Origin of the sequence: Pedobacter frigoris, assembly GCF_032678645.1 — a bacterium.
In the GTDB taxonomy this organism is placed as follows: Bacteria; Bacteroidota; Bacteroidia; order Sphingobacteriales; family Sphingobacteriaceae; genus Pedobacter; species Pedobacter frigoris_A.
The window spans coordinates 115,344-230,686 of record NZ_JAVTSP010000004.1 but is presented as its reverse complement, the minus strand read 5'-3'; the positions used below and the strand labels follow the sequence as shown (position 1 = coordinate 230,686).

The following is a 115,343-nucleotide window of genomic DNA, read 5'->3' as shown; positions in this document are numbered from 1 at the left end:
GCTGAGCTTCCAACCTTGTTCTAAAATCACCGACCCTTAAATAATAATTGGGTTCCTTGTAAGTAATATAGGTATTTAAAGTTGGATACAGCGCGCTGAATTTCGACTGTTCATTATAAACCTGCCGCCGGTCGGACCCGTAAAATATCTGAACCCGGTATCCCATATTGGAAACTATAGCTGCTGGCTTTGTTACGGCTGTTCCCGTCGCCGGACTACTGGTATTTAATGCGATTCGTTTTGCAATAAGGCTGTCGATCATAGGGTCTTTAATCACAGTGACTACACCCCTGGCCTGAGCAAACAGACCAACAGAAAGACAAGAAAGAATAACAGTAAATAACAATTTCATGAATAAGGCTTAAAAAAAGAATGCCGACTTTTTTACAAAAATCGGCATTCTATATGTTTATTACAAATTACAATCCTGCGCCGTGACAGTTTTTGTATTTTTTGCCGCTTCCGCATGGACAAGGCTCGTTTCTTCCGATCACCACATCCTTACGGATAGGTTGCTGAGGAACTTGCTCACGTGTATCTTCCATCTCCGGCATACCAGTGCTGCTCGACTGTGCAAATTCAGGCTTAGACATCTTTAATCTGCTCGGTGCAGGTCTTGGAGCCTGAGCCTCTCTCACATCATTCGGATCCGTTTGTACTGGAATTCCGCCTTTATACAGGAAGCTGACCACTTCTTTATTTACGGCGTTCAACATGTTTTTAAACAAGTTAAATGCTTCCATTTTATAAATGATCAATGGATCTTTCTGCTCATAAACAGCATTCTGAACCGACTGCTTCAACTCATCCATCTCACGCAAATGCTCTTTCCATGATTCGTCGATCAATGCAAGTACGATTGTCTTCTCAAAGGACTTGGTCACTTCGCGACCATTGTTTTCAATTGCTTTTCTCAAACTTACAGGAACCTGTACGTGACGGATACCATCTGTAAAAGGAACAATGATTTGTTCGATCTGCTCTCCTCTCTCCTCAAATACCTGCTTCAATACGGGCATCGCCTGGTTGATGATCACATCCGACTTTCTTTCGTAGAATGCGCTCACTTCCTCAAACAACTTATCAGTTAAGTGATGAACTCCTTTTGAATTGAATTCATGCTCATCAATTGTCGTATCTGCAGAGAAGTTTTTGATGACCTCAAGTTTAAAGCCTTCAAAATTGCTGGCTTCCTTGTATTCTGTTACAATATCCTCAGCTACGTCAAACACCATATTGCTCATGTCTACATCCAGACGCTCGCCAAACAAGGCATTTCTACGTTTCGCATAGATTACAGAACGCTGTGAGTTCATCACGTCATCATATTCCAATAAACGCTTACGAATACCGAAGTTATTCTCTTCCACTTTTTTCTGTGCGCGCTCTATAGATTTGGTAATCATGGAATGCTGAATTACTTCACCATCCTCAATACCCATTCTTACCATGATGTTAGAGATTCTTTCAGAACCAAATAACCTCATTAAGTTATCTTCCAATGAAACGAAAAACTGAGATGAACCCGGATCTCCCTGACGACCTGCACGACCACGCAACTGTCTGTCTACACGACGCGACTCATGACGTTCTGTACCTACGATCGCTAAACCACCAGCATCTTTAACGCCTGGGCCTAACTTAATATCCGTACCACGACCAGCCATGTTGGTTGCAATGGTTACTTGTCCTGCCTGACCAGCTTCAGCTACAATGTCTGCCTCTTTCTGGTGCATCTTCGCATTCAATACATTGTGTTTGATTCCACGAAGCTTAAGCATACGGCTCAGCAATTCAGAGATCTCTACTGAAGTCGTACCTACCAGTACCGGTCTGCCAGCTTCAGTTAACTTCACAATCTCCTCCGCTACCGCATTATATTTCTCACGAACTGTACGGTATACATAATCCTGCTGATCTTTTCTTGAAATCACCCTGTTGGTAGGAATTTCAACTACGTCCAGTTTATAGATAGACCAGAACTCGCCAGCTTCAGTGGTTGCTGTACCCGTCATACCGCAAAGTTTGTGGTACATACGGAAGAAATTCTGCAACGTAACCGTAGCATAAGTTTGTGAAGCATCTTCTACTTTCACATTCTCTTTTGCCTCAATCGCCTGGTGTAACCCGTCAGAATAGCGACGACCATCCATGATACGACCCGTCTGCTCATCTACAATCTTGATCTTACCTTCGTCAATGATGTATTCCACATCAATTTCAAACAAAGTATAAGCTTTCAACAATTGGTTCACCGAGTGGATACGTTCTGCTTTGATAGAATAATCACGCATCAGGGCATCCTTCTGCGCAATTTTCTCTTCTGCTGACAATGCCGATTTTTCAATCTCAGCAATTTCAGTACCCACGTCAGGAAGTACGAAGAAATTATGGTCTTCACCGGATTTGGTGATCAGTTCAATACCTTTCTCAGTAAGCTCTACCTGGTTATTTTTTTCGTCAATATGGAAGAACAGTTCTGAATCAACTTTAGGCATGTTCTTCGACTGATCAGCCATGTAGTGATTTTCAGTTTTCAATAAAGTCTGCTTAACACTTCCTTCACTTAAAAACTTGATCAACGCCTTATTTTTTGGCAAACCACGGTGGGCACGTAATAATGCCAAACCACCTTCGCCTTCTTCAGGCCCCGCCTTACCATCATTGATTAATTTTTTCGCTTCATTTAAAGCTTTGCTTACATAATCTTTCTGAGCAGTAACCAAACGTTCAATACGTGGTTTCAACTCATGGAATTCATGCTGATCTCCAAAAGGAACCGGTCCTGAAATGATCAAAGGTGTACGGGCATCATCAATCAATACTGAATCGACCTCATCCACCATTGCAAAGTGCAGTTTGCGTTGTACCAGCTGATCCGGAGTCTGCGACATGTTGTCACGCAGATAATCGAAACCAAATTCATTGTTCGTACCATAAGTAATATCTGCCAGGTAAGCATCTCTGCGCTCCTGAGAGTTCGGTTCGTGCTTATCAATACAGTCTACCTTAATACCGTGGAATTCAAATAGAGGACCATTCCACTCAGAGTCACGTCGTGCCAGGTAATCATTCACCGTTACGATATGTACGCCTTGTCCGGCCAGTGCATTCAAATAAGCAGGCAATGTACTTACTAAGGTTTTACCCTCACCCGTAGCCATCTCAGCAATTTTACCGCTGTGCAATACCATACCACCGATCAGCTGTACGTCGTAATGTACCATATTCCAAATCACCTCTGTACCTGCAGCATCCCATCTGTTTGCCCAAAGTGCTTTATCACCTTGAATCGTTACATTCTTCTTACGTGCAGCGTAGTCCCTGTCAAACTGCGTAGCAGTAACTTCCAGGAATTCATTTTCAGAAAGACGTCTTGACGTTTCTTTTACTACTGCAAAAGCAGCTGGTAAAATCTCCAGTAAAACTACTTCCAGTTCTTTATCACGGTCTTTACCTAAAGCATCGATCTGGTCATAGATGGCTGTTTTTTCAGTCAATGACAATTCCTGGTTTTCAGCATCAGCTTTCAATCCATTGATTTTTGCATCAATTTCGGCAAGGGCTTTTGCAATTACATCTTTAAAATAAACTGTTTTATTACGCAATTCATCATTGCTCAAAGCTGAGAGCTTTGCGTATTCTTCGTTGATCTTGACTACTATAGGCTGAAGCGCCTTAATATCTCTTTCTGATTTGCTTCCAAATATCTTGGCTAAAAATCCTAACATGTTTTATGTTTGTGTTTTATGATTATTCTTTAATTAATTGTGTGATTTCAAATTACAACAACCAGACCAATGGACTATTCAGCCACATTGTCAGCAATATTATATTTAAAATGAATGAATAACGAGCTACCTAGGGACTGTTGTTTTTTGGTTGCGCTCTTATAGTGAGGTCTGCAATGACATTATTGTACGCCCTGTATTCAGGTACGCGAAGTTCAAAAGACACACCTATTGAAGTCAGTTCACTATACGTCAGAAAAAACGGATGATCCTGATCATCAACCTGGTTAGCACCTACTTCAGCAGAATTTATGCTGATCTGGTGCTTGTTGCAATAGCGGTCCGTCAATATCCTTAGCCCTTCCACCCTTTCAGCTTTTGCCAAATGGGTAAGACTAAAAAATACCAGCGATAACGTAACTATGTGTCTCATGCAGGGGGCAAATCTAATTTTAATCTTTTACATACAGAAATTTAAACGTACTGACATACTGAATTTTGTAAAGCTTATATTTCAACTTAGGCTATAATAATATTGCTAAAGCGGTATATTTGCCGGCATAGACCAACAATTAAATCATATTTTACAATGAATATTTTAATACTAGGATCAGGAGGAAGAGAAAGTGCTTTTGCCTGGAAAATCAGCCAGTCAGCCCTTTGCTCAAAACTATTTATTGCTCCAGGTAACGGAGGAACAGGCGCTTACGGTAAAAACGTACTCCTTAACCCCAACGATTTTGAAGCGGTAAAAACACTCGTATTAAAAGAAAATATTGAACTGGTTGTCGTTGGTCCGGAAGAACCGTTGGTAAATGGAATCCACGATTTTTTCATAAATGATGAAGCATTATTGCACATCCCTGTAATTGGCCCTAAAAAAGAAGGCGCAATCCTGGAAGGCAGTAAAGATTTCTCTAAACAATTTATGGCACGTCATGGCATCCCTACACCTGGTTCGGAGTCATTCACTAACGAAACTTTAACTGAAGGACTTGCTTATCTGGAAAAGCATAGTCTCCCGATCGTACTTAAAGCCGACGGTCTGGCCGCAGGAAAAGGTGTACTGATTTGTCAGACTGTAGCTGAGGCGCAGGAAGAACTAAAGCTGATGCTGGGCGGCAAATTCGGAACAGCAGGTTCTCTTGTTGTGGTAGAAGAATACCTGAATGGCATCGAGCTTTCTGTATTCGTACTTACAGACGGAGAGAACTATGTAATTCTTCCTGAAGCTAAAGATTACAAGAAAATCGGACAGGGTGATAGCGGGTTAAATACCGGAGGAATGGGTTCTGTATCTCCTGTACCTTTTGCCGATAAAAAATTCCTTGATGAGGTAGAGCAAAGCATCATCATCCCAACAATAAAGGGGTTAAAAAAGGACAACATAGACTATTCTGGTTTTATCTTCTTTGGTCTATTTAAAGTTGGCGACAAACCAATGATCATAGAATACAACTGCCGTATGGGTGATCCGGAAACTGAAAGTGTCATTCCGCGTATTGAGAATGATCTTGTAGAGCTCTTCGTTGCTACTTCCAAAAAGAAACTGAAAGATTATCAACTGAAGATCAGCGACAAGAATGCTGCAACCGTGATGATTGTAGCCGGAGGGTATCCTGGCGAATATGAAAAAGGCAAAAGCATTACCGGTATTGATAATGTTCGCCAATCGGTGGTATTTCATGCAGGCACAGCATTGGAAGGTGGTGTTGTAAAAACAAACGGTGGCCGTGTAATCGCTGTAACAAGTTTGCAGGACAATCAGTTTGAAGCGCTGCAATCTGCGACAGCAGATGCTGCACGCATCTATTTTGATGGCAAATACTTTAGAGAAGACATCGGATTTGATCTAGTATAAAATTTCAGGACCTAATAGAGCGAATGTAGATATGCACTCTATTAGGTCCTGATTCATCAGCTTCAATTGCCAACAGTACCTGTCTCAACTTTTCCGGCCCGCTTATAATTGGCCATAATCACTCCTTTCGGTGTAACAAGACTCTCCGCTAATGTGAATGCTGCGGGAATCGCTTCACTGTCAAATAACCTTTTTCCTTCACCAAGAAGCACCGGGTGAATATTGAGCCAAAATTCATCCACTAAATCATGCTTCAGTAGAAGCTGGACAAGCTCGCTGCTACCCCAGACTTTAAGGTCAGAACCTTCCGAATTTTTGAGCTTTTCAATATCTGCCACGCTTGTCAGGAACACGCTGTTTTCCCAATCTGATTTATCGACGGTATTGGATATGACGTACTTTGTAACCTCATTTACACCAGGCCACTGGCTCGCATGTTCCGGCCAGAAAGACGCAAAGATTTCAAATGTTTTCCTGCCGAGAAGAAGATCTGCAGGTTCCATCTGTTTTTGCATTAGCTTACCAGAAACTTCATCATCATAGGGAGCAGTCCAACCGCCATATTTAAAACCTCCGGATGTATCTTCCTCAGGGCCACCGGGTGCCTGCATCACTCCGTCTAAAGTAATAAATGATAAAACAATTATTTTTCTCATATCATTGATATTTTATTATGATATAAATCTAGCAAACAAACACCATGTTATTGAAGTGCAAGTGCGACAATCATAATGGGTAAATGCGACAAACCATTTTTAGTCGTCATCCTACGAACACACAACGAAAGTACGCCAAAGACAACTGGATCTCTCCTATTGTCGAGATAATGACCCTTATACATAAAAAAAATGTCCCGAACTTATCGTTCGGGACATTTCCTCATTCTGCATTGCCTCTGCAGGCCCTGCGGAAAGTTATATTATTTAGAACCTTGTCCTAATAATTCAGCAAGCTTAGCTTCCAGTTTCTCGCCTCTAAGGTTTTTACCTACGATTTTTCCAGAAGGATCAATCAGGTAATTGGCAGGGATACCACGTACACCATACATTTTAGATGCCGCATTGTCCCAGAATTTAAGGTCTGATACATGAGTCCAGGTTAATCCGTCTTTTTCGATAGCAGCTAACCAGTCAGCTTTTTTACCTGGCTGATCCAAAGAAACACCAAGAACTGTAAAGTTTTTGTCTTTATATGTGTTGTATGCTTTTACCACATTTGGATTTTCCTGACGGCATGGTCCACACCATGAAGCCCAGAAATCAAGCAATACGTATTTTCCACGGAAATCAGATAACTTAACCGGTTTGTCGTTTACATCGTTTTGTGTAAAGTCCATAGCAATCTGACCGATTGCAGTTTTTTTACCTGCATCGATTTGCTGAGCTATACCTTTTCCAACTTCTGTTGCTTTTACAGCAGCAGAGAACTTATTGAATTCTGATTCTGTTCCAGCCGGGTCACCATCAAGATCCATAATGCTTCTGAAAGCTACTAAACCTACATAAGAATCACGGTTGGTCATGTAGAATTGTTTGTTGATGTCATCCAGTTCTTTTCTGTTAGCTTCATCACGAGCCAATACAGTTTTCATGTAAGCCTCATCTTTACGTGCATCAGGCCCTTTAGCGCGAAATTCAGCCATCAAAGCAGTACCCTTTGCATTAGCAGATTTTGTCAATGCTTTGTATTTTTCATTGTCATCATTTACAGGTGAGTTTTTCACTGTACCGAATTTTACAGAATCTGTAGTGGAAACAAGGTTCATTACCTTTGGTTCAAGATAAATCGAAACCACATCAGGTTTAGCTGGTTTTGAAGGATCTGCAGCAACACCCTGACGCTTCACGCTTAGGTTTGCAGCAGTAACTCCTGCTAAAGGACCTGTAAATGTAAAATTACCTGCAGTTACAGTAGCAGAGTCTGTAACTCTTGCACCGTTATTTGCATAGCTTAAGTAAGCCTTAGCCGGAGTTTTTAATCCAGCAACTTTACCATTTAAGGTAAATTTGCTTTGTGCCATAGTTGCAGCAGGTAATAGGCATACCGCTGCGATTAATAGTTTTTTCATCGTTTTTCTACTTATTTTAAGTTAATAGACCTGATTTTCTTCAATAGGTTTAACATTCAGGTTTTTTATTGGGAGTAAATGTATGAACTGAACAATTAATAAAACGTAAAATTGATTGTAAAATTATAGTAGCTTTTGGAAAGTTCGCCACCACAAATCAGGCATTTCTCCGTTTACAGCGGTCGTATAATCTTCATAACGGCATGGCACCAAATGGAAGCGCTCATTTTTTGAGATTCCTGTAGGATATGGCACCTGCATCCACCAACGGTCTGATTTTTTGCTTTTTACAAACAGCAGTTCTCCTGTACCATCATTAAGGCTGGCCCGGTAAATTAAATATTGCGATTTAGGCGTAAGCGGGAAATCCTTTTTACGGTTGTAATACCCATCTATAAAATACCAGACCATTTGCGCCAGCAGCATGGCAGTTTGACCATTGCGGTCAAAAGCAGGATTAAATTCATAGAACCCAATCGAAGTAAGCTTATCGCTCATTCCTGCATATCTCGAAATGCGACAGGCCTGCTCTCCGTAAAAGCCGTTGGGACCTGCATTTGAATTGGCGCCTGCATCTGAAGAGCGAATGGCTCCGATATCAAAGCTGATCATATTCGCATTGCGGATAATAGGCTCCGTTAAAGAAATATCATCGGCAAATTCTCCCAGTCTGTGTACATCAAAATACAGTTTGCTCATGACCTTCAGACTATCCTGATTTACATAATAGGTCTGGTATCCGATGTTGCTGAAATTGAATAAATAGTTGGGCTGATGTAAAAGTATTTTATTCAGATAGGTATCTGACTTGGCCGCCAATCCTTCCTGATCGTCCTCATCCAGGTCAAATTTATGGTCTATGACTACCAGGTCTACTTTTTGTTCTAGTTCCTCATAAGCAAGGTACTGCGCATAGGTAATGTCTTGTCCGCCGCCAATGATCACAGGTACGACATTAAGCTTCACGAGCTCTGCTACGACCATTTTCACCGCAACATAAGTATCGGAGATGGAGGCTCCAGCCCTGATATTGCCCAGGTCAATGATCCTGGTCGTGTAGGGCCCCTCATTTAAAGTGTAAAACTGCGACCTAAAGTAATCGGGAGCTAGTGCACAGCCTTCATTATTAACCGCAGCGCGGTCATCCTGCACACCAAAAATGGCAATATCATAAGCGTTTTCGTCAAGTTCAGGAAATTTATCGACAAAAAAAGTAGTCTTTAAACCGAGCTGACTGGTATAAAAACCTGCTTTTGGGGTAAACTTGTCTGGACTTAAAGGTGAAAAAAAATCTGATAAAGACATATTGCACTATAAATGTATGGCATCAAATATCTATTTTTGAGAGCATATTTTAATGAACATCCTAAAAAAAATGAACCGTCCTTGTTTTAAATATTTTTTAAACATGGTAAGCTCCATCTGACAAATGAGAGAAAAAAAACAAACAGATGAAATGATATTGGTTACCGGTGCTACTGGATTTTTAGGAGCAGAATTAATACATCAGTTAACTGAACAAGGTTTAAAGGTAAGGGGACTAAAGCGGGAACATTCAGTCTTACCTTCTTTAATAAAGGACAACAGCCTGGTAGAATGGGTTGTTGCAGATATTAACGACCTTTCTGCTCTGGACGATGCCTTTGAAGGAATCAGTCAGGTATATCATTGTGCGGCACTGGTTTCATTCAACCCGAAAGACAAAACAAAGCTTTTAAAGATCAACATCGAAGGCACCAGCAATGTGGTAAACCTTTGTGTAGAACACAACGCACGGCTGGTACACGTAAGTTCTGTAGCCGCACTGGGAAATCCCAAAAAAGGCGCCTCCCTGATCACTGAAAAGGATTTCTGGGAATATGACCCCAAAGCACACAGTTATGCCATTTCTAAATACGAAGGGGAAATGGAAGTCTGGCGCGGCATAGCTGAAGGCCTGGATGCGGTGATCGTAAACCCCTCAGTGATTATTGGCCCCGGTGCCGGGTTTGAGGGAAGCGGCGCCATATTTAAACTTGTAAAAGAAGGCTTATCTTTTTACACCAGGGGCGCAACAGGCGTTGTAGATGTGGCGGATGTGGCAAAAAGCATGATCCTGCTGATGAACAGTAAGGAAAGTGGCGAACGCTATACCATCTCAGCAGAGAATTATCACTACCAGCAGTTCTTTGGAGAAATTGCAGAGGGATTTGGGGTAAAAGCGCCTGCAAAAGAAGCTAAGCCCTGGATGCTGGGTATTGCATGGAGAGCTGCCAAATTAGCCTCCGTATTTACAGGAAAACCTGCCGCCCTCACCAGCGATGCAGCCCGCAGCAGTCTCAATGAAAGTTTATACAGCAACGAAAAAATAAAACACACAACTGGAATAGCATTTAAACCACTTAAGCAAAGCATTAGAGAAGTTTGTGAGGGGTTAAAAAACAATTGACATGAAGCAAAAGAACATTTACATCATCGATTTCGACAGCACCTTTACACAAGTGGAGGCATTGGATGAGCTGGCCCGTATCTCTCTGAAAAAGCATCCTGAAAAAGAAGCGATCTTTCAGAAAATTGAAGATTATACCAATCTGGCAATGGAAGGAAAGCTTTCATTTGGTGAAAGTCTTGCCCAGCGCGTAAAATTGCTGGAAGCTACAGAAGATCACCTGAAGCAACTGATCACCAGGCTAAAGAAAAAAGTATCCGCTTCATTTTCCCGCAATGCAGAGTTCTTTAAAAAACATGCTGATGAAGTATTGATTGTTTCCGGTGGATTCAAAGAATTTATTACTCCCGTGGTGAGTCAGTACCACATTAAAAAAGAGAACATCTATGCCAATACCTTTGTGACTACAGGTGATGGAAAGATCATCGACTACGACCATTCCAACCCACTAAGCGAAGAAGGCGGAAAAGTAAAACTGATGCAGCAGCTGAACCTGGAGGGCGACCTCTATGGCATTGGTGATGGGTATTCAGACTTCCAGCTCCGTGAAAGTGGATTGATCAAAAAATTCTATGCTTTTACGGAGAACATTTCAAGAGAAAGCATTGTCAAAAAAGCGGACCACATTACCCCCAGCTTTGATGAATTTTTATATGTGAATAACCTTCCGAGGGCAATTTCCTATCCTAAAAACAGGATTCTTTGTCTTGTCATCGGAGAGGTAAATCCACTGAGCATTGAATTGCTGAAAAAAGACGGTTTTTCTATCCGTCATAAACAAACATTTGAAGAAAAATATGTGGCAGATGTACACATGATGCTGTTGGCAGACGGAGAAAAGCTGGAACTTGAGAAATTGAAACGCGCTGTAAAACTAAAAACAATAGGCTATCTGGGTAACTCAAAAGGCAAGGTTGATATCGCGACCTGTATACAGCAAGGAGTAGTGGTATTTGAAGATCCTAAGAATAACCCGCGTAATCTGGATTTCATTCCTAAAAGAATGATTGATTTTATGAATACTGGAACCACTTACCTGAGCAGTAATTTCCCGAACCTTCAGCTGCCAAGAATTGAAAAATCACATAGACTCATCCATATTCACAAAAATGTACCTGGAATTATGGCCAAGGTAAACACCATTTTTGCGAAACATGACATCAACATCGTAGGGCAGTTCCTGATGACGAACCCTGAGATCGGATATGTGATCACAGACATCAATGCGGAGTACGACAAGCAATTGTTTAAGTCACTGAAAAAGATCGAACATACCATAAAATTCAGAGTACTGTATTGATATTAAAATTCAGACTTAGTGTATCGAAAACACTTAAGAATGAGCACTAACCGTAATCATATTACAAAATAAAAACGAATAAAAGGGGCGTTTTTCTTACTTTTGCTCCACGAAATATTACAATAATGAACGAGACATTGGACATAACGATCACTAAAGCTGATCAAAGCAGATTAACAGTAACAGATTTCTCTCAATTACCTTTCGGAAAAGTATTTTCCGATCACATGTTTATTGCAGAATATGACAACGGAGAATGGTCTAACCTCCAGGTATTGCCTTATGGACCGATCTTAATGAGCCCTGCAATTTCTGCCCTTCATTATGGACAGGCGATTTTTGAAGGCATGAAAGCTTACCGTCAGGCTGATGGTAAAATTAGTGTATTCAGAGCAGATAAAAACTTTGAGCGTTTCAATAAATCGGCAGACCGTATGTCCATGCCAGCCATTACTCATGATATTTTCATGCAGGGTATTGCTGCTTTGATCGATATCGACGAAAAATGGGTGCCTGCACAAGAAGGTTATTCTTTATATATCCGTCCGGTGATGTTTGCTACAGATCCATATCTTGGTGTTAAGCCATCTGATAAATATACTTTTGCTTTATTAACTACACCCACAGGACCTTATTATAGCAAGGCTTTAAAAGTTAAAATAGAAACTGAATTTACACGTGCTGATGAAGGTGGCGTTGGTTTTGCTAAAACTGCCGGCAACTATGCACGTTCTCTTTATCCATTTGCTGAAGCCCAAAAAGAAGGCTTTGACCAGTTGATCTGGACAGATGCAGTGTCCCATGAATATATTGAAGAAGCTGGAACTGCAAACCTTATTTTCGTGATTGATGGCAAACTGGTTACCCCTTCTGTACGCAGTACAGTATTAGACGGTGTAACCCGCGACACGATCATTCAACTGGCTAAAAAAGCCGGAATTGAAGTCGAGGAAAGACGTGTAAGTGTAAAAGAAGTCATCGAAGGAATAGAAAGTGGCAGATTAACTGATGCTTTTGCCGCTGGCACCGCAGCTACAGTTACGCCAATTGGTGAGATCGGATACCAGGGTAAAGTATATACTTTAGCTGATGTTTCTACCCGTACCGTTTCCGCAAATATTGCAAAAACACTAAACGATATTCGTTATGGACTTGCGCCTGATGAATTCGGTTGGAACTTCGTGCTTTAATCGCATCACACATTTTACAAAGCGCCTTTTAAAGGCGCTTTTTTTATGCTTATCTTCCGCCCTTCAAAATCAAATAAACCGTATCAGCAGTATGAAACGAATTTTACTGACCAGTTTAGCCATGTCATTATTTATCAATATATCCGCACAGGCACAACTCAAAAAACTCACACAGCAACAAATACTTGGACGTCAGCCCTCTCTTACGAAACCAATTCCAATGACCAATGGATGGAGCGACGACTCCCATTACATTGAAATTGATTCGAAAGACAGAAAAATGTATGCTGTAGATATTAAATCAGGTTCGAAAACACCTTACACACCACCTCCAAAAAGTAATGTCAATGTTAACGTAAGAAACGGCGACATCTTCATTCAATATGGTTCAGAAGAGGCAAAACGTCTTACCAATGACAAAGATGAAGAGAAAAACCCTACGTTGTCTCCTGACGGAAAATATGTAGCCTTTACACGCAACAACGACCTATATGCCGTTGAGGTAGCTACTGGTAAAGAAACCAGGTATACCAATGATGGTACGGATGTAATTTACAACGGTTGGTCGTCATGGGTATATTATGAGGAGATCCTTGGAAGATCTACCAATTATAAAGCATTCTGGTGGTCTCCCGATAGCAGAAACATTGCTTTCATGCGTTTCGATGATACGAAAGTGCCTATGTTTCCTATCAATGGATCTACAGGACAGCATGGTTATACTGAAAAGACCCGTTATCCTAAAGCCGGCGATCCCAACCCCGAAGTAAAGGTAGGCTTCGTTCCCGTAACAGGAGGCAAAGTAGTATGGGCTGACTTTAATGAAAAAGATGACCAGTACTTTGGAACACCTTACTGGAGTTTTGACGGCAGCAATCTGATGGTACAATGGATGAACCGTGGTCAGGACAACCTGAAATTCTACTCGGTAAATCCCGCTACAGGAGCCAAAAAAGAAATCTATGATGAGAAACAGCCATCATGGGTTGATCTGGATTATGATGGCCGCATAGAGTACCTTGAGGATAAAAAGCACTATATCCTTAAAAGTGACAAAACAGGCTGGGCACACTTCTACTTGTATACTTTAGATGGAAAACTGGTGAACCCGATCACCAGCGGCAAATGGCAGGTGACGAGTCTTGTTCATGTAGATGAGAAAAATAAGGTCATTTATTTTAATGCACGCAAAGAGGCTTCTACCAGAACCGATTTCTATAGTGTGAACTATACGGGCAAAAACTTAAAGCGACTTACATTTGGTGACTATACTCATCAGGTATCGATGTCTCCAAACGGAACGAGCTTTATCACGACTTATTCTAACGTATCTACCCCACCTAAAAAGACATTACTGGACAATAAAGGCAAAATCATTAAAGAACTGGGAGACAGTAAAGCCGATGACTTTGCTGATTATAAATTCGGGAAAACAGAGATGATCACCATTCCAACAGAAGATGGTTATAACCTCCCTGCGGTAATTACCTATCCTACCGATTTTGATGAGACCAAAAGATACCCGGTTGTGATGAGCATCTACGGTGGGCCAAATGCAGGTACGGTAACAAATACCTGGAAAGGTACCGGCAACCAATTATGGGCCAATGAAGGCATTGTTCAAATTGCAGTAGATCATCGTGCATCTGGACAGTTTGGCAAGGAAGGTGTTGCATTAATGCACCGCAACCTTGGAAACTGGGAAATGAAAGATTATTCTACAGCAGGAAAATGGCTAAAAGCAAAACCATGGGTAGATAACAAAAAGCTATTGATTACTGGTCACAGCTATGGTGGTTACATGACCTGTCTGGCGCTTACCAAAGGTGCCGATGTTTTTGATTTCGGTTATGCAGGAGCTCCGGTAACCAGTTGGGAGCTGTATGATACACATTATACTGAGCGTTTCATGGATACTCCGCAGGAAAACCCTGAGGGTTATAAAAATGGTTCAGTATTGACTTATGTTGACAACTACAAGGGCTTGTTGCGCATCATGCATGGCGATATGGATGATAATGTCCACATGCAAAACACCATACAGCTGATAGATAAATTGCAGAATGCAAATAAACATTTTGAGCTGATGATCTACCCAGGCGGACGACATGGATGGGGCGGTGTAAAAACACCTCATGACAGTGCAGAACGCGCTCGCTTCTATTATCAGAATTTATTAAACAAGCCTGTCCCTGAGGATTGGCTAAAGTAAGCTGAAATAAAAAGGGCCGGATTATCCGGCCCTTTTTATTTATTTCTCCTTATACTCAACGCCCATATTGTAAAACATAAACGCCCAGCGGTCGGCGATTTCTTCAATTGCCTTATCCGTCGGCTTTCCTGCTCCATGACCTGCATTGGTCTGGATGGCGATCAATACCGGTGCGTCGCCTGCCTGATCTTTTTGCAGGTTAGCTGCAAATTTGAAGGAATGCGCAGGCACTACCCTGTCGTCATGATCAGCTGTAGTCACCAGTGTCGCGGGATATTTTACTCCTGCTTTCAGGGCATGTACCGGCGAATATTTGTACAGATAGTCAAACATTTCCTTTGAGTCTTCCGAGGTGCCATAATCATATGCCCAACCTGCTCCTGCAGTAAATTTATGGTAGCGTAGCATATCCATTACACCAACAGCGGGGAAGGCTACCTTAAATAGATCAGGGCGCTGTGCCATGGTAGCGCCTACCAGTAAACCTCCGTTAGATCCACCCATACTTGCCAGATAGTCTTTGGAAGTATATTTCTCAGAAATGAGATACTCTGCGGCCGCTATAAAATCATCGAAAACATTTTGTTTACTCAGCTTTGTGCCGGCAAGGTGCCATTTCTCTCCATATTCACCGCCTCCGCGTAGGTTGGCAACGGCATATACGCCACCCTGATCCAGCAGCACAATGTTTGCAGTACTGAATGCAGGAGTCAGGCTCACGTTAAAACCTCCATACCCATAAAGTATAGTGGGATTCTTTCCGTTCAATTTAATGCCCTTTTTATACGTGATGATCATTGGCACCTTCGTCCCGTCTTTAGAGGTATAGAATACCTGTTTGGATTCATAGTTAGCAGGATTAAAATCTACCCCAGCCTTTTTATACACCTCGGATTTTCCTGTCTCCACGTTGTATTTGAATATTGTAGGCGGGTATACATAAGAGGTAAAGGTATAATAGAGTTCCTTTTCCGTCTTTTTACTGCCGAATCCTCCAGCAGTACCAATCCCCGGCAAAGCGATGCTGTGCTCCAGTTTGCCTTCCATATCGTACTGAAGTACCAGTGACACCGCATCCTTTATGTAGTTTGCAAACAGCTTTCCTCCGCCTGTAGAAGGAGTCAATACATTCTCTGTCTCCTTCAAAAACTCTTTCCAGTTCTGCTGCTGAGGGCTTGAAGCATCAACTGTAACAATACGGCCATTAGGTGCATTAAGGTTGGTGTACAGGTATAATTTAGTGCCAATATTATAGATCACATCGTGGGTCTTCTCAAAATCGCCCACTATCGTAACTATTGGTGCATTTGGCTTGCTCAGATCCTGCAGGTACAGTTCATTACCGGAGGTAGAATTTGCAGCAGATATCACCAGGTATCTCTGATCTTCGGTTACCGAAGCGCCTATATATCTCCTTGGTGTTTTTTCACCTCCAAAGATCAGCACATCATCCTTTTGGGCAGTACCCAGTTTATGATAGTAAAGTTTATGGTATTGGGTCAGTCCGGACAATTGGCTGCCTTCTTTAGGCTTATCATAGGTGCTGTAGTAAAAGCCATCATTCCCTTTCCAGGACACGCCTGAAAATTTGATATTCAACAACGTATCCCCTATCAGACTTTTATCTAAGGCCTTCATCACGACAATACTGGTCCAGTCGGAACCACCCGCAGATAGTTGATATGCCAGCATACTCCCATCCTTAGTAAAGCTTAACCCAGCGAGAGAAGTTGTAGCATCTTTAGAAAAAGTATTGGGATCGAGAAATACTTCAGCATCCTTTCCCTCTTCCTGTCTGTATAAAACGCTTTGATTCTGCAGGCCTGTATTTTTATAAAAGTAAGTATACCTTCCTTCTTTAAATGGGCTGGAATATTTCTCATAATTCATCAGTTTGGTAAGGCGCTCTTTAATCGCATTACGATAGGGAATCTTCGCCATGAACCGCTGTGTTACCGCATTTTGTGCTGCTACCCAATGTCTCGTTTCTTCAGAACGGTCGTCTTCCAGCCATCGGTAAGGATCGGCAACTACAGTTCCAAAATAAGTGTCTTTTACGTCAGTCTTCTTAGTCTCAGGGTAGGTCATTGTTGATTTCAGTGGATTGTTGTTTTGTGAATAAGCAGTTAATGAACAGAATGAAGCCATCAACCAAAGGCCTTGCTTTAAAAAATTCATAGGTATATATTTATAAGTCATGAGGCTGTTAAATCAAATTTGATAAGCTGATTTTTAACCGCTTTTAAATTTAATAAAATTCCGATATTAAGGCGGTAATAAACTTATCACCAGACAAAACCTGACACACTTAAAACATTTAAACCATGAATTCTATTTTAAGACCTTTCCATTATCTGCTGATCGCCGGATTAATGATTGTATCTATACTTCCTTCGGTTGCGCAAACAAAGATTACACCCTCAGCTAAGAAAAAGAAATTGATATGGAAAGAGGAATTCAATTATAAAGGACTCCCTGATTCTACAAAATGGGATTATGAAACAGGTTTTGTACGAAATAAAGAAAAACAATACTATACCAGGGCAAGGATAGAAAACAGTTATGTAAAAAAAGGAAAACTGGTTATAGAATCTAAAAAGGAAAAATACAAGGATGCAGAATATACCTCTGCCAGCATCAATACACTAGGCAAGCAACACTTTTCAGGAGATTTCAGAATAGAAATACGTGCAAAACTTCCTTTTGGAAAAGGAATATGGCCTGCACTATGGATGATGGGATCGAACCGCCCACAGGTAGGCTGGCCAAAATGTGCGGAGTTTGACATCATGGAATTTGTGGGTCATACACCAAGTACAGTATACGGCACTTTTCACTGGTGGGATTCAGAGGCTGTTAAACCAAACACACATAAAAGCAAAGGAAATAACGTGAAACTGGATGACATTCATGAAAAATATCATGTTTACGGATTGGAACGTGAGGGTGATAAAATCACTGTTTTTATAGACAAAAATTATTATTTCAGCATGTCTGCCCCCGCTACCGCATACAAGGATTCTTTTACCTCCCCTGTTTATTTACTCATCAATACTGCAATTGGTGGCTCCTGGGGCGGCGAGATTGATGACTCCATATTCCCACAGAAATTCTATGTCGACTACATCCGGGTCTTTCAATTAAAATAAGGTTTTACCTGCCATTTGATTTAACATGCTGTTAACACTGCATGTTTTAATTTTAGCAGGTGAACAAAACTGTCTCAAACTGTATTTCGCTTGTATTAAGCATTTGTTTCCTCTGGATTATTTTGCCGGGAATTTGTTACGCCAGGAACATTGATAAATCAACTATTGACAGCCTGATTGAAAAGAATCCGAATGCCGCATTTGTGAAAATCAAACAAGCATTAAACCGGGCGCTCAAACAAAATGACCAAAAGGCAGCTGCGATCTGTTATGAATACCTTGCCGGATTATTTTATCACCAGGCTGCGTACCCGCAGGCCGTTGCATATTATTACAAAGCAGACCGCATCTTCAGAAGAACAAATGACCAGCAAAATCTGGCCAGAAACCTAAATAATACTGGCGAAGCCTATTATTACAGCAAGCAATACAACATCTCACTCATTAAATTTCAGGAAGCCCTCAGTCTGTATAAACAGTTGAGTGATCAAAAAGGAATTGCAGATTCTTACGGACTTATCGGCCAGACTTATGAAAAAAGCGGAAAGTATACCGATGCGATGAAATATCAGCAGCTGGCGCTATCAAAATACAAAACATTAAAAGATCAAAGCGGCATCGCCAAGATCTATGAAAACCTGGGCAGTATTTATGAAGACAGGCCACTTATGGATTCTGCCCTCTTCTATTATACAAGGGCGTTAGAGTTGAATAAACTTAACAGAAATGACCTTGCCCAAATAGAAATCATCAACAATATCGGAGACGTTTACCGCAAAACAGGAAGATATCAGCAGGCGCTTGTGTATACAAAAAGAGCAGAACAAATGTCTCTCTCCATGAATGATCTTTATCAGCTAAGCAGCGCCTATCGCGATCTGTCAAAGAATTACGACCTCATGAAAAGGTATGACAGTGCATATCATTACAGCGAACTGGGCAGAGGTATTTCTCTTAAAATCTATACAGAAGATAACAACAAACAACTGGCCCTCCTACAAACGTTATTTGAAGTACAACAAAAAGACGATGCGATCTCCCAATTTGAGAACGAGAAAAAAGCAAATCAACTGATCATTATCGCAGGTGTACTCATTACCGCCCTTCTGGTTTCTCTTGCTGCAAGCATCATCAGCAGGCAGCGTTTAAAGCTTAGAAATGAGCAAAAATTAAATGAACAGAACAAAGAACTTCATGAAATTCAGAAATACAATATAGAAGCAGAGCTGGAACTAAAAAGTAAAGAACTAACAAGCAACACACTTCATGTTATTCAAAGCAATCAGTTTCTTGATGAACTGAAAACGGAACTTTCAGATATGATCAGGGATGACAAGAGAGATCAAAAGAAAAGGCTCCAACAGATCGTATCGAAGATCAACCAGAGTATTAACCACGACAGACACTGGACAGAGTTTTCGGCGATGTTTGAACAAATTCACCAGACTTTTTTTGACAACCTGAAAAAACATAGTGATGACCTGACCGCAAATGATTTTCGCCTGGTGGCTTTGATTAAAATGAACTTAAGCTCAAAAGATATGGCCCTGCTCTTTGGCATATCGCAAGACAGCTTAAGGGTTTCACGCTATAGGCTGCGGAAAAAATTAAACATTCCACAGGGAGAAAACCTGAGCACATTTATACAGACCCTTTAACACAAAACAAGAAGATTTTAGACATTAACAATCCCTTAACATAACGCTAACCGAATGATAATGGCGATTCATGTTACACACAAACAACTAAAAATCAATCACTTAAAAACGAATTGTTAACACTGTATCTGTTCTGTATACACTACATGTAACGCTGTATACATTTTGTACACGCTGAAAATTTAAATCCCCAAAGACCTGTTTGCACTTTTGGATCAAAGTTAAAAGCTAACTAAAAACAAACACCACAAACAAATTATTCAAAAGATGAAATCAATTTTACAGGTTCTTTTTTGCTTACTAATGAGTGTCGCTACCGCAAGCGCAACGAGCATAAAAGGCTACGTCTATGATCAGAAAACAGGGGAAGCACTCGTCGGCGCTACAGTATTTCTGGAACATACAGATAAAGCAGTATCAACAGGTCTGGATGGTTCATTTGAAATCAAACACCCTCCTGCCGGAAACTTTACATTGAAGGTCTCCTACATTATGTATAAGACCTTATCTAAACAGATCACGGTGCTTAAAGAAGACAACCCAACTCTAAAGATATATTTGTCTGAAACAAAAGATAAAGAATTGAGTGAAGTAGTTATTTCTGGCAAGAACGATGGTTCGGCAGAAAAAACCGCAAGAAGAATTGAACAGAAATCACTACAACAGATCAATGTCGTTTCAGGACGGGCGATGGAAGTTTCTCCGGATCTTACTGTAGCGAATGTGATTCAGCGTGTTTCCGGCGTATCTGTAGAGCGCAGCAGCAGTGGAGATGGCCAATACGCGATTCTTCGCGGCATGGACAAACGCTACAATTACACTCTTGTTAATGGTGTAAAAATCCCCAGCCCGGACAATAAATACCGTTATGTTCCTTTAGACATCTTTCCATCAGAACTGCTGGACAGGCTGGAAATATACAAGACGTTGACCCCAAACCTGGAAGGTGATGCCATTGGTGGCGTAGTAAATATGGTGATGAAAGATGCACCTGATAAACTACAGATCAATGCAAACCTTGCAGGTGGTTACAGCCAATTGTTTATAGACAGAGATTTCATGACCCTTAATTCACATGTTATTCTCCATAAATCTCCTTATGAATTGTATGGAAAATCATATCAGGCTACTCAGGCAGACTTCAACAATAGCAAACTTGATTATAAATTCAGTCGCCCGGCACCAAATGTTACAGGAGGCTTATCAATTGGTCAGCGTTTCCTTGACAACAAGCTGGGTATTATCCTTGCGGGCAGCTATCAAAACAGTTACCGCGGAAGCAACAGTACTTTCTATTCTTCCTCCGTTGTTGATGCTTCCAATAAATTCGGGACAATCACGAGTATGGATGAAAGGCAGTACTCTGAGCAACAGAAGAGATATGGAATTCATGCAAAGGCAGACTATGCTTTCAACAAGAACCATAAACTGAGCTTATACAATGCTTATGCTAACTTGAGCAATCTTCAGCTGCGTGATTCAAAGTCTACCAATTTTTCCAATGATTATAAGCCTGAAGAAGGTAAAGCCAATCTTACTTATACTACACGTACCCGCTTTACAGAACAACAGATTTATAACAGTACCCTTCATGGGGATCATCAGCTGATCCCTGAACAGCTTAAAGTACAATGGTCGGCCGTTTACTCATCGGCCAAAAATGATGTGCCTGACAATAACAACATCATTCTAAATGGGGTCAAGGAAAACTTTACCGATCGCCGGACTTATGTTCAGTCTATCGGAAATGGATATACGAGACGTTGGGAACGCAATACAGAGGAAGATCTGGCAGGATATGTAGACATCACTTATACCCTGAAGATAGCGGGAACTGATGTCGATTTTAGTGCCGGTGGTCTTTACAGGGATAAGCAGCGCAGTAGTTTTTACAACAATTATACTTTTACGCCCCTGAATGCATCCGCATTGTATGGTACGGATTTCACAAATTACACTGAGATTTCCTGGGAAGTAAAAAATCCTTCCGGATCGGTAAACAATGCCTTAACGTACGAAGCCTCTGAGAAAACAGCTGCAGGATACGGTATGTTTAAGTTCGAGGCAGAAGACCTGCAGGTAACCGGTGGTTTAAGGATAGAACACACTGACCAGGGATATAAAATGCTTTTCCCGGCAGGAGAACTACGTCCGGAAGGCAAGCAGGTTTATACAGATTATCTGCCCAGCTTAAACCTAAAATACAAAGTCAATAAGGGCCAGCAATTAAGGGCTTCCTATTTCCGTTCTTTAAACCGCCCCGGATTTTATGAACTGATTCCTGGCGGCGGGCTGGTGCAGGACGATTATAAAGAAAAGGGGAATCCGGATCTTAAGCGGGCTATTGCAGACAACTTTGATTTACGCTATGAATTATTCCCCAATGGTACGGATCAATTATTGGTTGGTGCATTTTACAAGAACATTCAAAACCCTATAGAATACAGCTTTCAGGCTGATGCCATTCGGGGACAGGACACGTATTATCTTCCCGGCAACTTTGGAACAGCAAAAAACTATGGACTGGAACTGGATTACATCAAATTCGTTCATCAGTTTGGAGTAAAAGCAAACTACACTTATACCCACTCCAGGATTACCACGCCAAAGGCCAGCAGGATTCTCGATGGAAGTGGAAATCCCACTGTACAATATGTAGATCAAAGTCGTCCATTATACGGTCAGTCGGAGCACATCGCAAATCTTTCATTATTATTTAAGGACAGCAAAAAAGGACTGGATATACAAGTAGCCGGGGCTTATACAGGCCCAAGAATCAATACCGTTTCGCAATTCCTGGACAATGACCTTTGGCAAAAAGGCTTTATCCAAATGGATGCGTCGGCAGAGAAAAAATTCAGGAACAACATCACTGTATTTGCCAAGGCCGGCAACTTACTGAACACGCCATTTAAGTTATTCATTAAAGGCACAAATCCTCAAAACGCAAGTATTGCAGATCAGTTTGATGGTAAAACACTCATTCGTAATGATTATTACAAACAAACCTACCTGCTGGGTTTACGCTACAAATTATAAAACATCTGATCATTTATTATTAAAAAGAAATGAAAGCAAAACAATTATTTATCTATCTGGCTTTGATAACCTTGAGTCTTACAGCCTGTGAGAAAGCCAATATTGATGTAGATCCTGACACAGGAAGCGGAACCATTACCGGAGAAGTTTCCGGAGTATGGCAAAAAGGAAGTACCCAGTTGATCAAAGGCGACATCATCATTCCCGAAGGGAAATCCCTGATTATTGAAGAGGGTGTAACTGTAATTATGGATACAACGGCGAAACCTGAGATCATCATAAAAGGCAATCTGTATTCACAGGGAACAGCAGATTTTCCGGTTAAGTTCACAGTTGAAGAAGGAGCCAGAACAGAAGCAAAGAAATTTGGCCGTTTATGGGGAGGAATCCTGGCGGCACCAAGCTGTGCCGAACTACTATTGGACCATACCATCATTGAATATGCAGGTGCGACCACCTCCGATGCCTCCACATCTGTTAAACAACACCTATACAAGGCTGTCAGCGGAGAGAACCTTCCCGCGCTTTGGTTTTCGAATGTAAATGGCAAGCTGGTGGTGACCAACAGTATCTTTAGAAACCTGCAGGAAGATTGCACATATATAGAAGGTGGTAAGGTTATTTTTTCCAACAACACATTCTATACCACTGGAACAACCGGGGGTGATGCCATCAACTTCAAATCAGGATGCCTGGCCGATGTGGCTTACAACCTCGTATACAGCACAAATACCAATGCACTGAAGCTCTCTAATAGCGGCGACAGAACCCCGCAGGCTTATATTATTGCATACAACAATACAATGGTCAATACAGGATGGCGCAGACCAAGTGCAAAAGGCGGGTCTATTTGGGTAGAAGCATTGGTAAGGGCTGATTTATACAACAATCTCTTCGCAAATACGCGCTTTGGAATTAAAAGAGATACAAAAAAACCTGAGGACAGCAGGTCTGTGATCAGCAACAATCTTTATTACGGTTATAATCAACTTACTGTAAACCAATTTCAGCCAACTACAGAAATCATTGCCGGATCAAATGACATTATAGGAAAAACAGCAGGAGACAACGACCCAAAATTTGTAAATTATCCTTTGAATACTTCAGTTGATAATTACAATTTCAGCACCAGCTGGAACTTTCATCTCCAGGCAGGTTCGCCAGCGCTGGGAAAAGGCAAAACAAATTTCACACGTCACCATGCTGCAGGCCTGGTACTCAATGGAATTACTTACAAATCACCTGAGCCGGCCTCTTACATCGGCGCTTTTGGAATTAACTAACTATAAATTAATACTTAATGAACAGATATCATTCACTCCTTATTTTTTCCGCAGCTTCAATATTATGCTATGCATCATGCAAACCAAAACAAACGCCCGGGGAAGCGGCTGTAAAACCGCTGTATACCACAGAAGCCGTTCAATTTGATTCTGATGATCCGGCCATTTGGGTAAACCCGCAAGATTCTTCAAAGTCACTGATCATAGGCACTGATAAAGATGAAAATGGCGGATTATATGTATTCGACCTGAAGGGAAAAATCATTAAGAACAAATCGATAAAAGGCCTGAAAAGACCGAATAATGTAGATATCGCTTATGGATTAAACCTGGGAGGAAGAAAGGTTGACATTGCAGTCACCACTGAGCGAATGACACACAAACTGCGCATCTTCTCTCTGCCCGACATGAAACCAATAGACAACGGGGGTATTCCTGTGTTTGAAGGAGAAACCGGCGAAATGTTCAGGGACCTGATGGGCATAGCATTGTATACCAATCCTGAAGGACAGATCTATGCGATAGCTGGCCGAAAAACAGGGCCAAGGGAAGGTTCATATTTGTGGCAATATTTACTTGAAGACGATGGTACCGGGAAATTGAAAGCTACATTGAAACGGAAGTTTGGTAAATATAGCGGCAAGAAAGAGATTGAAGCCATTGCCGTTGATAACGAATTGGGCTATATTTATTACTCTGACGAGCAATTTGGTGTCAGAAAGTACTATGCCGACCCGGCCAAAGGCAATAATGAGCTGGATGTTTTTGCCACAACAGGCTTCATGGAAGATCATGAGGGCATCAGCATTTATAAAACCTCTGATACAACAGGCTACATACTGGTATCCGATCAGTCGGCCAATCATTTTCAGGTATTCAATAGAGAAGGAAAACAAAAACTGATTACCAGTATACCGACATCTACCAGCAATAGCGACGGTTCTGACATTTATTCCAAACCCTTAAACAGCGATTTCAAACACGGAATATTTGTAGCGATGAGTGACAATAAGACCTTTCAGCTTTATCGCTGGGAAGACCTCGCCGGTCAGAAATTAAAAATAAACAAGTAATCTTTAAATGGGCTGTTCACGCAGCCCATTTATCTTCTGTTTTCTTTCCTGGCTTTGCGCTTCTGTCGTTCAGCACGTCGCTTATCCCGGTCAGATTTCATCTTTTCAAAATTAGCGATCTGCAGTTTTATCTTCCTTTCTTTCTCAGGAGTAACGCCGACGCTGTATTTGATCCCCTGAAACAACGTCTTCCAGATAAAATTAAAAAATGAAGCGGTCTTTACTCGCTCATACTTAATCGGGGCGGCGAGCAATACACCCGCAGCATTCGGGTTATCTGAATTGATCACCATTGCATTGGCCAAAAAGGACATCAGACCCTGTTTCACCAAACGTCCCTGTGCCTCATCTTTCTTCAGCAAAGCCACAGAGAGGTCATTAAAAGCAAAATCCACCTTTCCAGAAGCCTTAAGATCATTTGCATTGATGTCAAAATCAAGCTGTCTTACTTTCCCGCTCTTTACTTCCACCATACCCAAAGGTTTGGTTATTCTATTCAGTACACGCCCATCCATAGGCCCCAGTTTACCGGAATAAATGAAGGCGCCGTCTCGGGCATTCAGGTCAAACCTGAAATTCACATCCAACCTGCCCTGCCCCATCATATAACTGGTCAGGTTGGCAAACATATAGTGGTTCTGTGCCTTTACAACGGTTGAGTTTGTGACATTCGTAATGCTTCCTGAGGTCCTCTCAAAAGTGATCTTTCCTTTTTGCCTGCTATCCCTGTCAAATTCAGCATAGCTGATGTCTACATTATTTAAATTGAGTTGTTTCACCGTAATCAGCCCCTTCACTTTCTGCAACAGTTGATGAGGGTATTTACCAATTCTGGCCTCGGTTTCCTTTGGTAATGAATTGTTATTGAATACCTCAACAAACCCATTGGAGATATTCATTTCCTTTGCATACAACTCTTGTTTACGTATATAAAGCGGCAAGTCAATTCCCTCCAGGCTCATGTCGCTCATTTCAATATTGAACCTGTCTTTAGCAAAACCAGCTACCTGTCCAAACTTCATTTCATCATACCGTGGCACCACCCTAAAGCTTTTGATATAAAGTTTTCCGGAAGCGGCAGAAAAATTAAGCTCATTTAAATTGAGGTGATATAAACTGTCAGGTGTAGCAAAGGAGTAATTATTGAGGTTGATGACAATGTCCTTCAGGAAGTAAAAGCGGCTTTCATCTTTAGCAGAGTTCTTATCGATGAGCCAATTCTTAAGGGTGATATTCAGGTTTTTAATGGAATCCACCTGAGGCACGCTGGTATTGTTATTTACATATTTAAAACTGATGTTTTTAAAGTCAATGGTCTTCACCTTTAATTCTTTCAGGTAGCCTGAAATGTAATCGTAAGGCGACTTATCTGGATGCTGTCTTTTCGATTCATTGAAATCAAACTGCCTGTTCACCATCACCACATCCGGGTTATCAAACAGCAGCACGTCTATTTTTAGCTTTCTGAAACGCAAAGCATTCCAGGGATGAAAATTCCTGACCATCAGCTTCTTAAGGCGCACATAATAAATATTATTTGGGGCCAGTTTTAAGCCAGTAAGTTTCTTATATATTACCGTATCAGGTATGATCGTAACATCGTTCAATGTCGCAGAGCCTGTGATAAAGTTAGTGCTTACGTCTGAAAACTCGATCCTGTAAAGACTATCAGTAGCATTCAAAACCATGGTACGCACCTGGGTTTTGATAACTGGCTGAATTTTAACACTTAAATACCAGGACATAGCGACCAGCAGTAAAATACCGAAGAGCAGAATACCCAATACCCATTTTAGTGAATTGTAACTCTTTCGGACTTTCTTGGTCATAGGCACAGCGGTTTATTCCAAGATACAAATTAATTCCCGTTGAGCCTGACTAATTCTTTTGTTTTTCAGCTTCTTTTTAACGTTCCTTTTGACGCTCCTTTTGACGCGCTCTTTCCCGTTCAGCCTTGCGTTCTGCACGTTTTTCCCGGCGCTCTTCCTTCTTATCTTTTACCTTTTCCAACGCCTGTTCAGGCGTTTTTACCGGTACAATACCTATGCCTACGATTTCCCTCATACCTATAAAAAAACTTTTCCAAAGGAGATTAAAGAATGATGCTGCGGGGGTTCTTTGGAAACTGATGTTTGCAGTTCTTGGAGCTTCGCCTTTTGAGGGGTTTTCATCCTTGATCAGGAGGTTATTCGCCAGAAAAGAAAGCAGTCCTTTTTTCTTAATCGGCTCACCTTCTTCTCCCTCTTTCAGCAGCTTTATCTTCAGATCAGTATAATTAAAATGCACCAGGCCCGTAGATCCTGAAGAATTTGCTTTGATGTCAAAACTTGCGCTTTGCATCTTACCGCTTGCAATTTCCACAAGGCCCATATCTTTCGCTACAGGATTCAGCACCGTCATATTCATTGGCGCTACCTTACCGCTATAACTGAAAGCAGCATTTTTGTCTGTGAGGTTAAAGTCTATGCGCACATCTATCCTGCTCGTTTTCATCACCATGGTATGGAGATTCGCGATAGCATGATTATTCTGCGACAGGCGCAAAGAGTCATTGGTGAGATTGGTAATGTTTCCCGTCAGGTTCTGAAAATAGATTGTTCCTCGTTTCTGACTAATAGGATTGTACTCTGTATAAGCCACATCTACGTTATCCAAAAGGACCGAATCCACTATCGTCGGAATAGGTAATCTTTTCAATGCCATATGCGGAAAATTACGGACCTTATCCAGACCAGGCGGAGGTGGAAGTTCCCTGTTGACAAAGATCCCAGCTTTTGCCGGGCCGATCTTCAGTGATCTGGCATGAAAATCCCCATCGCTGTTTAATTTCGCAAAATCTACCCCTGCAAAGCTAATCTCATCAAACTTCAGGTCATACCTGTCCTTTCCATATTTATACATCCGTGTAAAAGCCAGGTCAGGGTGAAGCGGAATCATCTGAAATCCCTTTACCACCACACTCCCTCCAGTGGCAGAGCCTTTAACCGTATCAATCTTCATGGTATACATCTTATCCTTACCGGTAGACCTGTAGCCGGTCAATTCAAAGTTGATGTCTTTTGTATAATAAAACCTGGTCGTATCAAACTGAGCCAGCGAATCTATCAGCAGATCCTTCACATTGATGTTGAGGTGTTTTATAGAATTCAGGGGTTTCCATGTCGCGCCGTTGATATAATCCAGATCTGCATCCACAATTTTAATAGATTTAACATGGATGGATTTTAAAGTTTTAGAGATCTGTTCGTATAAACTTTTTTCCTCCTTTAAGGTATCGGGTCGCTTAGCAACTTTATTGTGAATGATATTTATAGATGGATGATCCAGCACTATTGCATTCATTTCCACCCTCTTCTTAAAATAGGCAGTAAGCACGCCGACACGGCTCAATTGTAACCTGGCAAGTTTTATCTGGAACAAATGCACAGGTGCTAGTTTAAGCGCTTTCAACTGGTTAAACACAGCCGTATCCGGCATTAGCGTTACACTATCCAGTGAAGCACTGCCTGTCAGAAGATTTAAATGAATATCCTTAAAATCTATCCTATAAAGACGGTGTGAGCCATTGTAAACGCCATCTTTGATCTTTTCAGTAAGTGTAGGCTTCCATTTGGCACTTAAGTAGATTGCTGCCGTTGCTATCAGGATGATTAAAACACCTAAAATGCCACCCACCCATTTGAGTACTTTATATTTCCCTGGTCGATTTGAAGCCATAATATTTTGAGTATAAGTAATATCAACAATATCGGGGCCATAATGTTTAGTCTACAGCTCTTTGGCTTTATATCTTCGGTAATCGACGTCGCTTACTGAGAAATATCCCAGCACATTGCCCGAGACATTTCCTTCAACATTAACCGGAACGCTGCTAAATAACCCACTCCAGTCGGTCTCCATAAACACAGAATACAAATACTTGGCATAATTTTCAGAAAGTGAAATCTTATAGATCGAGATGTAATCATCTTGACCCACTGCAAATGTTCTTTTCAAATTATTCAAGGGATAAAGAGAATTGGGCGATCCTAATATATGCGTATAGCTATAGTATTTACTCTGGTCAAACTTAGCTGGATTCCATAATGGTAGATCAGGGTATGAAATGTACCATTTATTAGGATTCAAATAACCGAAGGTATGTTTGGGTATGGTCCCATTCACAGATTTATCTGCCATCGCCCTGGTCGACAAGGGTAGAAAATCATCAATAATATTGACCACCTGTCTTAACGTATCTACAGCAGTATAAGTTTTGTTGTTATATTTAATCGTTAACGTATACGCATTATTGTAATTTGGATCACTTTTGGTCAAACCGACATAGATACCCGGAGTAGCGGCGACTTCCTTAAAGGGAATATCCGTTCTTCCATCATTTACCACCACAATTGCTTTTCGGATGGGCTCCGGCGGAGAATCAGGACTGAGGGCTGGTCTTGTCAGCCTAATATATTGATCAGTGGTTCGGGTATTAATACCTCCTTCAATGGCCATATCGTATTGCCTTACAGGTTTCAAAAAAGAATTATCATCAAGCACACTTTTCTTGCAGCCAAAAGCAATCAGCAATCCTGTTAGCAAAAAATATATCCAGCACCTGTTCATATTTATATCTTAAAGCTGTAGGCAATCCAGGGATAAAATCCGAATCCATATTCTGTCGTACTTTTCTCTGATCCAAAAGAAGAAGAATTCAGATGGTAATATAAGGGGTTTTTTCGATTATATAAATTATATGCCCCAATTGAAAAGGTATGCCCCATAAAGCGCTGTCCGGCAATCCTTGTTCTGAGTTTATATTGCGCCGACAGGTCAAGTCTGCTGAAGTCCGGAAACCTGGAAGTATTTCTTCCCTCATATATGGGGACATTTAAGCCATCATGCTGATAATATCCGACCGGCAAGGTAAGCGGTCTTCCTGTTGAATAGGTAAAGAATGACTGGAAGGAAATCGACTTACTCAGGTCAAACTTAGCACTCAGTTTTAATTCATGGGGGATGTCATAATTTGCGACAAACCTTTCTCCGAAATTGAGGTCTTTGATTTTTCTGTATACCTTGGAATAGGTATAGGCCAATGAACCTGAAAACCGTCCTTCAGTCTTATTCAATTCGAATTCCATTCCCCAGGCATCTGACTTTCCCGATCTCAGCTGACTTCTGATGTCAGGATTTCGAATGATTTGTGCATGAGGAATCAGGTCCAGCTGGTGGTCCAGCTTCTTATAATACGCATTGGCTGAGAAGATATACTCCTGCGGGGAATACCGGTAACCCAGTGCAAAATGATTAGACCGCTGGGGCTTAATAGTCACAGAAGCAGGAATCCAGGGCTCGAGTGAAGAAAATGCCAGGGTACTGTTTTGAATCAACTGCTGATATTGATAATTCAGGTTATAGGTCATAAAAATCCTTTGGTTGGCCTGAGGCAAATAACTGATATTTACGCGAGGCTCAGGATTGAAATATACCTTATGCTCATACTGCTTTAGCCTGTTCCCATTTTCATCAAAGACATTGCGCTTCTCCTGGGCATTTCTGAAAACACCCAGCCTCATCCCGTAATTCAATTCAAAAGATTTACTCAATACAATTTGCTGCGAATAATATACCGCTGATTCATAAGATTTATCTCTTGAAATGTTAAATTCAAATGCCTCCTGATGATACATTTCACCCGGAACAAATGAGTGATATATACCAGAAATACCAAATTTGATCTGATTAGAAGGGCTTCTGTAATAAGTATAATCGGCCTTTAAGGTAAGGTCTTTTACAGCTGTACTCCATTGGCTTTTTTGTGATAGGGTATCCGCATTCAGATCCAGCAGATTACTGTAGTTGCTATAAATGGCAGAAACATTCAAAAATACCCTGGAATTAAAAATATGGTTCCACCTTAAAGTTGAAGTCAGGTTACCCCATTCGTTGGTATATGAATTTTCAGACAACAGGTGGTCTTTACCATAATAAACCGAATAAAATACACTGTTGTCTTTATCAACTTTAAAATTGGCCTTTGCATTCAGGTCATAATACACTGAATTAGGATTGAACAGTTTGAATTTACTCTGAAAAACATCAAGCAAGCTGCGCCTGTAGGCTACAATAAAAGAACCCTTGTCTTTAACGATTGGCCCTTCGGCAGCAATACGTGCAGACATGAGGTTTACACCGCCGTTCAGGTGAAATTCCTTACTATTCCCCTCTGCCATCCTGTTGACAATAACCGAAGACAATCTTCCGCCGAAATTGGCCGGCATATAGTCCCTGTAGACCTGAAGATTATTTACCGCATCAGAATTAAATACAGATACCAGTCCGTACAAATGAGAGGGATTATATACGATGGCCTCGTCCAGAAGAATCAGGTTCTGATCAGAATTCCCCCCTCTCACAAATAAACCTGAGCTGCCTTCTGTAATGGCTTTTATTCCATTTTCCATTTGCAGCCTCTTCATCACGTCGGTCTCACCGGCGTAGTAAGGTGCATTGTTAAGCTGCTTGGCAGCGTAATTCTGTTCATTCAGCAAAATAGGATTGGGAGTAACCCTGGAATTTCTGATCACCACCTCTTCCAGTTTACGTTCCTGAAGTGAAAGTTCAATTTCTTCCTGTTTGTCAGTGTCCAGACGAATATTGATCAGTCTCGACTGGTAGCCCAGACTGGAAATCAGCAGCTGGTAATTACCTTCAGGTACAGAAAGTGAATAAAAGCCATATTGATTGGTATTTACACCCGCTTCCAATGCCGGGATCTGTACTGTTGCCCCAATCAGCTCCTCCCCATTCGAGTTGTCCCTCACGTGACCATGTATGGTCCGCAGCACAATCTTCTGAGGAGAAATCACAATATCATTTCCGACCAGGTTATAACCAAGCCCCGTACCAAAAAGGAGTTTGGCCAACAGGCTCCGAAGGGGTATCTGCACAAACCTAAATCCTTCAGTTTTCTTATTGCGAAGCAAATCAGGATTAAAAGCAAAATTGATTCTGGTCTGGTATTCCAGTTTAAAAAGCGACCTGATCAGAGAATCGGGAGGCAAATTGATGGTAACAGGGGTCTCAAGCAATTCCTTTTGCTGTGCAAAAACATGCTGTATGCCACAAAATATAAAAAAAAGAAATGTTAAAAATACAGGTCTACTTATCCGATAAAACATAATTGTCCTTCTCCTTCGTCACTTTACATTGTAAAGATGCGGAAATAACAGCAAGTACGCTATCCAAAGTCTGGTAGTGTAACCGGGCAGTTAGCTTCTTATTTTTCAATGCATCTCCCTTTATACTGATCGGTATCAGATAAACTTTCTCCATTTGTTTTGCTACATCAGCCAATGGGATTTCCATGAAAGTAAACTTACGGTCTATCCATGCCTTATAGTTCAGATCAGAATTGTTCAGCGTACTCAGCTCTTTGGTCTCCTCATTATAAACACCCAGCTTTCCACTGTCGAGCACTACCTGCTTTCCTGTAGGAGCATGTTTTAAGGCGACAATGCCCGCTTCAACTATCACAGCAATTTTTCCATCCTGCTTCTCAACATTAAAACTGGTGCCAATGTCCTGTGCCTCTACCTCGCCCATTGCTACCCTGAACTGCGATTTGAGATCATGATTAGTTACATGAATAAACACCTCACCTTTCAATAATTCAAGCTTCCGGTTATTCAGAAAATCTGCTTTATTATACCTCACAGCGGTAGCCGCATTCAGGTTAATGTCTGTTCCATCAGGCAAAACCACGTGGGTAATTGCTGCATTATCCTCCGTACGGATCACCACATACCTGCTGTCGAGCATAAAATAATAGCCTACCGATAAGATCACCAGCACTGCAGCTGCTATTTTGTACCACATTTTAATATTGCCTGATTTTACGACAGTCGGTTCTGAAGCTATCTTATGATCCAAAGCTTCCCAGGACAACTGCGGGTCAGCGCTCTGTCTGCTGTATAATTTATCTATTCCAAGCTGTATATTCCGAAAGTCATTGTAAGTCCTTTCGTTTTCATCAGCAGTTTTCCTCCACTGCTCCAGGATGACCTTATCTGTTTCGGAAATGGTTCCGTCCAGATCATCAATGATCAGTGAGTATATAAATTCTTCGTTTGTTTCAAATTGTTCCATGGGAGATGATTTAAAACTTTAACAACATCGAGAGTGTCGAGAGCGCTGAAAAAGCTGAGACCGTAATTGGTGATATAATGACTTGTTTGTGTTGATTTAAATGATCCCTTAACTTCTGAAATCCATAAGTCAGGTGATTTTTAACTGTTTTTACAGAGATGCCCAGCTGGCTGGCGATTTCATTTTGCTTCAGCTTTCCAAAGCGGCTCAGGTACATTACCTCCCTGCATTTTGCAGGCAAAAGCTCGAGCGCTGCCTCAAGTCCGGCAAGCAAAGCCTCTTCAGACTCGCGCTCTCCTTCATCAAAGAACTCACCATGTGCAGACAGGTAAACCATTTTTTTCTCTGTATCCATTTTTTCTTTTTTGATATAGTTTAATGATGAATTCACCATTGCCTTAAACAAATAACTCTTCATCGAATACTGAATGTTTAGCTCATCAGCTTTATTCCATATTTTTATAAACACATCATGTACTATTTCTTCTGCAATCTGCTGCTGTTTTACATACCGGTATGCAACGGCAAACAATTGCTGATAATATTTTTTATACAATACTTCAAACTGCTTCTTATCGCGCTGTACTATCGCATCAATAAATGCAGCATCTTCCTCTTTCGGACTTATCATTTCCCTCCTCAGTCTCATGCCTCTATTTCTGTTTGAATGTAAGCACTCCCGAGATTTCAGGGTTCATGACCAGCGTGTTTACCACAACAAACCATTGTCCTTTCAGCAAACTTCTTTCCTGTAGCGGAGTCAGCACAAGGCTGCCTTTTATTGGATCTACTACAGGCTTGCCGTCGCCTTTCTTATATATTTCAGTTATCAAAGTTCCTACAGATCCTTTTGCTCCGCTCCTGAAAGCAATCAGCTGAGGGTCTATATTCTTATATTCAAGGGAATAATCAAGCGATTTTGTATGCTCATCATACTCCCCTTTTAAAACGGCGGTTCCTTCCGAACTGCTGTTTGTTCCTTTTTTATCTATCCTCGCCGTCACGATATAAGTCCTTACCGGAGGTTTAATCCTTGTATCGTCTTCATTGGCTATAATTTTTTTACATCCAACGGCACCACACAGCAATATCACTACCGCCATTCTCAGTAAAAAAAACCAGATTACATTACCCCTCATTTCAAGTATTTTAACTCAGGACTAAAATACTAAATTCTCAGATATTATAACCTTTTCCTAAAAACCATTCATCACATCAATTACTTTTCTGATTTGCTGCTCGTTATGGCAATACGAAACAGGTAAACTTAAGGTAGTCTGATGAATCAGTTCAGATACCGGATACGATCCTTCCAGCTTGTTTTTTAATGCTTGCTGATGATGAGGAGGCACCGGATAGTGTATCTCCGTTTTAATGTCATTTTTCAGCAAATGCGCCCTCAGTTCATCCCTTTTTGGATGTCTGACTGCGTAAATATGATATACATCATGATAATCTTCATGTACTACAGGACGGATGAAATCCTCCTTAAGTCCCTCATGGTACAGGTCAGCAAGTTTTCTTTTATGCAAATTGATCTCATCCAGAAAAGGGAGCTTTACCGACAGAAAACCCGCCTGTATCTCATCCAATCTTGAATTGACACCTACATAATTGTTGTAATATTTCTCATGACAACCATAATTCCTCAGGGCCTTTATTTTTTCAATCCGGTCCGGAGCAGCACTTAGCAATGCACCACCATCGCCTAACGCACCAAGGTTTTTGGTGGGGTAAAAACTAAATGCTCCAAAGTCTCCGAAAGTTCCGGTTTGTTTTCCTCTATACATTGCGCCATGGGATTGTGCACAATCTTCAATTACCCTGAGTCCGTGTTTGTCTGCGATATCCATTATTGCACCCATATCACAAGATTTGCCATACAGATGGACGACCATAATGGCCCTGGTCTTATCCGTTATCCTCTCCGCTATTTTCAGCGGGTCTATATTGTAGGTATTTATATCCGGTTCTACCAATATCGGCACAAGGCCGTTATTGTAAATCGCGAGGATCGTAGCTATATAAGTATTCGAAGGCACGATGACCTCAGATCCCTCGGGAAACTCAAAATACTTAAGCGCCAGCACTAAAGCATCCAATCCTGAAGCCAGTCCGGCACAATACCCGCCGCCACAATAGCTGGCAAATTCCGTTTCAAATGCAGTCACTTTATTGCCCAGAATAAACCATCCTTTATCCAGGCTGTCCGCAAAACTTTCGCGGTACTGCTGCATAAACGGTTCGTTCAGCAAATAAAGGTCTTCATATGCGATCATACTGCTTTGCTATATTGAAAAGAATAAGGTGTATGTATATAATCCTGAGCATCAAAATACTCAGACGCCAGTACCATTAATATCGCATCATCGCTAAAGCTGTGCATGGTATGCCAGTCTTCAGGCTGTATCAACAGGCACTTATCAGCAGAATCCAGTAAAAAACTAGACTCATTTACCCCATTGTTGTTGTAAATGATGCAATGCCCGCGTATACAAATGGCTGCCTGGATGGTATTCAAATGTCGGTGTCCACCCCTTTCGCTATCATCTACACCATAGATGTAAAAGATTCTTTTAATATCGAAAGGGACTACCTTTTCAATTACGGTCAGGTTCCCCCTGTCGTCCGTAAACGTTTTAAGATTAATTAAAGAAGCCATGCTGAAAAAATCTTCTGGAGTAATATTGTTTATGAAATCCCTTTATGGTATATAAAAATGCACGTCCGATCACCTTTTTGATCCATACACCTTCCTCTGAGCTTTTGTAGCACATGATGTCTTCGTTGAGGGCAGCAATCATCTGTTCTGCTTTTGACAAGGCGAGTACATATGGTTTATAAACGTGTTTGATCTGATTATTGTTCAGCGGATAAGTATCGCCTGTCAGTCTGAAGCTATTGTTCCAGGTATAGGTAAACGCGTGATAATGATAAAATACCAGGTCAAATTTTTTATTACTGAAAAACTCCGTACCCTGCACTTTTCCCGACACGTTTTTAAAGGCATATTGCTGCACATTCCATGGAGCTACACCTCCGCCCAGGTTTTTAAGCTCCTGCACACAGGTGTATTTTTTCGTCCAGTTGTCCAGGTATTTCTGATCTCCGAACTTTCCGTCTTCCATCCTGCAGAAGCACCATTCCAGGCAAGCATCGACCCACCAGTTCAACACTTCCATTCCCTCTTTGTTATTTTTAAAAGTCATGTACTGAACACAGTAAATTCCGCTGGTTTCAGACTGGTCAAAACAAGGTGTATATCTGTGCTTTGTAATCTGAACAGATTTTTCACCCATTTCATTGAACAATACGATAGGATTACTGAAAAAAAGCAAATCAGCGTCAACATAGGTACAATGGTCCAGGTCATACGTTTCAATGCAGTATTTGACAGACGAAGAAGCGCAGGTCCAGCAGTATTCAGTTGCCGTCCTGCCTACTTTTACATCAAGCAACCTTTCATTTTCAAATTCTTTCAGACTGATGATGGTCGCACTGGACAGATTTAACTTTGTCAATGCCTCAAAACAGTCATCCCCAAATGCAAGAATATAAAGATGGAAATCTTCACAATGTTGCTCAAGAGAATTGTACATGGCCAAACCACGGGATAAATAAGCAGCGTTAAATAGCGTACAGAATTTAAGCATTTTCAGATAAGTTAATTAAGTAAAATCCCTTGTTGGCTGCCACCGGCTTTTCATCTATATACATTACTTCCTCGCCTTCTACATAAGAAGGAAATTCGGCGATTACTCTATATTGACCGGAAAAATGGCTTAAAAAGAATGCTTCATGGAAAAACCATGCTGGGTATGATGCGGGATAAATATTTGGTGGAACAACCTGCAAGGTTAGGCGGTCATTCGGACTATTGTTAAAGGCAGTCCTGTCGAAAATTATAAACGGAAAATCAAATAAAGCCAGTTCATTTAGAAAAGCATGCGGTCTTTCCAGGTATTGAACAGAGCTGGAGAGCAGTATCAAATCAATTGCTTTTTCGGCCCTGCATTCTGCCACAGACTTATAAAATTTCAAAGTATCGTCTTCAAAATTTGCTTTACCACAGTCTACATAATGAGCCTGCTCCACAATATTCCAACTCGCACAATGCTCAGCCGTAAAAAAATCCTTCACCTGATAATAAGTAGTACCCAGGGAACCACCAAAATCCAAAACGTGTATGGGCCTTTTTTTGATTACGGCGCTCATTTTCAGAAATGCTATTAAGGCATAAGGATATTCCTTTTTATCAAAAGTAACTGAATCGCGCTCATAAACTGCTTCGCCATTTTTAACCCTTAGCAATGCATCTTTTGTACGTTCTAATATGATTTCTTTGTCATATCCACCAGCTTTCTCAATTACTGCAGACCAGGAAGAATAATCTCCAAACCATCCATAAGGATTCCGCTTAGATTTTGAGAAAAGTTTTTTCAGCATAATTGATATCAATTTCTGATATCAAGACAATGGTTTGTTCAAAAAGTCCTATATGATTTTTAAAAATATTTTCTGTCTGCCGTGCAGTAACGATAAAAGTAAAAGAGAGTAGGAATTGTCCTGTTGATTTCTAATTTTCAATATTTCGCTTGAGATCTATAAGACGCTGGCGCACATTTCGTCGCAAGTTACCTTTTACAAGACCGGTTATCAGACTGAGTGGAAATCTAAGTGAAAAAGAATACACAAAGCTCACTTCCGTTTTATTTTCATGTACTTCTGTGAATGTCCATGACCCTAAAAAGGATTTAAAAAGATACGGCCCATCAACCATTTTTATTGCTGTTACTTTAGGCCTATTAAATGTGACATATTCTGTTATCATCCCCATACCATTTTTAGCAATGCAATTTGCTTTAACCCCTTTTGCTGCACTTAATACTCCGTCAAGCAACTCTGCCTTTCTCAAAAATGTATCCCAACTTAACCGTTTAGTATAATCCTGAGTAAAGTCAAATACAAATTCAGCAGTTTCTTCAATCAAGATTTTCTCTGTAAATTTTGTAGCAGCCATTTACTCTGTATTTCTTTTAATGGAAATTAGTAAATACCGCTGAAAAATCTTCAAAATTATTCTTACCGGTAAGTTCAATAAATAATAAAGACTTCTGTCGATGCTATATGTAGAATTTAATGTCAAAACTGTTTTTTCTCCCTGATCAGATAACAAATAGGACCCAGACAGGATTCTGAATACCCCTATAGAAATGTCAAAGCAATATAAGACACGAAAGCCTTTCTCAGGATTAAAAGAAAATGAATACTCCACAAATGGTTTCCACTCTAAAATCTCCTGTATAAATCGCTTTCCATTCTTAAAATATGCAATCCTCTTACCATGTTTACCCTCTAATACCATCTCTGCTTTTAAAGGTTTGGGGATATCAAGTAACCTAAATATAACAGGGTCCGAGAACTGTTCAATTTTTACATTGGTGATATTCTCCCAAATCATTTCTGGTTGTGCTGCGATATCAATCGAAGAGCACATAGATTTTATAATATGTTTAGTCAATTTAATGCTTAGCCAATGTCTTTATTCATTTCAACGCCAAATATATAATTTGTAGGCAAACAATAATAAAAGTGCAACAAATCCCGTCTTTAAATACCTACACCAGTCATGAGATAATCAAGCTCTTCAAACCACAATCTGCCCTAAATACTGACCCGTACTTAACATATTACCCTGCGCATTTACATAATGCATATAACAATGTAGCGTATCACCCAGAAAGTTGGCCGGCAATTGCAGATTTACCTCCTTAGCTGATCTTACCGCCACATTTTCAAACATCACGAACTTCTCTTTATCAGGATTGTATACCACAAAATTTGCCTGATCATCGTCTTTGCAATAAGCAGACCCCAACACATCTTCCCATTTGATGTACAATACCGCATCTACTAAAGAAACGATTTCTTTAATGACAGAGATCAAGAGCTCCCCACGGCTAAACACCACATTTGCAAAATCAATGACCATGTCATCTCCCGATCCGCTCACTGCATGTTTCATTACAAAAGAAATAGCGGCGTTCATCGGTGTCTTTTTCTCTTTCACCACCTGATAGCCGATAGCGATCAACGCCTTCAAGGGCCTTAGCCAACCACTTACCAATGCAAAAATCCTTTGCTGATGTATTTGTGCCGGTGATGATTGTTTCTTTTTCCCATCCTGAACACTCTTCAGATAATTGATCCCCCGCCAGCTAGACGCGATCACACTACCAACTTTGCCGCTTACCGGCCCATTTATTCCATTGTTATACCTTGCCATAATTTTATTTATTTTTTTGCTTCTGTCATACTAAAGCGGCGTCATGCTGAATTCCTGCCCCGACTAGTCGGGAGATCTCTTGTCTATGCTATTCAATTCCTTGAAGTAAATCTCAAATTATTGACAGACTTGCCCCAGCCAATCGCTTAATAAAGGTTTGTCCCGGCCACAATTCCACGCCCAGAAGTCAAGCGACCAGGATCAAACCAATAATCTTAAATCTTCCCTCCCAAATCTTTTATCTTCTTCTCTCTCTTCAATAAATGCTCGGTCTGTATCATTCTAATCTTTTCCAATAAATCATTCTCCGCTTTCAGCTTTTCCCTTTCCTTCTTCAGAAATTCCAATTCCAGTATCACCGTATCATAAAGCGCTTTATAATCCATAAGCCAAAATTTTAATAAAACAATTCTACTTTCGCCATCTCCCTCAATCTCTTTACGGCCTTCACTTTGATCTGTCTCACTCTTTCCGTTGAAAGCCCAACAATCACTGCCACATCCTCTGACTCCATAGGCATCCCACTCCCAATCCCATAACATAACCTCACAATCAAACCATCCCGTTGTGGCAACCTCGCTAACAACCGATCCAGTTCAGCATTTCTTGACTCTACCAATACGCCCTCATCAGCCAGTGCAGCATTCTTATTTTCCAGCACATCAATCATACAGCCGTCCTTGCCACTATCCATCTCAAACGACCTGTCCAGTGATGTCGCAAAACTGGAATGCCATAAATGATCCGCCACCTTAAATTCAGTCATCCCAACTAACTCACTAAGTTCTTCCAACGAAGGCTGGCGTTCCAGCTTTTGCTCCAGCTCACTCTCCGCTTTATGGATATTATTAATACCGACTATCACATTTAATGGCAATCGCATCACCCTCCGCTTTTCATCAATGGCCTGGATGATGCTCTGTCTAATCCACCATACGGCAAAGCTGATGAACTTAAATCCCCGGCTGGCATCAAATAAACCCGCAGCTTTCATCAGCCCTTTATTCCCCTCTGCAATTAAATCTTCCAGTGAAAGCCCTGCGTTCCGGTATTTTTTTGCTACCGACACCACAAATCTTAAATTCGCATTCACCAGTTTATGCAAAGCCGCCCGATCCCCGTCTCTCGCCTTTTCACTCAGCAGCACCTCCTCCTCCGGCTTTATCAAGTCATACCTGGCAATATCTGCCAGATACCTGTCCAGAATAGGATTATGCTCGGTAACAGATTGTGTAATTATTATGCCTCTCATTTAAAATTCACAGAACTAATTAATTCAAAATTTTGATCAAAAGTATTTGATTAATCCTTTCAAAAACTGCACATTATACCCCAAAAACATTAATATTTTCGGTGTACAAATCACACCTATATCGACACCTATATCAGTATTATCGATGGATGTTCTTAAAAACCCTGGGACTTACGCCCTCATGTTTCCTAAAACTCCTGCTAAACCAGGTCGGATCACTGACACCAAGTTCATAACTGATCTGTTTAATATTCAGGGTGCTAAATTTCAGCAACCTTACTGCCTCCTGATGGATCCTTTCCTGAATCAACCGGTGTACCGTTTTATTTAAATAACACTTGGTGAGGCCATTCAATACTTCCAGGTTCAATTTCAATTCCTTTCTATAAAACTCAGGGCCGTGTTCAACTCTAAAGTGTACTTCCAGCAACTCCAAAAAATTTGTTACCACCAGCATATCCGGAGGAATATAGTTCCCATCGCTGAAAACCTCGAGATTCTTTATTTCTGATAGCTTTAAACTAAGCATAATATCTTCAAAATAAATTTCAAACCCCTTCCTTACAAAATTATACTAAACTGTAGGTGAGGTGTTAACAATCAGTCAAATAATTCAGTAAGAAGGTTTGCCCTAGCCGCCCCATCACGCCCATGAAATGCGACAGACCGGAACCAAACCAATTAATCTTTCATTTTTTAATCGCCTTGTCTATATATTTCTTTACTTTCGCTTTAGACCTGGCTTCCTTCTTTTTGCATAATCTTAGAAAGATCATAAATAGTAGCCTAATTGATGCTATTTTTTCATTTTGGTTGACTTAAGTTTGGTTAGTTTACCTTCTTAATCACAAAAACTTCCATTTCCCTCTCTTCCTTAACCAAAGTAAGTCCATTGTCTTTCACAAATTTCTGTAAATCCGCTTCTTTTATTCTTGTAAAATTATCCTCTGTTTGAAATGACGGGAATAATTTAGTTAGGTATTTCGTTTCAGCAACAACTGGAATATCCAAATGCTGCAACTCAGCCATCAATTGCTCAAGTGATAACAAACGAGGTACTAATTTATTTGTACTTTGAATTTTTTTATGCTGCACCTCGTCCATCTTAATAACCCAGCATTGAATTTTTCTTTTTCCCATACCAGCAGTTATCCCAAAAGTATTTTTTATATCCACTATGGCTTGCTGCCGGATTTCTTCTTTAGTTAAACGCGGAGCAATCAATTCATAACAATAGGTATTCTTGGTTTCCCAATCCAAAGTAACATCCTTTTGAGCACTTTGCATAACATCATCCCTGTTAAGCCCTTCAATAAGCACCTTGTTAGGTTGCACAGGAAAATTATAAACCTGATTAATGATGTTAAAAAGAGATTCATTAATAAGCCTCACACCTTTTATATCAGAAAGAAAAAAAGATTTACGGTGTTTGGATTTAAAATCCATTAACCCATCAAGGTACCCGGTAAACATACTTTTATATTTAATATTTGAGGTATCAACAGAAAACATAGCCTCATGGCTAGGGTTCACATAGAGATCATTCTTTTGTACAATCCCAGCATCTTTTCCTGCAAGCATAAGCTCAATTTCTTTTTGTTTTACATCTCCTGAAGTGGCCCTGAAAATTCCTTCGCGGTCTATCCATACAAAATGCGATATGGCTTTATAAGGAAAATACTGAACAGCCACTGTATCTTCAGCGGTCACCAATAAATTTAAAGGATGGCTAATTGTTCTACTTTGGAAATCAACTATTCTATTGATTTTCCGTTTAGTATCAGTATCCATGCTTTTTTTCGGATACATCAGGATAATTTTGATTTTATCTCCAAAAATTTTCTGAAGACTATCCAGTTTAGGGAATTTGTCAATACAAGGCCCGCAATTTGTTGCCCAGAAATCAAGGATAACAAGTTTCCCTTTAAAATCAGATAATTTAACGGTTGGCTTTATAGCGTTGAGCAGCGTAAATTCAATCTCCGGCACCTTATCACCTATATTAAGTGCCGCTATCATATTCGTTTGCGCATGCAGGTTTCCAATGGTTATGCTTATCATAAGCACAACCAGCATATATTTAATTTTCATATTTTCTTTAGGTTATTATCTTCTATTCTGTGGTATCTTATTGATTGCAATTATGCTTTCCGGAATAGCCAGTGCATATCTCAGATCATTAGGGGGCAAAGTGTAGGTTACACCATTTACTAGCCGCTGAAGAACAATATTGGCCCCTTCCTTATTCAGCCGTTTAATGTCCATCCAGCGGAGCGTACGCATTAGCAACTCCTTTCTTCTTTCCTTTAACACAATAGCCAAAGCATCTTTACCATTTGCCGCTGCAAGATTAACATAAGCTGCGCCCGTTCTCCATCTTTTACTCAGCACCGCATTTACATCGTTCATAGCCTCCACTGGCATATTTTTCCGAGCAAAACATTCGGCCCGCATAAAATATACTTCATTGGTAGCTAAGCCGACAAAAAGGTTACCATTACCTTCATAACTGCCCTTAAATGAATTGGTACCCGCATTTGTTCCGGTATTGGTTGTAAAAAATATAGTTTTACGCAAGTCGCCATCCAGGTAAGATGCATATAAATCGGCAACTATTTTTGACCTTGTATTGGCCAATATGGTAGGTACACCAGCGCTGCTGGCATAAATAATTTCCGGATTGTTATATTGCAGCACTGTCGCGCTAAAAGGAAACGATGTAGCAGGATTCGGGATATTGGGTGTGTTGTAATTCAGCAAGGTGCTTTTTATTTTTAAACATTCACCAGCATAGACAAGGCATTCTTCATACTTGCGCATAGCAAGATACACCCTTGCCAATAGCCCACATGCAGCAGCTTTTGATGATCTGAAAACGTGCACCGGTGCTGCAGGCAGCAGGGCTTCGGCTTCCTTTAAATCGTTAACAATCTGCGTATAAGATTGCCGTACTGTGGCTCGGCTAATCTTTTCATCCAGGTCTCCTGTAAGCCTTAAAGGGATGCCCAGATCTGTATCTGCCGTAGTCTCATCGTAAGCCAGCGAAAAGGTAAGCGCCAGCTGAAACAGCGAATTTGCCCTTAAAAACAAAGCCTGGCCTTTTACATTGTTCCAATCCATCTGCTGGCCTGCCGGGACAGTTATTTCTTTTAAATTATCCAGAACCGTATTGGCAATGTATATCTTATCATACGCATTGGCCCAGTCATTACTACCTTCCGCAAATACATTGTCCTTTTCCCAGGTATAAAGACGCCTCTGATTTATAACAACCGAATTGTAATCGGCATCTTTCACAAAATAATCATCCGAGCTCACTTCTGCTGCCGATGCATCTGTTCTATTAATTTTAGTATAAGTATCCAGCAGTGCTTGTAAATCTGGCAGCGTTTGGGGGATAACCAATTTACTGTCTGATCGCACATCAAGATATTTTTTGCAACCCGCAAACAGGAACATAAGCAACACTATACTCCATAAAATTCTTTTATATTTTTCCATTGTCGTTTGATTAAAAGTTAGCGTTAAACCCAATTGAAAAGTTCTTTGAAGCGGGCAGCTGACCATCATAAATGGCTCGTGGGTCAATGCCCTGTTTATTTGCCTTCCAAAGCAGGCCCAGCTCATTCCCGACAACAAAAACGCGCAATGTAGAAAATGGCATTTTAGGATTTCGTGCCCGCTCAAGGGTATAACTTAAATTGATGTATTGTAACCGGATGTGGTCGCCTTTTGTAGCTAAAACATCAGAATTATTGTAAAAGTATTCCCTATTGTAATTGACAGGATATTGCATAGAAGGAACATTCGTTTTCAGCTCATCACCGGGAGTTTGCCACCTTTGCACAAAATCAGCATGACCAATCCTTTGGCTAATAAGTGCTCCATAGTCAATAGATTGCCGCATAAAATAATAGCCCAGCTGATACGTTAGCTTAACCGACAGGCTAAGGTTTTTGTAACTTAATGTATTGCCCAGAGACCCAAAAAAGACGGGTATTGCTGAGCCATGAAAAGAAAGGTCTTTGATCGTTGCACTATCCCCTTGCAAAGCAGTGTAGTTTTTGCTGGGTTTTCCATTAAGATAGCCCCTTGGGTCACCGGTAAGTGGATCTAGTCCAGCCCATTTAAAGGAGAAAACGGAATTTAAAGGATAGCCTTCATGCGGCTGGCCACCAAATACATAACTGTCTGCTCTTTCATCACTATTGTAATAACTGGTTACCTTATCATTGTAGTAGCTAAAATTCAGCATACTGGACCATTTTATTTGTCGTTTAATGTTATGACTGGTCAATATCACATCTACTCCCTGTCCTCGTAAGTTGGCAACGTTTTTCTGGATAGTTGGCGTAGCCAAGCCCAGCGTCCTGTCTACAACTGCTGGTCCATATAGATCCTTCGCATTTTTCTGGAAATATTCAATACTACCTTCCAAAACATTCCATCCGGCTCTAAAATCTAAACCTAAATTTAACATACCTACTTTCTCCCAAGTAAGATCGCTGTTTTTAAAATTACTTATCCTTGCCGTAGGGCCACTGGTATAAATAGATGCTGTTGCATAGCGGATTGTAGTAACCGAACTGAGCGTTGGCGAAACATTGCCATTAAAACCATATGTAGCCCTTAGTTTTAAATAGGGTACAAGCTGGCTTTTGTAAAATCCCTCGCCTGAGATATTCCAGGCAAGTCCCGCAGACCATAGCGGACTCCATTTTTCATTGGTCTCTGCACCAAAAATATTTGATGCATCGCGCCTGGCGCTAAACGAAGCAGTATATCTGTTCCCGTAATTATACGCTATGTTTGTAAAAAGTGAAACGTAGCGGTTTTGCAAACGATTGTACACGCTGATAAATGGAACTGTTCCTGAACCAAAAAAAGGATCTACCAGTGGGTAGCTATTGATATAATCAACTGGTTTAGACGTTAACAAATCTTTATCATAGCCATAAGATCGGTTTAATGAAGACTCGCTTTGTACGTCTCTCATTTCTACCCCTGCAATGGCATTGATACTGTTATGCCCCCAGTTCTGATCAACATTAACCTGAGCCCTTAAATTCTGATTCCTCAACTCAGTAGTTGTTAAATCAAGTATGCTGCCCAGGGGTACCGCTCTGTTTACCACTCCAGCATTTCGGTTAATGTTGGAATTGAAATTGATCATATCCCTGGTAAAAAAACTTTCCTGATCATTAAGCAGGTTCAATTTGCTATGCTGTTTCTCCAATAGATACTTCACATCAAAATTAAACCCCTTAAGAATCCTATAGTTCAGTCCAATTTTAGCGATAACACTTTGCAAATCTGTTTTTCTTGTAGCATGCTTATAATCTTCCAGCGGATAGTACTTCCAATCCAGTAAGCGGCCATTCCCCAATGTATCCAAATAACCCCTTCTATATGTAGTAAATGGGATCTGGCTGCCATCATCAGCAATAAATCTACCGTAAGGAATCACTCCTCCTGAAAAAGGCCCAGCTCCATACTCGGTCTTTCCATTTTTATCGTGGGTATTCGCATAATCAACCCCAAAGAATAACTGTAGCTGATCAATGGGTTTATATAACTGTTCAAGCCTGAAATTATACCTATCTGATTTAGCTGCCAGTTCATCAATGCCCTTATCTATCCCACCGCTTAGGCTCCATACCATTGATTTGCTTCCTCCCCTAAGCCCGATCGAATATTGTTGATCTATGCCATTCTGATACATATATTTTTCATAATCTCTGCGAACATCATATCCGCGAAGTACGTTGATTTGCCGGTCTGCGTCATCTGGATCGATCAAAGACTTTCGTTTTTTTTCAAGAATATCGACAACATCGGTTTGAAAACCCCAATTGCGATTATTCAGCTCATAGTCATAATAACCGTTATCAAAAAGATACTTTTCTACATCAATAAAATCACTGGTGGCAATAGACTTTGAATAAAAGAGATCAGGTTTTAAGGTACTGGTCAGGTTCGCACCAAATTCTACTCTGGTCTTTTCATTTAACTTACCTTTTTTGGTATTTACTACAATCACTCCATTTCCAGCCCTTGCACCCCATATAGATGCTGCCGCTGCATCCCTTAATATATCTATACTTTCTATATCGTTTGGATTAATGTTGTTTAAATCGCCTTCATAAGGAAAATTATCCACTACAATTAAGGGCTGTTTGGGTCCGCTGATTGTACTTAGTCCGCGCACCGCAATCTGGTTTGGTCGGTTCCTCGCAGGAAATACATTTACACTATTGGCAATCGCAGGAAGCCTGTTTAAGAAATTTGCACCTACTTGCTCGTTATAGGTCTTATTGTCAATCTGTACAAAGCTTCCCGTAGCTCTCTCCTTCGGAATATTCTGGTAACCCGTACTATAAGTCACATTTACCTCTTCCAATTCCCCCGTAGCCACATTCAACTTAATCTCCAGCGGCATCACTGCTCCTTGTACCTGAATCTCCAAAGTCTTAAATCCAACATAACTAATCTCCAACATGGCATCCTCATCCACATTTGCTAAATAAAATTCGCCTTTTTCATTGCTCTTTGTAACCCTATTCGTCCCCTTCACCTTCACTGTAGCCCCGGCTAATACCTGGTCATTCTCGCCAATGATCTTACCCCTAATATCAATAGCACTAAAATGAGCAACCAGATTATCCAGAAAGGAAGGCTCCTTCTCCTTAATGGCTACAGATTTATCTTTTATGGTATAACTTAACTTTTGGTTTTCAAAAATGCTTTCCAGCGCTTCTTCCAGGCTCACATTCTTCACATCTAGATTAACCTTTTTGGCATCTGTGATCAACTTATAATCCATGATCAGGAAGTCGTATCCGGTTTGCTTTCTAAGCTTTTCAATAACCCGCTCTAAAGGTGTATCTTTTTCTTTCAGCGTTACGCGCTGGCCGAAAGTAGCAGCACTGACTTGCATTAGCGATGCAATTAATATCACGGTGGTTAGTCGCATAAAAAGCCAGATTTTATGGACATACCCGATAGGTATACCCATTTTTTGGTGTAATATTCCGTACATTAGTATTTAGTTTTGGTTTAGCAGTTGTCTTATGTTTTCCAAGACCAGGACAACAGCAGTAAAACGGTCAATAATTTATTATAGGCAAAGCCAAACATGACCAGGTTCCGAGACATCGGAATCTGGTTTTTTATTTAACTCCCTATCTAAGGGTCATTTCTGTAACGTTTTTTCATCTTCTCTGGTTGTTTGGTTAGTTGATATTATGTTAGTTCAAGAATGATTCTTTATTTCAGGATGACGACAACACACTACTCGGTTTGCCCTGTCGCTTCCGGATTCAACAAAGTCTTTATTTTCTTTGCTATGCTTTTACCCAGTTCAGTATTTCTGACCTCCTTATTAAAATGCTTAAAATCGGAGTCCAGTACACCTGCATCTTTTTCAAAAACCATTACATTAGAAAAAGCTTTTAACCCAATGTAAGACCCTGGGTGAGACCTATAATAATCTTTGCATTTATTAATGTATTCCTCACGCACCGCATTAAATCTTGCCATCACGTCCTTCACATATAATGAGTCCTTCTTCTGTTCGGCAGTTTTACTACTATATTCCGTTTTAATTGCTTTCTGTCTTTCCTGCACCGATTTTACCAAAGCATCAAATTCAAGACTATCCGCATTTCTGTCCTGAGCTATTCCTAGAAAAGGCAACAGGCACAACAACATGAGTTTAATTACAGTTTTCATGGCTATTTAAGTTTAGTTACAATTATTTTTCTTCCTTCAATTTTAAAATTCACTTTACCCGTCCTTTCCATCAATTCCAATACCGCAGAAATACTCCGCGATCTGGAAACAAACCCACCAACAGTAATATTTTTTAGTTCATCAGACGAATAACTAACCTCTACATCATACCAGCGCGCTACTCTCCTCATCACGCTTTCAAGAGATTCACCCTTAAAAACAAAATCGCCGTTCTTCCAGTCAATAGCTTCGTCCATATTCGCCTCAATGACTTTGAAGTTTTCTTTATTAAGAATAGATTGTTGCCCTGGCTTCAATGTTTTACCACCCAAGTCTTTATTCGCACCTACTTTGGTCAGTAACCTCGACACATTTACACTACCTTCAAACAAAGTAGTTTTAACACTACTTTCATCCGCATAGCTGTTTATATTAAAATGCGTACCGAGAACCATTACCTCCTGTTCTCTAGTCTTTACAACAAAAGGAGATTTCTTATTCTTTGCTACTTCAAAGTAGGCTTCGCCTTCAAGCAATATTTTGCGAGTTTTTCCAATAAATTGAGATGGGAAAGAGATTTTTGAATCAGCGTTCAGCCAGACGTGTGTACCGTCAGGCAATGTGAATTCATAGGTTTGGCCTTTGGCGGTGCTGGCGGTTAGGTCTTCTGTCCCCTTGTCATCCAGAGCATCGCGAAGGATCTCACCGTCACTATACTTTAAGTCCTCTCCTATCACTACCCCAGTCTTCGCATCGCTCAGTTGGATCACCTTGCCATTAGCCAATGTTATAGTTGCACCGTTTTTACCTGGGGCTATGTCGTTCATCGCGAGTCCGGGATCCTGACCTGCGTCAGGATGACGGTCAGAGTGGTAATTAAAGAAGTAAACGCCAAGAACTAAGAATGCTACCGCTGCCGCAGCGATTAGCGAAGTCCCGAATTTACTTCGGGAAACCGCCACGATACGAGGCCATAACTTAACCGTCCTGGCTTCTTTTGCCTCAACAGTAATTCCAGTACTCTCATAAACCCTAAGCTTTAGGCGCGCCTCCACAAGTTTTGCATAATCTGCGTCATCTACATCAACACTTACCTCGGCATCATCAAACGAATGATACCAATCATTCACCATTTGATGCTCCGTCGCCGTTGCTTTACCATTAAGGTAATCATCAATAGCCTGTAAAAGTTGATCTGAATATTGCATGTATACTCCCCCTTTTATAGTATGTGTATCGGGAGAGGGCCAGCACCTATGCCATTGTTAAAAAAATATTAAAATAATATAAAATGGCTGTTTTTTACCTTTCCACGCAAGGTACTGAGCGCTTTATTCATCTGGTTTTCAACCGTACTTGTTGAAATATCCATCTTTTCAGCAATCTCTTTATTACTCATGTGTTCGTTGCGGCTATACTTAAATACAAGACGGCACTTTTCCGGCAACTTCTCCACTTCTTCGTTTAGCATTTCGAGCAGGCGCTTATAATGCAACCGGTCTTCTATGTCTTCCTGGTCCATCATCAGCTCAGCATGCTCCATAGCATGTTCTTCATGTGAGAACTTTTTCTCGCGTTTCATCAAGTGAAAGATCATGTATTTTGTCGCAGTAGCTAAGTAAGCACTTAAATTGTCAACTACGGCAGTGGCACTGTTATTCCACAAACTCACCAAAACGTCATGGACAATATCCTCAGCAGATTGGGTATCCCGTACACGGTTATAAGCCAGCGCATATAACACCTTCCAGTAACGATCGTAGACCTCGGTAAAGGCCATATGATCCCTCTGCTTTAACAAAGCAGTCAATTCCTGATCGGTATATGCACTATAATCCGCCATGATGTATGTTACCCCTTATTACCTTAAAGTTAAGCAAAAGTTTTCATTAAGTTTTTATCCATCATTTTTGTAATGAAGCTTGCTACGGGTAAAACCCTTGCAGGTTGCAAGAATATATAACTTATTGCATATAAACCAACTACACCCAAAATAAATTTTAGTTTTTCTTGCTAAAAGGGATTAGAAGGGATTTCTTTCATTTCGAGTATAACGAGAACCGAGCCCTCCGCGAGCTCAGCGACGCTAATTCTCTTGTTCATGCATAGTTCAAAAAGAGAAAAAAGTACTTTTTGTTGTAACCCCAAGGGACTTTTTTATGACCTAATACCCCCCTGCTTCGTACCAGTGCCATAACAGTTTCGTATCTGTTTCGGATAAAGGTACCCATTATGCGAAGCAGATACGCCGCTGTCCCCCGTCTGCCTCATAGCTGGTGTACAGTAAGTCTAAACAAGAGTCATATTCATTGTCACCAAATCTTCATTTAGCACTCTGCCAATTTGTCATTTACAAATTAAATTGTGTATTTTTGATCCCCACAATAACGTTGACCTTTTATGATTGATCTACAGCTGACAGATAAAACACACGATGAAGAGCGCCAGGGTGAAGCTTTGATTATTGACGCACCTATAGTTCGCAATGGCAGGAAACTGTACATTGAAAGCTATGGCTGCCAGATGAATTTTGCTGACAGTGAGATTGTTGCTTCTATCCTATTGGATCAGGGTTTTGAGACCACCGGCGACTATAAAGAAGCTGATGTGGTATTCATTAATACCTGCTCCATACGTGAGAATGCAGAACAAAGGGTGCGCAACAGGCTTTCGCAATTCGGTGTTGAAAAACGCAGAAACCCTAAACTCATTGTAGGTGTGCTGGGCTGTATGGCTGAACGCTTAAAATCTAAATTTCTGGATGAGGAAAAACTGGTAGATGTTGTTGTAGGCCCGGATGCTTACCGTGAATTGCCACAGCTGATCAGTGAGGTAGAAAGTGGTCAGAAAGCAATCAATGTATTGCTTTCCCGTGAAGAAACCTATGCAGACATCAGTCCTGTGCGGTTGAGCGGAAATGGCATCACAGCTTTCATTTCCATCATGAGGGGTTGCGACAATATGTGTTCTTTCTGCGTGGTTCCTTTCACCAGGGGTCGTGAGCGCAGCAGAGATCCGCACTCTATCCTGGCTGAAGCAAATGATTTATTTGAGAGAGGCTATAGAGAAGTAACTTTACTGGGCCAGAATGTAGATTCTTATCAATGGAACCAATCGGCAGAAAGTCAGCCTAAAACTGATGCACTTGCGGATGACATCAATACTTTGACCGGTGATGCTTTACTGGATGCACTGAGCAAAGAAAGCGAATTGCCAGCACATCGTTTAAAAGCGGGACTTGGCAATGTTGATGTAAATTTTGCGCAGTTACTGGCCATGGTCGCTGAAATCAGTCCTGAATTAAGGATCCGTTTCTCTACCTCTCATCCAAAAGACATTACAGATGAGGTATTGTACACGATTAAAAAATACGACAACATCTGCAACTATATTCACCTGCCGGTTCAGTCGGGCAATTCCAGGATACTGGCCCTGATGAACAGAACTTATACCCGTGAATGGTATATGAACAGGATTGATGCCATACGCCAGATCATTCCTGGCTGTGCCATCTCAGCAGATATCATCGCCGGGTTCTGCACCGAAACAGAAGAAGAACACCAGGATACATTAAGTATCATGGACTATGCGAGGTATAACTTTGCCTATACTTTTTCTTATTCTGAGCGTCCGGGTACATTAGCGGCCAGAAAATATAAAGATGATGTTCCGGAAGAGGTAAAAGCACGTCGTCTGGCTGAGATATTTAAAAAACAACAGGAAGATTCTCTGGCTTGTCTGGAGGAATTTGTGGGCAAAACAGTGAAAGTACTGATTGAAGGTTTTTCTAAAAAATCTGATAAAGAGTACAGAGGCCGTAACGACGAGAATGCGATGGTGGTTTTTCCGGTTACTGAAACCGTGAAGCCTGGAGAATATGCAAATGTTTATGTAGAACGCTGCACATCCGCCACGCTGATCGGAAGGGTTGTTGGATAGCGATCACGTCATCTCGACGAAAGGAGAGATCTTTTAAAATAGCGTAGACAAGAGATCTCTCCTTTCGTCGAGATGACGACAAGAAGAAATAGTACGTAACTTACTATTTAAACAGAATTAAAGTATTATTGATTTCATTAATTGATGGATATACAAGATATTAAAAACCGCTTTGGAATAATTGGGGGCTCTCCCTTATTAAACAGAGCTATAGATATAGCCAGACAGGTGGCACCAACCGATATGTCTGTTTTAATTACCGGTGAAAGCGGTAGTGGTAAAGAAGTTTTTTCTCACATCATCCACCAGATGAGTACCAGAAAACACGGGGCATTTATCGCTGTTAACTGCGGGGCAATACCGGAAGGAACAATTGATTCTGAATTGTTTGGTCATGAGAAAGGTTCATTTACAGGTGCTCATGAGGCGCGTAAAGGATATTTTGAAGTAGCAAACGGCGGTACGATCTTTTTGGATGAGGTGGCTGAATTACCTCTGGGTACCCAGGCCAGGTTATTGAGGATCCTTGAAAGCGGAGAATACCTAAGGGTGGGTTCTTCAAAAGTTCAGAAAACGGATGTAAGGATTATTGCGGCAACAAACGTAGATGTATACAACCGTGTGAAATCAGGAAAATTCCGTGAGGATCTTTATTACAGGCTAAACACCGTGCCTTTGCGCATCCCCGCTTTGCATGAACGTAAAGAAGACATTTACCTGCTGTTCAGAAAATTCTCGGCCGACTTTAGCGACAAATACCGCAGTCCGGGCATACAACTGGAGCCTGATGCGATACAGATTCTGAGTAATTACAGCTGGCCTGGAAACGTAAGGCAACTGAAAAATATCGCGGAGCAGATCTGTGTACTGGAAAAAGACAGGAATGTAACTGCGGCAGCTTTACTGAATTATATCCCCAATGAAAGTGCTACAAATTTACCGGTGGCCATCAACGGGAACAACAAAGAAGATTATACGGAACGAGACATTCTTTACAAGGTACTTTTTGACATGAAAAAGGACATGATGGAATTGAAAAAACTGGTAGCCGAAATCATTCAGAATGGGGGCAACACGGCGCATATTATGGCCGACAATCCACATTATATCAATCAGCTATATCAGGAAATTGATCAGACGACAGGGCATGACTCTAACACCTTAACGATTAAAAAACCTTTGCAAAGTGCACCTGTGGATTATAACTATACGCATGAGGCAGAGGAGGTTGAAGAATCGTTATCTTTGATAGATAAGGAATCCGATCTGATTAAAAAGGCGTTAAAGAAACACAAAGGCAAACGTAAATTTGCTGCACAGGAACTAGGAATCTCTGAACGTACGTTATATAGAAAGATTAAAGAACTTAATTTAAACTAGGTATGAAATACTTATATGGATTGATTTGTTTACTGGCCTTCAGCGGCTGTAAAATAGCACTAAACCAAGCTTCAATTCCACCAGAAATGAAGTCTGTAAACGTAAGGGTTTTTGAAAACAATGCACCATTGGTACTGCCGACTTTAAGCTCCAACTTTACGGAGGAGTTGAAAACACGCATCCGTAACCAGACGAGCTTGCGCATCACCACAGGTGATGCCGACGGTATTTTTACGGGAAACATTACAGGATACAGCCTCACACCTGAAGCGATCACCGACAACAACAGGCCAACAGCGGGCGCTACCCGGTTGACCATCAGGGTAAGTGTGAAGTATACCAATAACCTCAATCCTAAACAGAGCTTTGAGCAGAGTTTTGAAAAATATAAGGTGTTCAAACTCGCAGGAAGCCTTCAGATTCAGGAGCAGGGCATTGCAAAAGATGTAACGGCTATGCTTACTGAAGATATTTTTAATGCCGCTTTTGCACAATGGTAGGCTAAAATAGAGATCAATTAGTAACTTAGCGACTTGGAGCAGCAAACAGACATCAAACAACAGCTTGCAGAATTAATTGCAGAGCCTGGGAAAGTATCTCAGCAGGATACGCCTATGCTCAATGAGCTGGCTAAGCTGTATCCTTATTTTCAACCCATACATTTACTGGCTGCTAAAGCCGCTTTAGGCACAAATGAAGCAAATGCTTATTTGGCAAATGCAGCTTTATATACCAATGGACAACTGCTCCATCATTTTGTTCACGGCGATTTGCAAAACAGCCGGGAATTTAATGTGATCCGCAAAGGAACATTCGGCACAGAAGCGAGCCAGCCTGAAGCATTGGATGAGGTAGCCATCGACGAAGTACAAGCTGAAACAACAGAAAAACCAACGGCAGATGAACAGGAGACTTTCGAGGAGATTGGCGAGGTTGACATCAATGAATTCAGACAGGAACAGAAAGCCGAATCTGAACTGGTGCTGGAAAATATTGTAGCTACCGACTTCTTCGCTTTTCAGGATAATTTCAAAGTAGAGCCTGCGACTGAAGAACTTGTGGAGCCTGAACCGGCCGAATCGGAAGATACGGTGATCAGTAAATACGATGACGATAAATTGCCTTACACTTTTTTATGGTGGCTGGCAAAAACAAGGAAAGAACATCAGCAGATTTTTCAGCCTTATGCCTCTCCGAAACGTCAGGAAGCCTCAGCGGAACAACCGCACCCTGTGCGGCAGAGCGAACTGCAGCAGCAATATGTGGAGCATATTTTCCACATGCAAAGCCCTTTTAATGAAGAAGAGACAGATTATGTTCCTTCACATTTCAAGCGTCACAACAAAGGCGATGAGATCATAGAAAGTTTCATTAAAAATGAACCACAGATCAGTCCGCCAAAACCAGAACAGATCAATAACGAGAATAAAGCGAAAAAGAGTGCGGAGGACCACAATGACCTGGTATCTGAGACCCTGGCGAAAATCTATATAGAGCAAATGCTTTATGACAAGGCCATAGAGACTTATGAAAAATTAAGTTTGAAGTTTCCAGAAAAAAGCCGTTACTTTGCCGACCTTATTCAATCGATAGAAAAGAAAATTTAAACAACATAACATACTATGCTTTTTTTAATTATATTATTAATCATTATTTGTATTGCTTTAGCGCTATTTGTTCTAGTACAAAACCCTAAAGGCGGCGGTTTAGCTACAGGTGGAGCGGGAAGCAATATGTTTGGCGTTCAACGTACCGGTGATGTTCTGGAAAAAGGAACATGGATTTTATTGGCCCTGATTGTAGTGCTTACTTTGTCTATCACAACGATTGCTAAAACTGGTGGTTCAGCTTCTGGTGTAGATTCTAAGATTCAGCAGCAATTGGATAAAACGCCTACTCCATCTCCACTTGGAGGCGGAACAACTGCTCCGGCAAACACTCCTCCGGTAACAAACGATACTACTAAAAAGTAATAATTTACAATCGTACTTGTACGACTGTCGTCATCCTGACGATGAGCAAAAAAGGCCTGAATCATGACTTATGATTCAGGCCTTTTTTCGTACACCCCTGCCACTCTGACACAAAATCACCTCATCATAATCCATTAGCTGACAAGGCTGTGTAAATTTGTCAAGCAAAGAGTGCTTGGCATAAAAACTGATACGATCAATGATACGTATACATACGTACTAAAATTTTAACTTAAAAATATAATTAATATCAAGTTATGGCTTTAAACCTTAAACCCATTTCAGGTACAGCAAACAGAGTAATTGTTGAGCCTGCTGCGGCAGAAGAAAAGACAGCATCGGGACTTTATATCCCTGATACTGCAAAAGAAAAACCGTCCAAAGGAACTGTAGTATCTGTTTCAGAAGAAGATTCAGAAGGTAAAAAACCAACAGTTAAAGTTGGAGATGTGGTTATCTATGGCAAATATGGTGGTACAGAACTTCCTTATGAGGGTAAAGATTACCTGATCATGCGCGAAACTGACATCTACGCTGTACTTGGTTAAGCGTATCAAATCAAATAAGTAAAAATCAAAATTTGTGTTTTAGGATGTTGCAAACTGCAACTCGTAAATCTAACCCCGCATGAGCTGCGGAGCAAAATCGTAAATAAAAATGGCAAAACAAGTAAAATATAATGTAGAAGCCCGTGACGCCCTGAAAAGAGGTGTTGATACATTGGCTAATGCAGTAAAAGTAACTTTGGGACCAAAAGGTCGTAACGTAATTATTGATAAGAAATTTGGTTCACCAGCGATCACTAAAGATGGTGTTACTGTAGCTAAAGAAATTGAACTGAAAGACCCTATTGAAAATATGGGTGCTCAAATGGTTAAAGAAGTAGCTTCTAAAACTGCTGATATCGCAGGAGATGGAACTACAACTGCAACTGTATTGGCTCAGGCAATTGTAACTGCAGGTATTAAAAACGTTGCTGCCGGTGCAAATCCAATGGATTTGAAACGTGGTATCGACAAAGCAGTAACTGCTATCGTTGAAAACCTTAAAGCTCAGTCTCAGACTGTAGGTGAAGACAATAACAAAATCAAACAGGTTGCTTCTATTTCAGCAAACAATGATGAGGTTATTGGTGCTTTAATTGCTGAGGCAATGGGTAAAGTAGGTAAAGACGGTGTAATTACTGTTGAAGAAGCTAAGGGTACTGAGACTGAAGTAAAAACAGTTGAAGGTATGCAGTTTGATCGTGGTTACTTATCTCCTTACTTTGTAACCAATGCTGATAAAATGGAAGCGGAATTAGAAAACCCTTACATTTTGATCTACGATAAAAAAATCAGCAACATGAAAGAATTGCTTCCTGTGCTTGAGAAACAAGTTCAGACTGGCAAACCTTTATTGATCATTGCAGAAGATTTAGATGGTGAAGCTTTAGCTACTTTGGTAGTGAACAAGATCCGTGGATCTCTGAAAGTTGTTGCTGTTAAAGCTCCTGGATTTGGTGACCGTCGTAAAGCTATGCTTGAAGACATCGCTATCCTTACTGGTGGAACAGTGATCTCTGAAGAAAGAGGTTATAAATTAGAAAATGCTGACCTTACTTACCTGGGTACTGCTGAGAAAGTTGTTGTTGATAAAGACAACACTACTGTAATCAACGGTGCTGGTCAGTCAGAAGACATTAAAGCTCGTGTAAATCAGATCAAATCTCAAATTGAGACTACTACTTCTGATTACGATAAAGAAAAACTACAAGAGCGTCTGGCTAAGTTAGCGGGCGGTGTTGCAGTTCTTTATGTGGGTGCAGCTTCAGAGGTTGAAATGAAAGAGAAAAAAGACCGTGTTGATGATGCTTTACATGCAACCCGTGCGGCTGTAGAAGAAGGTATCGTTGCTGGTGGTGGTGTTGCTTTCATCCGTGCTATCGAAGCATTAGACGGCATGAAAGGATCTAATGATGATGAAACTACTGGTATCCAGATCATCCGTCGCGCTATCGAAGAGCCTTTACGTCAGATCTGCCAGAATGCTGGTATCGAAGGATCTATCGTAGTTCAGAAAGTTAAAGAAGGTACGGCTGACTTTGGTTACAATGCACGTACTGACGTTTATGAAAACTTAATTGCTGCTGGTGTTATCGATCCAACTAAAGTTGGTCGTGTAGCATTAGAGAACGCAGCTTCAATCGCAGCAATGTTGTTAACAACAGAAGTTGTATTGGCTGACGATCCGGAAGAAGCTCCTGCAGGTGGCGGTATGCCTCCAATGGGCGGCGGCGGTATGGGCGGAATGATGTAATCATTAACTCAAACCTTATTTAAAAGCCACAGATATTATGTATCTGTGGCTTTTTTCTTGCCATTAGAAATCAGACTTATCCAAAAAGCTGTATTTATTTCAAAGAAACTTATCCCCGCATGCAAAATTTTGAAATAAAATAAAAATAATGGGTACATTTAGATACCCTATTGCTTTTAGTATGTTTAAAATTTTAATCGTGCCACTGGTTGTGCTATGCAGCCTCGTGTCATCTATTAAAGTTAACGCTCAACTCTCTTTTGGAACGATTGATCCAGGCCCCTATGGAAGAGGCGGCAGCATTGCTGTGCCCATCAGTATACCTGTCAACTCCTGTTTTGCTGCATCAAATGTTTTTGAACTATGGATTTCTGATGCCAGTCAGAACTTCAGTCCGGGAAGAAAAATCGGGGAGACCAGCGGAACGTTTTCTACCTTTATCAACGGAACTGTTCCGGGAGACTTAATCAATGGTAACTACAAATTAAGAATTGTAACTACAAGTCCCTCGGCTTCCACAGATTATTCCGGAACAATCACCATTGCGAATGCGGCTGGCCCATTTGTTGGTACTACCCCGTCAAATGCAGCTCAGATCTTGTCGCCGCAGCAAATTTATGGCTGGTGTGGCAGTGCGGTAGGAGACAATAAGTCTATTATTTTTATGGACGATAGTTCCAGTCCGGTGGTGCAGAAACTCAGTATAAAGAATGAGAAAACGGGTACTGTTCAGGAACTGCTGCCAACCAATCAGATGTATGCCGTATCCGGCCTTGCACAATCTTATTATACCGTTACAGTAACCGGAGAAGTGATCAATGCTGGTGTGACAGTAAAATCAACCAGGTCCTACTTGTTGCTAAACATTCAGCCAAAGGTTAGCGTGCAATCTTATGGCTCGCCTTTCGGATGTATCGATCCAGTGGCGGGAACGGGTGCCGATATATCTTATGCGGTGGACATTACCGGAACAAACGGGATACAAAACAATTATCCCGGGTCCAGATATAGTATCACATGGGGCGATGGACAGGAAGACATAATTACCCACTGCGAACTGTTAAACAGTAGCGGGATCCTCACCCACAACTACAAAAGAACATCCTGCGGAGAGCCCCCTATCGATCTCGGAAATGGGAATATGATATTAAACTCCTACAGGGTATCGGTAACTACCGTCAACCCTTCATGTCAGAATGATCCGGTCAGTGCCAGTATTTATCCCAAAATATTCACAAGGCCTGTGGCGCAGATAGATCCGGCAGCTACTACAGCATGTACCAACACGCCAATCGTGTTTTCCAATATTTCAACAGCCGGGAATAATTCGGACTGTTCCCTGCAAATGAATTGGGAATGGTATGTAGATGGAATACTGGTCAGCACTCAGGAGACCTTTACCCATCCGGGGTTCACAACTCCCGGCAACCACGTGATCAAACTGCTTGCCTCAAACGACGTAGGCATCTGCAGACCCAGCGAGGATACCAGAAATATTTGTATACAAGAGCCTCCAAAACCGTCATTTACATTAAACGGAATAAGTACGGGAATCACCTTGTGTAGCCCGGTCACCTTAAAACCGACAAATACATCTATAGTAAATGAAACCTGTATCCCAACGACCTACAGATGGATCATCAGCGGTGGGAGTTTTAGCTTTGAAAATGGAACAACTGCCGCGAGTTTTGAACCTCAGATCAGGTTTACTACCCCGGGAACTTATAAAATACAGCTTGCAGCAGGGATAGCTCCTTGTGGCGAAACTCTAACCGCAGAGCAAACAGTCATCATCAATGATGCACCTGCAGCAGATCTTTCGCCAAGCATCATTGTCTGCAATTTAACATCTTATGATTTTAACAACACAACCAGTGGACCTACCAGGACTATTCTGACAGGCTCCCAGGATCCTGCACCGTCAGGCACTTATACCTGGACCGTTACCGGTGGCGCCTATAACTTTATAGGCGGCACCAATGCTGGCTCCAGATATCCGACGATTCAGTTTACAGAATATAAAACCTATACTATATCAGTAACACACACCAACGACTGCGGCACGGCAACTGATGTTCAGAATATAACCTTTACAGCTTCTCCGGTAGTTGATGCAGGGAATTATCCGGCGGTCTGCCATGACGATGTTGTACAGTTAAACGCAACCATTACAGGCTCGGTGGACAGCTATGAGTGGGTAGGCGGCAGCGGTACTTTTGCCCCAAACAGGAATACGCTAAACGCAGTTTATACACCAAGTCCGGCTGAAAAAACCGCTGGGCAGGTAAACCTGACATTGAAAGCGCTGACCTCTCTGGGTGCTCCCTGTAATATAATTGAGGGCTTTACAACCATCAATATAAAGCCGAAAAACACCATTACCAGTCCGTCAACAAAAAGAATCTGCACAAGCAGTACTGTGGCCTACACGCCTGTTTCTACATTGGCAGGCAGTGATTTTACGTGGACAGTAATTTCGTCGAACCTTGCTACAGGATTTGCCGCCACGGGCAGCGGGGCAACGATTAATGACCAGATCACTAATACAAGTGCAACAGCAGATGCCAGTGTTACCTATCGGATTGTACCTTCATTCGATGGATGTACGGGAGATCCTTTTGATTTAACGGTAACTATCGGCCCTACCCCGACTGTTACACCAAGTCTGGCAAGTACGGAAATATGCAGCGGGCAACCTGCGGGAATTACGGTTACTTCTAACCTGGCGGGCACCAAATACCTTTGGACAAGTACTGCATCTGATTCATTTATAAGTGGCAACAGCAATAATGCTGCTGTCCCGGCGACAATTACCCAAATCAGTGATTTATTGGTCAATACAGGAACAGCAAGCGGTACGGTTACCTATACCATTACGCCGGTTTCTGTATATGGATGTCCCGGCACTCCTGAAAGTGTGACGATTACGGTGCACCCAGCCCCTACAGTTGCTAATGCAGGGGCAGACGAAAGCATATGCAGTACCTCTACCCATGTTTTGAAAGGAAATGCGGCTGTAGTCGGCACCGGGAAATGGGCCTTAGTGTCCGGTCCGGGACCGGTTACTTTTGCGGACGATACCAATCCGAATACCGTGGTTTCGGGTTTGCAGGATGGCGGAGATTATGTTTTCAAATGGACAATTACTACTCCCGCAAACTGCGCCTCATCAGCAAATGTCAAGATCAGCAATCTGCTGCCGCTACAAAACAGCATCAGCAGTACAAATACAACAGTATGCTCAGGACAAAGCATCCTGATTTCGGGAGATCTTCCTACTGGTGGCAATGGCACTTACACGTTTACCTGGGAAAGCAGTGCTGACGGTATTAGCTGGGACATCATTCCTAACGAGAACAGCCGAAACCTAGGCTATGTACTGACCAGCGCACTTAGCTTCCGGAGAACGGTAAAAAGTGGTTCATGCACGCTGGTCAGCAATACAGTATTCATTAATGCCCAGCCACCTCTGGGCAATAATGTGGTTTCAGCAGATCAGGCAATTTGTGGTGGGGGGGTACCTAATCCGCTTATCGGAACTGTGCCAACCGGTGGTGATGGAGTATATACTTATCAATGGCAATCCAGCGTAGACAATGGAAATATCTGGACCGACATCACCAATGCATCATCAAAAGATTTCAGTCCGCCAACGCTCAACATTACCACTTTATATCGCCGACTGGTAAGTACCATCGCCTGCTCTGGTAACTTACAAAACATAAGTAATGAGGTACGCGTTACCATCAACCCAAATGCGAAAGCCTTATTTACATTTACCGCTGACAATGGCTGTGCCCCATTTGCGATTACCGCCCAAAACATCAAAGCGGACTCATATCCTCAAAATGCGACCTATAGCTGGTATGCCAATGGAACACCGATCGGCACAGGAATCGATTTCCCCGGGTACCAGATTACACCCGGAAATACCTCCGTTGTGATTAAGCTGGTAACGACCAGCGGACAGGGCTGTAGTGCGGACGAAATGAGCCATACCTTCTCGACCCGACAGGACATTACCTTATCATTTACCCAGGATAAAACAGTTGGATGCGGGCCGCTTACCGTAAATTTTGTAAACACTTCTACGTCACTGGCAAATACTGCTTTCAGCTGGGATTTTGGAAATGGACAAACGTCGACCCAGATCATGCCTGATGCCGTTGTTTTTGCGTATGACCCTACTGGTAAGGATAAAACGTACACGGTTACGCTTACCGCGACTACACCTTGCGGGGTAGCCATACCTTACACAGCGACTGTATTGGTGAAAGCGCCTGCCCTGTCGGTATTCTCCCCGGATAAGACGGAAGGATGTTCACCTATGCTGGTGAATTTTAGCAATACCTCACCTGTCGCAAGCAATACCACTTATACCTTCGACTTTGGAGATGGCTCTCCTGTTGAGGTAAAAACAGACCGGTCAGGGGTGACACACACCTATACAACCACCAATGTTGTGAGAACTTATATCGTTAGAATGACGACCAAAGGGGACTGCGGAGAACACACTACTGAGCATACCATCAGCGTGGCCCCTAATAATGTAGTCGCAGAACTTGTTGTAAACAGTACTGAAAAAAGAGGCTGCGCGCCTTTTACGGTGAACTTTTTCAATAACAGCAGCGGTGCGAACTCATTTGTTTATGATTTTGATGACGGCAACACCACTACTACGATTTCAGCGCCGGAAAAGGTGGTCCATACCTTTACAAAAGCGGGTACCTATACTGTAAAACTGACAGCGAGCAATGATTGTTCAACGGCATCAACAACAGAGACCATTGTTGTGCTTGCACAGCCGCAAACTGCATTTACAGCAGACAAAACGCTGGGCTGCTCAGGGCTGGAAGTTAAGTTTAACAATACGACAGTTGGAGGAATCAGCTATACCTGGGATTTTGGAGATGGTTCGGCACTTTCAACAGAAACCAATCCTACACATACCTATTCCGGGTCCCAGGAATTTTATACAGTAACGCTTACTGCTAAGAACAGCCTGGGATGTACGAGTACAACTGCGATGACCAACTTCATCCATATTGTACCTCCTCCGGTTGCACAATTCAGCGTACAACCAGGCGTAGAAATCAGTATTCCTAATTATACATTCAGCTTTACTGACGAAAGCACCAATAATCCGGATGTATGGCACTGGGACTTTGGAGATGGCACGACATCGACCCAGCGCAATCCAAAACATAGTTATTACGATGTGGGCACCTATAAGGTCACGCTTACCGTAATCAATCAGAACAATTGCTCATCAACGACATTTAAATCAGTTTCTATTACTGGAGTTCCTGGATTCCTGTATGTTCCGAATTCCTTTATTCCGGGAAGTGAGCAAACGGAACTCCGTGAATTCAAGGCCAAGGGTGTGGGAATCAAATCCTGGAGGTTCAGCATTTTTGATAAGTGGGGTGAGACGCTGTGGGAGACGACATCTCTGAATGACGGAAAACCCGCGGCAGGCTGGGATGGCACCTTTAGAGGATCGCCCATGCCACAGGGGATTTACTTCTGGAAAATTGATGTTCAATTTATTAATGGGTCCGAATGGAAGGGCATGACCTACAATAGCTCAGCGCCTAAACGTACAGGAGCAATACATTTAATCAGATAGGGATGATGAAAAGGATGAAAAATTATTTAATGGCAATTCTGATCTCGTGTATTGGATTATCTGCATTTGGGCAGGATCATATTTATTCACAATTCTTTAATGCCCCGGCTTATCTGAATCCGGCACTTACCGGTCAGTTTGAAGGTGACATCAGGTTGAACATGATCTACAGAAATCAATGGTCGGGATTGAGCGGCGACCTCTCCTATCTGAGTGCTTCAGCAGATCTGAATATTCCGAAATTTGGAGGCGGCGCGGGCTTGTTGTTTACGCGCAGCAGCGAGGGAACGGCCTATTTACGTAAGAACAATATTGCGGCTAATTATGCCTATAGTGTCGGTGGAGAAGACCTGGTATTGTCATTTGGCATTCAGGCTGGCTTTACAAACAGGCAGATTGACTGGGGTAAACTGGTTTTTTCAGATCAGATAGACATGAGACTGGGCTATGTTCCCGGGAGCGCATCTTCTGCACAGGTTCCGGATTTTTCGAGCAAGTTTTATTTTGATGCTGCAGGCGGAGTAAACCTGGTTTACCGCAATTTTATGGCGGGAGCAGCTGTACATCACATCAACAAACCGGATGAATCATTTACAGGGACACAGGCGAAACTGCCTATGCGTTTGACGGCAAATGCAAGTTTTAGAATTCCTTTGAGTTCCTACTATGGTTACGGACAGGAAGATGATGGGCCTTATCTGATCCCATCGGTAGTTTATTACAAACAGGCTAATGTAAATTCTGTAAGTGCCGGTGCTCAATTTAAATACAGGAATGTAAATACAGGGTTGTGGTACCGCAGCAGCGGACAGGGAAGTCCGGATGCAATTGTGGTATCCTTTATCTTTGACATTTTTACCAAGAGGGAAAATGGTGAGAAGCTGAGACTGGGAATCAGTCATGATGCGACGACTTCAAAGATAAATTACACCAATACAAGTGGTACAACTGAAGCCAGTATAGGCTTTGAAAAATATTTCCCCAACAGTTCAGGCTATAACAAATTTAATGGCCTGAGGTGCTATCATTTCTATTAAAATAGAATTGTTTATTATATTTAGGTTGTTAAATCGACCATGGAGAATATTTTAGACAACCAACATTTCCTTACGGTAAGTGAAGTGAACAAATTTTTAATGGCTACGTTGCTGTGCGGCTTAATTGGCGCAGAACGGGAATTCAGGAGCAAACAGGCGGGCTTGAAAACCATGATCATGATTGGATTGGGATCAACACTATTTACGATCCTTTCTGTAAAAATTGGGCTGAGCAGTCATGACCGTATCGCCTCGAACATTGTAACAGGGATCGGATTTCTGGGTGCAGGTGTTATTTTCAAGGAAGACAATCAGGTAAAAGGACTAACGACCGCTTGTGTGATCTGGATCGTAGCTGCAATAGGCATGGCTATCGGATCAGGATATTATGAGCAGGCAATCGGCGTAACAGTGGTTGTTCTTCTTGCTTTACTCATTTTCCCCTATCTGGAAGAGATGGCTGAGCGACGTTTTACCAAACGGATATATAGGATTGTCAAAAAATATGAAAACGAAAGCCTGGAAACTTATGAAGAATATATCCGGACTTCTAAATTAAAGTTTACACGTGGTAAGCAGGAGCTTGCAAATGGCATCATCAGCGGGACCTGGATTGCAATCGGAAGCCCTAAAAACCATAAAAATTTTGTAGACCGGATGCTTCAGGACAAGAAAATCATTGCATTTGATTTTTAAGTTTTAGCTTTGTAGTTATGCAAAGGGAACAGATATCGGTATTTGATATTTTTAAGATAGGAATCGGGCCTTCGAGCTCACATACTTTAGGCCCATGGAGGGCCGCACAGCAATTTACGACTTCTTTGAAACAACAGGGAGTCCTTGATCAGGTAGCGCAAATAAAGATCCTGCTTTATGGGTCTCTGGCTAAGACCGGTAAAGGCCATGGTACAGACATTGCCATTTTACTGGGCCTTCATGGCGGTGATCCTGTTACCTTTGATGTGAATGCAATAGACTCGACTATAGATGCCATCAAAAAGGAACAGCAGATCAATTTTGGCGGAGAAAAACTCCTGCCGTTCAGTTACGATGAAGACCTGATTTTTCTGTTTTTCGAAAGCCTACCATTTCATCCCAATGCAGTAACATTTCAGGCATTCTTAAGTTCTGGCAAGGCCATTTCTGAAACCTATTATTCTATAGGCGGTGGGTTTGTGGTAAAAGAAGGAGAAAGCGGAAATGAAAAAGAACAGGTAGAACTCCCTTTTCCTGTTGAAAAAGCAAATGACCTGTGGCACTGGTGCCTGACTACCGGATTAAAAGTATCTGAGGTGGTAATGGAAAATGAGCTGGCCTGGCGTACTGAAGTGGAAACGAGAAAAGGCATTATGCAGCATTTCAATGTGATGAAGGAATGTATTTATCGCGGCTGTCATACTTCCGGATTTTTACCCGGGGGACTAAATGTAGGCAGAAGAGCTGCTGCATTAAACAAACGACTGATCGGAAACAACGTATATACAGACTACGAAAGCTGGGTAACTGCAATTAAAAGTGGCGGTAACGGATTTAATTATACCCTTGACTGGGTGAGTTGCTTTGCCCTGGCTGTAAATGAAGAAAATGCTTCGTTTGGACGGGTTGTTACAGCCCCAACAAATGGTGCTGCAGGAGTAATTCCGGCTGTATTACAATATTATATCGCTTTTTGTGATGGCTTTTCTGATGAGAAGATCACCCAGTTCATTGCATGTGCATCTGAAATCGGAAGTATTTTTAAGAAAGGTGCGACAATCTCCGCAGCAATGGGAGGCTGTCAGGCAGAGATAGGTGTATCTTCGGCGATGGCCGCAGCTGCTTTAACCGAATGTTTGGGTGGCTCTCAGAGACAAGTACTCATGGCGGCAGAGATTGCGATGGAGCATCATCTGGGGCTTACCTGCGACCCTATTGGCGGTCTGGTACAAATTCCATGCATCGAAAGAAATACGATGGGTGCGATCAAGGCGATAACAGCCAGTCAGCTTGCATTGCAAAGCAATCCTGATAAGGCAAAAGTGAGCCTGGATGCGGTAGTAAATACCATGTGGGAGACAGCTCTGGACATGAACTCTAAATACAAAGAAACTTCTGATGGGGGATTAGCAACAAACATCCCGATCAGTTTGCCAGAGTGTTAGATTTTCTGCTGGGCTTTAATTGCGAGGTATCGGTTGACCACATTTATCGTCAGTTTGTCTGGCGGTGTCAATATGCTGAGGATACCGTGTTTGGCAAGTTCTTTTACCATTAGCTTTTTTTCGTAGGCAAATTTTCCTGCAATGGTTTTAATGTAAATCTCCTCAACATTATTTACAGGCTTTTCCGTGAGGCTTTTTAATTCAGTGTTTTCAAAGAAAACGATGAGCAGCAGGTGAAATTTCGCTATTCGCTTTAGAAATGGAAGCTGTCTGTTTAATGCAGACATGCTTTCAAAATTTGTATAGAATACGATCAGGCTTCTTTGTTTGATCAGGCCGCGGATACTGATGTACAACGCTTCCATATTGGTTTCCAGGTAGCGCGTCTTTTCTTTATAGAGCACGTTCATGATCTTTCCGAGCTGCGCAGGTCTTTTATCTGCGGGAACGATACTTCCCGTCTTTTCTGCTATTGTAATCAGGCCTGCTTTATCATCTTTGACCAGCGCCACATTAGAAAGTACGAGACTTGCATTAATCGCATAATCAAGAAGAGTGAGACCTTCAAACGGCATTTTCATGGCCCTCGATTTATCAATTATGCTATAAACATGTTGCGATTTCTCATCTGTGAATGAGTTTACCATGAGGTCGCCCCTGCGGGCTGTTGCCTTCCAGTTGATGGTCCGGTAATCGTCGCCTTTTACATAGTTTTTTACCTGATCAAATTCCATGCTGTGTCCTATACGCCTGATTTTTTTGATGCCTACTTCACTCAGCCTATTGGATATGGCCATAAGTTCATATTTACGCAGCTGCAGGAATGAGGGGTAAACCGGAACTATTTTATCCGTTTCAAAATTAAACCGCCGGGTAATCAGTCCCAATGGAGACTGTACATATAACCTAACCATACCGAATACATATTCTCCACGCCTGGTAGGTCTTAATGTATAATTGATTTTTTTATGGGTTTTAGATTTCAGCGTAGTTTTGAACCACAGGTTGCGTTTCTGAAACTGAAATGGGATCTCATCAATGACGCCAATACTGATGCCAAATGAATAAAAATTTTCTACATATATATTGAGTTCATTTTCATCCCCATTACTCAGTCTTTCGGGTACATCCCTACGAAGAAAAACCCCTCTGTTATGTTTATACAATAACAAAAAATCTACAATGACCAATGCAATGAGCGTCCAGAAAGCGATATACGGCAAATCACCGAGCCATGGCAAAAAGAAAGCAAAAAGAAAAAGACTTACACATATTCCAATTCCGGCAAAAAGCCTTTTGCCCAGAAACAGATCTTTGTAGTATATTTTAAAAAGGTTCTTCAACTGCTTTAGGTTTACCTTGGTATTTCAATTTTTTGAATAATTTGCGCTATAACATCAGCAGCTGTAAGTCCTTCCATCTCTTTATCAGGCGTGAGCATAATTCGATGGGCAAGTACCGGGGCAGCTACTTTAATGATGTCCTCGGGAGTGATAAAATCTCTTCCCTGCATTCCCGCGATTGCTTTGGCGCTATTGATCAGTGCAAGAGAAGCTCTTGGAGATGCCCCCAAGTAAAGGGATTTATTATTTCTTGTCTCGTGAATGATCTTAGCCGCATATTCAATCAATTTAGGTTCTACATGAATGGCTTTAATAATGGCACGACATGCTTTGATCTGATCAATGCTAAGCACTGCTTTAACAGCATCAATTTCAACATCAAGTTTTTGATGATGCTGGTTCTGAAGTATCAGAATTTCTTCTTCCAGGGTTGGGTATTTTACCTCTATTTTAAAGAGAAAACGATCCAACTGAGCTTCAGGCAAACGGTAGGTGCCTTCCTGTTCTATTGGATTTTGTGTTGCGAGTACCATAAACGGCTCATCCATCAGATAAGTATGTCCGTCGACAGTAATTTGTCTTTCCTCCATTACCTCAAATAACGCAGACTGTGTTTTAGCAGGGGCGCGATTGATTTCATCGACCAATATGATATGTCCGAAAATAGGCCCCTTTTTATATTCAAAGGCAGAAGACTTGGGGTCGAATATGGAAGTCCCTATTACATCTGAGGGCATTAAATCAGGAGTAAATTGTATCCTTGAAAAAGAGGCATCGATACTTTTTGCTACCAATTTGGCACTGAGTGTCTTGGCAACCCCCGGAACCCCCTCAAGCAATATATGCCCGTCGGCCAGTAATCCTGCAATTAAAAAATCAATGGTTTCATTTTGGCCAATGATGATACTGCCCAAACTTTTTCTAATCTGTTCTACAGCTATATTTAATTGAGTTAAATCGGTTCTTTCGTTAAACATTTCCGTTTCCATAATTTATTGGGCTTGTTTATAAAATTGTTCAGTTAGTTTATTAAAGTCAATGAGCAATTGATCATCGACCTTCTGGCCGCCATTAATCTTTTTGATGAGATTAAAAAGCTGGTCTATTGTATCTGCTTTGACACCAGATCTCACACTTAATTTTTGTTGAAGTTCTTCGTCCAATTCAGCAGTTTTCAAGTGATAGGTACTCCTGATGTGTTCTAAAAAATAGCTGGCTTTCTTGCTGGCAATGTCCTTGTTGTCACGTTGCTGGTAATACACCTGCCCCACTACTTTCACGAAGTCTACAGAGGAGTTGCTCAATGGTGCTACAATCGGTATGATGCGTTGTCTGCGTTTCATTTCAAAAAGGACAAAAATAACCAGACCGACTACAGCAAGGTAATAAGCCCATCTCAGGTGCTCATTTCTAAAGATTACACGCAATACTGAAGCGTCACTGGTATCTGGTTTGGTATTAAATTCATCCCAGATCAGGGTTTCTGATGGAGGAAGATACGACAGTACTTTAGCGGCATAATCTGCACCTGAAGGCATTAGCAAACTGTAGTTGGTTAGCAATTGAGGGTTTGGCAAAATATACAAAGTGCCTTTACCAATAGGATATTTCAGGAAATTGGCATTTCCGGTCTCATTTTTACCCAATACTATTGCTCTGGCTGTGTCGAATTTGCTGAAGTACTGATCGCCTAAACCCTTCTTAAAATAATAGCTATTCTGCGATTTTAGCAGTGGATTCGTAAAATTAATTCCCTCACTTTTCTTCTTCATATAGTTATAAGAAGATGTTGATTTCAATTTCAAAGTATCGCTCAATATATTGTCAATATCAAATGCAGCAATAAAGACTTGGTTACCGGAAGACATGAACTTCATCAGTTCCTGCAGATCAAGCTTATCGAGGTCTATCTTGGAGGCAATAAACAGGTAGCTGGCATTTTTGTATACTTTACCTTTAAGTGTATTGTAAGTTCTTTTATTAGTTGTTTTCACCTGCACATCAGGAAAAATGTTCCGGATCTGTTCATGAAGAATAAAGGTACCAAAAGGGATCTTATCTTCTTTTACATAAGTGGGGGTCCAGTCAGTTGGCTTTGGCTTATAATATTGTGCCACGAGATAAACGACCAGCAGGATCGCACTAACAATCAGGTATCTCCTTAATCCTTTCATGAAATTTGAGAATTGAATTGTTCAAAGGAGTTTTTTACAAGCGAAAAATTCTCTTTACTAATCATGAACTCGCCATACCAGATGTATTCAAACTGTCGGGTAAGGGAAGAGAACTGTATCCTCTTGTTTTCATCTTTTATCTCACTGAGATAGGTCTGGTTTGTTTTTTCCGGAAGCCAATAGATCAGACTTTTATCATTCAGTTGCTTTAGCGATAATAAGTAAAGCAAGCGAACTGCAAGCCTGTAATTCCCACTGGAGATGGCCTTATCAATTTCTTCATTGAAGTTGATCTCATGAATATTGTCGTCAGTTTCGTAATATGGAACTTGAACAGCCTTAGATTTTTTAGAGAAAATCTTTAAATCTGCTCCGATTATTTTAATTACCGCAAAAACAATAAGGGCCAAAAAAACAGCAATTGCCATATATTTGACAAAGCTCCCTTTACTTGACAGCGAGTGAATATTACTTAAGAGCCGGCTGATCAAACTCCAGAACCATTTCCAGAATCGTTCCCATAAACTTTCCTGCTGAGGGGGTACGTCATCATATTGAAAATCTTTTGATGATCTAAACTCATTGATCTTTCTTGCATCAAAGCTTCTTAGCGCAACTTTGCCGCTATCCGTTTTTTCTATGGCCTGAGGTGCCGGCAATAGGACTGGCTTATCGATAGCCCGGATCTGCAGTGACACAAATAATAGAAAAACTGAAAGCAGAAAGCGCATATTAATATTCCTCTGGAGTAGCGTGAATATCCGTATTAGGTTTTCCAAACTTGTCAATCCTTTCCAGCAAGCCGGTATTATCCTGACGTTCATTGAGGCTATAATAGCATAAACAAGTACCGATGATCGGCAGTACCATAAAAACCTGGCAGAGGTACTGAATGGTAGTGGATATAATGACTATCGTGTTTGAAATGCCCTTTGATCCCTCCGTGAAAGCACTGAACAGTGTAAGGATGATGGCAGGCAATGACGCAAAAGATATAGAGGCGTAAGTAATGATCCAGAGCACAAATATAGTTCCCGCACTTACCCACCATTGATCTTTTAGCAGCTTAAACGACCTGCTGAATGAATATCCGAAATCTGCATTTTCCAATATCATAATCGGGAAGAAAAGAGACATAGCAGGGAAAACATATACAAAAGGGACAAAGCAGGCTACGAAGCAGCAAATCAGGAATAACCCTACAATAATACTACTTCCTAAAACACGGAAGAAATAGTATTTAAAATAGGCCCAGACCTCTTCTACCGACGGTGCAACTTTTCCCTTTTCAACGTATAAAGCAATAAAACTGATCACTGTAACATACATTGCTGTGTAGTTTGCCATTACGAAAACGATCAGTAGCAGGTAATTGAATGTGAATACCTGCGCAAATCTTGTGAATGCAGCATCAGCATCAGCGCCAGCTCCAATGCCGCTTCTGATAGCATTTTGGATGCCGATTTGCTGCATAATGGCAGACAGCATGGCCGCAAGGACAAAGAATCCGCAAAGATAGATGAACACCTTCATCAGCGGTTTAAAATTCTGTTTTACAAATAAAAAGGTATCATTAATGACCTCCCCGAAATCTCTGATCTTTTTGAACTCTACTTTTTCTACCATTCTTTTTTTATTGAGGGCGTTTAATAATTTGTCTCGGATATATAATTACATACCATATCATAAATAAAAGCGATCCTGCTAAAATGGAAACGCTTAACCATATCGGCATATCGGTATGTCTGGTGATAAAACTCTCAAATATTGCCGCAAGGACAATAATCGGTAATATACCCAGCGCTATTTTTGTTGCATCTTTAGCACTCCGCTGAAATGCCTGAAGTCTTGTAAATGTTTTTGGAAATAATAGCCCGTGTCCGAGAACTAATCCTGCGCCTCCTGCAATGATAATAGCCAGAATTTCCAGGGTACCATGAATCCATATGACCAAAACAGATTCCATTCCCAGACCTTTACTAAAAAAGTAGTATTCAAAAGAGCCGAGCATAATTCCATTTCTTAAAATAAAGACGACAGGCCCAATAGACAGAAAAATACCACTTACAAACATCACTAAGGAAACGTAAATGTTATTGCTGGCTATTTTCAGAAACATAGAAAACTCTCCTTCCTGCTTGTACACCCCGAATGGATCGCCTTTGGCGATATTCTCGTTTGTCATATTTACATAGCTATCGCCAAGAATGAGACGTATAAAAGAGTCATCATATTTTGCTGAAAGCGCCCCTATTAAAGAGGACAGTAAAAAGAATATGAAAGCATACAATAAAGGCCTGCGGTAGGTATAAAATAAAGACGGTAATTCAGTTTTCCAGAAATTTATAAACAGGTTGCTATCTGCTTTTTTGTTTTTATAGATGGATTGATGGAGCACTGAAGCGATTCCGTTGAGATAAGCTGTAGTTCTGGATTTGGGATAAAAGGTTTTGGCGTAGGCAAGGTCATTTGTAATATCTATGAATCTATCAGCCAGCTCATCAGGGCTTGCTGATTGCATTTGTTCGTAAGACTTCCATTTAGCGGAATTCTGCTTTACAAATAAAGACTCTCTCATAGATTTTAAGGCGTATAATTTTTTGTTAAAATACCACAAAAAACAATTTTACAAGAATAAATTAAACAATATTATATTTGAACCCATATGGAAACAGTTAAGGTAAACACCACCCAACATGTAGATATCGATTATCCTGTCGCTGGTTTAGGCGAGCGGATAGCGGCCAGATTGATAGACTTGGCTTGCTTTTTCGGACTATATATCTTATTTGTAATTTTAGCATTGCTTACAAATACGATTTCAAAAGGGGATACTGCTTTTATTGTGGTGATTTCATTGTATGTAGCATCTTATATTTTCTACAACCTTATCTGTGAGGTTTTCATGAATGGGCAATGCATCGGAAAAAGGGTCATGAAAATCAGGGTGGTTAGTTTGGATGGCGGACAAGCTAGTATGGGCCAGTATTTTATACGTTGGGTATTCAGACTGGTAGATTTTGTCCTGACCGCACAGGTAGGCGGACTGATCTGTATTGCACTTTCAGATAAAAAACAAAGGATTGGAGATGTGGTGGCTGGAACTACCGTGATTAAAACTGTCCCAAGGACAACCTTTGAGCAAATTGCCTTTCATCCTGTAGAAGAGGAATATGTTCCGTTGTTCCAAAATGTCTATGACCTCTCTGACCGGGATATGGAATTGATTCATGAAGTGATTACAACCTACTACAAAACTGGAAATCCTGACCTTGTATACTCAATGGCTGCAAAAATTGCTGATCACCTATCTCTGGTTATACCGGAAGGAATGAATCAAATGGAATTTTTGAAGACGGTAGTTAAGGACTATAGCTACGTTACCTCTGTGGCAGAATAACTATTTCACGCTACTTATTATAGGTTTGCTTACATTCAGTGCCCAATCAAGATACATTTTTGAAGAAGGGTGAAGGCCGTCTGCAGCGACTAATGTCTGATCATTCAGTGCCTGTCTAGACGCAGGGGTGATGTCAGTATAGCTTACTCCTGCTTTTAGCGTCTCTTCCTTATTGATCGCATTAAATGCATCAATCTCTTTTGCAATATTCTCTACACCCCTACCACTGTCCTTGCCAAAGGGGGTAACTCCCCAGTCCGGTATTGAAACCACAAAAACCCGGGAACTGCCTTTAGCCGCAAAACCAATTGCAGTCTGAAGTAATTCATGGAATTCCTTACGGTACGTTTCCTTAGACTCTCCCCTGTATTGATTGTTTACCCCAATCAATAATGTCACTATATCAAACTGCTGCTTTAAAGCGGCTGATTTAATCGCAGTTTGCAGTTCACTTGTTGTCCATCCCGTTTTCGCAATGATTACAGGATTTTTGACAGAAATCTCATTGGTTTTGAGTTGTGCAACAAGCTGATATGGAAAGTTTTTTGACTGCTCTACAGATTCGCCTATGGTATAAGAATCGCCAAGGGCAAGATAGCTATATTGGCCGGAATTAGCATTTGTAGGGATTTCGGTTGTATCCATGGTTTTCAGTTCAGCTTTTTTACACGCCAATATTATGAATAATGATGTAAATAAAATAGAAAATCTCATAACGCTATTTACGTAGAATGGAGGGCAACAGTTTTCGGGTAATGTAATCAGTGACCATGAGGGATCAGCATTTTAAAAGCATAGCTGACGAGAATTACAGATCCGGTAAAAAGATAAAGGATCCTGATCAGTTTATCATTTCTCATTTTAAAGATATACCTGGTTGTAAGGACAATAATAACAGTAAGCAATATCGGGATGGTAGGCGCGTACATTTCCAGACTTTCTTTCCACTGTCCCTTGAGCAGTAATAGAAGTGATCGCTGAAAACCGCATCCAGGGCAATCAATTCCTGTGAGATATTTAAAAGGACAGGGTATAAAAAAAATATCCGCACGGTCCAGAAATGAAGACCATGCGGATAAAATATATAAATTCAATGTTAGCAATTATACCCCCGGTGTGGTTGGAGGTTTGTTGAACGGATCATTCGTTCCAAAAGGATTGTTATTACCAAATGGATTATTGGGGTTATTAAAATTATTAAATCCATTTTGAGCTTCCGCAGCAGATGGGCCTAAATACCTGGAATCTCCAAAACCCAGAATCGGATAGAAAACAAATGGCAATAAGATTAGACCAACTGTGAATCCTTCAGTTTTACCGAAGCTTTTGCTAAGCAAATTTATGAGCCATACAGCAAAAACAATATTGACGCATGGTATAATTAACCAAAGTATCCATATCATCGGCTTTCCCACGATTTCAAGAAGCACAATTAGATTATAAATGGGAATAATAGCAGCCCATCCAGGTTTTCCCGCTTTGACAAATGTTTTCCACATTCCGCCTACATAGAGGACTAAAAAAATAAGGTAAAGGATCACCATTCCGGCGCCAATTCCTGCACCAACAGCAGAATAATCGTTGTTTTCCATAGGTATTTGAGTTTTAATTTACTGTAAAGATAATATTTGCAGCAAAAAATCAAAATCTATCGATGTATTTTTTAGATTAACATCTGGTTAAATCAGTTCCATTTGGAAAAGATCTGCAATGTGGTTTTTCAATTTTTCTTTTACCTCATTTATATCCAACGCGTACCCTAATTCGCTTTGCATTGAGGTCACTGCCTTATCATCAATTCCGCAAGGGACGATATTTTTGAAATAATCCAGATCAGCGTTAACATTAAATGCAAAACCATGCATGGTAACCCAACGGCTACATCTTACACCCATAGCGCATATTTTGCGGGCTTTGTCATTGTCTGCATCCAGCCACACCCCGGTAAAGCCGGGATATCTGCCAGATTCTATTCCATAATCTTTTAAAGTAAGGATAATCGCTTCTTCTAATGTGCGCAGGTAAAGGTGTATGTCTGTAAAAAAATTATCCAGATCCAGAATGGGGTAGCCTACAATCTGTCCGGGACCGTGATAAGTGATGTCTCCTCCCCTGTTGATTTTGTAATAGGTGGCATTTTTTGCTTTAAGTTCTGCCTCATTCAGCAGCAGATTCTCAGGATGTCCGCTCTTACCAAGCGTATAGACATGCGGGTGCTCGCAAAACACAAGATAATTGGGGGTATCCAAATGGGTATTGTTGGTTCTATTTTGTGTTTTTACAGCTACTGTACGATCAAATATTGTTTCCTGATTGTTCCAGGCAACCTGATAGTCCCTTAGCCCCCAATCTATAAATTCGACTTTTTTGTTCATTTTGACAATTGGATTAACTATCCTGTTTAGCCGACTACATAGCCCAGCATATAGCCATCGTTGGTTTTAAAATAATTTACGGTAAGCTCCTGTGTTCCTTCAGGCAGATCTACTAAAGCATTTAAGCTCCCGCTATCCTTTAATTTGAATGGTTTAATATGGATATCCTGTTTAAACTCAAGTCCTTTACGTCCATTCCATTTATAGATTGCTTCTTTTGCACACCAGCAGATATAAAGCCCATTGATGTTATCTCCTATTTGCTTTTGTGCCAGTTCCGAATCTGAAAGGAATTTATGTCTGATACTCTTGATTTTATGTTTAATCAATTCGATATCCACTCCGACTTTTTTGACTTTGCCAATGATCACTGAGGCGTAGTCATAAGAATGGCTCAGCGAAATGTGATAATCAAGATCCGGCAAATAAGGCTTACCATGCTCATCCATCCTGCAATCGATATATTCAGCGGTGTTTAGCATAGTTCTCAATAACACTCTGGTGCTTAACCAATGCAATAGGCGCTTCCCATTGTTTAAGGAAGAAATAAAATCCAGCTCATGCTGTTTCAACTGCAGGCCTGATATCAGTTGTTCTTCAGTTTCTTCGATTTTCCATACCGCCAGTATGGTATCATCGTCAATTTTTTTATTAAAAACTACGGGCATGTCTATTTTAGAAAACTATGCAAAAGTATCTTAAATTAATCATAATTTCGTCCAAATGCTAGATTGCTGCAAAACTTACCGTTGAAAGACATTGATAAATTAGCTTTGCAAGCTTCGCAGCCAATGAAAAACATTCACATTTAATGAGAAAATGATACTGTCCGACAAACGAATTCTTGAAGAAATAGAAAAGGGAACAATAATTATTGAACCTTTTAAAGCAGAATGCCTGGGCACAAATTCATACGATGTTCATTTGGGCAAGTACCTGGCTACTTACAAAGACAGGATACTGGATGCCAAAGCCCACAATAAAATTGATCATTTTGAGATCCCTAAAGAAGGTTATGTTTTGCACCCCGGGACACTCTACCTTGGCGTTACGTTAGAGTATACAGAAACTCATGCGCATATCCCATTTTTAGAAGGGAAATCAAGTACGGGAAGACTAGGAATAGATATCCATGCAACTGCAGGCAAAGGAGATGTTGGATTTTGCAATACCTGGACTTTAGAGATATCTTGTGCTCAGCCAGTTAGAATTTATGCCGGCATGCCAATTGGCCAACTGATTTATTTCACCGTAGAAGGTGATATTCAAACGATGTATAATACAAAGAACAACGCAAAATACAACAACAAAACCACTAAACCTGTGGAAAGTATGATGTGGAAAAACAAATTTTAAACGCGATTTGTAACTAAGTTTTTAATTGATTTAATGCCTCAATATTACTATATTGAGGCATTATTTTTGCTAATGCTTATTACTCATGAAACTTCGAATAGCGTTACCACTTTTATCCATTTTTGCATTTTTTACGATTCTCGCTTATACTGCCGACGATGATCCTTTCACTGCGCTTTTAAAAAAGCTGGAAGTTTACAATGAGAAGAATCCTCAGGAGAAAGTACACCTGCATTTAGACAAGCCTTATTATGCTATTGGCGATGACATCTGGTTTAAAGCCTACATCATCAATGCACAAACTTCGAAACCATCGGACTTAAGCGGCATACTGTATGTTGAACTCATCAATGAAAAAGATTCGCTGAAAAAACAAGTAAGGCTTCCAGTTATCGCGGGCCTGACCTGGGGGGATTTTAAGTTGCCTGATACTTTATCTGAGGGTAACTACAGGATAAGGGCTTATACCCAATGGATGAGAAACATGGGTACTGAGTTCTTTTTCGATAAAACAATAAAAATTGGCAATTCCTGGGCGAATAGTGTTTTCACAAATACCAACTACAGTTTTAGCAAACAAAACCAAACGGAAAAGATTGACGCCAAAATCAGGTTTTCGGATAAGGATGGCAATCCTTATGTGCAAAAAGACGTGAGCTATGAAGTAGAATTAAACTTCAGGAATCAGGCAAAAGGAAAAGCGACCACCAATGAGCAGGGAGAAATCAACATTAGTTTTCTGAATACCCAACCTTCAATTTATAAATCAGGGAAGATTGTTACGACAATTTACCTCCCGGAAAACAAAAAGGTTATTAAAAATATTCCTGTAAAGGCCACTTCTAATGCTGTTGATGTACAATTCTTTCCCGAGAGCGGAAATCTGGTAGAAAATCTACCAAATAAAATAGGCATTAAAGCAACCAATGCTTCTGGCCTTGGTGAAGACATCACTGGGACTGTTGTGGATAACGACGGTACCGAAATCAATACATTTGGCACGCAGCATCTGGGCATGGGTAGTTTAATCGTCAACCCACAACCCGGAAAAGTTTACACAGCGAAGGTCAAGTTCAAAGATGGCTCGGAAAAGACAATTAACTTACCTAAATCTCTTCCAAGCGGATATATCCTGACAACAAACAATTCATCTGATAATTTAACAGCCAAGGTTTTACTAAGCGAAAATCTGGTTGGTACCAGTGAATTAAAACTGGTTGCCCAGCATAATGGAAATGTTTATTTTGTTTCCAAAACATCTTCGTCAAAACAAATCTTTATTACCAATATCCCCAAAAAAGATTTACCATCAGGAATCATTCAACTCACTTTATTTTCAGGAGACAATACGCCTTTATGTGAAAGGCTGGTTTTTATAAAGAACCCCGACGACAATATAAAAACCAGTATATCATCTTCAAAAACTACCTATCAGAGAAAGGAAAAGGTAGATATTGATATTCAAGCTGCTGTTGCGGACAAACCTGTACAGGGGAGTTTTTCTGTTTCTGTTACAAACACGGCCTCAGTTAAACCAGATGAAGAAAATGAAACAAATATCTTCACTTCACTTTTGCTGACGTCAGATATCGTTGGATATGTAGAAAAGCCTAATTACTACTTTCTGAACTCGGATTCAAAAACACAGCAAGACCTGGACAACCTTTTACTAACTCAGGGCTGGAGACGGTTTATCTGGAAAAATGTGATCAATGACCTCGCCCCAATAATTAGATATCAGCCTGAAAAGGCATTAAAAATTAGCGGTATCCTTACCACTTATGGAGGAAAACCAGTGCCAAAAGGCAAAATATCTTTGTTTTCATCATCCGGCGGGTTTTTTGCGACAGACACGTTAACAGATGAGCAGGGTCGCTTTAGTTTTGAACCGATGAGTTTCAACGACAGCACCAAGTTCATTGTCCAGGCTCGAAATGCCAAAGACAAAAAACATGTAGACATTAAGCTTGATGTAACTGATGGACAAATCATCACAAAGAGCAAAAACAACGGAGATATTGAAATCAATGTAAATGAAGCACTATCCGGCTATTTAAGAAAAAGCAGCAGCTTTTTTGATGAACTGACCAAACGCGGGTTACTGGAGAAGACCATTACTTTGAAAGAGGTTAGCATTGTAGAGAAGAAAGACGTCGTTAAAAATTCTTCTAATCTTAGCAGAAATGCAGATGCAGTCATAACTGCAGAGCAGCTTCAGAATTGTACCACAATCTCTCAGTGTCTGATGGGAAGGGTAGCCGGGCTTATTTTCAGAAATGGAATACCTTACCTCATGAGAAATGGAAATACACCTATGCATATTACATTAGATGGTATGCAAATAGAACCTGAAACGCTGGATAACATCAATGTAACAGACGTTGAAGGCATAGAGGTCCTTAAATCTATAGGCAACACCGCTATTTATGGTTCGAACGGCGGAGGTGGAGTATTGGTTATTACCACTAAGAGAGGTGGTGGATTCTCCAGTGCGTCTACATTTGTTCCTGGAATCATTACTTACTCCCCTAAAGGCTATTCTATTCCACGTCAATTCTATTCACCTAAATATGACGTTCCAAACAGTGCAACTGATTCAAGGACGACGATCTATTGGGCTCCGCACATTTCAACCAATGAAAGCGGCAAAGGACAATTCAGTTTCTATAATTCAAATGAATCAGGCACCTACCGTGTTGTTGTTGAAGGGATAGATATGGCTGGAAATCTGGCCAGATCTGTATATACATATGAAGTAAAATAAGGAATAACAATGAATACAATTAAAGTTAGCGTAAAGGATCATTTAGCCATTATCACGCTTGACAGAGGTAAATCTAATGCCCTCAATGCCGAGATGATTACAGAATTGAACGATATGTTGAAAAACATTTCAACTGATCAAAATATAGCAGGGGTAATCATCACAGGAAAGGAACATTTCTTCTCGGCGGGATTGGACCTGATAGAACTTTATAATTACGGAGAAGAGGAGGTGAAATCATTCTGGAATCTATTTTTAGATTTTGTGGCAAGTATCATCTCATTTAAAAAACCCATCGTTGCTGCCGTAAACGGACATAGCCCTGCGGGAGGATGTGTAATTGCTCTTGCGTGTGACTACAGGATAATGTCTGAAGGAAAGTATATCATTGGATTAAATGAAGTCCCTGTAGGAATTATAGTACCTAACAGTATATTCCAATTGTATTCATTTTGGATCGGACAAGCTCATGCTTCAAGAAGCCTGTTAGAAGGGAAACTATTCAGTCCTGAAGAGGCCCATCAGATTGGTTTAGTGGATGAAATTGTAAATCCGGCGAGTATACTTACCGCAGCAGAAAGAAAAATCAGGAAGTATATGGCCATGGAACGAAACACATGGGAACAAAGTAAACTAAACATCAGAAAGAATCTTATCGCAACCGCCAGTGCAGATCAAAGTGAATCACTGGAAGCTATGCTTAAACAGTGGTGGTCTCCCTCGACGCGAAGTATCCTAAAAACAATAATAGACAACCTTCAAAAAAAATAGCCATGTACAATCAACCGATGTTAAGAGACGATGCATTAAAAGGAAAAACCATAGTAATTACAGGTGGAGGAACAGGCTTGGGCAAAGCCATGGGGACCTACTTCCTAAAGTTGGGTGCAAATTTAGTCATCACAAGTCGCAAGGTTGATGTGCTTCAAAAGACAGCCACAGAAATGGAAAAAGAAACCGGAGGGAAGGTGCTGGCTGTAGGCTGCGATGTGAGAGAATACGAACAGGTAGAAAATGTCTTGACAGAAAGCATAAAGGTGTTTGGGAAGGTTGATGGATTAATTAACAATGCGGCAGGGAATTTCATTTCCCCAACAGAACGTTTATCTGCCAATGCTTTCTCCGCTGTTATTGATATTGTTTTGAAAGGTTCGGTAAACTGTACACTTGCATTCGGTAAACATTGGATCAAGGAAAAACAGGCTGCAAGTGTTTTAAACATTGTGACAACTTATGCTTTTACAGGATCTGCTTATGTAGTACCCTCTGCCTGCGCCAAAGGCGGGGTATTGGCAATGACGCGCTCCCTGGCCGTGGAATGGGGTAAATATGGTATTCGAACAAATGCCATAGCACCAGGACCATTTCCAACAAAAGGTGCCTGGGAAAGGTTATTACCAGGGGATCTTGCTGAAAAGTTTGATTTCAAAAATCGGGTCCCTTTGAAACGTGTAGGTGATCATCAGGAGCTTGCAAACCTGGCCGCATTTCTCATCAGTGATTTCGCGGGTTACATCAATGGTGAAGTCATTAGCATTGACGGTGGTGAATGGTTGCAGGGCGCTGGTCAATTTAATGGACTTGAAGCGATACCAAATGAGATGTGGGATGCTTTTGAACAGATGACAAGATCAGCAAAAGGAAGCTGATTTTTTTACCACCTGATCAATGCACTCGCCCAGGTAAACCCTGATCCGAATGCTGCAAGACAAACCAGATCTCCATCTTTGATCTTTCCTGCTTCCCAGGCCTCGCATAAGGCTATTGGAACGGACGCAGCCGTAGTATTACCGTATTTTTGGATATTATTGAATACCTTTTCATCTGGCAAGGCCAATAATTGCTGCACATATTGGCTTATTCTTAAATTTGCCTGATGTGGCACAAGAAGATCTATATCTTCGGGCTTTAAATTATTCGCATTTAGCGCTTCTTTTATAACTTCCGGAAACTTAACAACAGCTTTTTTAAATACCGCCGGGCCATCCATATAGGGGAGAGCAGCACCGCTCTCTAGTTGCTCTGTTGTTAAAAACAGCCCCCCGAGCTCCTGATCAGGGTATCCCGGTTTGTCTTTGAGCCATTTGTTAGCGTTTGATCCCGGATAAAACATAGCGAGGATTTCTGCATCAGCGCCATCGCTATGCAAGTGGGTACTTAATATGCCCTGGCTTTCCTTATCCGTTGGCTGAAGGACTACTGCCCCTGCCCCATCTCCGAATATAACAGATACATTCCGGCTCCTTGTTTCAAAATCCATAGCAAAGGAATGTTTCTCGCTTCCTACCACCAGGATGTTCTTATACATTCCGGTTTTAATGAACTGATCTGCGACCGATAAGGCATATACAAATCCTGAGCATTGGTTCCTGATATCCAGCGCGCCAATTTCTTTCATTTTCATTTCCCTTTGCAGTAACACGCCGCAACCAGGAAAGTAATAATCTGGACTTAGCGTTGCGAAAATGATAAAATCTACATCTTGTGCGGTAATACCCGCACGTTCAATGGCAATTTTAGCAGCCTCTATCCCCATTGTTGTCGTCGTTTCTTCAAGACGGTCGGCAAACCTGCGCTCTTTAATTCCGGTACGTTCCTGTATCCATTCATCATTCGTATCCATGAAACGGGACAGATCATTATTTGTATAAATATTTTTAGGGACATAATAACCGATACCGGCAATCTTTGAACGCTGCATCATATTTGGAGTTTGTATTAATTTTAAGCAAAAATAACTTTAACTGCAACATTATTTTGAAATTAGCTTATTTTTGTATTATGTCCACAGAAACAAAAGAAGAAACATTTACATTAGAAGAAATCCTTACCTCATTAAAAACAGTTCATCGCTTAATCCTTTGGAATGATGATGTAAATACTTTTGACCACGTAATACATTGCATGATGAAATACCTTGACTATTCAGAACATCAGGCAGAAAAAATAGCATGGGAGGTGCACAACAAAGGTAAGTGTGCCGTTTTAGAAGGCTCATTTACTGAAATGGAAGTTTACCGTAAAATTCTGCAACAGGAAGGCCTGACTGTTTCTGTCGATTAACTAAGGGAGAACCTTTATTCCAATTTCCCAAATAGCTTTGTCAATTCTTCTTGAGTGGTATAAGTTTTATCTTTAGCGTACCAACCGTGAAGTTTTTCTGCAATTTCCATCATGTCAGTTGTTTCTTTTTTCCATTGAGCCAATAATCCCTGAAGTACAGCAGGTCTTGGTCCCCAGCTATCCAGCAGCGTACCTGCTTCATTCAAAATAAGAAGTACAGGAATAGCTCTGCCGCCATTTGTAAGATGGGCATCTATCAGTGGCAAGTTTTTATCCCTTAAAACAAATTTCAGATCAAATTTCTCAGAGAAATCAGTGGCTATCTTATTAAAAACAGGGACAATTTGCGCTGCATCACCGCACCAGCCTTCAGATATAACTAAAAAAAGGTATTTATTTTGAACCCCGGTAAGGATATGGATCAATGAGTCTTGTAATTCAATCGTTTTATCCACCCTGCTCATCCGCTGTACATTCATTTTTGTATAGTGAAGCATTGCTTCTGAGTCGTCCGGACCTGTGGTCTTGCCCTCACTTAAAAGTTTGTTTATTAAATCCCTGTAAGCAGCGTAGCTTATGCCGTCGTTATCAAAAATATTACTATAGTTAATCATAATTGCTGTAATAAAATAGTTACTCCCTATTTTTTTAAACTTCCTCGCCGTTTCTTTGTCCCTCTTATATAAATGATGAAAAAAGAAAGATCCCCAATGAAGAATTATGTGTGCAAAGTACTGCTTTTAACAATTGCTATTTGTATTGTTTCTGTAAAACTTAATGCACAGACTACAGGAGACGGTAAAATTACTGCCAAGGTAATTGACGCGCAAAATAATGAAAGTGTACCCTATGCTACAGCAATTGTAATCAACAGAAAAACGAAAGCCGTTGTAAAAGGAGCGCAAACTGACGCAGATGGTAATTTAGTAATAGCAGGGATACCTAATGGGGTTTTTACTTTTAAAATAAGCTATGTGGGTTATCAAACTATGGTAAGAGACTCTGTATCTATTTCTGATATTGCTAAGACGATTAACCTTGGCACAATCAAAATGAAAACGGCCAAAGGAACTGTATTGAATGAAGTAGCAATTACTGCCCAAAAAAGTTCGATGCAATTGGGCATAGATAAAAAAGTTTTTTCGGTAGATCAGAGTCTGGTAAGCGAAGGCGGTTCCGCTTCTGACCTCCTTCAAAATGTACCTTCAGTTCAGACAGATATAGATGGGAATGTTAGCTTGCGCGGTTCAACCGGGGTGAAGGTACTTATTGATGGAAAACCATCCTTAATAGCGGGAGGAAATGTCGCCCAAATTCTTCAGTCTCTACCTGCGAGTTCAATTGAGAGCGTTGAGCTGATCACCAATCCTTCAGCAAAATATGATGCAGAAGGACAATCAGGCATCATTAATATCGTCTTGAAAAAGAATAAAAAATTAGGATTTAACGGATCTGTTGCCTTAACTGGTGGCAATCAAAATAACTACAATGCAAGCACGAATTTAAGTTTCCAGAACAAAAAAATAAATATCTATGGAAATTACAGCTACAGATATGGAAATAGATTAGGTGGAGGATATAACAATATCACCTATTTAAACAGTGCTTTTGCTACTGCCTACGCAAATCAGAATACGGATTCAAAATCTTTGGAAAAAGGGCATAATGTAAAAGCAGGGATAGATTATTATGTAACTGATAAAAGTATATTGAGCTTTACTGCAGGATTTAACAACAGAGACAATGACAGAAATGAGTTTCTGAAGATCGACAAGTTCAACAACCAAAATTCTCCTTTAGAGCTTAGCAATCGTGACAACTCAAACCTTGGTTCTGGTGGCAGTTATGATTTGAATCTGGATTTTACACAAAAATTCAATAAGCCAAAGGAAGAACTCACCTTTAATTTTAGCTTCTCTGAGGGCACAAACGACAATTATCAGATCTATAACACCAATATTTATAACATAGGTGGCAATGCCGTAGGAACTCTTCCTGATATTCAGCGCAACGATGGAAATGGACTTAACAGGAATTACAACATACAAACAGATTATACACTTCCTGTAGGTAAAGCCGGAAAAATTGAAGCCGGATACCGCAGCCAGATTAAATTTGCCGAGAATAGTACTTACTCAGATCGATTCAGTAACCTCACAGGTGAATACGAGGTAAACTACTCACTGACCAATGAGTTTAACAGTAAAGACCAAGTCCATGCATTGTATGTAAACTATCAGAATCAGATAAAAGATTTTGGATATCAATTTGGCCTAAGGGCTGAAGATGCCACTTTGGATACGCGTCTAGGCATGTATACATCATCGGGCTTACAATATAGTCCAGGTAAGGTAGAATACACAAGATTATATCCTAGTATCTTCTTAACACAAAAATTTAAGGGGGAGCAACAGGTTCAATTAAACTATAGCAGACGTGTAAACAGACCAAGAGGCTGGGATACCAACCCTTTCTTAGATGTTTCAGACCCGTTAAACTATCGCCAGGGAAATCCGAATCTGAAACCTGAGGATGTTCATGCTTTCGAACTGAGTTATATGAAATTCTGGTCTAAAATAACATTTACTTCAAGTGTCTATATACGTCAGACGAATGATGTAATACAGCGTGTAAGAACAGATCCAGACGAAAATGGAATTACCATCAGTACTCCTCAGAATTTAACGAGTCAGCTCAACAGCGGAATGGAGTTTATAGGCAGGGTAGATGTTAGCAAGGCCTGGAATTTCACTGCGAATGTAAATTTATATCAAAGTAAAATTAAAGGCGTGCCTTCTTACGGTATACTGGAAAACTCGGGCTTCAGCTGGAATGCAAACCTGACCAACAATTTTGTACTTCCTTACAATATTACAATGCAATTAAAAGGCGATTATCGGGCTCCAGAGGTGATGGCTCAGGGAAAAAGAAATGCAATGTATGCTGTTGATGCCGGGGCAAAATATGATTTTAAAAACAAAAAATCATCCCTAAGCCTTAATGTAAGAGACGTATTTAATACGCGCCAATGGAGCATGACTACTGAAGCGAACAATACCATTATCGATTTCAGGAGAAGAATGCAGGGCACTATGGCCAATCTGACCTTCTCTTATCGCTTCGGCAAAAATGATTTCAACTTTAAGAAAAGTAAAAAACCAGATCAGGAAATGCGCTCTGATGAAGAGTCATTCTAACAATACTTATGAAACGCTTGATCATTATATCTTGGCTAGTATTCTTTACTCTGCATACTTATGCAGCCGATAAAGGTATAATATCAGGTAAGGTTGTCGAACAAGTAGGCGCTTTACCAGTACCTGCGGCTGTAGTTTCGCTATATATCGCCGGAACACAGCAGCCACTGATAACAGTACCTACAGATGAAGATGGCTTGTTTAAGATCAGTTCATTAAAGCATGGAAGCTATTCATTAAAAGTCAGCTATGTCGGTTTTAGCCCATTGGTTATAGCCGACATCATTCTCACAGAAAAAGAATATGAGAAAAGGCTAGGCACCTTAAAGCTGGTTGCAGATCAAACCAGCTTGAATGAAATAACTATAAATGCCGAAAAGCCCCTGATTCAGTACGCAGCGGATATGATGACCTACAATGTGGAATCGTCTATCCTATCTGAAGGAAGCACTGCCTCTGATATCTTAAAAAATGTACCAATGGTGGAAGTAGATCTGGATGGGAATGCTTCAATTTCCGGAAAAAGAAATACACGGATTTTCATCGACGGAAAACCTTCGGATTACATGACATCAAACATTGCCGACTTATTGAGTGTCTTACCATCGGATGCTATTGAAAAAGTTGAAGTCATGACCAACCCGCCGGCAAAGTATTCCGGCGATGGCGAAGGGATTATCAATATAGTGATGAAAAAGAACTTCAAAATAGGCCTTGGAGGAAATGCCGGAGCTTCTGTTGGATTAGAAGGAAATACCAGTGTCAACACCAATGCGTCGTATAAAAGCAAGACTTATTCTATTAATGGCGGAGCTTCTTACCGATATAACATCCGCAAGAACACAAATGAGAACTACCGGGAAAACTTTTTTGCAGATACGACTTTTTACTATAATAATTTTAATGACAACCGCGACTCAGGTGATGGTGGCAATTATAGAGTAAATTTTGATTGGGATATCACCAAGAAGCAAAATCTGCATGTATCCACAAACTACAATAACAACGTCAACAACAACAGATCTGGAGCATATAATCATTATTTGGATGAAGACCTTATTGAAAGTAGTTTGAGAAATCAGAATACAACCGGGGAACGGACAGGCCATACCTTCGTTTTTGATGCTGACTACGATATACAGACCGATACTACCGGTGGGAAATTATCCGCAGGATTTACTTATAATGACAACAATAATTTCAACGGCAGACTACAAAATACAACTTATACACCCGCAAACCGGAGCTCCAGACTACAAGAGAATAGAAATGGCATCACCAATAATGGACTGAGTTTTAAATTAGATTATGACCGGCCTGTATTCAAAAAAAGAGATCACATTGAGCTTGGTCTTATGTACAATTTCCGTAATAACAATAACGATCAATTGATTCAAAGTTTTGATTTTAATACAGGCCAATATGTAGTTAATGAAAATCTTAGTAACGAGTTTTTGTACAAAGAGGACATCTTTGCAGGATACGCAACTTATAATTTAAGAGGCAAAAACTGGGGTGCCAAGGCGGGTCTGAGAGCCGAGCTGACGAAAGTTGATTTCGACTTGTCGTCGGGCGAGAGTTATACAATTGACCCCTATCTTAGCGTGTTTCCAAGTTTTTCAATCAATAGAAATTTTAGAAAAAGATACAATATCGGGGCTTCTTATAGCGTGCGTGTCAACAGGCCGAGAGAAAATTCGTTGAATCCGCAAGTCAACAACACAGATCCGCTTAACATCAACTACGGAAATCCAAATCTATTACCTGAATTAACACATCAAATGGACATCAGCTTTAATGTCTACGGTAAGCTATGGTCGTTTATTCCAAAGTTGGCCTACTCTACCCGAAAAGCTGTGATAGAAAGATATCGGTTTGTCGACCAGACAGGGGTTTCAGAAACAACCTTTGATAATGTTGGCTCCAATACTGAATACAGTTTATTCCTTATAGGTAATTACCGTCCGCACAAGACCATCTCCACGAATGCCAATTTTAGTTTTAGTGAGGCAACCTATAAATCCGACAGAAACAGTGCACTAAACAGAAAAGGTAAAAACCTTCGCGGACGCATTGGGTTATCGATGGAGTTACCTTTCAAAACCGCCTTTGAGGGAAACGTAAATTATTATAACAATATTTCCGCCCAAGGCAGAAACAAGGGGTCTATTACTACATGGATGGGAGCCAGAAAGGTATTCCTTAAAAACAAGTTGAATGCGCGGATCAGCATAAGCGATCCATTCGGCAGGAGCAGTAATTCTTCTGTCAATGAAGGGATCAACTTCCGATCGGAAAACTACTACACCAGCAATACGAGTAATGTGACGCTGAGTCTTAACTACAGATTTACTAAAGTAAGTAAAACAAAACCTGTCCCACCCCCACCGGTGAAGCCATAATAATTTTGAAAACAGAATTTGTATATTGGTCGCTATGGAAGATATCAACCCCTGGATCACAATAGAAAGCCATAAAATTTACGAGAACAACTGGATAGGCTTAACTGAACACCAGGTAATCAATCCTTCCGGAGGGAAAGGCATTTATGGTGAGGTTCACTTTAAAAACTATGCAATTGGAATTTTGCCTCTGGATGATGACATGAATACCTGGTTGATCGGCCAGTACAGGTTTCCTTTAAAAGCCTATAGCTGGGAGATACCTGAAGGTGGTGGTCCTTTAAACGACGATCCACTGGAAAGTGCCAAAAGAGAACTCCTGGAAGAAACGGGACTTACGGCCACTGAATGGACTGAGATTCAGAGAATGCACCTTTCAAATTCTGTAAGCAATGAACTCGCAATTATTTATATCGCTAAAGGGTTGAAAGAAGGAATCGCCGAGCCTGAAGAAACCGAACAGCTCATATTGCGGAAAATACCTTTTGAAGAGGCTTATCAAATGGTGATGAATGGACAGATAACAGACAGCATGAGCGTAGCTTCAATCTTAAAAGCGAAAATTCTATTACTTGAGGGAGCGTTGTAATTCAAAATATCTTTAATATTGTAATGGCTTTTACTGATCAACTATGAACAAGTTTTTAGGCTATATATTTAGCCCTATTTTTTATCTTTTTTTCTTCCTTACGCTGGTCATTTTCCAGCCTGTTCAATGGATATGCTATAAGGTATTTGGTTATAAAGCACATAAGGTTTCTGTGGATATACTCAATTTCTTCCTCACTTATTGCGATCTCTTTTTAGGTGCTTCGGTATCATTTAATAACAAATTTGACATCCCGACAAACCGTTCCATAATTTTTGTAGCCAACCATCAAAGCATGTATGATATACCTGCGCTCATTTGGTTTCTGAGAAAATACCATGTTAAATTCATTTCTAAAATAGAGCTGACTAAAGGAATCCCTTCCATTTCTTTCAATCTCAAATACGGCGGCGGGGCAAACATAGATCGCAAGGACAGCAAACAGGCGGTATCAGAAATCATAAAGCTAGGGAGGAGAATGAAAGAGAATACATGGTCAACGATGATTTTCCCGGAAGGCACAAGATCAAAAGATGGGAAACTAAAAACCTTTCAGGTAGGTGGCATGGCTACACTTTTAAAGGTAGTACCTGATGCGCTGGTAGTACCTATCGCAATAGAAAACTCGTGGAAACTGGTACAATATGGCAAATACCCTTTAAGCTTTGGAGAAAGGCTCCGCTGGACTGTTTTAGAGCCGATAGAGCCGGCAGGAAAAAAACCTGAAGAAGTTACCGCAGAAGCCGAGAATGCGATAAGACTTAAGCTGAATCAGGCATTAACGGATTAAACTAAATATTCTTATTGTCAATGTGCTTAAAGAATTCGTCCCTGTAAGTATCTCCTATTGGTATTACTTTACCACATATTGAGATCCTGCTGCGTTCAATACTCTCTATTTTATCAAGAGAAATGATGTAAGATTTATGTACCCTGATGAACTGCCCCTGCGGCAATGTTTCTTCCATCTTCTTCATATTCTGAAGCGTAATGATGCGTTCTGACTTCGTGTATATGGAAATATAGTCTTTTAAACCTTCTATATAAAGTATGTCATCAAGCTCAATCTTTTGAATCTTATGCTCAGTTTTCACAAAGATAAAATCCTGGATCGGATTGGCGATAATGGAAAAAGGTGCTGATGTCAGAAGCGGCTGAGGAGGAGAAACAGGTTCAGCTGACTTCGCCTGATTATGTACTTTTTCAACTGCTTTATAGAATCGGTCAAACGCAATCGGCTTCAATAAATAATCTGACACATTCAGGTCATAACTTTCAAGCGCATATTGAGAGTAAGCGGTTGTTAGGATATAATTTGCCTTTCCATTGGCTATTTTAAGAAACTGTATTCCTGTAAGTTCAGGCATCTGAACATCAAGAAAAACTAGATCTATGCCACCAGCCTGCACCATTTGAAGGGCTTCAATAGCATTTTCTGTTCTTTTTACCAATTCCAAAAAAGGCACCTTAGAAACATAATCTTCTATAATATCTAGTGCCAGCGGCTCATCATCTACCGCAATACATTTTAACTTTATCATATGTCAAGCATTAACTCACTGGTGTAATGGGTAGCCGAATTTACAATATTTAATTTATACCTATCCGGATAAAGTAATTGTAATCTCCGTTCGACATTATTTAATCCCACGCCTCCCATTTCATCCTTATTATATGTATTCTTTTTGTTGGTAATGCTGAAATGAAGGATTTTCTGATTTGCGATAATGTTGATCTTAATTGGATTTTCAGGATCATTGGCAATACCATGTTTAAATGCATTTTCTACAAATGAAATCAGAATAAGCGGGACTATACGCTGGTCATCAATTTCCCCCTGCAAAGTCATCTCTACGGAAGCCCCATCTTTAAATCTCAATTTTTGCAGTTCAATGAAACTTTGAACGTAATCTATTTCTTTGCTCAACGCAACCCAGCTGTCATTACTTTCATAGATCATATATCGCATGATTTCTGAGAGTTTTAATATTGCATCCGCAGTTTTATCTGATTTTTGATATGCAAGAGAATAAATGTTATTTAATGAATTAAACAAAAAATGAGGGTTCAGTTGCGATTTTAGAAATTGTAATTCCATTTCTCTTTTTTCACTAACGAGGTTCTTTTGAACTTTTTCGTTCCCCACCCAATCTATCGCAAACTTAAGCAAAGCACTTACTACAATAAAAAATCCGGAAGTAAATATAGCCTGAACGGCAAATGTCCCAAGCTCCTCATAAAATGGCACATTTGAAGCTGCCACGTGATGTGACAATATGATATTACTATACACAGCCGCCAAAAATGTCTTAATAATCGCCATGATTACTATTACAAGAACAATAGCAAGCATATATAGCCCGTATCTTTTTTTCTGCTGAATCAGCATTGGAATCAGCAGTGTATAGTTAATATAAAAAATGGACAAGTTAATGATTGCAAAATATCCATATTTTACGGTGATTTCATACGACCCCAGATCATTATTAATAGCTCCTATTATTGGAACAATAAGCGTTACTAACCAAAAAACCAAGTGTATTATTAAAGATTTTTTACTCTTCATTATATGCCTGTTGACAAAAATTCCATTGTTCCAAAATAACGCAATCTAACGGTTTTAGTTAATTCGTTTCGACGAACAGCCTTTTTTTTTCTACCAAATCCCCAAATAACCCAATTAATCACTAAACTATGCTTTTAAGGCGTTTATCTAGAATTATTTGAACTTGGTCTAAAACATTTTAACAGCCTTTTATTTATCATTCTATTTGTTTCATCAAACCGAGCGTAACAAGCTCCTGAGAGCAAAAACAGTAAAACACTCGAAAAACGAACAACTATGAAAAAGTTAACAAACGTATCGCCATTTCTACTTCTTTTAGTACCAGTATTTATTATGATGCTGTTAACACTGGCAAAAACCAGCAACAATAGCCAGGATGAAGAAATGACTGTAAAGTCTTCAGCATCAAATACAAATGTTATAAAAGTAAGTAATCCTTTTTCTAAATAATAGATGAGCGAACTGGTAATTGAAACGCGTGGACTAAATCACTATTTTGGTCAGCAAAAGGTGGTCGATAATCTATCTCTAAAAGTTCAAAAGGGAAGTATATATGGATTTCTTGGACCTAATGGCGCGGGAAAAACAACATCAATAAAAATCCTCTTAAACCTATTAAAATCCCCAAAGGATACTGTTTATCTATTTGGAAAAGAACTCAACAGCAATAGAATTAAAAGTCTGAAGAGACTTGGTGCCCTGGTAGAACAACCGGCCATATATGCGCACATGTCAGGAAAGGAAAACCTGATAAACAGATGTATTTTACTAGGCATCAATAAAGAAAAGGCTGATGATATGCTGGCTTTAGTTGGGCTCACAGAAGCTGCAGATAAAAAGGCTGGTAAATATTCTCTTGGAATGAAGCAGCGTCTTGGTATCAGTCTGGCATTACTATCTGATCCTGAATTGTTATTGCTTGATGAGCCGACCAATGGTCTTGATCCGAATGGAATTATAGAAATTCGTAACCTGATGATTGAACTGGCGGGTAAACACGGTAAAACCATCCTTGTTTCTAGTCACCTGTTGAGTGAAATCGAAAGAATCGCCACCCATGTTGGAATTATCAACAAGGGCAAGCTGCTATTCCAGGGAACAATTACAGAACTTCATGATCTAAGCAAGCCAACTATAGAAATTGAAGTATCAGATATTGTCGGAGCATCGGAATTCCTAAAAACAAATGGATTTGAGGTCAATACAATTGAAGAAAAGAAAATAAGCTTAATGTATAAATCGGCTGATGAAAGTGGAAAAATAAATACGCTTCTGGTTCAAAATGGTTTCATTGTCTCGAGTATATATCAGGTTAGAAAAGACCTTGAACATTTATTTTTGGACATCACAAAAAACAACTAATATGCACGCTCTATTTATATCTCTGAAATCTGAATTTTACAAATCCAGAAAAACACTGGCCTTTTGGGCCTCCATTTTACTTCCATTACTGATTTGTTCATTGATCGCTTTCGGCTTTTTCAGTCAGTCGGCGAGAATGTCTAAAGTTCACTATCCTGCAGAGGCCTTGTGGATGATGTACAGCGGCTCTGCACTAGGTGTCATGGGTATGCTAATACTGCCTTTTTATGTGATCTTCATGGCCTTTTCAGTAAATAACATCGAACATAAGAATGACACATGGAAAACGCTGTTTGCCCAACCTCTAAATAAATTTTCCATATATGCAGCAAAGTATCTTTATGCAGTTTTGCTGATATTTATATGTCTATCTCTATTTGTTCTGCTTACCTATCTCTCTGGAAACTTGCTGCATCTGCTGGTCAAAAGCTATAACTTCAATGAATTTAATCCTTTGGAAATGCTCTCAAAAGTATATTTGAAGTTGTTTATCTCCTCCCTTGGCATTCTCTCCTTGCAATTTATAGCTAGTTTAATATGGAGTGACTTTTTAAAACCCATGGGTATAGGTTTCATTGGGATCATAGCAGGTATAATTACAGCAACTAAAGGCTGGGAATATGCATATTTAATACCATATAGCCATCCTGTCATGGTGCTGACTGCTGCAAAAGGGAAAGAGCCACAGGCATTCTTCACACAGGAAATATACAGCAGCCTTATATATGCCACTATCTTTTTCATATTGGGTTACTTCATTGTAGCTAGAAAAAGCATCAAATAGTAAGTTTAGTTTTAGTTTAATAGTAAGGAATGGCGGATTTACATCCGCCTTTTCTTTTATACATCACTTTGGTAAATACCACGTGAATAAAATTTCTAATGAAATATTTTGAAAACTAATATTTTAGTTTTAAGTTTATACTAAATTCTTAGTTATAGAAAAAATAATGCGCATTATTTTGACTGTCAAAGAATTAAAAACTTAAACTTAAAACATGGAAATTAAAGACTTAACAAAAGCAGAAGAGCAGATCATGCAAATTGTATGGCAGATAGAAAAAGGATTCGTTAAGGATGTAATGGACTTCCTGCCTGAACCAAAGCCAGCATACAACACGGTATCTACTATCATTCGTATCCTCGAAGTAAAAGGATTCATCGGCCACGAAGCATTCGGGAAAGCTCATGAATACTATCCATTGATCAGTAAGGAAGACTATAAACGCCATGCTACGGAGAAGTTACTAGGTGGCTACTTTGAAAATTCCGTTGAGAGTATGTTTTCGTTCTTTGTCAAAGAAGAAAAACTCGATCTCAGCGATGTAGATGAAATTCTTAAAATGATTAACAAAATTAAAAACAGACCAAGATGAGTTGGGCACATTACATCCTGCAAGTCAATATATACCTAGTTATATTCTATGGCTTTTATAAGTTATTGTTAGACAAAGAGACTTATTTCATCCTAAACCGGATTTATCTGGTATCTGCCGGTCTATTCTCTCTTATCATTCCTTTTATAAGGCTTGAATGGTTTACGCAGCAACAGGTTGTCCAGCCGGTATATGTTGGTGTTAATCAATTAAATCAACTTGTAACTCAGGTAGCCATAATACCAGAGACACCTTCAAGCTTTAGTATAGGGAATTTCATAGTATTGATCTATATCGCCGGTGTTTTATTCTTTATATCAAAATTCATCTACCAGCTTTTGTCAATAAGACTGGCCTTAAAGAAAAAAAATGCTGGTTTGGCCTTTTCCTTCTTCAACCATAAGATCGTAGACAAAGAGTTACCAAATAGCTCCACAATTGAAAAACATGAGGATATTCACGTACGCCAGTTACATACCTTAGATGTATTGTTTTTTGAAATATTAGGCACCATAACCTGGTTTAATCCGATCATTTATTTTTACAAGAATACCGTTAAAAATATTCATGAATACCTGGCAGATGAAGAAGCTGCAAAATTTCAGGGAGACAAAGAAGAATATGCTTTATTACTGCTAAGCAGTGCCTTTGGCGTGAGCCCCAATAGCCTTACAAATAGCTTTTATAATAAATCTTTAATTAAAAAAAGAATTTTTATGTTACACAAACAACGCTCCGCAAAAACGGCCGTACTGAAGTATGGCCTTTTTGTACCTCTTTTCGCGCTAACGCTAGTCCTATCCTCAGCAACAGTGCGTGATAACGAACAGATTCTCCAGTTGGCCGATCAGGTACCTCTTGAAGAGCCCTTAAACTTGGCTAAAGAAACGATTACAGATGTTATCATTACACCTGTCAAATCCATCGTAAAAGCAGCAAAAACAAGTTCTAAATCGGTTCAAAATATCCAAATTATTCCAGCGGTTACAGAAACTGCTTCAGCTGGTTGGGAAGATTTTTACAAGTACATGCAAATGAATTTAAGATATCCTGCCCAAGCTCAGCAAAACGAAATCCAGGGAAAATGTCAGGTTAAATTTGCCATAGAAAATGGAGAAATTGAGGGTGTAACTTTAGCATCTAAAACGTTAGGTTCGGGAGTCGACGCCGAGGTTATTACCAGGATCTTAAACTATAAAAACTTTAAAACCGTTCCCAATGGTAAATATACTTTTATCGCAAGCTTCACATTGCAAGGAGCAAAATCTGCCGTTTTAAATGAAAACATAGGAGCTATTGAAGGTTATACCAGCTTAAATACAGTGGTAATATCCGGATATGCTCCAGACCAAATAGCAGTTACACGAAATTTATCTCAGGTGGTAGTAAACGGATCTGCGTCAAATGATGATAAAGTGTACGATTTTACCAGTTTGCAGAAGAACCCTGAATATCCTGGAGGTATAGCGAACTTTTACGCATATGTTCAGAGAAATATTAAATATCCCATAGAAGCCCAATTAAATAAAACCCAAGGTAAAGTATTACTTTCTTTTGTTGTTGAAAAGGATGGATCACTGACAAATATAAGGGTCGACAGAAAATTAGGAGATGGCACCGATGAAGAGGCATTAAGGGTATTAAGCGAAAGCCAAAAATGGTACCCGGGTATCGTCGACGGTAAAGCAGTAAGAGTAAAATATAACATTCCAATCAGTTTTACCTTGGACAAGGGCGGTAACAAAACAGGTACAACTATACAAAAAGAACAAACAATAGATAAAATCCTATTAAGAAGCGGTAGTGAAAACTTGGAGTTCGCTTCAAATTCTTCAAAAAACCTGCTTTATATTCTGGATGGTAAAAAAATAGAAACGGGAGATGTCACATCAATTAAATCAAAAGATATTGAGTCCATTTCAATTCTTAAAGATGCAGCTGGATCGGCGCTTTATGGCCCTGCGGGTAAAGAAGGGGTTGTCTTAATTACTACTAAAGCAGGCAAGAACCCAAAAGATAAGGATTAACCTCATTCATCAATGTTCTCAACTATACTCTAAATTTTAAAAGCTCTTTACACACAAAACGCCGGCTAATTAGCCGGCGTTTTGTGTGTAATAACCTTGTCTCGTTATATAAATTTATTAAATATCTTCCTCAGATACAAATTTTGCAGAATAAAAGTCTCTGTTCATACGTGCAATGTTCTCTAAAGAAATTCCTTTAGGGCATTCTGCCTCACATGCACCTGTATTTGTACAGTTACCAAAACCTTCTGCATCCATTTGAGCAACCATGCTCTGAACACGTCTGTATCTTTCAGGCTGTCCTTGAGGCAACTGTGCCAATTGCGAAATTTTAGCAGAGACAAATAACATCGCAGAAGCATTTTTACAAGTAGCTACGCAAGCTCCGCAACCAATACACGCTGCCGCTTCGAAAGCTGAATCCGCCTGTACTTTTGGAATAGGAAGGTTGTTAGCATCTTGTGCGTTGCCCGTATTTACTGAAATAAAGCCTCCGGAAGCAATAATCCTATCGAATGCAGTACGATCTACCATCAAATCTTTAATTACCGGAAAAGCCTTTGCACGCCATGGTTCCACAACAATTGTATCTCCATCGTTAAAAGAACGCATGTGTAACTGACATGTAGTAATGCCTTCCTTAGGTCCGTGGGGCCTGCCATTGATGAACATAGAACATGCGCCGCATATTCCTTCCCTGCAGTCATGGTCGAAAACAACCGGTTCTTCGCCCTTAGCAACCAGGTCTTCGTTCAACACATCGAACATTTCTAAGAAAGACATATCTGGAGAAACCTCCGAGATTTTATAATCTACCAGATTACCTTTAGCTTTGTTATTCTTCTGACGCCAGATTTTCAGCGTTAAATTCATATTTCCTGTACTCATGATATTGAGATTTTAGTACTTTCTATTTATAACTTCTTTGTGCAACCTTAATATTTTCAAACTTCAGCTCTTCCTTATGAAGTTTAAAGGTTACGTCACCTCTATATTCCCATGCGGCTACATAAGCATAGTTTTCATCGTCACGCATTGCTTCACCTTCTTCAGTTTGATATTCTTCTCTAAAGTGGCCACCGCATGATTCATTTCTGTTCAATGCATCCATACACATCAATTCACCCAATTCGATGAAGTCTGCCACACGGCCAGCCTTTTCCAGCTCAGGATTCATTTCGTCCGCAGTACCAGGCACGCGCAGGTCACTCCAAAAATCTTTACGCAATTGCTGTATCTCTACAATTGCTTCTTTAAGTCCTTGCTCATTCCTTGCCATACCACATTTATCCCACATGATCTTTCCTAATTTCTTATGGAAATGATCTACAGACTTTGTCCCTTTAATAGACAAGAATTTATCTATGATCGCTTTTGCATTAGCCTCAGCTTCTACGAATGCCGGGTGATCTTGTGGAATAGGTTTAGTTGCCAGTTCTTTAGACAAATAGGCTCCAATAGTATAAGGGATCACAAAATACCCGTCGGCTAAGCCCTGCATCAAAGCTGATGCACCTAGACGATTAGCACCATGATCAGAAAAGTTGGCCTCACCTAAAGCATATAATCCAGGCACAGTTGTCATCAAGTTATAATCTACCCAAAGACCGCCCATGGTATAGTGAACTGCAGGATAGATACGCATCGGCAATTCATAAGGATCTTCTCCCGTGATTTGCGCATACATATCAAACAGGTTACCGTACTTCTCTTTGATTACCTCGCGGCCAAGTTTCATACAAGTTTCCTTATCGGGATTATGTATATTCTGCTTATTAGCCTCAATTCTTCCGTAACGCTCTGTATTTGCTTTAAAATCCAGATATACCGCAAGCTTAGAGTTACCTACGCCATAACCAGCATCACAACGTTCTTTAGCTGCACGTGAAGCTACATCACGAGGAACCAGGTTACCGAAAGCAGGATACCTGCGCTCTAAATAATAATCTCTCTCATCTTCAGGAATTTCTGAAGCCTTACGCGGATCATCTTTTTTCTTGGGAACCCATATACGTCCATCGTTACGCAACGACTCAGACATCAGGGTTAGTTTAGATTGATGATCGCCAGACACAGGAATACATGTCGGGTGAATTTGAGTATAGCATGGATTACCGAAGAAAGCTCCTTTTTTATGTGCTTTCCATGCAGCAGTCACATTACTACCCATTGCATTAGTCGAAAGATAGAATACGTTACCGTAACCACCGCTGCACAATAATACTGCATGGCCTGAATGACGTTCCAGTTCTCCTGTAAGCAAATTACGAGCAATAATACCTCTTGCTTTACCTTCAACCACAACAACCTCCAGCATTTCATGGCGGGTAAACATTTCTACCTTACCCATACCTACCTGACGCTCTAAAGCACTGTAAGCCCCTAAAAGTAATTGCTGACCTGTTTGTCCAGCCGCGTAAAAGGTTCTTTGAACCTGTGTACCTCCAAAAGAACGGTTGTCCAGTAGACCTCCGTATTCTCTTGCTAGAGGAACACCCTGTGCTACGCACTGATCTATAATATTAGCACTTACTTCAGCCAAACGATGAACGTTAGCCTCACGTGCACGATAATCACCACCTTTTATAGTATCATAAAACAATCGATAAGTACTATCACCGTCATTTTGATAATTCTTTGCCGCATTGATACCACCCTGGGCCGCAATAGAGTGTGCCCTTCTTGGTGAATCCTGGAAACAAAAACATTTAACCTTATAACCCATCTCTGCAAGAGTAGCTGCAGCTGAAGCCCCGGCTAAGCCTGAACCAACAACGATTATCTCTATGCTTCTTTTATTGGCCGGATTAACCAATGGCATAGAAGAACGTAACTTAGTCCATTTTTCGGTTAATTCTCCTTCGGGTATATGAGCATTTAATTCTGCCATGTTATTTAAACTTAAGATCAAAAATTATTTAATAAGACCCAGATACATTGCAATAGGCATGGAAGCAAAAATCAATGAAATGATAATTGAATACCAAACCCCAAGCGCTTTAATAAGTGGGGTGTATTTCTTGTGATTCCATCCCAAGGTCTGGAAAGCAGAAGAGAATCCATGCAATAAGTGATATGCCAATGAAAACATTGAAAATACATAAAGCGCTACAATAAATGGATTTTTAAAGGTCTCCACCATGATCACAAACATATCATCGTGTCCGTTTGCATCTACAGTTGGAATTCCTGTAAAACGTGAAATTACCCAAAATTTAGAGATGTGGACAATCAGGAAAATCAACAACAAAGTTCCCAATAATCCCATAGAACGTGAATACCATTTACTATTAGCAGAACCATTTGTTACAGCATATTTAACCGGTCTTGCAGCCTGGTTTTGAAATACAAGCCTAAAGCCCTGGATAATGTGCGCAAGCAAACCTGCAAATAAAACTACTTCCATTGCTCTGATCAACCAGTTAGTTGCCATAAAATGAGCCCCTGCATTGAAAGTTAATCCCCCGTCATTCACAAAAATCAGTGAATTAAGGAAGCAGTGAACTACAAGAAATGAAATAAGAAAAAGGCCTGTGATGCCCATTATTAATTTTTTTCCTATAGATGAGGAAAAAGCGTTTCCGAAACCAGCCATTTATATCTATTTTTAGTTTTGTCATGCAAAAGTATTTAATAAAAGAATTAATTGGTTAATCCTTTGCATAAAAAACAGACAAATAAGCTATTTAGAAACGTTCTAAGATTTAATGATTTAACGCCGCAAAAAAAATGAAAAAAAACCACCCCCGTTTAGCTATTGCACTGATCTCGTTCTTATTCCTACTCTCATGCAAGCCAAAAGAAACAACATTAGACATTAGATCGGCTAATTTCGGCCCAAACGCAGTAATTGAGATCTATAGCCTCTCCGGATCAAAACCATTGCTGACAGAAAACCTTAAAAATAAACCCCAGTCTTTCAAAATAAAACCAAACGCTCCCGGGTATGGCAGACTGGTAGTCAATGCTGAACCACGCCAACAAACAGAATTTCTGATCTATCTTGACGGCAATACTTATGAGATCAGTCTGGACAGAGATAACATTAGGCAATATCCAATAGCAGGTTCTAATTCCCAACAAGTGAAAGAGCTTCTAGAGTTTTACACGCTCCAGGACAGCATGTCTAAAGAGAACAACAAAAACCTCCGAATTGCCCTTAAAAAAACAGAAACAGCACCAAGAGAAACAATAGAAATATCTCTAAAAGAATATGAGGAATGGCAAGAAAAGTCCAAGAGGACCATGACCTCGGTTATTCAGGCTTTTGCAAAAAGCTATCCCACATCTATGCTCACCCCAATCCTTATAGATCGTTTTGGTAGTCCGGAATCTTTTGCACCCGAGTACAAAGCAATAATCAAAAACCTCAGTGCAGAAGTTAGGGAAAGCAAAGAAATCCAAACTCTTTCTAAAGAAATAGACAGAATCGCACGCATGCAGCCAGGCCAAAAGATGGCGGAAATTAACGGAAAAAATCCTGAGGGGGTACCATTTAACCCGAGAGTATTAAAAAGTATAAACGTATTTATTTGCTGGACATCTTACGACGCTGAATCAAGAAAAGCCAATCCTGACTTAATCAGGTTATACGAATTATATAAAGATAAAGGAGTTGAGTTTATAGGTGTTTCTTATGATAAACATGAAAAATGGTGGAAAACGGTGATTAAGGATGATGGTCTGAGCTGGCCTCAATATGCCGACTTATTAGGCGCCAAATCTCCTAATCCAGGTAACCTTAGCGACTACAAATCGCCATATATATTCATCACTGATAAATCAGGAATCATTCTGAGTAATAATATCCCAGTGTCCAATCTAGGCTTCGAAATAACCGACTGGCGATCAAAAGCTAAATAAAAAAGGGCGGAAGAGTAAATCTCTCCCACCCTTTTCTATAGTTTCAAGCTTGCCTAATTGATATTAAAAGTAAATGCACCTTCTGGTCCTACTCCAGAAATTCTTGTCATTCCATTTCTTGTTGCCGGCAATGCATCCTCAACATCTTTACTACTGTTCACCGGTTTTCCATTAATCGAAGTGATCAACACCCCTTTAGGTATCTCCCATGAATCAAATAGTTTACCTTGTTCTATCCCAGTTACAACCACTCCATTTTGTACCCTATATCTGCTTTTTACTTGAGCAGAGGCGGGCGCAAAAGAAGCACCCAACTTATCTATTGTTGCTTTATTATTATTTTTTGCTACTGCAGGTTTCAGCGTCGCAGCCACACTATTTTCACCCTTAAGGGTTACATTCGTGTTTTTTAACTGACCATCTCTTAAATAAGTAAGCTGTACTTTATCGCCAGGACTTAATCTGCCGATTTTTTCCTGCAGGTCTGGTGAATCGTAAATTGTAGCACCGCCAACTTTTTTAATGATATCTCCTTTTTTTAATCCTGCAGCATCTGCTCCACTATTTGGAACAACATCAGTTACATACAATCCAGTGATGTCATCTATTTTCAGTTTCTCAGCTTCATCCGCATCAAGAGCCGCGAAAGTTACACCGATATAGCCTCGTTTCACTGCGCCATATTTCCTGAAATCATCCAGAATTTTTTTAGCCAGGTTAACTGGAATAGCAAACCCATAACCCACATTAGTACCCGTTTGAGAAGCAATGGCGGCATTTATACCTATAAGCTCTCCATTAGCATTTACCAGTGCCCCGCCGCTGTTACCTGGGTTGATAGCGGCATCGGTTTGAATATATGATTCAATACTGTTGTTTGCAGGCATTTTTCCTGTTCTCTGATATTCTTCGTATTCTTCTTCAGAAGGTTGCTGATTTCTGGCCAAAATACCAATGCTACGCGCTTTCGCACTAATAATACCCGCCGTAACTGTAGTCTGCAAATCCAATGGGAAACCGACTGCCAAAACCCACTCTCCAATCTGAACATTATCAGAATTACCCATTTTCACCACCGGCAAATTTGTAGCTTCTACTTTTATCAATGCCAAGTCTGTATTCGGATCTTTGCCAATTACCTTAGCACTCACTTTGCGCCTGTCAGATAAAATTACTTCTATTTTATCCGCATTGTCTACCACGTGGTTATTGGTAACTATGTAGCCATCCGGAGTCAAAATAACCCCTGATCCTGAAGCTGCCCTCGGTGCACGTTGCATCCTTCTGCCACCGCCGCCAAAAAAGTCTTCAAACATATCCATAGGAGAACTCCCGCCTCCCTGACTAGAGCTGTTTCCTGTATAAGAAGTTTTGATGTGAACAACTGCAGGCGACACAGATGCCGCAGCTTCTACAAAATCTACCGCTCCAGTTGATGCAATTTTTGGATTACTCGCAAATAATACATTTTGTTGTTCTTGAAATGATAACGCATCACCACCTTTAGGCTCTAATAATTTATAGCCCCCAATTGCAGCCGCACCACCTATAAATGCAGCCACCACCATTAATCCTATTCTTTTCATTTATATATTGTTTTAAATTCAAAATTCATATCATTCTCATCTTTAAGCATAATGATCATTTTCTTTTCTATGATATAGTCAAATTTAATACCATATAAACGATATTTGCATCTGTAATACGTCACGAATTCTGTTAAAAAATGTTAAATAGCCAATCTTCGTCAAAAATGGATGTCCATTTCTATAAATACCAGGGAGCCGGAAACGACTTTATACTGATAGACCACCGCAGCAGCCCTATCAAAGATATTGATTATGAAAGAGTTAAACAACTTTGCGACAGGCGTTTTGGAATCGGCGCAGACGGACTAATGTTTCTGACAGCACATCCTGAATATGATTTCGAAATGCTTTATTTCAATGCAGATGGAAGACCAGGCAGTATGTGTGGGAATGGGGGCAGGTGTATTGTAGCTTTTGCTAAACACCTTGGAATCATAGACAAAGAGACTGACTTTCTGGCGGTTGACGGACCTCATTATGCCAGAATTTCTGAAAAAGGCAATTGGATAGAGCTACAAATGATTGATCTTGACACGATAACCAGAGATGGAGAAGCCTATGTGCTAAATACCGGCTCACCTCACTACGTAATACAGCAGCAAGATTTAATTCATTTCGATGTGTACAATCAAGGCAAAGCCATTAGAAACAACACTACGTATCAAGAGAACGGTATTAATGTCAATTTTGTAGAGGATCAAGGCGATCATCTTTTCGTCCGCACGTTCGAACGTGGTGTTGAAGATGAAACCTATGCCTGCGGAACCGGCGTCACTGCCGTAGCCATCTCCATCGCCAAGCATAAAAATCAAATTGGTCATATTCAGACTCCTGTCAAAGTATTGGGCGGAGACCTGAAAATAACCTTTGATTACGACGGGAAGCAGTTTACTAACGTATTCCTTTGCGGGCCTGCAGAGCGCGTATTTGAAGGGGAGATTACTTTTTAATCTCTTTCAGCAAGGTGTGCCGCCACACCTATTTTGATCTCCCCGAAGCTAAATTTGGTTCCCAGATGAGACCTGATGGGCGTCATATTTATAGTCTGCAATACTTTTATAGCCTGAAGAATTTTTTCCAGTTTTTTGGGACCAAGAATATCTTCTGCTGATATCTCCTGCCTGGCCACAAAATGTGCCAGATGTCCCTCTATTGTCCCAACAGCCATTTTACGTTCAGATGCAATCTCTGCGATAGTCTTGCCTTCCAGGAAAAGTTCCAGCGACAAGTCTTTGGTATCTGGCTTTGCCTCCTTGTTCTTAGGAGTTATAGATTTGCTTCTCGATTTCTTTTCTGTAAAATCAAGCTTACCCGGCATTGCGTATACTTTTTCCATTTCCCCTGCACGCTGTGCCTGATTCAACAATCCATTTACATCTTTTTTTGTAAACTCCTCTCCCTTAATTGTAGCCCGCAACAAACCCGTAGCTTTACTGATTTTCTTAACCTGTTCGTAAAACAAAGCTTCCATTTCCAACAGCTCTGTGAGGTATGCAACTACCTGCTTATCCTGTTTCACCAGTTCCATTCTTTCAAAGATCTTTTTGGAAAAAGCAGACAACAACGGATTAAAATAATTCTCAGCCGCCTCAGCCCTTTCCAAAAGTAAAGCAGTACCATCTTCTGTCTTTACCTGACACAGACGTTGAATCTGCAAAAGAAATTTACTCGCATGTGCTTTTAATTCACTAAGGTCTTTCAATAGCTGGCCGGCCCATTTTACATGTTTTTGTTTGGCCGATTTATTAATGTCTTTTGTATAGGAGTGCACGTGCTCATATACGTAATTATCAAGAGGCGTCAGATCAAAACACTGCAACAGGTAAGATCTAAGAAAAGCTTCACTTTCTTGATGTATCCTTGTCTCCAATTCTTCCATCGCCTGCTTGTTCTTCGAAAACAATGAAACATTCTGGTCTTGTCTGATCCCTGTTCCTGAAATCTGTGAAGTCAGCACCAGCCCGTCCAGAGAGCGCAACCGGGACAATGCCACGTAAATCTGCCCCGGAGCGAATGCATTTCCGATGTCAATTATTGCCTTGTCAAATGTCAATCCCTGACTTTTATGCACTGTAATTGCCCAGGCCAGCTTCAGAGGATATTGGGTAAATGTGCCAATCAATTCTTCCTTTATTTCTCCGGTCACTTTATCAGTTGTATACCTGATATTTTCCCATTTGTATTTCTCCAGTATAACTTTTTCATTGTTACCTTCTGTCTGAACCTCGATCAAATCCGTTCGTAGTTCGGTAACGGTTGCTATTTTTCCGTTGAAAAACCGCTGCTCACCTGTCGGATCATTTTTAATGAACATTACCTGTGCGCCAACTTTGAGTTCCAGAATATTTTCCGCAGGGTATGCATACTCACTGAATTCATCCTCAACTTTTGCCCGGTATAAATAAGATGGAGATTTCAGCTCTTCCAGGCTTTGCTTATTTAAGGTATCTGCTTTATTGTTATGTGTAGTAAGGGTGATGTATTTATCATCTAAAGACGGCTTAAAATCCGCCTGATAATACTTTTCAAGTAATGCCACATCCTGCGCAGTCACCTGATTATTTCTAAGGTTATTTAGCAAACCAATAAAAACATCATCTGCCTGTCTGTAAATTTTTTCCAGCTCTATATAAACAGGAGGATCTTGCTGAAGTGCCAGTGCATCAAAAAAATAGGCGCTTTTATAATACTGGCCCAGCAAATTCCACTCATTGGATTTAACAACCGGCGGAAGCTGGTGAAGATCGCCTATAAATAGCATTTGCACTCCACCAAAGCTGGAATTGTTTCTTCTGATATAGCGCAGTACCATATCTATTGCATCCAGCAGATCAGCACGGAGCATACTGACCTCATCAATAATCAGCAGCTCCATATCAACCAGCACTTTTCGCTTGGTCGCAGTCATATTCAAGTGTCTTACGATAGACTTCGGCGTGTTGTACTGCTGATCGTAATGATCACCATCGGCAGCGGGCTGCTTGGGCAAATACGTGCCAAAAGGAAGCTGAAATAATGAATGTATTGTAACTCCGGCTGCATTAATTGCGGCAATGCCCGTCGGTGCAGCAATAACAGCCTTTTTATGGGTAAGATCGATTAAATTCCTTAGAAAAGTTGTTTTACCAGTCCCCGCTTTTCCTGTTAGAAAAATATGTTTAGAAGTATAATTAACAAATCTCGCGGCGAGTCCGGCAGGATTAGCAGTTTCTGAATTCAGCATGTTACAAAGCTAACAAGAATTGCTTACTTAAACCTAATGCACAAAAAAACCATTATCACTTAAGCTAAGTCAAATAGGACTATAGACGGAATTTTCACGAAGTAATTTACCATCTAGTTTTGACCACAATAGCGAAAAACAAAAACATTTTCAATATACGAATCTATTCGTATATTTGATTACGAATTTATTCGTACAAAAAGAAAGTAACAGAATAACCGACAATGAGTCATATAGAAACCATTTATCAAAACTTTAACATCTTTTAACAATCTAAGCTTTCAACTACTAATCTTTTAGTTATAACTTAGCTTAACCAAACACACAATATGAAATTAATAGCTCTAACTACTCTTCTTATGTGCTGTGCAATACTTTCTTTTGCACAAAAGCCATATGCAATCAAAGGCGCCGTAACCGACACCATGGCTACCTACAAATTGGTGAACACAAGTGTCACTATCTTAAATCAAAAAGATTCAACATTGGTGAAATTTGCACGGGCAAATGATGAAGGACATTTTGCCATAAACAATTTGAAAGCCGGCAGATTTATACTTCTCCTCACTTATCCCGGATATGCAGATTATACTGAGGAATTTAGTCTCGATTCCATCAATCCTGTGAAAGATTTTGGCGATATAGATCTTATACTCAAATCCAACTTGCTTGAAGGCATAATCATCAAAGGAAAAGTCGCTGCCATAAAAATAAAAGGTGACACCACAGAATTCAATGCAGGTAGTTATGTCATTCAACCAAATTCAAAAGTAGAAGATCTGCTCAAGCAACTGCCCGGCATCACTGTTGATAAAGATGGAAAGATCACTGCTCAAGGACAAACAGTCAATAAGGTATTGGTAGATGGTGAAGAATTCTTTGGTGATGACCCAACCCTCGTTACTAAAAATATTCGTGGAGATATGGTCGACAAAGTGCAACTATATGATAAAAAAAGTGATCAGGCCACTTTTACCGGCATAGACGATGGTGAAAAAACAAAGACCATTAATATCAAATTAAAGGAAGATAAGAAGAATGGTTATTTTGGTAAAATAGATCTCGCCGGAGGTACCGACAAATTCTATCAGGGACAAGCCATGTTCAACCATTTTAAAGGCAAACAAAGGATTTCAGCCTATGGCATCTTCGGAAATACCGGACAAACCGGACTGGGCTGGGGAGATGCCAGTAAGTATGGCGGTTCGAACGGAATGGATTTCTCCATGGATGGAGGAATGATATTCAGCTTTGGTGGGGGCGACGACTTCGATTCTTTCGACGGCAGGTACAACGGCCAGGGTATTCCTTCCGCAAATAGCGGCGGTTTTCATTACGAAGACAAATGGGATAACGATAAACATGCACTAAACACCAATTACAAACTCGGCTCCATTGGCGTGAAAGGAAATAGAAACAACCAGAGCTTAAACAATCTGCCCAGCGGCGATTTATTTAACACATCTGATCAGAATTTCGACAACATGATGTTCAGACAAAAGCTGGATGCTACTTATACACTTAAATTAGACTCGACTGCTACGCTTAAAATCTCGGTAGATGGTACCTTGAAAAACAGCAAAACGAAAGACAGCTACAATTCCTCGAGCAAAGGTAACGGCAACAACCTGCTGAATACAGGGGAGCGCGATCTTGATAATGAGAGTGATCAGCAACTTTTTAACGCGTCGGCTTTCTATTCAAAAAGGCTAAAGAAAAAAGGCAGAACGATTTCAGTAATCATGAGGGAGGCCATAAACAAAAATGACACAGAAGGTTATTTAACTTCAGAAAACATTTACTACAACAGGTTAATACCCGGACAAATAGACAGCACAGTCAACATCGACCAGTTCAAAACGAACAATAGCCTTAGTCATTCACTCAATACCAGTATGACATATACGGAGCCCATTTCCAAAAAAATAGCACTGACGTTAAATTATGGTCTGAATATCAACAACAGCAGTTCAGACCGCAAGTCATTCAACAAAACGGGTGAAGAGTACAACAACTTTGATCCCAAGTTTAGCAATGACTTCCAGCTGAACCAACTGTCAAATCAGGTAGGCGCAACGCTATCTTATACTCATGAAAAAATCAACATAAGGCTGGGAAGTAATGCTACAAATGTCAACTTCAAACAATTCGATGCCTACACCAACAAGACCTACAAAAGAACCTTCATCAACTGGAATCCCAACGCAAGTTTTAACTATCGCCTAAAGCAACAAGAAGGAATTAACATAAATTATTATGGGTATACCAGTCAGCCGACTATCGATCAAATCCAGCCTATCAGGGAAAATACAGATCCTCAGAACATCAGATTAGGTAATCCGGACCTGAAACCTTCTTTCTCAAACGGCTTCAGACTAAATTATAACCTGTATAAAATTTTAAGTGAACAATCAATTTGGGCAAGCGCCGGTTATAATTTTACGGCTAACCCGATTACCAGCAACAGGATTACGGATCCCGAGACAGGTAATAGTACTTATCAATCGATCAATCTGAATAGGAATCAAGCCAGTTTTAATTTCGCCTTTAACGGCGAAAAAAAAATCAAAAGTATAGGATTAGGTATTGGACTGGATGCTGGAGTCAGCGGCAATCAGAATTACGGGATGATCAATAATGTCGTCAACACCACCAATACTTACAATTACACAGGCAACTTAAGTGTATCAAAATACGTCGAGAAAAAATATAGCTTCAGAATTTCCGGCGGACCAAGATACAGCGATACCCGTTCCTCTCTTCAAACAGGAACGACCAACAGAGGCTGGGGCTTTGATGCCAATGGAAACCTGAGCATTTATCTGCCTGCTAAAATAGAGTTCAGCACCGATGGAAATTTGCAGTATACCGGAAAAACGCAAACTTTTAATGAAGATTTTAAGCGCATCATATGGAATGCATCCATCAGCAAAAAATTCTTCAAGACGGAAAACCTGAAAGCATCCATTTCTGGAAATGACTTGCTCAATCAAAATGTTGGCTTCAGCAGGTATGCCAGTGCAAACATGCAGTCACAAAACAGTTATACAACTATTCAAAGATATTTCCTGTTCAGCCTTGTTTGGGATTTTAACAAAATGGGCGGAGCTCCTACTAAATAACGCATCTTATGAAATTACAACAAACCACAATCATCTTTTTAAGCTTTTTTCTTACTGCTACCTGCAGCTTCGCACAGAACGCAAGATTCCCTTTCAGTGGGGTTATTGAATATGAAAAGAGTATAAACATGTTTGCCATGATAAAGAAAAATATGGATGAAAGTTCTGGCAACTTCTGGAGGGATATGTATGATAATTACAAGCGGAGCCAACCTCAGTTTAAGATTTTAAAGAGCACGCTTGCCTTTTCAACTAACAAAACGGTTTTTACTCCCACTGCCGACACAGAATCCCAAAGGGGCTTTTTCTTCGGCAATGACCCCATTGTTTCACAAAACAATACCATCTATACGGATTTTGCAACCGGAATGTTCACTGCACAGAAGACAGTTTATGAGGAAACTTTTCTGTTAAAAGATACAATCAGAAAAATAAATTGGAAGTTAACCAGCGAGATACGAACCATTGCAGGATACGAGTGTCGCAGAGCTAACGCGATTATCCTGGATTCCATTTATGTAGTTGCTTTCTACACTGATAAGATCCCTGTATCGGGTGGTCCTGAGTCATTTACAGGTCTTCCGGGAATGATTCTCGGTGTAGCACTCCCTCATGAAAACATAACCTGGTTTGCTAAGACCGTCACTGACAGATCCGTCTCTCCTTCCGAGATCAAAATACCATCCAAAGGAAAACCGACGAATTATAAAAGTCTGAAAGAAACCATCAATTCAGCATTAAAGGATTGGGGAGACAATGCCAAATCTGCACTTAAAGCATTTTCGCTTTAATTCACCAGTAGTTTATAGCCTTTTCCGTGTACATTAAGTATCTCTACCTTAGGGTCTTCCCTAAGGTATTTTCTTAATTTACTTAAAAACACATCCATGCTGCGGCCATTAAAATAGTTATCGTCATGCCAGATGCTCAGCAAAGCCTCTTCTCTTGTCAATACACTGTTTTTTTTCAGACAAAGTAATTGTAGCAACTCTGCTTCCTTTGTCGACAATTTCTGCTGCTGACCTTTATAATGGATTAGTTGTGTCGTATAATCAAAAGAATAATCGCCGATCTGAAACAGGGTCTGAGCAGCAGAAACATCTGAAGGTTCCTTCACAGCTACCCTTTTTAGCAACGCATTAATTCTCAATAAAAGCTCCTCAATTCTAAAAGGTTTGGTGATATAGTCATCGCCTCCAAGATCGTATGCAGAAGCCTTATCCTCCATCATGGCCTTTGCAGTAGCAAAAATAATTGGCACATCCTGATTGATTTTTCTAATTTCCTTCCCAAGCGTAAACCCGTCCTTTTTAGGCATCATTACATCCAGGATACACAAGTCAAAATCCTTCTTAGTAAATGCTTTCAGCCCCTCATCTCCATCTACGCAAAGCACCACTTCAAACTTACCTTTAATCTGTAAATAGTCTTGCAGCAGCAGCCCAAGATTTGGATCATCTTCTACTAATAGGATTTTTTTCATGTGTCGTTAATTTTTATTTATTGGTAAGCTGATTTCAAATACGGTACCCTTATCCTTCTCGCTATGCACTTTAATCGTTCCATTCATCTGCGTGATGATGTCCTGAACATAGTTTAGTCCCAGACCAAACCCTTTTACATCATGAAGATTACCTGTAGGCACCCTGTAAAACTGATCAAATATACGTTTAGTCTGTTCTTTAGTCATACCTATGCCTTCATCTGCAATTTCAACAATCAGATTTTTTCCTGTATTTCTTGTTGTAACCTGAATTTTAGGGGGTCCTGAACTGTACTTATTTGCATTGTCAATCAAATTGTAGATCACGTTCGACAAATGCAGTTCATCACCAAAAACTACCGGGTTTTCCGCATTAAGGTTTAGGAGCAGTTCCGCATCTTTCTTCTGTAGCTGCAACCCCATGCTATCAACCACCACAGCGATCAGGTCATTCATGTTCAATTCGCTGTATTCCAGTTTCAACTCCTTCTTTTCCAGTCTTGCAATGCTTAAAACCCGTTCGATATGATTACCAAGTCTTACATTCTCGTCATAAATAATCCCCGCAAGCCTGCTAATCCTCCCTTTATCTTCTGCAATCTCGGGGTCTTTAAGGGCCTCACTCGCAATCATGATGGTCGCAACAGGAGTTTTAAACTCATGGGTCATGTTATTGATGAAATCTGTTTTCATTTCAGAAATCTTCTTTTGCTTCATAATGGCATATATCGTATAAGCAAAAATGAATACCAATATAAACAGCAATCCGGCCGAAGAAGCCATAGCTACACTTAGATTTGAAAAAATCAATGAATTCTCATTTGGAAAATGGATGTAAAGCATTCCCGGATCACGGGTAATGAAATTAGTCAGCATTACCTTATGTGTATTTTTAGGCAACAATTCTTCATCAATATGACCGTTAGAGGCCTTCATATACACCAAAGAATCCTTCTGAGCGAGGCTCACCCAAAAATCATATTTGAGACTGATGTTTCGGTTCATCAGTTCTTTTTTCAGGAGTGTATCCAGCATATCCCTGGAAACCAACTTACTGAGCGGAACATTTGCTTCCCTCATTTCCTTGGCCACATCTTGTATCATCAGATTTGCCTCCGGTTCCAAAGGCAGCGTATCGGTCATTAATCTTTTAAGCCCTTCTTCATATTTCCTTTTAGCAAGATCGCTTTCCAGCTTAAACTTTCTTTCAAGCTCGTTATCTATAGTCTTTACACTGATCAACACCAACTTGCCAGTTACAGGATCTATTGCGTGATACCTTATACTATCAGGTATTTCATTGGAAATAATGCTAAATGTTTTCACACGTTGGGGAACAAAAGTTGATTTGATCTGCCCACCGATGACATTCCCATAGGCATCCAGACCAACATTCACATCCACATGCACAGGGGAGCTCAAAGGATTGCTCATATCAGAGGCTGCTGCAAATTCACTTTCTGTAATCCGTACCGGATTTACATAGGCCCGGGCAATGTCCTTTTCTGTTTTATTGAGGTCCGCAAAAACAAGGCTTTCGAGCTTTATCAGCCGCTTCTCTTCTTCAGCTTTATACCTTTCTTTATAATCTACCAGCTGTTGTGCCTGATTGCGAATCTCCGTTTCACGATCTCTTTCCAGCTTAAGATCTCTTTTATTGATGTGCAGGGCAGCATTTCTCTTCTGCACTTTGTTTACCACAGCGTTCAAAGCTTGATTTACATCCTGCTGAAAAAGTCGTGAATTTAGATTATAGGCTTGCCTGATGTAATATAACTGCATTACAAACACCCCTAGCAAGGCTAAAGTCATCAATGCGGTGATCAACCAAAGGCTTCTTTTCTTCATTATATGATATACAAAATTAATGAAGCAAACACAGAATCACCTCTATTTAACAATTTTTAACAGAAGACCTTTCTAATTTACAAGAACTTACCCATATTATTTACATAACCAGGAACGGTACCTGGTTAAATCCCACACTAAAAACTGCTGAATTCAACCGGGTTACAAGCTGATCTCGGGTGTTGTAAACTTTCCCTCACCAACATTGCGCTTACCTGCTTTTTTTCTCCTAAAGTAAATCAATGACAGGATACTGAATGTACCCCCAATTAATGGAACTACAAGCAAACATTCTTTAAAGAATTGCACCCAGCTGATCTCTACATGTCCGAACTCCCGGAATAACAACAGCGAAAAACTCCCGGCATAACCAATGGAATCAGCAACATACATAATAAAGCCTATATTGCTTTTGTAATTAAACGTTGCGATCATCCTTTCAAAGAAAATAGCATTGTAAGGTATATAGGCCATATACAACCCAGTTCCCAGAAGTGCCATCCAGGCAACCGGGCTAAGATAACCCTGATCAAAAAGAAAAGTACTGAAACCTACCAGAATACAGCCTGAAATGATCATAATATGAATAATCGTAAAAGCCCTGAGGTTATTTTTGATAAGTATTAAAAACCCGATCATGAGCAATACAACCAACGAAATAATCGTATCTATCTGCGTGTAAATATGATTATCATGAACTCCCAGACCATTCCATATCTCTACCTCAAAATTATCTCTCAAATCACGTATACAAGTAAGTACTACATAAATGATAACTGTGCAGACAATTCCTGGAAGGAAATTGGCAACAAAAGCCTTTCGCTGTTTTTGGTCCATCGGAACCCGTTTGGTGCGCAGTCGCAGATCCTCTTCATTTGGAGGAGGTAAAATTTCCAGCAGAAAGACAAAAACAAGAGCAGGAATTAAAAATACGAGACCTGTTAGAAAAGGCATCCAGTATTCACTTACTGAAAACACCAGCATTATATTTCTGCCAACTGTTTTTACAAACCCAGAAGCAAAAATAAGACTGATAGACATTACCGCTCCCATAAACTCTGTAGTCCTCCGACCCTCGAGATAACTGAATACAAGTCCCCAGATCATACCCAGAGGGAGCCCGTTCACAAATAAGCATAAAACATTATAAGGTGCAGGAATAACGGCAAAACCAAGGAGGGCAACCCAGGAGATCAGCAGTAGTAAAATAATACTTTTGGCCCGGTTCTGCTTGCCCGATTCCGAGATAAAACGGATACCATAAAACTTACTAAAGGTATACCCCATCATCTGTACTATGACCAGCCAGACCTTATAATCTACCCCAAAAAGTTCATGATGCTCAAAAGTGGCAGCCGCAAATGCTTTACGAAAGGCATACATACTGGTATAACAGCCAAACGCTGCGAGTCCTCCAATCAGGGTGATCAGCCAATAGGGCATTTTTTTCATCTTATACCCCCACTTTACAACGAGCAGCAGTTCCTGCTGTTTCTAAAACCATCAATTTACCACACATATTACATCAATTGTTGTGCAATACTAAACTTTGTTTATTATTAGTAAACAAACTCAATGTTATCAAATTGTAAACAACATTACAGACGACAGTTCCACCCAATTAAATTCAACTTAACATCGGTGGAAAAACAAATTTTATTGGATGAAAATTAACTGTAATTTTAACGCTCATTAAAAAAACTGAATCATCATGCAAGAACCAAATCCATTAAATCAGGTAGCAGAATTCCATAAAACATTTAAGCATCCAATTAAAGATACTCCGGGCATTCCTTCAAAAGAAAGGGCAAACTTGCGGGTATCGTTGCTAGCAGAAGAACTTCAGGAACTAAAACAGGCCATTGAAAGCAATGATTTTGTGGAAGTTGCAGATGCGCTATGCGATCTACAATATGTACTTAGCGGTGCAGTACTTGAATTTGGACTGGGTGAAAAATTTAAGGACTTATTTGATGAGGTACACCGTTCAAATATGAGTAAGGCATGTAAATCAATAGAAGAAGCTAACGATACCATACAGCATTATCGTAAAAACCACCAATGTGACGCATACCATAAAGAAGAGGATTCATTATTTCTAATATACAGAACCAATGACAACAAAACGTTGAAATCAATCAACTACTCTCCGGCAAACATTAAAGGTATTCTGGCAAATCCCCATCCATTAGTCTGATCATGAAATCACCGGCCCTGGCAAGTATCTCGTTATAAAGCTGACTTTTACACCCCCTCTTCAGAAAATCATCTTCTATAACTTTCACCATAGAGGAGGTTAAATCTGCTGCAAGCACTACTTCTCCTGAATCCGGCAAACCGTCGATCCTCATTGTCAGAATATCTGTTATTTGTTTGACCAAAACATCCGGACTATTCGTGTATTTATGCATGTCATCCGTTAACAGGGTC

Annotated in this window: 95 protein-coding genes and 1 pseudogene (2 of these 96 cut by a window edge); 41 read left to right on the top strand and 55 right to left on the bottom strand. The window is 40.4% G+C overall.

The features are described 5' to 3' along the window. The 3 genes from R2Q78_RS14415 to R2Q78_RS14405 form a co-directional block, all read right to left on the bottom strand. Positions 1 to 352, bottom strand: the 5' portion of a protein-coding gene (locus R2Q78_RS14415; protein WP_316793080.1) for an SPOR domain-containing protein. 95 nt of this gene lie to the left of the window's left edge; only the first 352 of its 447 coding nucleotides appear in the window; the start codon lies at positions 350 to 352; its stop codon lies off the left edge, out of view. A 67-nt stretch (positions 353 to 419) separates the two neighbouring features. After that, positions 420 to 3,731, bottom strand: a complete 3,312-nt coding sequence (gene secA / locus R2Q78_RS14410; RefSeq protein ID WP_316793079.1) for a preprotein translocase subunit SecA — start codon at positions 3,729 to 3,731, stop codon at positions 420 to 422. Positions 3,732 to 3,861: 130 nt separating this feature from the next. After that, positions 3,862 to 4,164 carry a hypothetical protein gene (locus R2Q78_RS14405; RefSeq protein WP_316793077.1) on the bottom strand — a complete coding sequence of 101 codons (303 nt, stop codon included), beginning with the start codon at positions 4,162 to 4,164 and terminating at the stop codon, positions 3,862 to 3,864. A gap of 156 nt (positions 4,165 to 4,320) precedes the next feature. Between R2Q78_RS14405 and purD the strand changes: the two genes are divergently transcribed. Continuing rightward, positions 4,321 to 5,592 carry a phosphoribosylamine--glycine ligase gene (purD, locus tag R2Q78_RS14400; RefSeq protein ID WP_316793074.1) on the top strand — a complete coding sequence of 424 codons (1,272 nt, stop codon included), beginning with the start codon at positions 4,321 to 4,323 and terminating at the stop codon, positions 5,590 to 5,592. 62 nt (positions 5,593 to 5,654) lie between these two features. Here purD and R2Q78_RS14395 read toward each other — a convergent pair whose 3' ends face one another. The 3 genes from R2Q78_RS14395 to R2Q78_RS14385 all read right to left on the bottom strand — a co-directional run bounded on the left by R2Q78_RS14395 (position 5,655) and on the right by R2Q78_RS14385 (position 8,965). Next, on the bottom strand, positions 5,655 to 6,248 hold the full coding sequence (locus R2Q78_RS14395; RefSeq protein ID WP_316793073.1) for a dihydrofolate reductase family protein: 594 nt from the start codon (positions 6,246 to 6,248) through the stop codon (positions 5,655 to 5,657). 263 nt (positions 6,249 to 6,511) lie between these two features. Beyond that, the gene (locus tag R2Q78_RS14390; RefSeq protein WP_316793071.1) at positions 6,512 to 7,660 is read right to left on the bottom strand and encodes a TlpA disulfide reductase family protein; all 1,149 of its coding nucleotides are present in this window, start codon (positions 7,658 to 7,660) and stop codon (positions 6,512 to 6,514) included. Between the two features lie 123 nt (positions 7,661 to 7,783). Continuing rightward, entirely contained in the window at positions 7,784 to 8,965 is a 1,182-nt protein-coding gene (locus R2Q78_RS14385; RefSeq protein ID WP_316793069.1) for a formimidoylglutamase, read from the bottom strand. Between the two features lie 124 nt (positions 8,966 to 9,089). Here R2Q78_RS14385 and R2Q78_RS14380 point away from each other — a divergent pair, with 124 nt between their 5' ends. From R2Q78_RS14380 to R2Q78_RS14365, 4 genes are all read left to right on the top strand, one after another. Further along, positions 9,090 to 10,088 (top strand): NAD-dependent epimerase/dehydratase family protein, encoded by a 999-nt coding sequence (locus R2Q78_RS14380; protein WP_316793066.1) that lies wholly within the window; start codon positions 9,090 to 9,092, stop codon positions 10,086 to 10,088. A gap of 1 nt (position 10,089) precedes the next feature. Further along, positions 10,090 to 11,388: an HAD-IB family phosphatase gene (locus R2Q78_RS14375; RefSeq protein ID WP_316793065.1), complete on the top strand. Its 1,299-nt coding sequence runs from the start codon at positions 10,090 to 10,092 to the stop codon at positions 11,386 to 11,388. Between the two features lie 125 nt (positions 11,389 to 11,513). Beyond that, positions 11,514 to 12,578 carry a branched-chain amino acid aminotransferase gene (locus tag R2Q78_RS14370; RefSeq protein WP_316793063.1) on the top strand — a complete coding sequence of 355 codons (1,065 nt, stop codon included), beginning with the start codon at positions 11,514 to 11,516 and terminating at the stop codon, positions 12,576 to 12,578. Positions 12,579 to 12,669: 91 nt separating this feature from the next. Beyond that, a complete protein-coding gene (locus R2Q78_RS14365) occupies positions 12,670 to 14,790 on the top strand; it encodes a S9 family peptidase (RefSeq protein WP_316793061.1) in 2,121 nt (706 codons plus the stop codon). Positions 14,791 to 14,829: 39 nt separating this feature from the next. Here the strand turns inward: R2Q78_RS14365 and R2Q78_RS14360 are convergent, their stop codons facing one another. Further along, a complete protein-coding gene (locus tag R2Q78_RS14360; protein WP_410478490.1) occupies positions 14,830 to 16,968 on the bottom strand; it encodes a prolyl oligopeptidase family serine peptidase in 2,139 nt (712 codons plus the stop codon). Between the two features lie 146 nt (positions 16,969 to 17,114). Between R2Q78_RS14360 and R2Q78_RS14355 the strand changes: the two genes are divergently transcribed. From R2Q78_RS14355 to R2Q78_RS14335, 5 genes are all read left to right on the top strand, one after another. After that, positions 17,115 to 17,939, top strand: coding sequence for a glycoside hydrolase family 16 protein (locus R2Q78_RS14355; RefSeq protein ID WP_316793059.1), 825 nt, complete (start codon positions 17,115 to 17,117; stop codon positions 17,937 to 17,939). Between the two features lie 59 nt (positions 17,940 to 17,998). After that, a complete protein-coding gene (locus R2Q78_RS14350; protein WP_316793057.1) occupies positions 17,999 to 19,597 on the top strand; it encodes a tetratricopeptide repeat protein in 1,599 nt (532 codons plus the stop codon). A 267-nt stretch (positions 19,598 to 19,864) separates the two neighbouring features. Continuing rightward, a complete protein-coding gene (locus R2Q78_RS14345) occupies positions 19,865 to 22,636 on the top strand; it encodes a TonB-dependent receptor (RefSeq protein WP_316793055.1) in 2,772 nt (923 codons plus the stop codon). A gap of 29 nt (positions 22,637 to 22,665) precedes the next feature. Next, positions 22,666 to 23,919 carry a right-handed parallel beta-helix repeat-containing protein gene (locus R2Q78_RS14340; RefSeq protein ID WP_316793053.1) on the top strand — a complete coding sequence of 418 codons (1,254 nt, stop codon included), beginning with the start codon at positions 22,666 to 22,668 and terminating at the stop codon, positions 23,917 to 23,919. A gap of 17 nt (positions 23,920 to 23,936) precedes the next feature. Further along, positions 23,937 to 24,992: a phytase gene (locus R2Q78_RS14335; protein WP_316793051.1), complete on the top strand. Its 1,056-nt coding sequence runs from the start codon at positions 23,937 to 23,939 to the stop codon at positions 24,990 to 24,992. 29 nt (positions 24,993 to 25,021) lie between these two features. Here R2Q78_RS14335 and R2Q78_RS14330 read toward each other — a convergent pair whose 3' ends face one another. From R2Q78_RS14330 to R2Q78_RS14220, 24 genes and pseudogenes are all read right to left on the bottom strand, one after another. Beyond that, positions 25,022 to 26,821 (bottom strand): hypothetical protein, encoded by a 1,800-nt coding sequence (locus tag R2Q78_RS14330; protein ID WP_316793049.1) that lies wholly within the window; start codon positions 26,819 to 26,821, stop codon positions 25,022 to 25,024. 76 nt (positions 26,822 to 26,897) lie between these two features. After that, positions 26,898 to 28,709, bottom strand: a complete 1,812-nt coding sequence (locus tag R2Q78_RS14325; protein ID WP_316793048.1) for a hypothetical protein — start codon at positions 28,707 to 28,709, stop codon at positions 26,898 to 26,900. A gap of 51 nt (positions 28,710 to 28,760) precedes the next feature. After that, positions 28,761 to 29,600 carry a hypothetical protein gene (locus R2Q78_RS14320; RefSeq protein WP_316793047.1) on the bottom strand — a complete coding sequence of 280 codons (840 nt, stop codon included), beginning with the start codon at positions 29,598 to 29,600 and terminating at the stop codon, positions 28,761 to 28,763. 2 nt (positions 29,601 to 29,602) lie between these two features. Further along, positions 29,603 to 32,068, bottom strand: a complete 2,466-nt coding sequence (locus R2Q78_RS14315) for a TonB-dependent receptor domain-containing protein (RefSeq protein ID WP_316793045.1) — start codon at positions 32,066 to 32,068, stop codon at positions 29,603 to 29,605. Positions 32,069 to 32,138: 70 nt separating this feature from the next. Further along, on the bottom strand, positions 32,139 to 33,125 hold the full coding sequence (locus R2Q78_RS14310) for a FecR family protein (RefSeq protein WP_316793043.1): 987 nt from the start codon (positions 33,123 to 33,125) through the stop codon (positions 32,139 to 32,141). A gap of 10 nt (positions 33,126 to 33,135) precedes the next feature. Continuing rightward, on the bottom strand, positions 33,136 to 33,774 hold the full coding sequence (locus tag R2Q78_RS14305) for an RNA polymerase sigma-70 factor (RefSeq protein WP_316793041.1): 639 nt from the start codon (positions 33,772 to 33,774) through the stop codon (positions 33,136 to 33,138). Positions 33,775 to 33,778: 4 nt separating this feature from the next. Continuing rightward, entirely contained in the window at positions 33,779 to 34,264 is a 486-nt protein-coding gene (locus R2Q78_RS14300; RefSeq protein ID WP_316793040.1) for a CHRD domain-containing protein, read from the bottom strand. Positions 34,265 to 34,321: 57 nt separating this feature from the next. Then, on the bottom strand, positions 34,322 to 35,404 hold the full coding sequence (locus R2Q78_RS14295) for a DegT/DnrJ/EryC1/StrS family aminotransferase (protein WP_316793038.1): 1,083 nt from the start codon (positions 35,402 to 35,404) through the stop codon (positions 34,322 to 34,324). After that, positions 35,401 to 35,787 carry an FdtA/QdtA family cupin domain-containing protein gene (locus R2Q78_RS14290; protein WP_316793036.1) on the bottom strand — a complete coding sequence of 129 codons (387 nt, stop codon included), beginning with the start codon at positions 35,785 to 35,787 and terminating at the stop codon, positions 35,401 to 35,403. The genes R2Q78_RS14295 and R2Q78_RS14290 overlap by 4 nt, the downstream gene beginning before the upstream one ends. Then, on the bottom strand, positions 35,771 to 36,778 hold the full coding sequence (locus tag R2Q78_RS14285; RefSeq protein WP_316793034.1) for a glycosyl transferase: 1,008 nt from the start codon (positions 36,776 to 36,778) through the stop codon (positions 35,771 to 35,773). Before R2Q78_RS14285 ends, R2Q78_RS14290 begins: the two co-directional genes overlap by 17 nt. Next, positions 36,771 to 37,571, bottom strand: a complete 801-nt coding sequence (locus tag R2Q78_RS14280; RefSeq protein WP_316793032.1) for a methyltransferase, TIGR04325 family — start codon at positions 37,569 to 37,571, stop codon at positions 36,771 to 36,773. Before R2Q78_RS14280 ends, R2Q78_RS14285 begins: the two co-directional genes overlap by 8 nt. Positions 37,572 to 37,701: 130 nt before the next feature. Then, complete coding sequence (locus R2Q78_RS14275; protein ID WP_316793030.1) at positions 37,702 to 38,145, bottom strand: SRPBCC family protein; 444 nt, start codon at positions 38,143 to 38,145, stop codon at positions 37,702 to 37,704. Beyond that, a complete protein-coding gene (locus R2Q78_RS14270; RefSeq protein ID WP_316793028.1) occupies positions 38,146 to 38,622 on the bottom strand; it encodes a hypothetical protein in 477 nt (158 codons plus the stop codon). A gap of 150 nt (positions 38,623 to 38,772) precedes the next feature. After that, positions 38,773 to 39,411: a DUF6266 family protein gene (locus R2Q78_RS14265; RefSeq protein ID WP_316793026.1), complete on the bottom strand. Its 639-nt coding sequence runs from the start codon at positions 39,409 to 39,411 to the stop codon at positions 38,773 to 38,775. A 215-nt stretch (positions 39,412 to 39,626) separates the two neighbouring features. Beyond that, positions 39,627 to 39,797: a hypothetical protein gene (locus R2Q78_RS14260; protein WP_316793022.1), complete on the bottom strand. Its 171-nt coding sequence runs from the start codon at positions 39,795 to 39,797 to the stop codon at positions 39,627 to 39,629. A gap of 11 nt (positions 39,798 to 39,808) precedes the next feature. Next, entirely contained in the window at positions 39,809 to 40,663 is an 855-nt protein-coding gene (locus R2Q78_RS14255; RefSeq protein WP_316793020.1) for an RNA polymerase sigma factor RpoD/SigA, read from the bottom strand. A gap of 139 nt (positions 40,664 to 40,802) precedes the next feature. After that, positions 40,803 to 41,192: an AraC family transcriptional regulator gene (locus tag R2Q78_RS14250; RefSeq protein ID WP_316793018.1), complete on the bottom strand. Its 390-nt coding sequence runs from the start codon at positions 41,190 to 41,192 to the stop codon at positions 40,803 to 40,805. Positions 41,193 to 41,491: 299 nt separating this feature from the next. Beyond that, entirely contained in the window at positions 41,492 to 42,454 is a 963-nt protein-coding gene (locus R2Q78_RS14245; protein ID WP_316793017.1) for a hypothetical protein, read from the bottom strand. An 18-nt stretch (positions 42,455 to 42,472) separates the two neighbouring features. Then, positions 42,473 to 42,682, bottom strand: a pseudogene (locus R2Q78_RS21910) (TlpA family protein disulfide reductase); the annotation flags it as partial. Between the two features lie 87 nt (positions 42,683 to 42,769). Continuing rightward, on the bottom strand, positions 42,770 to 44,164 hold the full coding sequence (locus tag R2Q78_RS14240; RefSeq protein WP_316793015.1) for a RagB/SusD family nutrient uptake outer membrane protein: 1,395 nt from the start codon (positions 44,162 to 44,164) through the stop codon (positions 42,770 to 42,772). A 10-nt stretch (positions 44,165 to 44,174) separates the two neighbouring features. Continuing rightward, complete coding sequence (locus tag R2Q78_RS14235) at positions 44,175 to 47,636, bottom strand: SusC/RagA family TonB-linked outer membrane protein (RefSeq protein ID WP_316793013.1); 3,462 nt, start codon at positions 47,634 to 47,636, stop codon at positions 44,175 to 44,177. A 317-nt stretch (positions 47,637 to 47,953) separates the two neighbouring features. Then, on the bottom strand, positions 47,954 to 48,394 hold the full coding sequence (locus R2Q78_RS14230; protein WP_316793011.1) for a hypothetical protein: 441 nt from the start codon (positions 48,392 to 48,394) through the stop codon (positions 47,954 to 47,956). 2 nt (positions 48,395 to 48,396) lie between these two features. Next, positions 48,397 to 49,602 (bottom strand): FecR family protein, encoded by a 1,206-nt coding sequence (locus R2Q78_RS14225; protein WP_316793009.1) that lies wholly within the window; start codon positions 49,600 to 49,602, stop codon positions 48,397 to 48,399. A gap of 68 nt (positions 49,603 to 49,670) precedes the next feature. Beyond that, the gene (locus R2Q78_RS14220) at positions 49,671 to 50,237 is read right to left on the bottom strand and encodes an RNA polymerase sigma-70 factor (RefSeq protein ID WP_316793007.1); all 567 of its coding nucleotides are present in this window, start codon (positions 50,235 to 50,237) and stop codon (positions 49,671 to 49,673) included. 557 nt (positions 50,238 to 50,794) lie between these two features. On the opposite strand from R2Q78_RS14220, the gene R2Q78_RS14215 reads away from it, so the two are divergent. The 11 genes from R2Q78_RS14215 (at position 50,795) to R2Q78_RS14165 (ending at position 66,791) form a co-directional block, all read left to right on the top strand. Further along, entirely contained in the window at positions 50,795 to 52,333 is a 1,539-nt protein-coding gene (locus R2Q78_RS14215) for a MiaB/RimO family radical SAM methylthiotransferase (protein ID WP_316793005.1), read from the top strand. Between the two features lie 144 nt (positions 52,334 to 52,477). After that, on the top strand, positions 52,478 to 53,713 hold the full coding sequence (locus R2Q78_RS14210; protein ID WP_316793003.1) for a sigma-54 interaction domain-containing protein: 1,236 nt from the start codon (positions 52,478 to 52,480) through the stop codon (positions 53,711 to 53,713). A 2-nt stretch (positions 53,714 to 53,715) separates the two neighbouring features. Further along, positions 53,716 to 54,213 (top strand): LptE family protein, encoded by a 498-nt coding sequence (locus tag R2Q78_RS14205; protein ID WP_316793001.1) that lies wholly within the window; start codon positions 53,716 to 53,718, stop codon positions 54,211 to 54,213. 33 nt (positions 54,214 to 54,246) lie between these two features. Beyond that, positions 54,247 to 55,320, top strand: coding sequence for a hypothetical protein (locus R2Q78_RS14200; RefSeq protein WP_316792999.1), 1,074 nt, complete (start codon positions 54,247 to 54,249; stop codon positions 55,318 to 55,320). 15 nt (positions 55,321 to 55,335) lie between these two features. Further along, entirely contained in the window at positions 55,336 to 55,686 is a 351-nt protein-coding gene (secG, locus tag R2Q78_RS14195; protein WP_316792997.1) for a preprotein translocase subunit SecG, read from the top strand. 257 nt (positions 55,687 to 55,943) lie between these two features. Next, positions 55,944 to 56,234 (top strand): co-chaperone GroES, encoded by a 291-nt coding sequence (gene groES / locus R2Q78_RS14190; protein ID WP_136835922.1) that lies wholly within the window; start codon positions 55,944 to 55,946, stop codon positions 56,232 to 56,234. Positions 56,235 to 56,343: 109 nt separating this feature from the next. Then, on the top strand, positions 56,344 to 57,984 hold the full coding sequence (gene groL, locus R2Q78_RS14185; protein ID WP_316792993.1) for a chaperonin GroEL: 1,641 nt from the start codon (positions 56,344 to 56,346) through the stop codon (positions 57,982 to 57,984). A 148-nt stretch (positions 57,985 to 58,132) separates the two neighbouring features. Further along, on the top strand, positions 58,133 to 63,613 hold the full coding sequence (locus R2Q78_RS14180) for a PKD domain-containing protein (RefSeq protein WP_316792991.1): 5,481 nt from the start codon (positions 58,133 to 58,135) through the stop codon (positions 63,611 to 63,613). A 2-nt stretch (positions 63,614 to 63,615) separates the two neighbouring features. Continuing rightward, positions 63,616 to 64,650 (top strand): PorP/SprF family type IX secretion system membrane protein, encoded by a 1,035-nt coding sequence (locus tag R2Q78_RS14175; protein ID WP_316792989.1) that lies wholly within the window; start codon positions 63,616 to 63,618, stop codon positions 64,648 to 64,650. Positions 64,651 to 64,689: 39 nt separating this feature from the next. After that, on the top strand, positions 64,690 to 65,346 hold the full coding sequence (locus R2Q78_RS14170; RefSeq protein WP_316792987.1) for an MgtC/SapB family protein: 657 nt from the start codon (positions 64,690 to 64,692) through the stop codon (positions 65,344 to 65,346). A gap of 17 nt (positions 65,347 to 65,363) precedes the next feature. After that, a complete protein-coding gene (locus tag R2Q78_RS14165; RefSeq protein ID WP_316792985.1) occupies positions 65,364 to 66,791 on the top strand; it encodes an L-serine ammonia-lyase in 1,428 nt (475 codons plus the stop codon). On the opposite strand, the gene R2Q78_RS14160 is transcribed toward R2Q78_RS14165, so the two are convergent. Genes R2Q78_RS14160 through R2Q78_RS14135 form a run of 6 tightly spaced genes read right to left on the bottom strand, consistent with a single transcriptional unit; the run spans position 66,788 to position 72,886 of the window. Further along, positions 66,788 to 68,134, bottom strand: a complete 1,347-nt coding sequence (locus R2Q78_RS14160) for a DUF58 domain-containing protein (RefSeq protein WP_316792983.1) — start codon at positions 68,132 to 68,134, stop codon at positions 66,788 to 66,790. The genes R2Q78_RS14165 and R2Q78_RS14160 overlap by 4 nt on opposite strands. A gap of 11 nt (positions 68,135 to 68,145) precedes the next feature. Beyond that, positions 68,146 to 69,123, bottom strand: a complete 978-nt coding sequence (locus R2Q78_RS14155; protein WP_316792981.1) for a MoxR family ATPase — start codon at positions 69,121 to 69,123, stop codon at positions 68,146 to 68,148. Positions 69,124 to 69,126: 3 nt separating this feature from the next. Continuing rightward, complete coding sequence (locus R2Q78_RS14150) at positions 69,127 to 70,308, bottom strand: DUF4350 domain-containing protein (RefSeq protein ID WP_316792979.1); 1,182 nt, start codon at positions 70,306 to 70,308, stop codon at positions 69,127 to 69,129. After that, positions 70,305 to 71,039: a hypothetical protein gene (locus R2Q78_RS14145; protein ID WP_316792976.1), complete on the bottom strand. Its 735-nt coding sequence runs from the start codon at positions 71,037 to 71,039 to the stop codon at positions 70,305 to 70,307. Before R2Q78_RS14145 ends, R2Q78_RS14150 begins: the two co-directional genes overlap by 4 nt. Before the next feature lies 1 nt (position 71,040). Then, positions 71,041 to 71,934, bottom strand: a complete 894-nt coding sequence (locus R2Q78_RS14140) for a hypothetical protein (RefSeq protein WP_316792975.1) — start codon at positions 71,932 to 71,934, stop codon at positions 71,041 to 71,043. Positions 71,935 to 71,941: 7 nt separating this feature from the next. Continuing rightward, positions 71,942 to 72,886, bottom strand: coding sequence for a stage II sporulation protein M (locus R2Q78_RS14135; RefSeq protein ID WP_316792974.1), 945 nt, complete (start codon positions 72,884 to 72,886; stop codon positions 71,942 to 71,944). An 87-nt stretch (positions 72,887 to 72,973) separates the two neighbouring features. Between R2Q78_RS14135 and R2Q78_RS14130 the strand changes: the two genes are divergently transcribed. Further along, entirely contained in the window at positions 72,974 to 73,708 is a 735-nt protein-coding gene (locus tag R2Q78_RS14130) for an RDD family protein (protein WP_316792972.1), read from the top strand. On the opposite strand, the gene R2Q78_RS14125 is transcribed toward R2Q78_RS14130, so the two are convergent. From R2Q78_RS14125 to R2Q78_RS14105, 5 genes are all read right to left on the bottom strand, one after another. Further along, positions 73,709 to 74,353 carry an SGNH/GDSL hydrolase family protein gene (locus R2Q78_RS14125; RefSeq protein ID WP_316792970.1) on the bottom strand — a complete coding sequence of 215 codons (645 nt, stop codon included), beginning with the start codon at positions 74,351 to 74,353 and terminating at the stop codon, positions 73,709 to 73,711. A 116-nt stretch (positions 74,354 to 74,469) separates the two neighbouring features. Then, a complete protein-coding gene (locus R2Q78_RS14120; RefSeq protein ID WP_316792968.1) occupies positions 74,470 to 74,802 on the bottom strand; it encodes a DUF2752 domain-containing protein in 333 nt (110 codons plus the stop codon). A 9-nt stretch (positions 74,803 to 74,811) separates the two neighbouring features. Beyond that, positions 74,812 to 75,300, bottom strand: a complete 489-nt coding sequence (locus R2Q78_RS14115; protein WP_316792966.1) for a DUF5684 domain-containing protein — start codon at positions 75,298 to 75,300, stop codon at positions 74,812 to 74,814. Between the two features lie 87 nt (positions 75,301 to 75,387). After that, positions 75,388 to 76,083 carry a lipoyl(octanoyl) transferase LipB gene (gene lipB, locus R2Q78_RS14110; protein ID WP_316792965.1) on the bottom strand — a complete coding sequence of 232 codons (696 nt, stop codon included), beginning with the start codon at positions 76,081 to 76,083 and terminating at the stop codon, positions 75,388 to 75,390. Positions 76,084 to 76,109: 26 nt separating this feature from the next. Further along, positions 76,110 to 76,751: a 4'-phosphopantetheinyl transferase family protein gene (locus tag R2Q78_RS14105; RefSeq protein WP_316792963.1), complete on the bottom strand. Its 642-nt coding sequence runs from the start codon at positions 76,749 to 76,751 to the stop codon at positions 76,110 to 76,112. A 151-nt stretch (positions 76,752 to 76,902) separates the two neighbouring features. Here R2Q78_RS14105 and dcd point away from each other — a divergent pair, with 151 nt between their 5' ends. The 4 genes from dcd (at position 76,903) to R2Q78_RS14085 (ending at position 81,852) form a co-directional block, all read left to right on the top strand. After that, positions 76,903 to 77,439 carry a dCTP deaminase gene (dcd, locus tag R2Q78_RS14100; RefSeq protein ID WP_316792961.1) on the top strand — a complete coding sequence of 179 codons (537 nt, stop codon included), beginning with the start codon at positions 76,903 to 76,905 and terminating at the stop codon, positions 77,437 to 77,439. A gap of 85 nt (positions 77,440 to 77,524) precedes the next feature. After that, positions 77,525 to 80,203 (top strand): TonB-dependent receptor plug domain-containing protein, encoded by a 2,679-nt coding sequence (locus R2Q78_RS14095; RefSeq protein ID WP_316792959.1) that lies wholly within the window; start codon positions 77,525 to 77,527, stop codon positions 80,201 to 80,203. A gap of 9 nt (positions 80,204 to 80,212) precedes the next feature. Continuing rightward, positions 80,213 to 80,974, top strand: coding sequence for an enoyl-CoA hydratase/isomerase family protein (locus R2Q78_RS14090; RefSeq protein ID WP_316792957.1), 762 nt, complete (start codon positions 80,213 to 80,215; stop codon positions 80,972 to 80,974). A 2-nt stretch (positions 80,975 to 80,976) separates the two neighbouring features. After that, on the top strand, positions 80,977 to 81,852 hold the full coding sequence (locus R2Q78_RS14085) for an SDR family oxidoreductase (protein ID WP_316792955.1): 876 nt from the start codon (positions 80,977 to 80,979) through the stop codon (positions 81,850 to 81,852). A gap of 5 nt (positions 81,853 to 81,857) precedes the next feature. Here the strand turns inward: R2Q78_RS14085 and R2Q78_RS14080 are convergent, their stop codons facing one another. After that, positions 81,858 to 82,907 carry a beta-ketoacyl-ACP synthase III gene (locus R2Q78_RS14080; protein WP_316792953.1) on the bottom strand — a complete coding sequence of 350 codons (1,050 nt, stop codon included), beginning with the start codon at positions 82,905 to 82,907 and terminating at the stop codon, positions 81,858 to 81,860. Between the two features lie 77 nt (positions 82,908 to 82,984). Between R2Q78_RS14080 and R2Q78_RS14075 the strand changes: the two genes are divergently transcribed. Continuing rightward, complete coding sequence (locus tag R2Q78_RS14075; RefSeq protein WP_136835944.1) at positions 82,985 to 83,266, top strand: ATP-dependent Clp protease adaptor ClpS; 282 nt, start codon at positions 82,985 to 82,987, stop codon at positions 83,264 to 83,266. 14 nt (positions 83,267 to 83,280) lie between these two features. On the opposite strand, the gene R2Q78_RS14070 is transcribed toward R2Q78_RS14075, so the two are convergent. Further along, on the bottom strand, positions 83,281 to 83,880 hold the full coding sequence (locus tag R2Q78_RS14070; protein ID WP_316792951.1) for a thioredoxin family protein: 600 nt from the start codon (positions 83,878 to 83,880) through the stop codon (positions 83,281 to 83,283). Between the two features lie 72 nt (positions 83,881 to 83,952). Between R2Q78_RS14070 and R2Q78_RS14065 the strand changes: the two genes are divergently transcribed. The 4 genes from R2Q78_RS14065 to R2Q78_RS14050 are packed head-to-tail and all read left to right on the top strand — an operon-like array spanning position 83,953 to position 90,244. Continuing rightward, a complete protein-coding gene (locus R2Q78_RS14065) occupies positions 83,953 to 86,463 on the top strand; it encodes a TonB-dependent receptor domain-containing protein (RefSeq protein WP_316792949.1) in 2,511 nt (836 codons plus the stop codon). Positions 86,464 to 86,471: 8 nt separating this feature from the next. Beyond that, on the top strand, positions 86,472 to 88,865 hold the full coding sequence (locus R2Q78_RS14060) for a TonB-dependent receptor domain-containing protein (RefSeq protein ID WP_316792947.1): 2,394 nt from the start codon (positions 86,472 to 86,474) through the stop codon (positions 88,863 to 88,865). A 34-nt stretch (positions 88,866 to 88,899) separates the two neighbouring features. Continuing rightward, on the top strand, positions 88,900 to 89,454 hold the full coding sequence (locus R2Q78_RS14055) for an NUDIX hydrolase (RefSeq protein WP_316792946.1): 555 nt from the start codon (positions 88,900 to 88,902) through the stop codon (positions 89,452 to 89,454). Positions 89,455 to 89,497: 43 nt separating this feature from the next. Next, the gene (locus R2Q78_RS14050) at positions 89,498 to 90,244 is read left to right on the top strand and encodes a lysophospholipid acyltransferase family protein (RefSeq protein ID WP_316792945.1); all 747 of its coding nucleotides are present in this window, start codon (positions 89,498 to 89,500) and stop codon (positions 90,242 to 90,244) included. 1 nt (position 90,245) lies between these two features. On the opposite strand, the gene R2Q78_RS14045 is transcribed toward R2Q78_RS14050, so the two are convergent. Further along, positions 90,246 to 90,995, bottom strand: a complete 750-nt coding sequence (locus tag R2Q78_RS14045; RefSeq protein WP_316792943.1) for a LytTR family DNA-binding domain-containing protein — start codon at positions 90,993 to 90,995, stop codon at positions 90,246 to 90,248. Next, the gene (locus tag R2Q78_RS14040; protein WP_316792941.1) at positions 90,992 to 92,020 is read right to left on the bottom strand and encodes a sensor histidine kinase; all 1,029 of its coding nucleotides are present in this window, start codon (positions 92,018 to 92,020) and stop codon (positions 90,992 to 90,994) included. Before R2Q78_RS14040 ends, R2Q78_RS14045 begins: the two co-directional genes overlap by 4 nt. A 276-nt stretch (positions 92,021 to 92,296) precedes the next feature. On the opposite strand from R2Q78_RS14040, the gene R2Q78_RS14035 reads away from it, so the two are divergent. The 5 genes from R2Q78_RS14035 (at position 92,297) to R2Q78_RS14015 (ending at position 96,785) form a co-directional block, all read left to right on the top strand. Then, entirely contained in the window at positions 92,297 to 92,470 is a 174-nt protein-coding gene (locus tag R2Q78_RS14035) for a hypothetical protein (RefSeq protein WP_316792939.1), read from the top strand. Positions 92,471 to 92,473: 3 nt separating this feature from the next. Then, entirely contained in the window at positions 92,474 to 93,382 is a 909-nt protein-coding gene (locus R2Q78_RS14030) for an ABC transporter ATP-binding protein (RefSeq protein ID WP_316792938.1), read from the top strand. A gap of 1 nt (position 93,383) precedes the next feature. Next, complete coding sequence (locus tag R2Q78_RS14025; protein ID WP_316792937.1) at positions 93,384 to 94,166, top strand: ABC transporter permease; 783 nt, start codon at positions 93,384 to 93,386, stop codon at positions 94,164 to 94,166. Positions 94,167 to 94,380: 214 nt separating this feature from the next. Next, a complete protein-coding gene (locus R2Q78_RS14020; protein ID WP_136835952.1) occupies positions 94,381 to 94,758 on the top strand; it encodes a BlaI/MecI/CopY family transcriptional regulator in 378 nt (125 codons plus the stop codon). Next, positions 94,755 to 96,785, top strand: a complete 2,031-nt coding sequence (locus tag R2Q78_RS14015) for a TonB family protein (RefSeq protein ID WP_316792936.1) — start codon at positions 94,755 to 94,757, stop codon at positions 96,783 to 96,785. Before R2Q78_RS14020 ends, R2Q78_RS14015 begins: the two co-directional genes overlap by 4 nt. 117 nt (positions 96,786 to 96,902) lie before the next feature. On the opposite strand, the gene R2Q78_RS14010 is transcribed toward R2Q78_RS14015, so the two are convergent. From R2Q78_RS14010 to R2Q78_RS14000, 3 genes are read right to left on the bottom strand one after another with little or no spacing between them, the layout of a single operon-like run. Beyond that, positions 96,903 to 97,673, bottom strand: coding sequence for a succinate dehydrogenase/fumarate reductase iron-sulfur subunit (locus tag R2Q78_RS14010; RefSeq protein WP_316792934.1), 771 nt, complete (start codon positions 97,671 to 97,673; stop codon positions 96,903 to 96,905). Between the two features lie 22 nt (positions 97,674 to 97,695). After that, entirely contained in the window at positions 97,696 to 99,675 is a 1,980-nt protein-coding gene (locus tag R2Q78_RS14005) for a fumarate reductase/succinate dehydrogenase flavoprotein subunit (RefSeq protein ID WP_316792932.1), read from the bottom strand. Between the two features lie 24 nt (positions 99,676 to 99,699). Further along, positions 99,700 to 100,380, bottom strand: coding sequence for a succinate dehydrogenase cytochrome b subunit (locus tag R2Q78_RS14000; RefSeq protein ID WP_316792930.1), 681 nt, complete (start codon positions 100,378 to 100,380; stop codon positions 99,700 to 99,702). Positions 100,381 to 100,514: 134 nt separating this feature from the next. Between R2Q78_RS14000 and R2Q78_RS13995 the strand changes: the two genes are divergently transcribed. Continuing rightward, positions 100,515 to 101,648: a thioredoxin family protein gene (locus tag R2Q78_RS13995; RefSeq protein ID WP_316792928.1), complete on the top strand. Its 1,134-nt coding sequence runs from the start codon at positions 100,515 to 100,517 to the stop codon at positions 101,646 to 101,648. A 53-nt stretch (positions 101,649 to 101,701) separates the two neighbouring features. Here R2Q78_RS13995 and R2Q78_RS13990 read toward each other — a convergent pair whose 3' ends face one another. After that, positions 101,702 to 103,234, bottom strand: a complete 1,533-nt coding sequence (locus R2Q78_RS13990) for a Do family serine endopeptidase (protein WP_316792927.1) — start codon at positions 103,232 to 103,234, stop codon at positions 101,702 to 101,704. A 167-nt stretch (positions 103,235 to 103,401) separates the two neighbouring features. On the opposite strand from R2Q78_RS13990, the gene dapF reads away from it, so the two are divergent. Beyond that, positions 103,402 to 104,187 carry a diaminopimelate epimerase gene (gene dapF, locus R2Q78_RS13985; protein ID WP_316793563.1) on the top strand — a complete coding sequence of 262 codons (786 nt, stop codon included), beginning with the start codon at positions 103,402 to 103,404 and terminating at the stop codon, positions 104,185 to 104,187. Here dapF and R2Q78_RS13980 read toward each other — a convergent pair. After that, positions 104,184 to 106,460: a helix-turn-helix domain-containing protein gene (locus R2Q78_RS13980; RefSeq protein WP_316792925.1), complete on the bottom strand. Its 2,277-nt coding sequence runs from the start codon at positions 106,458 to 106,460 to the stop codon at positions 104,184 to 104,186. The two genes, dapF and R2Q78_RS13980, sit on opposite strands and share 4 nt — an antisense overlap. Before the next feature lie 329 nt (positions 106,461 to 106,789). Between R2Q78_RS13980 and R2Q78_RS13975 the strand changes: the two genes are divergently transcribed. Next, positions 106,790 to 109,582: an outer membrane beta-barrel family protein gene (locus R2Q78_RS13975; protein ID WP_316792923.1), complete on the top strand. Its 2,793-nt coding sequence runs from the start codon at positions 106,790 to 106,792 to the stop codon at positions 109,580 to 109,582. A gap of 8 nt (positions 109,583 to 109,590) precedes the next feature. Further along, a complete protein-coding gene (locus R2Q78_RS13970; RefSeq protein ID WP_316792921.1) occupies positions 109,591 to 110,373 on the top strand; it encodes a GLPGLI family protein in 783 nt (260 codons plus the stop codon). Here the strand turns inward: R2Q78_RS13970 and R2Q78_RS13965 are convergent. From R2Q78_RS13965 to R2Q78_RS13955, 3 genes are all read right to left on the bottom strand, one after another. Continuing rightward, entirely contained in the window at positions 110,370 to 111,065 is a 696-nt protein-coding gene (locus tag R2Q78_RS13965; protein WP_316792920.1) for a response regulator transcription factor, read from the bottom strand. The two genes, R2Q78_RS13970 and R2Q78_RS13965, sit on opposite strands and share 4 nt — an antisense overlap. 6 nt (positions 111,066 to 111,071) lie before the next feature. Next, complete coding sequence (locus tag R2Q78_RS13960) at positions 111,072 to 112,913, bottom strand: HAMP domain-containing sensor histidine kinase (protein ID WP_316792919.1); 1,842 nt, start codon at positions 112,911 to 112,913, stop codon at positions 111,072 to 111,074. Between the two features lie 162 nt (positions 112,914 to 113,075). After that, positions 113,076 to 114,365, bottom strand: coding sequence for a DUF5690 family protein (locus R2Q78_RS13955; protein WP_316792917.1), 1,290 nt, complete (start codon positions 114,363 to 114,365; stop codon positions 113,076 to 113,078). 259 nt (positions 114,366 to 114,624) lie between these two features. Between R2Q78_RS13955 and R2Q78_RS13950 the strand changes: the two genes are divergently transcribed. Then, the gene (locus R2Q78_RS13950; protein ID WP_316792915.1) at positions 114,625 to 115,110 is read left to right on the top strand and encodes a nucleoside triphosphate pyrophosphohydrolase family protein; all 486 of its coding nucleotides are present in this window, start codon (positions 114,625 to 114,627) and stop codon (positions 115,108 to 115,110) included. Here the strand turns inward: R2Q78_RS13950 and R2Q78_RS13945 are convergent. After that, positions 115,073 to 115,343: the 3' portion of a hypothetical protein gene (locus R2Q78_RS13945; RefSeq protein ID WP_316792913.1), read on the bottom strand. Its footprint extends 191 nt past the window's final position; only the last 271 of its 462 coding nucleotides appear in the window; its start codon lies beyond the right edge, outside the window; its stop codon occupies positions 115,073 to 115,075. The genes R2Q78_RS13950 and R2Q78_RS13945 overlap by 38 nt on opposite strands.

Coding starts and splice junctions, on each gene's coding strand:
- secA (WP_316793079.1), bottom strand. CDS start 3,731: ATGTTAGGATTTTTAGCCAAGATATTTGGAAGCAAATCAGAAAGAGAT.
- R2Q78_RS14405 (WP_316793077.1), bottom strand. CDS start 4,164: ATGAGACACATAGTTACGTTATCGCTGGTATTTTTTAGTCTTACCCAT.
- purD (WP_316793074.1), top strand. CDS start 4,321: ATGAATATTTTAATACTAGGATCAGGAGGAAGAGAAAGTGCTTTTGCC.
- R2Q78_RS14395 (WP_316793073.1), bottom strand. CDS start 6,248: ATGAGAAAAATAATTGTTTTATCATTTATTACTTTAGACGGAGTGATG.
- R2Q78_RS14390 (WP_316793071.1), bottom strand. CDS start 7,660: ATGAAAAAACTATTAATCGCAGCGGTATGCCTATTACCTGCTGCAACT.
- R2Q78_RS14385 (WP_316793069.1), bottom strand. CDS start 8,965: ATGTCTTTATCAGATTTTTTTTCACCTTTAAGTCCAGACAAGTTTACC.
- R2Q78_RS14380 (WP_316793066.1), top strand. CDS start 9,090: ATGAGAGAAAAAAAACAAACAGATGAAATGATATTGGTTACCGGTGCT.
- R2Q78_RS14375 (WP_316793065.1), top strand. CDS start 10,090: ATGAAGCAAAAGAACATTTACATCATCGATTTCGACAGCACCTTTACA.
- R2Q78_RS14370 (WP_316793063.1), top strand. CDS start 11,514: ATGAACGAGACATTGGACATAACGATCACTAAAGCTGATCAAAGCAGA.
- R2Q78_RS14365 (WP_316793061.1), top strand. CDS start 12,670: ATGAAACGAATTTTACTGACCAGTTTAGCCATGTCATTATTTATCAAT.
- R2Q78_RS14360 (WP_410478490.1), bottom strand. CDS start 16,968: ATGAATTTTTTAAAGCAAGGCCTTTGGTTGATGGCTTCATTCTGTTCA.
- R2Q78_RS14355 (WP_316793059.1), top strand. CDS start 17,115: ATGAATTCTATTTTAAGACCTTTCCATTATCTGCTGATCGCCGGATTA.
- R2Q78_RS14345 (WP_316793055.1), top strand. CDS start 19,865: ATGAAATCAATTTTACAGGTTCTTTTTTGCTTACTAATGAGTGTCGCT.
- R2Q78_RS14340 (WP_316793053.1), top strand. CDS start 22,666: ATGAAAGCAAAACAATTATTTATCTATCTGGCTTTGATAACCTTGAGT.
- R2Q78_RS14335 (WP_316793051.1), top strand. CDS start 23,937: ATGAACAGATATCATTCACTCCTTATTTTTTCCGCAGCTTCAATATTA.
- R2Q78_RS14330 (WP_316793049.1), bottom strand. CDS start 26,821: ATGACCAAGAAAGTCCGAAAGAGTTACAATTCACTAAAATGGGTATTG.
- R2Q78_RS14325 (WP_316793048.1), bottom strand. CDS start 28,709: ATGGCTTCAAATCGACCAGGGAAATATAAAGTACTCAAATGGGTGGGT.
- R2Q78_RS14320 (WP_316793047.1), bottom strand. CDS start 29,600: ATGAACAGGTGCTGGATATATTTTTTGCTAACAGGATTGCTGATTGCT.
- R2Q78_RS14310 (WP_316793043.1), bottom strand. CDS start 33,125: ATGGAACAATTTGAAACAAACGAAGAATTTATATACTCACTGATCATT.
- R2Q78_RS14305 (WP_316793041.1), bottom strand. CDS start 33,774: ATGAGACTGAGGAGGGAAATGATAAGTCCGAAAGAGGAAGATGCTGCA.
- R2Q78_RS14300 (WP_316793040.1), bottom strand. CDS start 34,264: ATGAGGGGTAATGTAATCTGGTTTTTTTTACTGAGAATGGCGGTAGTG.
- R2Q78_RS14295 (WP_316793038.1), bottom strand. CDS start 35,404: ATGATCGCATATGAAGACCTTTATTTGCTGAACGAACCGTTTATGCAG.
- R2Q78_RS14290 (WP_316793036.1), bottom strand. CDS start 35,787: ATGGCTTCTTTAATTAATCTTAAAACGTTTACGGACGACAGGGGGAAC.
- R2Q78_RS14285 (WP_316793034.1), bottom strand. CDS start 36,778: ATGCTTAAATTCTGTACGCTATTTAACGCTGCTTATTTATCCCGTGGT.
- R2Q78_RS14280 (WP_316793032.1), bottom strand. CDS start 37,571: ATGCTGAAAAAACTTTTCTCAAAATCTAAGCGGAATCCTTATGGATGG.
- R2Q78_RS14275 (WP_316793030.1), bottom strand. CDS start 38,145: ATGGCTGCTACAAAATTTACAGAGAAAATCTTGATTGAAGAAACTGCT.
- R2Q78_RS14270 (WP_316793028.1), bottom strand. CDS start 38,622: ATGTGCTCTTCGATTGATATCGCAGCACAACCAGAAATGATTTGGGAG.
- R2Q78_RS14265 (WP_316793026.1), bottom strand. CDS start 39,411: ATGGCAAGGTATAACAATGGAATAAATGGGCCGGTAAGCGGCAAAGTT.
- R2Q78_RS14260 (WP_316793022.1), bottom strand. CDS start 39,797: ATGGATTATAAAGCGCTTTATGATACGGTGATACTGGAATTGGAATTT.
- R2Q78_RS14255 (WP_316793020.1), bottom strand. CDS start 40,663: ATGAGAGGCATAATAATTACACAATCTGTTACCGAGCATAATCCTATT.
- R2Q78_RS14250 (WP_316793018.1), bottom strand. CDS start 41,192: ATGCTTAGTTTAAAGCTATCAGAAATAAAGAATCTCGAGGTTTTCAGC.
- R2Q78_RS14245 (WP_316793017.1), bottom strand. CDS start 42,454: ATGGATACTGATACTAAACGGAAAATCAATAGAATAGTTGATTTCCAA.
- R2Q78_RS14240 (WP_316793015.1), bottom strand. CDS start 44,164: ATGGAAAAATATAAAAGAATTTTATGGAGTATAGTGTTGCTTATGTTC.
- R2Q78_RS14235 (WP_316793013.1), bottom strand. CDS start 47,636: ATGCGACTAACCACCGTGATATTAATTGCATCGCTAATGCAAGTCAGT.
- R2Q78_RS14230 (WP_316793011.1), bottom strand. CDS start 48,394: ATGAAAACTGTAATTAAACTCATGTTGTTGTGCCTGTTGCCTTTTCTA.
- R2Q78_RS14225 (WP_316793009.1), bottom strand. CDS start 49,602: ATGCAATATTCAGATCAACTTTTACAGGCTATTGATGATTACCTTAAT.
- R2Q78_RS14220 (WP_316793007.1), bottom strand. CDS start 50,237: ATGGCGGATTATAGTGCATATACCGATCAGGAATTGACTGCTTTGTTA.
- R2Q78_RS14215 (WP_316793005.1), top strand. CDS start 50,795: ATGATTGATCTACAGCTGACAGATAAAACACACGATGAAGAGCGCCAG.
- R2Q78_RS14210 (WP_316793003.1), top strand. CDS start 52,478: ATGGATATACAAGATATTAAAAACCGCTTTGGAATAATTGGGGGCTCT.
- R2Q78_RS14205 (WP_316793001.1), top strand. CDS start 53,716: ATGAAATACTTATATGGATTGATTTGTTTACTGGCCTTCAGCGGCTGT.
- secG (WP_316792997.1), top strand. CDS start 55,336: ATGCTTTTTTTAATTATATTATTAATCATTATTTGTATTGCTTTAGCG.
- groES (WP_136835922.1), top strand. CDS start 55,944: ATGGCTTTAAACCTTAAACCCATTTCAGGTACAGCAAACAGAGTAATT.
- groL (WP_316792993.1), top strand. CDS start 56,344: ATGGCAAAACAAGTAAAATATAATGTAGAAGCCCGTGACGCCCTGAAA.
- R2Q78_RS14180 (WP_316792991.1), top strand. CDS start 58,133: ATGGGTACATTTAGATACCCTATTGCTTTTAGTATGTTTAAAATTTTA.
- R2Q78_RS14175 (WP_316792989.1), top strand. CDS start 63,616: ATGATGAAAAGGATGAAAAATTATTTAATGGCAATTCTGATCTCGTGT.
- R2Q78_RS14170 (WP_316792987.1), top strand. CDS start 64,690: ATGGAGAATATTTTAGACAACCAACATTTCCTTACGGTAAGTGAAGTG.
- R2Q78_RS14165 (WP_316792985.1), top strand. CDS start 65,364: ATGCAAAGGGAACAGATATCGGTATTTGATATTTTTAAGATAGGAATC.
- R2Q78_RS14155 (WP_316792981.1), bottom strand. CDS start 69,123: ATGGAAACGGAAATGTTTAACGAAAGAACCGATTTAACTCAATTAAAT.
- R2Q78_RS14150 (WP_316792979.1), bottom strand. CDS start 70,308: ATGAAAGGATTAAGGAGATACCTGATTGTTAGTGCGATCCTGCTGGTC.
- R2Q78_RS14145 (WP_316792976.1), bottom strand. CDS start 71,039: ATGCGCTTTCTGCTTTCAGTTTTTCTATTATTTGTGTCACTGCAGATC.
- R2Q78_RS14140 (WP_316792975.1), bottom strand. CDS start 71,934: ATGGTAGAAAAAGTAGAGTTCAAAAAGATCAGAGATTTCGGGGAGGTC.
- R2Q78_RS14135 (WP_316792974.1), bottom strand. CDS start 72,886: ATGAGAGAGTCTTTATTTGTAAAGCAGAATTCCGCTAAATGGAAGTCT.
- R2Q78_RS14130 (WP_316792972.1), top strand. CDS start 72,974: ATGGAAACAGTTAAGGTAAACACCACCCAACATGTAGATATCGATTAT.
- R2Q78_RS14125 (WP_316792970.1), bottom strand. CDS start 74,353: ATGGATACAACCGAAATCCCTACAAATGCTAATTCCGGCCAATATAGC.
- R2Q78_RS14115 (WP_316792966.1), bottom strand. CDS start 75,300: ATGGAAAACAACGATTATTCTGCTGTTGGTGCAGGAATTGGCGCCGGA.
- lipB (WP_316792965.1), bottom strand. CDS start 76,083: ATGAACAAAAAAGTCGAATTTATAGATTGGGGGCTAAGGGACTATCAG.
- R2Q78_RS14105 (WP_316792963.1), bottom strand. CDS start 76,751: ATGCCCGTAGTTTTTAATAAAAAAATTGACGATGATACCATACTGGCG.
- dcd (WP_316792961.1), top strand. CDS start 76,903: ATGATACTGTCCGACAAACGAATTCTTGAAGAAATAGAAAAGGGAACA.
- R2Q78_RS14095 (WP_316792959.1), top strand. CDS start 77,525: ATGAAACTTCGAATAGCGTTACCACTTTTATCCATTTTTGCATTTTTT.
- R2Q78_RS14090 (WP_316792957.1), top strand. CDS start 80,213: ATGAATACAATTAAAGTTAGCGTAAAGGATCATTTAGCCATTATCACG.
- R2Q78_RS14085 (WP_316792955.1), top strand. CDS start 80,977: ATGTACAATCAACCGATGTTAAGAGACGATGCATTAAAAGGAAAAACC.
- R2Q78_RS14080 (WP_316792953.1), bottom strand. CDS start 82,907: ATGATGCAGCGTTCAAAGATTGCCGGTATCGGTTATTATGTCCCTAAA.
- R2Q78_RS14075 (WP_136835944.1), top strand. CDS start 82,985: ATGTCCACAGAAACAAAAGAAGAAACATTTACATTAGAAGAAATCCTT.
- R2Q78_RS14070 (WP_316792951.1), bottom strand. CDS start 83,880: ATGATTAACTATAGTAATATTTTTGATAACGACGGCATAAGCTACGCT.
- R2Q78_RS14065 (WP_316792949.1), top strand. CDS start 83,953: ATGATGAAAAAAGAAAGATCCCCAATGAAGAATTATGTGTGCAAAGTA.
- R2Q78_RS14060 (WP_316792947.1), top strand. CDS start 86,472: ATGAAACGCTTGATCATTATATCTTGGCTAGTATTCTTTACTCTGCAT.
- R2Q78_RS14055 (WP_316792946.1), top strand. CDS start 88,900: ATGGAAGATATCAACCCCTGGATCACAATAGAAAGCCATAAAATTTAC.
- R2Q78_RS14050 (WP_316792945.1), top strand. CDS start 89,498: ATGAACAAGTTTTTAGGCTATATATTTAGCCCTATTTTTTATCTTTTT.
- R2Q78_RS14045 (WP_316792943.1), bottom strand. CDS start 90,995: ATGATAAAGTTAAAATGTATTGCGGTAGATGATGAGCCGCTGGCACTA.
- R2Q78_RS14040 (WP_316792941.1), bottom strand. CDS start 92,020: ATGAAGAGTAAAAAATCTTTAATAATACACTTGGTTTTTTGGTTAGTA.
- R2Q78_RS14035 (WP_316792939.1), top strand. CDS start 92,297: ATGAAAAAGTTAACAAACGTATCGCCATTTCTACTTCTTTTAGTACCA.
- R2Q78_RS14030 (WP_316792938.1), top strand. CDS start 92,474: ATGAGCGAACTGGTAATTGAAACGCGTGGACTAAATCACTATTTTGGT.
- R2Q78_RS14025 (WP_316792937.1), top strand. CDS start 93,384: ATGCACGCTCTATTTATATCTCTGAAATCTGAATTTTACAAATCCAGA.
- R2Q78_RS14020 (WP_136835952.1), top strand. CDS start 94,381: ATGGAAATTAAAGACTTAACAAAAGCAGAAGAGCAGATCATGCAAATT.
- R2Q78_RS14015 (WP_316792936.1), top strand. CDS start 94,755: ATGAGTTGGGCACATTACATCCTGCAAGTCAATATATACCTAGTTATA.
- R2Q78_RS14010 (WP_316792934.1), bottom strand. CDS start 97,673: ATGAGTACAGGAAATATGAATTTAACGCTGAAAATCTGGCGTCAGAAG.
- R2Q78_RS14005 (WP_316792932.1), bottom strand. CDS start 99,675: ATGGCAGAATTAAATGCTCATATACCCGAAGGAGAATTAACCGAAAAA.
- R2Q78_RS14000 (WP_316792930.1), bottom strand. CDS start 100,380: ATGGCTGGTTTCGGAAACGCTTTTTCCTCATCTATAGGAAAAAAATTA.
- R2Q78_RS13995 (WP_316792928.1), top strand. CDS start 100,515: ATGAAAAAAAACCACCCCCGTTTAGCTATTGCACTGATCTCGTTCTTA.
- R2Q78_RS13990 (WP_316792927.1), bottom strand. CDS start 103,234: ATGAAAAGAATAGGATTAATGGTGGTGGCTGCATTTATAGGTGGTGCG.
- dapF (WP_316793563.1), top strand. CDS start 103,402: ATGGATGTCCATTTCTATAAATACCAGGGAGCCGGAAACGACTTTATA.
- R2Q78_RS13980 (WP_316792925.1), bottom strand. CDS start 106,460: ATGCTGAATTCAGAAACTGCTAATCCTGCCGGACTCGCCGCGAGATTT.
- R2Q78_RS13975 (WP_316792923.1), top strand. CDS start 106,790: ATGAAATTAATAGCTCTAACTACTCTTCTTATGTGCTGTGCAATACTT.
- R2Q78_RS13970 (WP_316792921.1), top strand. CDS start 109,591: ATGAAATTACAACAAACCACAATCATCTTTTTAAGCTTTTTTCTTACT.
- R2Q78_RS13965 (WP_316792920.1), bottom strand. CDS start 111,065: ATGAAAAAAATCCTATTAGTAGAAGATGATCCAAATCTTGGGCTGCTG.
- R2Q78_RS13960 (WP_316792919.1), bottom strand. CDS start 112,913: ATGAAGAAAAGAAGCCTTTGGTTGATCACCGCATTGATGACTTTAGCC.
- R2Q78_RS13955 (WP_316792917.1), bottom strand. CDS start 114,365: ATGAAAAAAATGCCCTATTGGCTGATCACCCTGATTGGAGGACTCGCA.
- R2Q78_RS13950 (WP_316792915.1), top strand. CDS start 114,625: ATGCAAGAACCAAATCCATTAAATCAGGTAGCAGAATTCCATAAAACA.